Source organism: Haloplanus sp. XH21 (assembly GCF_023276355.1).
GTDB classification, from domain to species: Archaea; Halobacteriota; Halobacteria; order Halobacteriales; family Haloferacaceae; genus Haloplanus; species Haloplanus halobius.
Genome location: NZ_JALLPL010000001.1, coordinates 1,668,659 through 1,774,870, shown reverse-complemented (window position 1 = coordinate 1,774,870; position 106,212 = coordinate 1,668,659). Strand labels below are relative to the sequence as shown.

Below are 106,212 nucleotides of genomic sequence, written 5' to 3'. Positions count from 1 at the left end.
TCGCGGTGTCATTCAAATGCAAGCGAATCGCATGACACTGGCGACCCCCGTTCCGAAACGTGATGAAATCAGATCGGCCGAAGAGGGGTTCTTTTATAAACGCCGTACTGCCGTCTGCCAAATGTTGCCCGTCACGCAGAATGATGGGCGCTGCAGGATTTGAACCCGCGACAATCTGGTCCGAAGCCAGACACTCTGTCCAGGCTGAGCTAAGCGCCCCGTAGTGCAGTCGAACTCGGCGGTCGCTGTTAAGTGCCGCGGTTCGCGACACGATTCGTCAGGTTCATGAGGAATTTGCGGTGTGCACACCGGCTGAACGCTCCAGTATCGGCGTCTCACCGCGCGATTCTACGACAATCAAAAAGAATATTACCGGCTCACTATATGTTCATACCACCTCATGATCTCCGGTGAGCCGTGTCGTCCACAGGGCGAGACTCCACCGTTTCTATCGACCCCTGAGAGGGTTCGCGATGTATGACCTCGGCCCACCGCTGAACGCCGAGGTTGACGAGGGGACGAATCTCTTGCTCTCGGGCCCGGCGCTCACCGGCAAAAAGGAGCTGGCGTTCGACATCCTGACGACCGGCGTTCGCAACGACGAAGGGGCGATCGTCGTCAGCAACACCGACGGCGCCAAACGCGTCTTCGAAGCGTTCTCGGAGCGTATCGACTACGAGGACCGCCCGCTCGCCGTCGTCGACTGCGTGACCCGGCAGCAGGGCGTCAGCGACATCCGTGACGACCCCCGGATCCGGTACACCTCCTCGCCCGTCGACATGACGGGCGTCGGGATCAAGTTCTCCGAACTCCTCCAGGAGTTCTACGAGGAGCGCGGGATCGAGCGCAATCGGGTGTTCTTGGACTCCCTGTCGACGCTTTTGATGTACTCGGACCTGCAGACTGTCTTCCGGTTCCTTCACGTGTTCACCGGACGCGTCCAGAGCGTCGACGGCCTCGGTCTCTACGCCATCGACTCCTCGGCCCACGACGACAAGACGATGAACACGCTCAAACAGCTGTTCGACGGCGTCATCGAGACCCGCGAGGACGCGGAACCGACCGCGAGGTTGCCCGGGAACTGAGTGAGCACCGTCGCTGTGTTCTCTCTGACGGCGGACGATTCATGGGTCGAGAGGGCGTACCGTCGCCCATGCCCACCGCCACCGATGCCGACATCCGCGACCTGCTCGACGTGAACACCATCGCCGTGATCGGCTGTTCGGCCACGCCCGGAAAGGCGGCCCACGACGTGCCCGCGTATCTCCAGCACCAGGGGTACGACATCGTACCGATCAACCCACACCACGACGCCGTGCTCGGCCGCCCGGCCTACGATACGCTCGCCGACGTGAGCGAACGGATCGATCTAGTCGACGTGTTTCGGCCGAGCGAGGAAGTGAGCGGCATCGTCGATGCGGTGCTCGACCGCGTGGCCGAGCGCGGCGACGTGCGCGGCCTCTGGCTCCAGCGCGGCATCCGTGACGACGAGGCGGCGACACGGGCCCGCGAAGCCGGCCTGACCGTCGTTCAGGACCGCTGTCTCAAGGTGACCCACCAGCAGTTCCGGGGCTGAGACGGCGTCAGGCGTCCGATCCCGTCTTGGACTGCTCGTCGTTCTCCTCACCGGCGACTTCCTCGGCGTCGACGACGTGCGCCTCCGCGATCAGCGTCTCGACGTCGATCCCCTGTTCGGTGGCGATGGCATCGAGAATGGCTCGCTGTTCGGCGAGTTCGCGGTCGATATCGTCGACGCGCTTGCGGGTCTCGTCGACGGCGTCCCGCGTCTCGTCGACCTGCTCGCGAAGCTTGTTCAAACGCGTGTAGACATCCTCGGCCATGTCCGTGACCTGCTGGAGCTTCTTCGCCGTGCTTCCGAATCCCATACGCTCCCCTTCGGCGCGGGCCTTGAGTGTGTTTCGGGGTGGCGACGCGTCTCAGAGGGAGGGTCGGGAGAATTAGTCCCTCTCCGCTGCCGCACCGTCGGGGGCGTCCGTGATCGCGACGTGCTCGCCGAGCCACCGCGCCGCCCGTTCGACGGCGTCGGCGTCGGTCCCCGTGATCTTCAGCCGGTTCAACTCCGTACCGCTCGGATAGCTCCCGACCGTCACGTCGAACTGCTCGCGGACCGTCGTGAGCGCGTCGACCATCGACCCCTCCGGCTGTGGGGTGTGAAGCGTCATCGAGACGGTGTCGCCGCCGAACTCGCCGGCGACCTGCTCGAAGAGCGCGCGCATCTCCGCCGGCACGCCCGGGAAGGCGTAGACGTTCTCGAGGACACACCCCGGGCACAACCCCTCGGGGTTGATGAGCGGACGGCTCCCCGCCGGCAGGGCCGCCCAGGCGTCGACATCGATGTCGACGTCGTGGGCCTCGATGGTCTCCGGGTTCGCCTCGCGGTAGGCGGCGACGGTTTCGAGGACGTCCTCTCGGACGGTAGGGTCGACGGCCAAGTCCCGGCCGAAGGCGTCGGCGATGGCGTCGGCAGTCACGTCGTCGGGCGTGCCGCCAAGCCCGCCGGTGACGATCACGGCGTCGAACGCCGCTGACCACTCGCGGACGACGCGCTCGATGACCGCGCAGTCGTCCGGGACGGTGAGGATGCGCGCGACGGTGGCGCCGCGGTCGGTCACTTGCTTCGCCAACCACGTCGCGTTCGTGTTCGTCGTGTCTCCCGCGAGCACTTCGTCCCCGACGGTGAGAATGACGACTTCCATTGGCGACGTGAGGTGGGCCGTGACCAAAAACGGACGGATGCGACGGGGCGGGCGTCACGCGACCGACAGCGCCACGTCGGTCGGCGAGTCCCGTCCGTCCACGGGACTGCCGTGCCGAAACTGCCATCCGTCTCCGCGCGACGAGTATCGCTATCCATGGCTCGAACACGGAACGCGTATCTCGATGCCGGGGTAGCCGTGGCCTACGTCGGCACCGTGCTCAAGTATATCGGCGTGGCGCCGCTGTTCCCGCTCGCCCTGGCGTTTTACTACGGTGAGGATCCGGTCCCGTTTCTCGCGACGATCGTCGTCATGGTCGGGGGTGGGCTCCTCTTGGAGCAGGTCGCGGGCGACGGTGAACTGGGCACCCGAGAGGCCTTCTTGCTGGTGAGTCTCGCGTGGCTTGTCGTCCCGCTCGTCGGGACGGTGCCGTATCTCGTCGCCGGGACGGGGACCATCGCGACGCCCGTCAACGCACTCTTCGAGAGCATGAGCGGGTTCACGACGACCGGGGCGACCGTCCTCGGCGAGATCTCGGTCGAACGGCACGGCCACGCCATGCTGATGTGGCGACAGCTCACCCAGTGGCTCGGCGGAATGGGCATCCTCGTGTTGATGGTCGCGATCCTGCCCGAGCTGTCGGTCGGTGGCGCGCAAGTCATCAACCAGGAGGCGCCCGGGCTCAGTTTCGAGAAACTGACGCCGCGGATCCAGGGGACGGCGCGCGCACTGTGGGGCATCTACGCCGGCGTCACTGTCCTCGCGGCAGTCGTCTACTACGGACTCCATCTGGCTGGCGTCGCTCCCAACATGGACCTGTATAACGCCGTTGCGCACGCGCTCACGACGCTGCCGACCGGCGGATTCTCGCCCAAGGCACGCAGCGTCGAGGCGTTCACCCCTGCAATACAGTGGGCCTTCATGCCGTTCATGCTCGTCGCGGGGACGAACTTCGCGCTGTTCTGGTACGTCCTGAAGGGGAAGCCGCGCCGCCTCACCGACAACGCCGAGTTCCGGTCGTACCTGCTCGCTATCGCCGGATTCGGGGCCGTCATCTCGGCGGTCCTCTACACCGGCGTCGGTCTCGCTGAAGTCCCGGCGAACGTCGACGTGATCCCCGGAAACGTCGAGAACGCGCTCCGGCAGGGGCTCTTTCAGGTGATCGCCATCGTAACGACGACCGGGTACGCGAGCATGGACCTCAACACGTGGGACGCCTCCGCACAGACCATCCTGCTGTTCGCGTACTTCCTCGGTGGCTCCGCGGGGTCGGCCGCCGGATCGATCAAGATCGTGCGGTGGGTGCTCGTCAAGAAGGCCATCGCCCGGTCACTGTTCACGTCGGTCCACCCCGACGCCATCAGACCGGTCCGACTCGGCGACGAGAGCGTCGACGAGGAAACGATCCAGGGCGTCTTCGTGTTCGTCCTGCTCTTTTTTGGACTCTTTGCGCTCTCGACGATCCTGCTCTATCTCGATAGCTTCCGCACGCCCGCCGTGTCGCTATCCGGTCTCGACGCGATGAGCGTCGCCATCGCCACTCTGGGGAACGTCGGCCCCGGCTACGGCGTCGTTGGACCGATGAACAGCTTTCTCCCCTTTTCGGACGCCGCGAAGCTCTATATGGTCTTCCTGATGTGGATCGGACGGCTGGAGGTGCTCTCGGTGCTGGTCATCTTCACGCCGTCGTTCTGGCGGTGGTGACGGGCGGCGTCCCGATTTCGATCAGTCGTACTCGTAGAAGCCCTTCCCCGTCTTCCGGCCCAGGTCGCCCGCATCAACTTTCCGCTTGAGCAGATAGGGCGGCTTGTAGCGGTCGCCCAGTTCCTCGTGGAGCGTTTCGCTGGCGTCGAGACAGACGTCGAGGCCGATGTGGTCGGCGAGTTCGAGCGGCCCCATCGGGACGTTCGTGCCGAGTTTCAGCCCCTCGTCCATGTCGTCCTTGGTGGCGACCCCCTCGTCGTAAGCGCGGATACCCTCGTTGATCCAGGGCATCAGCACGCGGTTGACGACGAAGCCGGGTTTGTCGTCCGCCTCCCAGGTGGTCTTGCCGAAGTCCTCGGCCAAGGCGTGGGAGCAGTCGACCACGTCGTCAGCCGTCTTCTCGCCGACGACGAGTTCGAGCCCCTCCATCAGCGGCGCGGGGTTCATGAAGTGGAGGCCGACGACGAGTTCCGGCCGATCGGTCGCCGACGCGATGGTCGTGATCGAGAGCGTCGAGGTGTTGGTCGCGAGCACCACGTCGTCGTCGACGGTGTCGTCGAGGTCGGCGAAGATATCCTGTTTGACATCCATGTTCTCCACTGCGGCCTCGATGACGTAGTCGCACTCGGCGAGGTCGGCGAGGTCGGTCGTGCCGGTCACGCGGTCGACGACGGCGTCAGCCTCCGCCCCTGTGAGCTGCTCCTTCTCGACGAACTTCGAGAGACTGTCTTCGATGCGGTCGAAGCCGTCCTCGATCAGCGGCGGCTCGATATCGCGCATCACCACGTCGTAGCCGGCGGTGGCGGCCACCTGCGCGATGCCGCTACCCATCGTCCCGGCGCCGACGACTCCGACAGTGTCGATGTCCTCGAATCCTCGCATGTCCGCTCGTGGGTCGGGGAAGGTTGTAAGGGTAGCGCCAGCGCCCGGTTCCGGCTACGTCCGGTGACCCTCCCCGACCTCGTCGCGCACGACGAAATACAGCAGCCAGACGACGATACTCCCGAAGAACGCGCCCACACCCCACGCGAGGGCGTGGCTGCTGTGCCGACGCTTCGCGTCGCGGTAGACGAGGAAAGAGACGACGAGCGGGACGGCAAACGACATGAGCAAGACGAGAAACAGGATCAACAGCTCTGGACCGCCCGGTACGCCGAACTGGAGGGCTGAGATGGGCATACGTCAAATGCACCGCTCTCTGACATAAGGGTTCGGGCGACAGGAGACGATTCCGACCGCCACGGGAGCGTCGACCACGGTCCGGCCACGACCACACGCTTTATGTGTGATTTCGTCGGAACGTTGTATACATGATTCCCGGCGCTGACGACGCGATCACTCGCGACGGCAAGGCGTTGATTCTCGCGTACGACCACGGTCTCGAACACGGCCCGGTCGACTTCGAACCGGTGCCGGAGACGACCGATCCCGCGACCGTCTTCGATGTCGCCACCCACGACGCGGTGACGGCAACCGCCGTCCAGAAGGGCGTCGCCGAGGCGTACTACCCGTCCTACGAGGACGACGTGTCCCTTCTGGCGAAACTCAACGGCACCAGCAACCTCTGGCGGGGCGAACCCGACTCGGCGGTCAACTGGTCGGTCGACTACGCGGCCGAACTCGGCGCGGACGCCATCGGCTTCACGCTGTACGGCGGCTCGAACAACGAAGTCGAGATGGCCGAAGAGTTCCGGCAGGCCCAGGAGAAAGCCCGCGCGCACGACATGGGCGTCGTGATGTGGTCGTACCCGCGCGGGCAGGGCTTGCGAAACGCCAGCAGTCCCGACTCAATCGCCTACTCGGCCCGCCTCGGCCTCGAACTCGGTGCCGACATCGCGAAGGTGAAATACCCTGGGTCGCGCGATGCGATGGAGTGGGCCGTCGACAGCGCGGCCAACACGAAAGTCGTCATGAGTGGCGGCTCGAAGACGAGCGACGAGGCCTTCCTCTCGACGGTCCGGAGCGCGATGGACGCCGGCGCGTCGGGGCTGGCCGTCGGGCGCAACGTGTTCCAGCGCGAACATCCCGAGGCCATCCTCGACGGCCTCGAGGCCATCATCTTCGAGGACGCGTCCGTCGCCGAGGCGCTCGCAACCAACGACGCCCTCGAATCAGACGACCGATGACGCACGACACGGTCGCCGAGATTCGGGCAGCGCTGGCGGCGGCGGCTCCCGAGATCCGCGCCGGCCTGCCCGGGCGGCGCGAGAAGTCGGACGCGGAGAACCCCTCCGGCGACCGCCGGCTCGCGGCCGACGAGTACGCCGACGACCTGCTCGAAACCCGACTCGGCCTCATCGACGGCGTCGGCGAGTACGCGAGCGAGGAACAGAAGGACACCGTCGACACCGGCGAGGGGTACGCCGTCGCGGTCGACCCCCTCGACGGCTCGTCGAACCTCAAGCCCAACAACGTCATGGGCACCATCGTCGGCGTCTACGACGCCCCGCTCCCCGCCCGAGGACGCGATCTGGTGGCCGCCGGCTACGTCCTCTACGGACCGATCACGACGATGGTGTTCGCCCACGAGGGCGCCGTCACCGAGTATCTGATCGAGGACGGCGACGCCACGCCCATCCGCGAGGACGTGACGCTCCCCGACGAGCCGACGGTGTACGGCTTCGGCGGGCGCGTCCCCGAGTGGTCCACGGCGTTCACCGCCTACGCCGAAGAGATCGAATCCGAACTCAAACTCCGCTACGGCGGCGCGATGATCGGCGACGTGAACCAGGTGCTCACCTACGGCGGTATCTTCGCCTACCCCTCGGTGGAGTCGGCACCCGAGGGCAAACTCCGCCTGCAGTTCGAGGGTAATCCCGTCGGTTACATCATCGAAGCGGCCGGCGGTCGGAGTTCGGACGGGTCGGCATCGCTGCTCGACGCCGATGCCACGGACCTCCACGGGCGAACGCCGGTGTATCTCGGGAACGCGACGCTCATCGACCGTCTCGAAGCCGCGCTGGCCTGAGCGGGAGTATTCTAACCGTCGAGAGCCTCGCACCGGGACGAAAGGACTGTAGTCCCGGCGGCCGAACGTGACGGCAGATGGCGGAAATCAACCCGTTCGAGAGCCTCCAGGAGCAGATCGACGACGCGGCCGCCTATCTCGACGTCGCACCCGACGTGATCGACCGGCTCAAACGCCCCGAGCGAACCCTGTCGGCGACGCTCTCGGTCGAGATGGACGGCGGCGATGTCGAGCAGTTCCCGGCCTACCGGGTCCAGTTCAACGGCGACCGCGGCCCGTACAAGGGTGGCATTCGTTACCACCCGAACGTCTCCGAAGACGAGGTGACGGCGCTCGCGGGGTGGATGGTGTACAAATGCGCCGTCGTCGACATCCCGTACGGCGGCGCGAAAGGCGGCATCGCGTTCGATCCGCGGGAGTACTCCGCGAGCGAGGTCGAGCGCATCACGCGGGCGTTCGCGACGGAACTCCGCCCGATCATCGGCGAGGACCGCGACATCCCCGCACCCGACGTGAACACCGGCCAGCGGGAGATGAACTGGATCAAAGACACCTACGAGACGCTGGAGCGAACGACCGAACCCGGCGCAGTCACCGGGAAGGCACCCTCCTCCGGCGGGAGCGCGGGCCGCGTCGAGGCCACCGGCCGGTCGACGATGCTCACCGCCCGCGAGGCGTTCGACTATCTAGGTCGGGGCATCGAGGACGCGACCGTCGCCGTCCAGGGCTACGGCAACGCCGGGTCGGTCGCCGCCGAACTCCTCGACGACGTGGAGGCGACGGTGGTCGCCGTCAGCGACTCGCAGGGGGGGATCTACGACGCCGACGGCCTCGACACGAGCGCGGTCAAAGCGCACAAACGCGAGACGGGGTCGGTCGTCGGCTACCCCGACGCGGGGAGAGAGTTGTCGAACGAGGACCTGCTCACGCTCGACGTGGATCTGCTGGTGCCCGCGGCCTTGGAGAACGCCGTCGACGCCGATATCGCCCGCGACGTGCAGGCAGACGTCATCGTCGAAGCGGCGAACGGGCCGCTGACGCCCGACGCCGACGACGTGCTCACCGAGCGCGACGTCTACGTCTTCCCCGACATCCTCGCGAACGCGGGCGGCGTGACCGTCTCCTACTTCGAGTGGGTGCAGAACCGCCAGCGGTTCGCCTGGACCGAACAGCGGGTCAACGACGAACTCGAACGCATCGTCACGGACGCCTTCGACCGCCTGGTCGACGCCTACGAGGCGCACGACGTGCCGAACGTCCGGACCGCGGCGTACGTCGTCGCCATCGAGCGGGTGGCCGACGCGGCCGACGACCGGGGCGTCTGGCCCTAATCGTTCCCGGGGGATTCAAGGCGTCGCGGGTGGCTCACACACGTAATGTTGCAGGACCACCTCATCAGCGCGGGCCACCTCTCGCGGGCCGACATCGAGGCGGTACTCGACCGCGCGGCGGCCATCGACGGCGATCCCTCCATCGTCGAGGGACGGCACGCCGGACGCGTGCTCGCGCTCTGCTTTTTCGAACCGAGCACGCGGACGAAGATGAGTTTCGAGGCGGCGATGAAGCGTCTCGGCGGCGACACCGTCGACATGGGATCGGTCGAGTCCTCGTCGGTCAAGAAAGGCGAAAGCCTCGCGGACACGATGCGCGTCATCGAGGGCTACGCCGACGCCATCGTGCTCCGGCATCCGAGCGAGGGGTCGGCGAAACTCGCCTCGGAGTTCGTCGAGGTGCCCCTCGTGAACGCGGGCGACGGCGCCGGGCAGCATCCCAGCCAGACCCTCCTCGACCTCTACACCATCCGAGAGAACGCCGGCCTCGACGACATCACAATCGGAATCATGGGCGACCTGAAATACGGTCGCACCGTCCACTCGCTGGCCCAGGCGCTGACCAACTTCGACGTGCGCCAGCATTTCATCAGTCCGGAGAGCCTGCGCCTGCCGCGGAACGTCCGGTACGACCTCCACGAGGCCGGCGGGAAAGTGCGTGAACACACCGACCTGGACGACGTGTTGCCCGAACTCGACGTGCTCTATGTCACCCGGATTCAGCGCGAACGCTTCCCCGAGGAACGCGAATACCGCGCCGTCGCCGGCGAATACCGCATCGACAACGACGTGCTCGCGGACGCCAGCGACGACCTGACCGTCATGCACCCGCTCCCCCGCGTCGACGAGATCGCGCCCGAAGTCGACGAGACGGCGCGCGCGAAATACTTCGAGCAGGCACACAACGGCGTGCCGGTCCGGATGGCCCTCCTCGACAACCTCCTGGGTGACCGATCATGAACGACAGAGAACTCCGCGTGAGCAAGATCCGCAACGGAACCGTCATCGACCACGTCACCGCCGGGCAGGCGCTGAACGTCCTCGCCATCCTCGGCATCGACGGCAGCGGTGGCGAGAGCGTCAGCATCGGGATGAACGTCCCCAGCGACAAACTGGGACGGAAGGACGTGGTGAAAGTCGAGGGGCGCGAACTCAGCCAGTCCGAGGTGGACGTCCTCTCGCTGATCGCCCCCGAGGCGACGATCAACATCATCCGCGACTTCGAGGTAATCGAGAAAAACCGGGTCGAACGCACCGAATCGGTGACCGGCATCCTCGTCTGCCCGAATCACGACTGCATCACGAACGCCGACGAACCCGTCCAGACCGCGTTCGAGGTGCTCGAAGAAGGCGTTCGCTGTTCGTACTGCGGCACCATCGTCCGCGAGGACGACGTGGCCGAACACATCGACGTGGGCCGATCGGGCGAAACCGCTTTGTGACCGGTGGTCCAATGGACGCCCATGTCCGGAAAGACGAAGTTCATTCTGGTGATGGCACTGATCGCAATCGGCTACGTCCTGCTTTCGGGCGATAAGAACCCGGTCGAAGTCGACGTCGAAGAGTAATCCGTCTCGCTCGCCGCGGAGGCGAGCGAATCACTTATAGCCGACAGTATTACCCGCCGCGCTCGCCTGGCCAGGGACATGTACGGGGTCGTCACGCGCAACGCCGAGGAACTGGAGTGGGACGCTTTCGACCGCGGCTTCTACGAGGTGAAAGACGTGACTGGGCGGGCGTCGGCCCCGCTCTCGGCCGGCGTCAACATGGTGTCGGCCTTCGGCGACAACGCCGCCGTCGGCGACGACCCCGACCTCGCGGCCGTCGACAGCGAGGGCCGCCCGGCGACCCGCGATCGTCCGTACTTCGACTGGTCGTCCGTCTGTCCGACCCACGACCGCTACCGCGAGGGACTGCTCGAAATCGTCGACGACTGCGTCGCCGAGTCGCCACACCTCCGCCTCGACGACGTTGGCTTTCCCCGCGACGGCTACTGCCGGTGTGAGCGGTGTGACCGCCGATTCGCCGAGAGCGCACACGACGACCGCGAGGACTGGCGGGCTGCGGTGGTGACGGACTTCGTCACCGCCGTACGCGACCGGGTGCCCGGCGACCTCTATCTCACCCTCTATCCCGATCCTTACCCCGGCCACCTGCGCTCCCGGAGCGGCGTCGATGTCGAGGCGCTCGCACCGCTCGTCGAGGAGTTCGTCGTCCCGCTGTACGACACGGCCTACGGGACGACCTACTGGCTGGAGACCATTGCGAAGGGGTTCGAGAGTCGTCTCGAAGCCACGGGCGCCCGGTTCGCGGTCGAACTGTACGCCGTCGATGTCGACGTCGACGCCCTGATCGGCGCCACGGCTGTCGCGGAGGCGTCCGCCGACGCCGTCTACTTCGGCTACGACGCGAGCAACGCCGCGGCGGCGATCCGTCGGCGCCGGGCCGACAGTCGCGAGGGCGTCACCCACGGCGACGCCGGCGAGTGACACGTGACCCCCTACAGCGGGCCGTACGAGAGCGCCCAGATAACGACGAACCCGAGACAGAACACGAGCACCGCGAACAGGGCAAGGACGTAGAGCAGACGGCCGGTCGTCATAGCCGCCGTTCGGACCGGATTCTCATATAGTTGCCTTTGTAAGTCGGAGCACACCTGACCGCACGCACCCCGGCGATCAGGTGTGCAAACCGTTCCAAACGCAACTATTGCTCCAACAGTCGGTCGAACACGTGATCGAAGGCGTCGCCCGCGATTCCGGGCACCGTGGGGACGGCGACCGATCCGTCGTCGACGGGCACCGGGTCGTCGATCAGATCGGCCGCGAGCGCATCCCCGGTCGCCAGCCCGCAGGGGCGAACGTCGGGGATGGCGGCGGCGACGTGGACCGCCGCCGTCCGCGCCGGCGCCGCGTCGACGGTAGTCGTCACGACGGGGGCGACGCCCGCCCGCTCGGCGGCCCGTGCCGCCGAGAGCGCCCGCGCGGGGCCACCGAGCGCCATCGGCTTCAACACGAGGATGTCCGCCGCGGCGGCCTCGAAGACCGCGTCGGTCGACGCGACAGTGAGTGTCTCGTCCAGCGCGATGTCGACGCCGCGGCCCCGGAGCGCGGTGTGGCCGGACAGATCCGACGCGGGCAAGGGCTGTTCGAGATACGCCAGGTCGAGGGGCGCGAGCGCGTCGATCGCTTCGGTCGCCGTCTCGCGGTCCCACGCCCCGTTGGCGTCGGCACGGAGAGCGATGTCCGGTCCGACGGCGTCTCGCACCGCCCGGAGACGCGCCACGTCGCGTTCGAGGGCGCCGACGCCGACTTTCATCTTCAGGCAGTCGAACCCGGCGTCGACCGCTTCGATGGCCGCCTCGACGGTCGCTTCGGCGTCGGCGTCGCCGACCGTCGCGTTCACCGGGACCGCCGACGCCGGCGACGCGGCCAGCAGGTCGGCGAGGGGTGGTCCCCGGTGTCGCCCCCGCGCGTCGAGCACTGCCAGTTCGACGGCGTGCCGGGCGGCGGGGGCGTCGGCGAGCGGGTCGGTGATGGCGGCGGGCGCGTCGTTGAGCGGGTCGGTGGCGTCGCTCTCGGTGCCGAGCGATCGGAGTATCTCGTCGACGTTCTCGACCCCGGTGACGGCGTCGAGCGCCGTCCGGCACGCCGCGAGCGACTCCGTCCAGTCGGGGAGCGGCGTCGCCTCGCCGACGCCGACGACTTCCCCTTCGCGCTCAACGCCGAGCAGGACCCCCTCGCGCTCCCGAATCGGCCCGTGAGCGGTCGAGAGCGGTCGCGCCAGGTCGAGCGAGAACGCGTGGCGGTGCATTACAATCCCACGGCGAGGCCGATACCGAACAGCGCGGCGTACGCCGCGAGCAGTTTCCCGGTGCGTTCGAGCGCGGGATTGAGCGCCTCGCCCGACGTCCGGGTGCAGACGGTGCGCGCGACGGCGACGGCCAGCGGGAGCGTCAGCAGTGGAAGTAGGACGATGGGTGAGGCGGGGCCGATCAGCCACAGTGCGGGTGGCACGAGGTAAGCCAGCGCGAGGAGCGCGACGTACTGGACGCGACTCCAGCGGTAGCCGAGGCGGACCGCCAGCGTGCGCTTGCCCGCGCGGGCGTCCGTCTCCAGGTCACGAATGTTGTTCACGACGAGGATGTTTGTCGACAGAGCGGCGATCGGGAGGCTAGCCACGAACGCGACCGGTGGCAACGTCCCCGGCGGAATCGCGAGCGGCAGCGGATCGGCGAAGACGGCCGCCGCCTGCACGTAGTAGGTGCCGGTGACGGCGACGACGCCGAAAAAGACGAAGACGAAGAGGTCGCCGAGACCGTGGTAGCCGAGCGGATAGGGACCGCCCGTGTAGGCGAGTCCGGCGGCGACCGAAACGAGGCCGACGATCAGGATGGGGAGGCCACCGACATAGACCAGTCCCGTCCCGACGAGGATGGCCGCAGCGAACGTGAGGTAGGTGGCGCGCTTGACCGATTCGGCGGGGATCAGCCCCGACTGCGTGACGCGGGTGAATCCCTCGCGCTCGTCGGTGTCGGCGCCTTTCACGGCGTCGTAGTAGTCGTTGGCGAAGTTGGTGCCGATCTGAATCAGGGCGGCGCCGAGCAGCGCCGCGACCGCCGCGGGGAGGTGGATGACACCCTCGCCGACGGCGAGACCGGTGCCGACGACGACGGGCGCGGCCGCCGCGGGGAGCGTCTGTGGCCGCGCGGCCATCAGCCACGCGCGCGAGCGACTGATCTCTGCCTGTGCGCTCATCGTCTACCGGTCCGAACGCCAGCGGCGTAAAGACTGCCGCTTCGGGTCGGGGACCTACCACCAGAACGCGAACAGCAGTCGGAACGTCGCGTACGCGCCGATGGTCGAGAGCAGCGGCACCACGTTCTGCATCAGGACGACTCGCCCCGTCGTCTCGGGGTTGAACAGTTCGGCGGCGCTCGGCGTCTCGTCCGGGTCCTCTTCGCCGATGTCGGGCGCCTCCTCACCGGGTTCGTCGGCCGTCAGCGCGCCGACCGAGACGTTGGGTTTCGCCTCGCCGCGCATCCCTTCGGAGACGGTGATCGCCCGCGTCGCTCGCCCCCATCCCAGGCCCACGATGGACATGGTGGCGATGATGACGAACGAGGCGGGGATGCCGATGGCCGAGAGGGCGATGACGATGCCGGAGGAGATGACGGCGACGACGATGGCCGCCGTCAGCGGGAGGTCAGTGATATCGTTGCCGAGCGTATCGAGCGTCCGCCGGGCGATGGTGAGCGCGCCGATGGCCACCGAGCCACAGCCGAGCAGGATCAGGAGGTTCATGTCGACGCCGGCGCCGTACAGCGGCGCGATGGCATTGGCGATGTTCGACGTGCCCGAGGAGAAGGCCATCAGACAGCCGATGGCGATGACGACCGTCGCGCCGACGACCTCCCGCGGCGTCGTGTCGGGGCCGAGTCCGACGGAGGGGATCGTCCCCGACCGGTCGACCTCGAGTAACGACCCGGCGGACCCCTCGATGGCCACCCAGCGGTTGATCGTCGGGTAGAAATACCGCCCGACGACGCCGGAGACCCAGAAGCCGACGAGCGGGGCGACGATCCACCAGACTGCGATTTCGCCCATGACGGCCCAGTTGAGTTCGCCCGCCGCGAGCGCGAGCCCCGCGATGGCGCCGACGGCCGTCATCGATGTCGACGCCGGCACGCCGGCGTAGTTGCCGATGAACAGCGCGCCGCCGATGAAAAAGAGGACGACGATGCTGGATTCGATCGTGAACACGCCGGGGTCGGTCACCAGTTCCCGGCCCAGCGTGTCGACGACCCGCCGACCGATGGTCCACGCACCGATGAAGAAAAACACCGACATGAGCGCGCCGGCGAGGAGTTTCGAGATGACGTTCGCGCCCACGGCGGGGCCGAACGCCGGTCCGGTGTTCGAACCGCCGATGTTGAACCCGACGAAAAGCGAGACGGCGAACCCGACGAGAAGGAGCGCGCCGATCATACTGTCACGGACCCTCCCGTAGCGTTCGAAATCACGACTCGTCCTCCTCCTTTTCGCCTTTCGTCATCGCGTCGATCTGATCCGCCCGAGGGCGGCGATCGACGCGTTCGTTCACCTGCTCCAGTTTGTCGATGATGTCGTTCACTTCCTCGGAGATGGTCCGCTCGACGTTCTCCGTGACCTCCGCTTTGACCGTCTCCTCGACTTTCTCGGTCACCTCTTCGGTCACCTCCTCGGTGACGGTCTGTTCGACGCTCTCCGTGACCTCCTCGGTGACTTCCTCTGCGAGCGTCTCCTCGACTTTCTCGGTCACCTCTTCGGTCACCTCTTCGGACATCCACTGCGGGTCGAACCGTGCCATCTTCCAGACGACGTGAATCACGTACGAGACGATCGCACCGATACCGAACGCGACGCCGGCACCGGTGCCGACGAGCAGGATGAGCGCCGCCGCGAGAAGGATAACCACGCCGTACGCCAAGTCGACCAGAAAATCAACACGATTCGGATTCATCAGTCACCACGTACGGCAAATTTGTCGCGCGCACATATATACCGTCGGCTATCGTCCTGTGATCGCCGGCGTTCTCTCCCCGCCTCTGAACGTCGCGGCCGCCCGTCTCGATGGCCGCCGAGACCCCTCAGTAATGCCAGGGCACGTCCGAGAAGTCCGGCTCCCGCCCTTCGAGGAAGGCGTCTCGTCCCTCGCTTGCCTCGTCGGTCATGTACGCGAGTCGCGTCGCCTCGCCCGCGAACATCTGCTGGCCGACCATGCCGTCGTCCGCGAGGTTGAACGCGTATTTCAGCATCCGCATCGCCGTCGGACTCTTCGCGGTCATCGTCTCGGCCCACTCCAGCGCCACCGCCTCCAACTCCTCGTGGGGCACCGACTCGTTCACCATCCCCATCTCCGCGGCCTCGTCGGCGTCGTAGGTCTTGCCGAGGAAGAATATCTCGCGGGCTTTCTTCTGCCCCACCTGCCGGGCGAGGTAGGCGGAGCCGAACCCGGCGTCGAAGGAGGCCACGTCGGGGTCGGTCTGGAGGAACTTCGCGTGTTCCTCGCTCGCGAGCGTGAGGTCACAGATGACGTGGAGGGAGTGCCCGCCGCCGACGGCCCACCCCGGCACGACGGCGACGACGGGTTTCGGCATGAACCGAATCATGCGCTGGACTTCGAGGATGTGGAGGCGGCCGACCGTCGGCGTCTCCGTGTCGAGTTCCGCGTCACCCGTCTCGGCGCCGTCCGCGTCGTCCTCGTCGCCCTCGTACTCGTAGCCCGACTCCCCGCGAATCGCCTGGTCGCCGCCCGCGGAGAACGCCCACCCGCCGTCTTTCGGCGACGGGCCGTTACCGGTGAGGAGGATACAGCCGATGTCGGACTGCTGACGGGCGTGATCCAGCGCCGCGTAGAGTTCGTCGACGGTGCGGGGGCGGAAGGCGTTGCGCACCTTCGGCCGGTCGATGGCGATGCGGACGGCGGGAACGTCGTCCGCGCGGTGGTAGGTCACGTCCTGAAAATCGTCGGTGACGGCAGTCCAGCGGTCGGCGTCGAAGAGGTCAGAAACCATACGTCGAGACGGGGACGGCGCGCGCAAAAAGATGTTCGTGCGATCAGCGCGCGTCGAGCCACCGGGCGACCGGTCCAATGGGGCTGGTAATCCACGCGACGACGAACACCGTCACCGCGACGATGACGCCAAGGAGGATGTTCGCGACGATTACGATCGAATACCCGAGGACAAGAAGGGAGACGGCTCCCGCCGCCGTGATCCGCGCCTGGCTCATGTCGTCGAGCGGACTCCCGGGCGAGACGCGGTCGACCAGCCACGCGACGAGATAGACGACGGCCGCGAGGAAGACGCCGAGCAGGACGTGGGTGGCGATGACGACGGCGTAGCCGAGGACGGCGACTGCGAGGGCGATACTGACCGTCCGCCAGGTCATGTCGATGGAGGGCATCGCTCCTGACTGTCGACGCCGGGTACCTAAATCCGGTCTTCCAGTTCCGAAACCGTCTCCTCGACCAACCGCTCGCGGGTGCGCTGGCTCGCCTCGGCGTCCGTCCGCACCTCGATGACATCGGTGCCGTCGCTCGCGACGGACTCGGCGTAGGCGTCGCGGAACCCCTCCCGGTCATCGACGGCAGTGTACCCCAGGTCGTAGAGGTCGGTCGTCGGTTCGAACTCGAGGCCGTGGGGCGTCTTGAACGACTCGCTGAAGGGGGGGTCGAACGACTCGATGGGGAGGCGATGGAAGATGCCGCCGCCGTCGTTGTTGACGCAGACGATGGTCGCCTCGACGCCGCAGCGAAGCGCCGACAGCAGACCGTTGCTGTCGTGGTAGTAGGCCAGGTCGCCGACGACGAGCGTCAGGTGGTCCGTGGTGGCGCTGCCGGCGCCGAGGGCGGTGGAGACGACGCCGTCGATGCCCGACGCGCCGCGGTTCCCGAGGACGGTGTAGCCCGCGGCCTGGGGTTCGGCGTACCGGTCGGCGTCGCGGACGGGCGTCGAGTTCGACACCACGAGCGTCGCGGGTTCGGGCGCGAGGTCGGTCACGTCGGCGAGGACGGCCCCCTCGAAGTAGCCGCCCGATTCGTCGGTCGTCACGTCGCCTGCGACATCCTGATGGGTGCGCTCGGCCGTCTCCCATCGGCCGCGCCAGTCGGGGTCGCCGGCGCCACCGACGAGTTCGGCGAGGCGCGCCGTCAGGCGCGACGGGTCCGCGACGACGAGGTCGGTCGCCCGGAACTCGGCCTCGCGCCACGCGCCCGCGGGGTCGACGACGAACTGCCGCGCGCCGGTGCGAGCGAGGTAGTTGCGCAGGCGCTTCGAGGTGGGCGAGGCGCCGAGGCGGAGGACGGTGTCGGGGGCGGGCCAGTCCGCCGTCACGCGCGAATCGAGATAGCCGTCGTAGCCGCCACACGTCGTCGTGACGCGGGTGTGCCCGCCGAACCGGAGGCCGGAGAGCGGATCGGCGAGGATGGGGAAACCGGTGGCGTGAGCGAGCGCGGTGACCGCTTCGGGGTCGACGCCCGGCGGGTCCGCGGGACCGGCGACGATAAGACCGCGCTCGACCGCCAGCGCGTCGACGAGCGGGGTGAGGTCGCTCCGGTCGAGCTGTGGCGTCCCCGCCGTCGTCGAGACGAACGGACGGTCGTCGTCGCGGCCGGCCGCGGCGAGGGTATCGAGGTCGGCGGGCACGTCGCCGGCGACGGGCGTCGGTTCCAGGGGCTTGCGGAACGGGCAGTTGAGATGGACCGGTCCCGAGGGGGTCCCCGTGGCCTCCGCGAGCGCACGGGCGACGGTCGTCCGCAGGCTCCGAAGTTTGCGCGCGTCGGCCTCGGGTTCGGGCAGGTCCTTATACCACCGGACGGCGTCGCCGTAGAGCTTCTCCTGATCGACGGTCTGGTTGGCGCCGCTGTCCCGGAGTTCCGGAGGGCGGTCGGCCGTGAGGAGAAGGAGTGGGACCCGACCCTCGTCGGCCTCGACGACGGCGGGATGGTAGTTCGCGGCCGCCGTGCCCGAGGTGCAGACGAGCGGCGTCACGTCGCCGGTCCGGCGCGCGCGGCCGAGGGCGAAGTAGGCCGCCGAGCGCTCGTCGAGGACGGAGTGCACGGTCAGGTCGTCGTGTTCGTCGACGGCGGTGACGAGCGGCGTCGAGCGACTGCCGGGCGAGACGACGACGTTCTCGACGCCCGCGCGGACGAGTTCGTCGACCAGCGCCCGCCCCCAGAGGACGTTTCGGTTGGGTGCGCTCATTCTAGTTCGTCCAGGATCGGCCGGTATTTGAGTTGCACTTCGTCCCACTCGCGGTCGGGGTCGGAGTCGGCGACGACGCCGACGCCGGCGAACAGCGTGACGTCCGTATCGCGGGCGAGCGCCGACCGGATGGCGACGGCGAAGGAGCCGTTGCCGGCGGCGTCGACCCAGCCCACGGGCGCTGCGTACCAGCCACGGTCGAACGGCTCCGTCTCGCGGATGGTCGCCAGCGCGCGCTCGGGCGGCAGCCCGCCGACGGCGGGCGTCGGATGCAGCGCCTCCACCAGGTCGAGGACGTGCGTGTCGCTGTCGAGCGTCGCGGTGATGGGCGTAAAGAGGTGTTGGACGGTCTCCAGGCGGCGGACGCGGCGCTGGCCCGCGGTGATGGAGGAGGCAAAGGGCGCCAGTTGATCGCGGATGGTCTCCGCGACGAGTTCGTGTTCGTGGACGTTCTTCTCGTCGGCGAGCAGTTCCTCGGCCAGCCAGTCGTCTTCGGCGGGCGTGTCGCCCCGCCCGGTCGTGCCCGCGAGCGCCCCCGTCGTGACGGTCCGGCCCTGTCGCCGGACCAGTCGCTCGGGCGTGGCGCCGAAGAAACTCGGGCGGTTCGCGTCGTCCTCTGCCGTCGGCTCCACCAGGAATCGGTAGCAGTCGGGGTAGGTCTCTCCGAGACGGTGGAGGACGTCCGGCACCGACAGCGGGCGGTCGAGCGATACGTCGAGCGCCTGGGCGAGGACGACCTTCTGCAGATCGCCGGCGCGGATGCGTTCGATGGCGGCCTCGACGGACTCGCGCCACGCCGACCGCGGGGTCGTGCGCGTCCGCGAGACGATCGCGGGAGACGTGTCCGAGCCTTCATCAGTCAGCGATTCGAGACGGTCCCGCTCGTCGGCGAGGCGGGTTTCGACGGCGGCCGGCGACGCCTCGGGGTCGAAGGCGTTGACCGTCAGCCACGTCCCGCGGTCGGTGTCGGTCACCTGAACGCGCGGGAGGACAAAGCGCGCGCCGGGAAAGTCGGCCCACGTCCCGCCGTCGCTCCTCTCGTCGTGGAAGGCGAAGCCACCGAACAGGCGGGGGCAGGCGGCCTCGGTACCGGCGTGGACGTCGCCGGCGCGCAACACCCGGTCGATCCCCTCGCGGACGGCGGCGAACCGGTCGTCGCCGTCGGCAGCGATGGTCGCAGCGGCGCCGCCGCCGACGACCGTCGCCTCGTCGGGGCCGGTCCAGAACGTACGCGGGGCCGGTATGGCGTCGAGGGCGGCACGGAGCGACGGAACCGACGCCCGAACCGACCGGCTGACGAGGCGCGTTCCCGCCTCGTCGCTTCGCGGGACACCCATTATAAACCCGTGAGGCCGCCGCACTCTTTTACCTAACTATCCGCTGTAGCGCTCTTCCTGCCACGGGTTCGCGGTGACGGAGTAGCCCCGCTTCTCCCAGAACCCGCGTTCCGGTTCCGTGAGGAACTCCACGCCCGTCACCCACTTCGCACCCTTGTAGGCGTATCTGTGAGGCGTGACGATCCGTACCGGGCCGCCGTGGTCCCGCGGCAACGGGTCGCCGTCGAAGTCGAACGCCAGCAGCGTCTCCGGGCGGAGACAGGCGTCCAGCGGGAGGTCCGTCGTGTAATCATCGGCGGCATGAAAGAGGACGTGTTCCGCGTCGTCGTGGACGCCGACGTGCTCGGCGAGCGTGGGGAAGGGAACGCCGGTGAACTCGCAGTCGAACCGGCTCCACCCGGTGACACAGTGGAAGTCCTGTCGCTGCGTCTCCGTGCCGAGCGCCGTGAACGCGTCCCAGTCGAACGTCACGGCGTCGTCGACGGCGCCGCTCACCGAAACGGACCACTCCTCGCGAGGCACTCGCGGGACGTTCCCCTTCGAGAGCACCGGGAACGACTCGGTGCGGTGCTGGCCCGGCGGGAGCCGCTCGTCGCCGAACTCGCGGTACAGATCCGTGACGTCCCTGACCATACCGACACGTCGCCCTCCATTCATCTATGCGTGTCGGTCGAGTATCGTTTTCCGAAACTCCGTTTCGTGCTCGTGATGAATTACCTGGCTGACTCGAAGTTTCAGTTATCGGAATCAAAATTAGCCCGCAGAATTTAAATACGGGCCTTCCAAACCCCCCCACGTTCAGATGCCACAAGTGGAAATAACGGTTCCGGAACACCTGGAGATGCAGATCGCCCAGTTGATCGAGAAGGGCGAGTTCGTCAATCGGGAGGAAGCCATCAGCGAACTGCTCTCGACCGGGCTTCGAGCCTACAAGACCAGCGGCCCGATCGAGGAGGAAGAACCGGGGTTCGAAGAGGAAGGCGGCATGATGGGACACGAAGACGAGTACGTGTTCTAACAGGCCGCCTCGACCGCGATGACGTCTCGCCCGACCAGGGTTCGTCTCCCGCATCGACTGCCGACGCCGCACAGCGCGTGGCTTCCGCCCGAACTGCGTGTGCGATGGTACCGCAATAATCCTTAACCGGCCTACGACCGTAGAGAGGGTATGCACAAGGAGGAACTCCTCGAACTCCACGAGCAGATGGTGACGATCATGAACTACTTCCGCAGCCAGGAAACGGTCGACGACTCCATCTTCGAGCCCTACGAATCGCTGAGCGTCGACCCCTCGCACGTCCACAAATCGAAAAGCGAGCACAAGCACGCCGTGTTCGTCCTCGGCAACGCCTTGGCGACGGCGATGAGCGAAGACGAGTTCTCCGACGCCGGCCGCGTCGGCAAGCGCATGGCCGAACTCGCCGAAGACGCGGAAAGCAAACTCTGAACGCGATCCACTTCTCTCGCGGTTCGCCGGCCGCGAGCGACCGCTACGCCGTCGCGTTCTCCGACGGGGACGCCTCGTAGACGACGCGGACGGTCGTTCGCACCGTCACCGGGCCGGACTCGATGTCGGAGGCCGCGCCCGCCGTGGGCGCCGGCGTCGCCGTCGCGGCGGCGTACTCGTCGACGGGGAGCGGCGAGTCGCCGCTCGTGGTCCGGATCACGTCGACGCCGGTAACCGTGAGGTTCTCGGTGGACGCCAGCATCTCTGCTTTCGCTCTGGCGTCCGCCATCGCGGCGCTCCGGGCCTGCTGTTCGAGCTGGCGGCGCCGATCCGATGAGAGCGTGAACGTGACGTCGTTGACCTCGGTCGCGCCGTTCTGGACCGCGGTGTCGAGGACCGTCCCTACCCGGTCGGGGTCGTCCACCGTGATTTCGAAGTCGTGAGAGGCGCGGTACCGGACGGGCGGTTCCTCCCCCTCCTCACGCGGCGGCGTCCGGTCGCGGTAGATGTCGTAGCGCTCCGTCCGGATGTGCTCGTCGTCGATGCCGATTCCCTGGAGCGCGTCCCGCATCCGGGACGTGTTCTCGGCGAGTCGCTGCCGCGCGGTCGCGGCGTCGGGCGCCGTCGCGACGACGGCGACCTGCAGCACCGCCTGGTTCGGTTCCGCGTCGGCGCTGCCGCTCCCGGCGACGTGAATCGTGCTGTTCGGTTGCTCCGGCGTGGGCGACGCCGAGGACGACGGTCCGGTCGAACACCCTGCGAGTACGAGCAGTACCGCGACACCTATGGCAGCGATCGTATGACGTTGCATGTGACTGGAGGATCGTTCGGGCACGGTATATGTCTCTCGTAGACACAAACGGTGGTTTGAGATACTCGTCGCTCATCGAGCAGTGGCGCTCCGCGCTCGACGGCCGACATATATACGGCCCGAGGGCGAAACGTCGCCCACGCCGATGGTGGCCGTCCCGGCGGCCACCGAATCCCATCGATGTACGACAATATCCTGATCCCCACCGACCGTAGCGACCCCGCGGCCGAGGCGACGGAACACGCACTCGAACTCGCCGCGCAGTACGACGCGACCGTCCACGCACTGTACGTCGTCGACAGCCGTATGAGTCCGATCACGCCCTCGATGGATGAGTCGGCTCTGCGGGACCTGCTGCAGGAGTCGCCACCGACGGCGGCCGTCGCCGACGCGTGTCGCGAGCGATCACTGTCCGTTCGGACGGCGCTTCGCGCCGGCGTCCCCCACGAGGTGATCGCCGACTACGTCCGCGAGAACGACATCGACCTCGTGGTGATGGGGCGGCACGGTCGGGCGGGACTCTCCCGACGGTTACTCGGCAGCACGGCGTCGCGCGTCCTCCGGACGGTCGACCGGCCGGTTCTGACGGTGTGTGACCGCGAGGAGTGACACCGCCGGCGATACGTCGAAAAGCGCGTGTCGCCGGTACGGTCGACTGTCGACGCGGCCCACTATTTCCCCCACAGCCGGGAGAGTCGTGACTCGATGTCGTCGACGAGGCCGTGGGCTTTCTCCTTGCCTTCGTCGAGTTCGGATTCGATGGCGGTCCGCACCTCCTCGAGTTCGGATTCGATCTGCTCGCGGAGGTCCGCGCGCTCGGACTCGCCTTCGGCCGCTTTGTACTCCGCGATGCGACTGCGCGCGGCCGAGAGACGTTTGAATACGACGCCGTCCTCCGGGATCCGCTCGTCGAGCTCCTCGATTTTCGCCGTCGGCCCCTGTTCCGTCTCGGATGTGCTGTCGTCACTCATCGTCGTCCGCGAAATCGGTCGCCCGGCGATAAAAACGCCGGCCTAACCGGGGTCATTCGGGCGTCGTCCAGCGCTGGCTCGCGGTCGCCGTCACGTCGAGTCCCGGACTGTAATACCGGACGGGCGCCGATTCCGGCTCCGCGAACCCGTTGGCCGCAAACAGCGTGTTCGTCCGCGTCTCGGCGGCCGCCGGGTAGAGCGTCCACGGGTCGTGGTCGATGTCCGTGTATCCGAGCGACCCGTCCGGCGCCTGCGTGTAGAAGCGGTAGCGTTCGACGAGGAACGCGGCGAGCGAGTCGTCGCTCGGGACGAACGCCTCGCCGGTCGGCCAGTAGTCGGCCGCGTAGTCGGCGGGGCGCGCGCCGGGGTGGCGACGACGGCTGGTGAACCGGACCCGCCCGTCGACCGATTCGAGCGCGATCCGTGCGTAGTAGTAGGGGAGATGCTGGAGGAGGCGAGCCGCGAGGACGCTCAGCACACCCTGCGCGTCGAGACTGAAGAAGTAGACGCCGGGTTCGCCGTCGCAGGTGACGTACGTCCGCAGGTTGAGTTCGGGCAGTGCGACGCCGAGACGGGCCGGGACGCCCACGGGGCGGACCGCGACGTTGGTAAAGGGCACCACCGAGAGCCACGCGCGGCCGTCGTGTTCGTCGACGTCGAGCGCGTCGGGGAGGTGGGCGGCGACGATCGACGCATCGACCGGCCAGTTCTCGAACAGCAGGTGTCGCCACCCCATCTTCAGCGAGAGGACCATAGCGAGATGTGGGATCCCAGGGCGAAAACTCCGTGGCCTACCGGAACGCCATGACGAGCGCGGCGAGCACCGCGCCGACGACGACGCCGGTGCCGATGAGGACCGCCGTACTCTGGACGGCGCTGGCGACGGCCGCCGCGACGGCGATTGCGAGGATGCCGAGGAGAACCAGCGACGCCGTCCGACGACTGGGGATGAGCGTTTCGAAGCGCTCGCCGATCGGCACCGTCTCGGTGTTCTGGTCGGCGTTCGGGGGGCGGGAGAGCGTCTCGTCGACGTCGACCTCGTTCTCCTCGGATTCTGGCTCGACCGTCACCGCTATGGACTGGCCCTCGGCGCCGTAGCCGGTCGAAATTTCGAGGGACCCCGTCACCGGCGAGCCGACATCGCCGACGCTGACGGGGACCGACTGGGTCGTCCCGTGCTCGACGAAAACGTTGCCGTCGGAATCGATGCGCGCAACCGCGGACAGCGGGTCGTCGGCGCGGAGATGGACGTGGACGGCTTCACCGTGATTGCGGAGCTCGACCGAGAACGCCTCGGATGTCGAAAACTCCGCCGGGGCCTCGACGTTGTGAAGCTCCCCACGGTTCAACTCGACGAGCAATACCGGAGTCACACGACGACGGTCGGGCCGAGGGACGAAAAAGGTTCAGGCCGACAGTCTCATACGGACCGTTGTAATTGTGTCCCGGTGGTTCGCCGAGACGGTCCGGTACTGACGTACAGTAACCGTCTCACTCCTCGCGCATGTCCGGCGGGAGCAGATTCGGGATGCCGTCCTCGATCGGATACTCCTCGCCGGTGACGGTGCCGACGAGTCGCCCCTCGAGTATCTCTTCGCCGTCGCGCTCCTCGACTTCGAGTTCGAGGTCGCTCTTATCGAGCGGGTCACAGAGGATGTCCATCAGGGATTCTTTCATTACTCGGCAGGTGGCGGCCGGTCGGTAAAAATCCACGGGTGCCGAGGCGCCAGTGTCGCTCAGAATGGGAACTCGCGCGGTTCGTGTTGGACCGAGATCCATTTCGTCTCGGTGATCGCATCGAGGATGCGGTCGCTGTTGAACCCACCCATCCCGGAGGCGTTGATGCCGCTGAAAGGGACGTGGGCCTCGTCGTTGATCGGCTGATCGTCGACGTGGACGTGACCGGTGTCCAGCCGCCGCGCGATGGATTGGCCCGTGCCCTCGTCGCCCGCGTGGACCGACCCCGAGAGACCGTACGCGGTGTCGTTGGCGATGTCGATGGCTTCCTCGACGGTGGAGAACGGGATCACCGGCGCAATCGGCCCGAAATGCTCGAAACAGGCCGCCGACATGTCGTTCGTCACCTCCGAGAGGACGGTGGGTGCGACGACCAGCGAGTCCTCGACGCCCGGAAGATCCACCGTCTCGCCGCCGGTTTCGAGCGTCGCGCCCGCGTCGACCGTCTCCTCGACGTAGCCCAACATCTCGTCGCGCTGGGACTCGTCGATGATGGGGCCGACGACGGTGTCCGGGTCGTGGGCGCTCCCGACCGGGAGCGCCTCGGCGCGTTGCGTGAGGCGGTCGACGTACTCGTCGTAGACGTCCTCGTGGACGACGTGGCGATTGATGGAGATACAGACCTGTCCCTGATGGACGAACGAGCCGAAAACGCCGCCGTCGACCGCCGCATCGAGATCGGCGTCGGCGGTGACGATGTGGGCGTTGTTACCGCCCAGTTCCATCACCGGCGTGGCGAGGTTCTCCGCGGCGGTTGCGGCCACCTGTCGCCCGACTGGCGTCGATCCGGTGAACGTGACGACATCGCTCTCGGGGTGCCCGGCGACACGGTCCCCGATTTCGGAGCCACGGCCCGTCACGACGTTCACGACGCCGTCGGGCAGCGACGTCTCCTCGAACAGCCGTGCGAACACCAGTCCGCCGGTGATCGGGGTGTTCGTCGCCGGCTTGATCACTACCGTGTTGCCGGTCGCGACGGCGGGCGCCACCGCTCGCATCGTGAGGTTGAGCGGGAAGTTCCAGGGCGTGATGACGGTGACGACGCCGGCCGGTTCCCGGCGAACGATGTTCTCCTTGCCGGGAATCGAGGATTCCTTGTGTTCGCCCTTGACTCGACGAGGGTACGTCGACGCTTCGCGGGCGTGATCGCGGGCGATGCCGATGGAGGTCTCGCCCATGATCCGTGAGCCGCCGGCTTCGTCTTCGAGCAGTTCGATGATCGCCTCCTTGTTGTCGTCGAACGCTTGAAGGAACTCGTTGAGGACCGTCTCGCGGCGATCCGGCGTCGTTTCGGCCCACTCGGTCGCGGCCTCGGCGGCCGCCTCGTAGGCCGCATCGACGTCACCCTCGGTGCCGGCCGGCACGCGAGCCACCTGATCGCGCGTCGACGGATCCATGACGGGGATAGTTTCGTCCCCGTCCGCGGGCCGCCACTCGCCGTCGATGTACAGCACGTCCCACTGGGCGTCGGTCGTCAGCGCTGGACCTGTGGGTTCAGAGCGGTCTCCCATGCGCCAAAGTTCGTCTGGCTGACGGTTAGTCCTGATGGTGGGTTCGCTGAACGACCACTAGCCGTTCCAGATGGCCGTCACGACGCGGTCGTCGCGCTCGATAGTGTCGTACGTGAACCCACGGTCGTCCAGACGAGGGAAGAGGTGCTGGGGAACCCGGTCGCTCACCTGCACGATCACGGTGTCGTCGTCCGCGTCGGCGAGTGTCTCCAGCGTGAGCTTCAGCGGTTCCGGCGGCGGGAGGTCACGCACGTTGAGTACCTCGTGGCTGGCGTTCGTGGGCGCGTTCGTCTCGGCCAGGATCGATTCGACGCTCGACATACCCGTCACGAGGGCCGCCGCTATCGAGGGGTTTGTCCCGAACGGGTTCGGCACGGTCGTCACGAGAGCGGGGCTTCTTGGGACTCCCGGAGCGAACACACGATATGGAGACCGTCACCGTCACGCGCACGATTGCGGCGCCCGAATCGGCCGTCCGAGAGGCGATCCTGGATGTCGAACCCTTCATGCGCGCCGCCGGGTTCGACGAAGTCGATGTCGACGGCGACATCATCGATCTGACGAACCGGGTCGGCCTCGCCGAGATCGAGTTGACGGTCGAACGCGTCGACGACCCGGACGCCGTCCTCGCCTACGAACAACACGAGGGGATGTTCGAGTCGATGCGCACCGTCTACCACCTCGAAGACGTCGACGACGGAACGCGCGTCGAGGCGACGACCGACTTCGCTCTCGATGTCTCGCTCGTCGGCGAACTGCTGGACGCGACGGTCGTCAGCCGACAGCGCCGCCGGGAACTCACCGCCCAACTGGAGTCTCTCGAATCGGCCGCCGAGTGATATTGTCCCTGGTTCGACGGACAGCCGGCAGCGAAACCGAACGTGTTCGGGGGACGGCTTTGCACGGGGGAAGCCAAACGGTGAGGTATGCGCCATCACGACAGCGTCGAACCCATCACCGAGACGGTCCACGAGACGTCGTGGTCGGCGAACCTCGAAACGCCGGCCCACGCCGCCGACCACAGCCTCGTCGTCGAGCAGGCCATCGCGGCCGTCGAACACACCGCGCCGGGCAACCACGTCAATATCGTGACCCACGGCGACCACGGCCACCCCGAGGCGTATCTCTACGCCGAGCTGCGGGACGCCTTCGAGGACGCGACCGTGGAGTACGTCGATCAGTGTGGCTGTGGCGGCCACGTCACGCGCGTTCACGTCTAAGTCTCCTCCGACTACGATGCACCAAACCATCGACACCGACCGACGGCCGTTCGTGCTCGTCTGGGAACGCACGCGGGCGTGCGAACTCACCTGCAAACACTGCCGGGCCGACGCCCAGCCCGAGCGCCACCCCGACGAACTCATGACGGCGGAGGGGAAGGCGCTGCTCGACGAGGCGCGGCGCTTCGGCGAGAACCAGCTCGTCGTCCTCTCGGGCGGTGACCCGCTGGCCCGCGACGACACCGTCGAACTCGTGGACTACGGCGCCGAGCAGGGGCTCCTGATGACGCTCACTCCGAGCGGGACGGCGTCGCTGACGCCGGAGCGGGTCGACGCCTTGGCGGACGCCGGCGCCCGCCGCATGGCCCTCAGCATCGACGGCGGATCGCGGGCCGCCCACGACGAGTTCCGCGGCGAACCCGGCAGTTTCGAATCGACCATCGAGGCGGCGCGGGCCGCCAACGACGCCGGCCTGCCGCTCCAGATCAACACCACCGTCTGCGCCGAGACGGTGGCCGAACTCCCGGCGATTCGGGATCTGGTCGCCGACCTCGGCGCCGTGCTCTGGTCGGTGTTCTTCCTCGTCCCGATCGGCCGCGGCGCCGTCCTCGACTCCATCTCGCCGGACCGCGCCGAGCGCGTGATGGAGTGGCTGGCCGCCGTCGACGACGAAGCCCCGTTCGACATCAAGACGACCGAGGCCCCGCACTACCGCCGGGTGGCGCTCCAGCGGCGACGCGACGACGGCGTAGCGACGGACGCGGCCGACGCCCTCGGCCGCCGGGTCGGCATCACCGCCGGCGACGGGTTCGCGTTCGTCAGCCACGTCGGCGAGGTGTTCCCGTCTGGCTTTCTCCCCGAGTCCGCCGGCAACGTCCGCGAGACGAGCCTTGTGGACTGCTACCGCGAGTCGGACCTGTTCACCTCGCTACGGAACGCCGACGCCCTCCGCGGGAAGTGTGGCGCCTGCGAGTTCCGCGAGGTCTGTGGCGGGAGCCGGTCGCGCGCCTACGCCCGAACCGGCGACCCGCTGGCGAGCGACCCGCTCTGTGCGTACGTCCCGGACGGCTACGAGGGGCCGCTGCCCGACGACCGACCGTCGGCCGCGACGGGGGACTGACCATGCCAGCCCAGTCCGTACTCGACGGGGAACTGCCGGATCCGGGGGAGCGGGACGACCCAGACGGGGGCAGTTGCCCTTCGGCGCCCCCCGCGACCGAGACCCAGACCGACCCGCTCGACGGCTTCCTCCGCGAGTACGGCGTCGCCATCGCGGGGCGAGAGCTGGAGACCGCCCTCGGATCGCTCGATGAACTGATGCCGGCACAGCGGCGTACCGTGGCACGGATGGCCGATCGAATCGCTGCGGGCGTACTCGCCCCCGCGCGGCGGGCGGTCGACGACGACGGGAGCGAGGCCGCGCCGACGGTCCGGCGCCTGTTCGGTCCGGTCGAAGATGTTCGGGACCGGAGATAGGCAGCCCGAAGCCGTACCTCGAACCGGTCATGCCCATCGTCCCCCGCCCCTGGTCGAGCGACGAGAGCGACTTCGACGACTACGACTCCGTCTGCCCGGCGCATCTACCGGCCCCCGGCCCCTTCCTCGGGGATCACGACGTGTTGACGGGACGGGCTCACGCCGCGTTCCACCGCCTGACGCGCGACCGGTTCGAGGAGCGCACCGTCTACGACGTGACGTTCGGCTACAACCTGGCGCGGCTGAACCTCGACACCCGCCATCCGGACGCCGGCTACCGGTACGCGGTGCAGGCGGACGACCCCGCGGTGCTCCGCGCTGAGTTCACGCCGACGACGGAGTTCTGCCCGCAGAGCGACACCCTCGCGATCGCGTCGTTCCGCGCGTGGAACGCCGACGACGCGGGCCACGAGTTCGACCTCGTGCGCGTCCGGGTGGCGCCGATGCACGGCCAGAGCGCCCGTATCAACGACCGCCTCGCGGCGATGGAGCAGTCGGTTCGCGAGACGGGTGACGTGCCGGAGGGTGACGACGAACTCGTGGACGCCGTCGAAACGGCGGGCGCGATGGACGGATCGACGGCGCCGTTCTGATCAGTCGTCTCTCGATGTCTCGGCCGCCCGCCCCCGGCGAACGGAGTCGGGCGCGTGTCGCCACAGGACGTGCAGCAGGTTCGCCGCGAAGACGACGAATCCCACTGCGAGGGCGACGCCACCGGCGAGTGAGAGGTCGGTGCGGGCGGTCCAGTCGCCGGCGACGAGGAGCGTGCCGCCGCCCGCGACGAGGACGAGATCGACCGTCGCGAGCCGCTCGTCGTACAGGTCGTCGATCATGGGGACGTCCGCGAACCCCAGGTGGTCGCTGTAGCGGTGGACCCAGACGAGGAAGGGGACGACGTGGTAGAGCGTCCCGACGACGACGAGGACGACGACCAGGGCGAGCAGGTGACTCGTCCCGGGGGCGCCGAACAGGGCGTCCTCGCCGAGCGGCGTCCGGAGCCACACGGGGAGCGTCAGGAGCGCCCAACAGAGCAGCGCGGGAACGAGGAGCGCGTAGCGGGCCAGCATCGGCGTCCAGTCGCTGCGCGCGTCCCGGAGCCGTCGCGCGAGAACGACGAGAAAGGCGAGGCTGCCCGTGAGCAGGAGTGCGGCGCCCGCGCGGGCCAGCACCGGGTTCGCGACGAGTCGGCCGAGCGCGAGACCGACGACGCCGAGCGGGTAGCCCACCGTCTCGACCCGCTGGAGCGCGTGGTCGGACCCCCGAAGTTCCGTCTGCCCGAACATCGTCACGAGTTGGTACAGCGCGCCGAAGACGGTCGTCAGGACGGCGCCGAACACCGCGAGCGTGGCGTGGGCGGCGACGACCGCCCCCCGCGCCCCGGGAAACAGCGGCGTCGAGAGTCCGACGGCGAGCGCAACGCCGAGGACCGTGAGCAGGAGGAAAAACCCGAGCGCCGTCACGAAATGCTGCTCGGTGATGTCCAGCGGTCGGGCCGTGGCGAGCGTCCGGCCGACGTTGTACGCGAGCGTCCAGAACCCGGCGAGCATGGCGACGCCGAACACCGGCAGGAGGGCCGGCCGCGACGCCAGCAACGCAGCGGCGAAGCCGACCACCCCCCCGGTGATGAGCCACAGTTGTCCTCGCGCCAGGCGGTGGGAGTGAAGATCCGTCCCCGACCACACCGGGACGAACTGCGTCATCGCTCCCGCGATGGTGAGACAGACGAAGCCGACGAGCAGGAGGTGGACGTGCGCGAGGCGCGCGAGCCCCGAGACGGCGCCGAGGGCGTGCGCGACGCCGAGCGCGGAGCCGACGAGCAGGAACCCCAACGCGACGACGAAATGCCGCAACGGAATCGAGAGCGGTGGCTGGCGGTCCGTCTCGACGCCTCCGGGTACGATGGACATGGACGACGCTACGGGCTCGGCCCCTCTCGACCTCTGGGCGAACATATTCGCCCGCCGGTCCGGCCGATTCACAATCACTCTCACGAAACCGGGTTTTTAACACGGTGGAACGCCGGACTAGACGATATGCCTTCCGCCGAAGTCTCGCTACCGGACGACGTCGATATGGAGATCACCCAGCTCGTCAACGAAGGGGAGTTCATCAACCGGGATCAGGCCGTCGAGGAACTGCTCTCGCTCGGCGTCTCGGCGTACACCACCGAAGAGTCGACCGAACAGGCCGAAGAAGATCTGTTCACGCAGGTCGTCGAGGACCAGCAGGATCCCGCCATCCGCAATGAAGGCGACGACGAACCGACGCTGTAATCGGAATTATCGGGAGTCATCATCGATTCTCGCCGACCCGTCACGGCGAGAATCGATGGCCAGTTACGATAATCCTATAAGGCGACTATTCTTCGTCGGCAGCGGTCAGGAGTCGCTCGCTCATCGCGTCGAAGTCCGCCCGCTCCTCGCTCCAGAACTCGCGCAGGTCACCGAGCGGCTGTCGCACCGGTTCGGCCACCTCGTCGTGCACCTCGTACTCCTGGCTCTGCTTGACCTCGTGGTAGGCGTCGCGGAACGACATGCCCGCTTTCACCTTCTGGTTCGCGGTGTAGGCGGCGAAGATGCCCTCGTCGATGTCGAAGTCGTCGGCAAGTTCTAGCTCCTCGACCAGTGGTGTGAGGATGTCGACCGTCGCCCGCACCGTATCCACCGACTCGATGAGGTGCCCTTTGGTCTGCTGGCTGTCGCGGTTGTAGCCGCTCGGGAGTTTGCCGATGATGCGCCGGATGGCCTCCTTGCTCGCCGACACCTCCTCGGCTTTCGCCCGCGCGAGTTCGAGGATGTCCGGGTTCCGCTTCTGGGGCATGATGCTGCTGCCCGTGCAGTACTCGTCGGGCAACTCGAAGAACTGCTGGTCCTCCGAGAAGTTGATGAGGTCCTCGGCCATCTTCTGGATGTCGAGCATCACCAGATCGAGTGTCTGGAGCAGTTGCAGTTCCTGCTTCCCGCGGTTCGAGCAGTAGATCGGATTGTGCTGTTTCTGGGAGAAGCCGAGCAGTTCCGTCGTCAGGTCGCGGTCGATGTCGAGCGTGGTGCCGTACGACGCGGCGGCGCCGAGGGGGTTGGCGTCGATGATGCGGAAGGTCGCTCGCAGCGATTTCAGGTCGTCGACGAGCGCGTCGGCGTAACTCGACGCCCACAGCCCCGTCGAGGACGGCATCGCCTGTTGCTGGTGGGTGTAGCCCGGGATCAGCATGTTCTTCTCCGCCGCGAACTCGTCGAGGGCGTCGATGAACGCCAGGATCCGGTGGGCCAGGTCGATGGTCGCGTCCTTCATGAAGAGACGCGTGTCGACGAAGATCTGGTCGTTGCGCGACCGGGCGAGATGCATCTTCTTGCCAGCCTCCGTCCGCTGGGTGACCTGCTCTTCGACGAAGGTGTGAACGTCCTCGCCTTCCACCTCGTCGGCCTCGTGATAGAGGTCCGTGAGCGCCGCGCGGAGTTCCGCGAGTTCGTCGTCGGTGACGAACCCCTGCCGGTTCAGCATCGTCACGTGCGCGAGGTTCGTCAGCACGTCGTACGGGAGAAACCGGTTCTCGAACGCCTTCGGCTCCATCGTATATTGCAGGGTGGCCTCGCTCGCCGAGTGCTCGGTGTTCTCCCAAAGCATGCACGCAGATATCGACAGACCGTACTAAAGGGTTACTTCTGGCGGGTCGCGCTGTGACTGGCGCTCTCTGCCGACGGCCGACAGTATAAGTCCTCACCGCGTGACGGAGGCGTATGGTGTACGACCACACGCCGGTGACGGTTGCGGACAAGCGAGCGGTCGTGATCGGTGGGACGAGCGGCATCGGCCGAGCGATTGCCCGGGGGTTCGCTGCCGACGGCGCGGATGTCGTCGCGACGAGTCGGAGCGAGGACAGCGTCGCCGAGACGGCGGCGGAACTGCGCGACCTCGGTGCCGAGACGGTCGAGGTGACCTGTGACGTGACGGAGCGAGACACGCTCACGGCGCTGCGGGACGCCACGATCGATGCGCTCGGCGGCATCGACATCCTCGTCACCTCCCAGGGCGCCGTCTCGCGGACGAACCTCGCGAACGGCACCGACGAGGACTGGGAGACGGTGCTCGACGTCCAACTCGCCGGCACGTACCGCGCCACCCAGGTGTTCGCCGAGCGCATGGACGAGGGAGCGATCCTCAACATCTCCTCCATCTCGAACGATCTCGCGATTCCGGATCTCGTGCCGTACACGGCGGCCAAAGGCGGTGTCGACTCCCTGACGCGCGTCGCGGCGAAGGAGCTCGGCCCCGAGATCCGGGTCAACGCCGTCAAACCCGGCTTCGTGCGCTCGGAACAGACCGCGGGCACCTACGCCGAGGGCACGCCGCGCCACGAGGAGATCGCCGAGCGGACGACCACCGGCCGCCTCGCCGACCCCGCGGAGATCGTCGGCGCAGCCATCTACCTCGTCAGCGACGCCGCGAGTTACACCAACGGGAGCGTGTTGACCGTCGACGACGGCTTCACCGCCGACGCGTTCGAATAGTAGCCGTTGTAAGTCAGCGCACACCTGATCGAAGGATTGCGTGCGATCAGGTGTGCAAACAGTTCCAAACGCTACTATAGACCGACGAAAAACCTCTTACTCCACGGCGCAGAGTTCCAGCCATGTCACGCGAACGGGAGTACGGGACGGAATCGGTCGTCTATCACCCGTCTCGGTCCTTCGTCGAGTCGACGAACGTCTGGGAGTTCATGCGGACGTACGACATCGACGACTACGCCGAGTTGATCGAGCGCACCACGTCGACGGTGGAGGGCGAACCGCAGTCGGGAGTCGACTGGTTCTGGGACGAACTCGTCGACTATCTGGACATCGAGTTCGACGAGGGGTACGACGCCGTCCGCAACGACGCCGACGGCCCGCAGTTCACGGAGTGGTACCCCGGCGGGCGACTCAACGCCGCCCACAACGTCCTCGACCGGCACGCCGCGACGGACGCCGAACGGCGCAACAAAGTCGCCTGCATCTGGGAGGGCGAACCGGGCGACGTGCGCGAGGTGACCTACCACGAACTCCACCGGGACGCCAACCGGGTGGCGAACTACCTCGAATCGCGGGGCGTCGGCACGGGCGACACCGTCGGCCTCTATATGCCGATGGTGCCCGAAGTCGCCGCCATCCTCTACGGCTGTTTCAAGGTGGGCGCCATCGCGGTGCCCATCTTCTCGGGGTTCGGCGTCGACGCGACGGCCACCCGCATCGCCGATTCCGAACCCCGCGTCCTGTTCACGGGCGACGGCTTCTACCGGCGCGGCGACCACGTCCGCCTGAAAGCGGACGCCGACGCGGCCATCGAGCAGGCGGGCCACGTCGAGCAGACGGTTGTCTACGACCGTCTCGGCCTCGCGAGCGACGGCGAGATCCCGTGGGACGACGCGCGCGACGACCACTGGGCGGAGAGCGTCGGTGCGGCCGACGACGCATACGAGACGAAATCGCTCGACTCCAGCCAGGAGTCGATGCTGCTGTACTCCTCGGGGACGACGGGGAAACCGAAAGGCATCGTCCACACCCACGCCGGCGCCCTCGTTCAGGCCGCCAAGGAAGTGTACTTCGGGATGGATCTCAAGCCCGCCGACCGCTTCTTCTGGGTGAGCGACATCGGGTGGATGATGGGGCCGTGGTCGCTGATGGGCACCCACGCCCACGGCGGCACGGTGTTCATGTACGAGGGCGCGCCGGACCATCCGAACCCCGACCGGTTCTGGCGCATGATCGACGACCACGAACTCACCCAGTTCGGCATCTCGCCGACCGCCATCCGCGCGCTCCGCAAGCGGGGCGACGAATGGATCGAGGGCTATGACCTCTCCAGTCTCCGCGTGTTGGGGTCGACGGGCGAACCCTGGGACCCCGAGTCCTGGCTCTGGTTCTTCGAGGAAGTCGGCGGCGGCGACACGCCCATCATCAACATCTCGGGCGGGACCGAAATCATGGGCTGTTTCCTGATGCCCCTGCCGATTCAATCGCTCAAGCCCTGCACGCTCGGCGGGCCGGGCCTGGGGATGGATATCGACATCGTGGACAGCGACGGCGACTCCATCGCCGACACCCACGAACGGGGCTTCCTCGTCGCGCGTGACTCCTGTCCGAGCATGACCAAGTCCCTCTGGAGCGGCGACGAGCGGTATCTGGCGGAGTACTGGAGCACCTGGGACGGCCTCTGGGACCACGGCGACTGGGCGCAGCAAGACGAAGACGGCTTCTGGTTCCTGCACGGCCGCGCCGACGACGCGCTGAACGTCGCGGGGCGGAAGGTCGGCCCGGCGGAAGTCGAAGGAGCGGCGATGGAACACGACGCGGTGAACCAGGCCGCCGCCGTCGGCGCGCCCGACGAGACGACGGGAACGGCCGTCGTTCTCTACGTCGTCCCCGACCCCGACGCGACGGTGGACGACGACCTGCGCGCGGCCATCCGGGACACCGTCGGCGCGGAACTCGGCAAGCCCTTCCGCCCGCGTGAGGTCCTGTTCGTCGACGCCCTGCCCAAAACGCAGAGCGGGAAGATCATTCGTCGCGCCATCGCGTCGGTGTACCGCGGCGAGGAACTCGGGGATATGAGCAGCATCGAGAACCCCGAGGCGCTGGACGCCATCGAAGCGGCACGATGAGCGACGACCGCCAGCGGTTCGCGTTCGACTACCAACCGGGGGCCATCGTCTGCCGTCCCGGCGCAGTTGCCGACCTCGGCGCGGTGTGCGACCGGCACGGCTGGGACCGCGTTCTCGTCGTCTGTGGCCGGACCGTCGGATCGACGCCCGCCGTGATGGACCCGGTTCGGGCGGGTCTCGGCGACCACCTCGCCGGCGTCTTCGACGAGACGACGCCCGAGAAGTATCTCGGGACGGCCATCGACGGCGCAAAGCGGGCCGCCAGCGAGGACGTCGACGCACTCGTCGCCGTCGGCGGCGGGAGTTCCCTCGACGTGGCGAAGGTCACCGCCACCCTCGCCGCGCGCGACGACCCCGAGGCAGTCGGGCGACGGGCCATCGCGGAGGCGTCGCTCGACGTCGACGCCGATCCCCTCCCCATCGCCGCCGTGCCGACGACGCTCGCTGGCGCCGACCTGTCGGTGGTCGCGGGCGTGACGTTCGGGATGGGCGACGAGTCCGACGCGCCGAGCGGCGGCGTCGGCGACGCGCGGCTCATGCCCGCAGCCCTGTTTTACGACGCCGAACTCTACCGGACGACGCCGGAGTCCGTGCTGACGGCCTCGGCGATGAACGGCTTCGATAAGGGTATCGAGGCGCTCTACACGCGGCACTCGACGCCGGTCACCGACGGTACCGCCGCCCGCGGCCTCAGACTGCTGGGCGCCGGCCTCCCGACGCTTCGCGAGGAGCCGATGGACGCCGACCGACTGGACGACGTGCTGGCGGGGATCGTCTGTGTCCAGTACGGCGTCTCGATGCCCGGCCAGTACAAACTCTCGATCATCCACGCCTTCGGCCACGGCGTCTCCCGCGGCTACGACGTGCATCAGGGCGTCGTCCACGGCATCGTCGCGCCGCACGTCCTGCGCTCTCTCTTCGACGAAGTCGACGGCCGCCGGCGGTTGCTCGCGGAGGCACTCGGTGTTTCCACTGACGACCTGAGCGACGACGAGGTGGCGACGGCCGTCGTCGACGCCGTTGCCGACGTGCGCGACGACCTGGGACTGCCGTCCGCACTCCGGTCGATCGACGGCCTCGCGCGGGACGAGTTGAACGACGTGGCCGACCGAATCATGGACGACTCGCTGATGGGGACCGTTCCCGACGGACTGAATCCGACCCACGACGACGTGCTCGCGGTGCTGGAGTCGGCCTGGTGATTACCGCGCGCCGAAACTCTCGGTCTGCAGGTCGTCGACGCCGACCGCTTCGGCGACCGTCTTGGCGTCCCTGACGAACGACTCGAAGCCGAAGACGTACACCGTCTCGTCTTCGACGCCGGCGAGCATATCGGCCGCCTCGTCGAGCGACCCGACGAGGAGGACCGTCCCCCCCTCGTCTTCGAGGGCGTCGAGGCGCTCCTGGTGCGGCGGGGACTCGCCCCAGAACACGACCGTCGCGTCGTGACCCGCGCGCTGGGCGCGTTCCGCGATGCCGACGGCCGGACCGATGCCCGGCCCCTCGGCGAGGACGACGACCGGTCCGTCGCCCGTGTACCGAACGTCGCCGAAGGGCCCCTCGATTTCGACGGTGTCGCCGGGTGAACGTTCGGCCAACCAGGGCGCGAGCGTGCCCTCCGCTGCGGCTTCGACCGTGATCTCCAACGTCTCCTCGACGTCGGGCGAGGAGATGGTGTAGTACCCCGTCTCTTCGACGCCACCGGTCTCCGACCGGTTTCCAGAGGAGCGTTGCTCCTCGCTGCCGTCGACGGTCGCACGGACGAGGACGAACTGTCCGGGGTCGGCGTCGAACCCTTCGGGCGTCCGGAGTTCGATCGCGACGGTTCGCTCTCCGACCGACTCGATGGTCTCGACGCTGACCTGTGGCATACACGTCACACCGCGGGGCGCAGGGATAAACCTTCGACACCCGACCGAGCTTATAAGAGACACAAACCCGATTTCGCGGGTGACATGCACGACACCGTACTGTCGAGCGAGGCGCGCACGGTCGTCTCGCCGGGACGGATCGAACTCGGCGTCGGCGCCGTAGAGTCAGTCGGGGCACACGCCGCCCGTCACGGCGATACGGCGCTCGTCGTCGCGACCGAACAGATCTTCGAGTTCCACGGCGAGACCATCACTGAGCACCTCGAAGCCGCGGGCGTCGACCCCGTCGTCTACACCGACGTTCGTCCCGACCCCACTGTCGACAACATCGAGAGCGCCCACGCGCTGTACGAGCGCCACGACGGCGACGTCATCGTCACTCTCGGCGGCGGGTCCTCCATCGACACCGGCAAGGGCGTCGGTATTCTCGCGACCAACGAGGGGTCGATCCGCGACTTCGGCGTCGACCGCACCGGCTACGAGGGCGTTCCGAACCCCATCCCGCCGCTCATCGCCGTCAACACGACAGCCGGGACGGGCAGCGAGGCGACCCGCTCGGTCGTCGTCAGCGACGAGTCCACGTCCACGAAGTTCCTCATCGTCTCCGCGAACGTCGTCCCCGACGTGGCCATCGAGGACCCCGAACTCACCGTCTCGCTCCCCAAGAGCCACACCGCCTTCACTGGCATCGACGCCCTGACCCACGCCATCGAGGCGTACGTCTCGGTGAAATCCTACAGCGTCCCCGACGGCTACGCCGAGGCGGCGATGGAGCGCATCGCCCGATCGCTCCCGATCGCGTGGGCCAACGGCGACGACCTCGACGCCCGCGCCGACATGATGGTCGGCCAACTCCAGGCGGGGCAGGCCTTCACCAACGCCTCGGTCGCGCTGGTCCACGGCCTCGCGCGCCCGCTGGGGGCTCAGCTCCACATCCCGCACGGCCTCGCGAACGGGCTCATCCTCCCCTACGTCGTCGACTTCTCGGCGATGGCGGCACCGGAGAAGTACGCCGAAGTAGCGCGGGTCCTCGGCGCCGCCGACGCCGACGACCCGACGCGCGAGGCCGCCGACGCGGCCGCCGACGGCATCCTCAGCCTCTGTGACGATCTGGATCTCACGGGCTATCTCGACGACTTCGGCGAGGTACCCGACCGCGAGGAGTATCTCGACGTCGTCGACGAGATGGCCCAAGACGCCATCGACTCGGGGTCGCCCGACAACAACCCGCGGAAACCGACGCGCGAGGAAATCGCCGACCTCTACATCACCATCTACGACGACGCGCTGGCGCCGGACAGTCCGCGGCGGTCCTGACCGGCGTTGGACGATCAAGACACCGGGTCGCGATTCTCCACGCGCTGTCGTCGCGTCGCCGTCTCGGTCACGCGGTAGCGATACGACTGCGTGAACCAGTCGGCGTGTGGCCCCGGCGTCAGCGTCGAATTCTCGGGCACGTTCGTGTTCGAGTACCCAGTACACGTGACGACCGCCTCGTACCCCGACGACCGCTGGGTCACGTTATCGACGCGGCAGTCGAGGGTGACCTCGGAGTACTCGTTTATCCACAGCGAGTTGTAGGCGTAGCGGTACTCGTAGGTCTCGACGTACTCGCGCACGGACGACGCGCTCAGCGTCGCGGGTCGCGCCGGCGGCTCGCGCGGCCCGTCGGGGAAGTCGACGTTCGCGGGCGTCGCCGTCGCTGTCGCCGTCGGCGTAGCGGTGTCGGTCGGTGTCGCGGTACCAGTGGCGGTGTCGGTCGCCGTCCCCCCGTCCGGCTGGACGCCGGCACACCCGGCCGTCACGAGGGCGATGGCCAAGAGGGCAGCGAGCCCGACCTGGGAGCGCATAGTCGAAACTGTGCCGTCGGACCCAAATGTTTTCTGTGGCGGTCAGTTGCTCTCGCTCCCCTCCGGCGGCGCCGCGTCGATGGGACCATCGAGAGTCTCGTCGTGGCGCGCCCGCAGGGCCTCTTTGGCGAACTTTCCGGTCGCCGTCTTGGGGATCGACTCGACGAAGCGGAACCGGTCGGGAACCCACCAGTCGGGGTAGTCGTCGCGGAGGCGGTCGGCGAGGGCGTCCCGCAACGCGTCTCGATCCTCGACATCGCTGGCGACGAAGGCGACGGGACGCTCCCCCCAGCGCTCGTGGGGGACGCCGACGACGGCCGCCTCGCGCACTGCGTCGTGGCCCATGATCGCGTTTTCGAGCGCCTGCGAGGAGATCCACTCCCCACCGGATTTGATGACGTCGGCCGCGCGGTCGACGAGTTCGAGGTAGCCGTCCGCGTCGACGGTCACCACGTCGCCGGTGCGGAGCCACGACCCGTCGAAGGCGTCCGCGTCGTCGCCGTCGTAGTACGTCGTCGCGACCCACGGCCCCCGGATGAGGAGTTCGCCCATCGACTCGCCGTCCCAAGGGACCTCCTCGCCCGCGTCGTCGACGACCCGGAACTCCAGTCCGGGCAGGACGAGCCCCTGTTTCTCCCGTTTCGCCACCCGTCGGTCGTAGTCGGCGTCCTGCAACTCGGGCTTGAGGTGGGAGACGGCGCCCACGGGCGACGTTTCGGTCATCCCCCACCCGTGGACCACCTCGATGCCCCGGTCGTCGAACGCGCGGATCAGGCGTTCGGGCGGGGCCGCCCCGCCGATGACGATGCGTTCGAGCGTGGAAAGATCCGGGGCGCCGTCGGTCGACTCCAGATGGTCGAGGACGCCCAGCCACACCGTCGGTACGCCCGCAGTGAGCGTGACGCCCTCGCGTTCGATCAGGTCGACGATATCGGCCGGATCGGGCGAGGGCCCCGGGTAGACGTGTGTCGCTCCGGCGGCCGTCGCGGCGTAGGGGAGTCCCCACGCGTTGATGTGAAACATCGGGACGACGGGCATCACCACGTCCGAGTGGTCGATGTCGAGCCCCATCGGCGTCATGATCGCCATCGTGTGGCTCCAGAGCATCCGCTGGGTGTACTCGACGCCTTTCGGCGCGCCCGTCGTTCCCGAGGAGTAACAGAGGCCGGCCGCGTGGTCGCCGTCGAGTGCGGGCCAGTCGTAGTCTGGGTCGTGGCCTGCGACGAACGAGTCGTAGTCGGTGACGGGAACGGATACGTCGAGCGCGGGCGCCTCGCTCCCCACGACGACGATGCGCTCGACGCTCGCGAAGGCGTCCGGGTCGTACGCCTCGACGAGGGTGTCCGTGAGCGACGGGTCGACGAGGAGCAGTCGATCGTTCGCGCTCTCGACGATGCGGCGCACGTCGCTCGCGGGCAGGAGCGGGTTGACGGTGTGTAACTGTGCGCCCAGGTTCGGCACGGCGAAGTACGCCTCGAAATGGCGGTCGTGGTTCCAGCACATCGTCGCCACGCGATCGCCGTGTTCGACGCCGGCCGCCCGGAGGGCGTTCGCCAGCCGAGCGACGCGATCGGCGTACTCGGCGTACGTACACCGCACCGTCCCCGCCCGCGTGCGAGCGACGATCTCGTGGTCGGGGTAGAGTCGTGCCGACCGTGACAGGAACGGCCGGAGCGTCTGCTGTGTCGCCATACGTTGTCGTCCACCACGGTGCGAATAAAGGCTGTCGTGCTGGTCAGCCAGCGAGCTCAGCGGCCGTGAGCAACAGTTCGGGGACGACGAGGAGCACGAGTCCCACAACGAGGAGGGCGGCCGGAAGGACAAGCAATCCCATCTCCGTGAACAGCCAGAGGCCGAGACCGGCGAACACGAGCAGCAGTCCAACGAGGCGGAGGAGCCACGTCAGCACACCTTCGATTCCCGAGTCGGCGACCGCGTCGACGACATCGAGCGCTTCGTCCATGTGTCTGCGGATGGCGGTGAGACAGTTATGTGTGGTGGCACCCCGCCCCCGTCGTCGCGTCTCAGGTGTCAGCGAGCATCCCGATGAGAGCGCCACCGCCGCCGGCGACCAGCGCGGGATAGATGATTCCGGCGAGGAAGATGGCTGGAAGCACGTCCGGCCCGCCACTTACGTCGGCGACAGTCACCTCGAAGAGGAACACACCGACGACTGACAACAGGAGATATCCGGGGAGCGCGGTCACGCCGGTGAGCGCTCCATCGGTTGCGTTCGTGACGCCGCGATATCGGGCGAGCGCGATACCGGCGGCGAGAAGCAGGCCGACGGGAATCACGTAGAGGAGGACGGTGAACCCCTGCTCACCGCCGATGAAGCTAGTGGTGCGATTGCCAACGAGCGGGACGTTCTGAAAGACGGTGTTGACGAAGTGTGCATTAAAGAACACCCATCCAACCAGCTCGTAGGTGGCCGAATCGCCTCCGAACGTCTCGATGATCCGTTGTAATGCCGACTCACGAATGTCGGGTGCCACGATGAGATAGGTGAAGACATAGCCGAGCACCCACGCGACCACTCCAGACAGCGCCCCCGCCACGAACGGGAGGGTATCGAAGACGTTCGAGTTTGAGGACATGGCTACATAGGCCGTGTAGCTGACCCGGTAAATACCCGTGGTTCGGGTTCGCATACCGAGATCCGATCCGTCGGCCGCTCGCCCGGAACGTTTTCACCGATCACCGGCGTTGTGCGTCCATGCGCCGTCCCAGCGACAGCGACCCGTTCGACGACTACGACGGAGCGCGGGGGTTCGCCCGACAGGCCTTCGTCACCGGTGCTGCCGTTACCCTCCCGCTCATCGTGACGCTGCTCGTTCTCAGCGCCGTCGTGAACTTCGTCTCGCAGCAACTCGACCCGCTCGTCGGCATCCTCACCTCGATCATCGGCTTTCAGTCGACATCGGAAACCACGGTCAAACTCGTGACCATCGTGATGCTCGTCGCGACGGTGTTCTGCATCGGCGCCGTGACCGAGCGGCGTCCGAACCGCTCCGGCTTCGGTGCCCTCTTCGATACGCTCATCGCTCGCATCCCCGGCGTCGGCTCGCTCTACCAGAGCCTCGACGAGATGAGCGGGCTTCTGCTCGACAGCGACACCGATAGCTTCCGTGAGGTGAAACTGGTCGAGTTTCCGGACCAGGGGTCGTACTCTATCGCCTTCCTGACTGCGGAGACGCCAGACGTGATCCGGGACGCGACCGACGAGACGGACATGGTGACGCTCTTTCTCCCGATGGCACCCAACCCGGTGATGGGCGGCTACGTTCTCCACGTCTCCACGGCGCACGTCTACGACATCGACATGACCGTCGAAGAGGGCATCCAGTCCATCGTGACCAGCGGCGTCGCCACCGGGCAGCGGTCCGAAGAGGAGTTGACTGAGGGGATGCTCGACCGGTTCGAGCGCCGCCTCGACGCAGCCGATATCGTCGACATCGAGGAGCTAGAGGCGTACGCCGTCGACGCCTCGTCGCAGTTGGAGGAGACGGCCCGGGAGACGATGGCGGCCGCGCGGTCCCGAGCGGATGCGGCGCCGGACGCCGAGGACGACGACCGCGCGCCACGGAACGACGACGCGGAACGCGGCTCCTGATCCACCTCACAGCCGGAGTTGCGCGCCATTGTGCCGAAGCCACGACCGCCGCACCCGGGAGTCCGGAACGCGGCGGTCGACTGCTTCCCAGAACGCCTCGGTCGACGGGTCGTGGTCGCGTCGCGCGAGACCGTGGGCAACGACGTAGGCGACGATCTCACGCGGGGCGAGAACGAGACGCCAGTGGAGCGTCAGCGTCTCGTCGACGCGGATCCAGCGCCGGCCGCTCTCGGTGACCGCGACGGGCGGGACCGGATCGCCGTCGGCGACGGTCGCCACACAAGACGGGAGTACGTCTTCGGCGTGCGCCACGTACCAGTCGACGACCGCTCGACGGCGCTCCGTGGCCGGCGTTTCCTCGTCGCGGGGGATCCGGAGTCCGAACCGCGTTCCGTCGAAGGTGAACGCGGGCTCGTCCACCGAACTCTCGGAGACGCGGAGACGGTGTTTCTTCCCCCGATACAGCAGTTTCTCGCCGTTCGTGAAGTCGTGACCGAGGCGTGGATCCGGCTGCTCGGCGAGGCCGTAGAGCGTGTCCAGCACCCACGCCCGCCGGTCGTCGAGCGCGGCCTCGACGGCAGCGGCGCTCGCCTCGGCCGGTGCCCGGACCGTCAGTTCCATGTCGGGCGTCATCGAGCAGTCGATGGTCGTCCGGCCGGCCTCGCGGTCGACCGTGTACGGGACGGCCGCGACGCCGACGTGGTAGCGGTTCGAGGGGGAGTCGTCACCGGTCACCGGAGCCACGAGAGGAAGCCGCCGCGGTCGTCACGATCGGTGCGTTCGTCGTCTCGCCCCGCGACGCTCCGCCCCTCGGCCCGGAGTTCGGCGTCGATGTCGTCCTGGGTAAAATCGAAGAACTGCTCGTCCGGCAGGTCGATGTCGATGACGTTGAGCGTGCGTGGCTCGCCCTCGTTGTCGAACGCCCGCCAGTCGTCGGGACCGTAGGGCGCGCCGACGATCATGTGTACCGATCCCTGTCCGAACGTCGCGAGGTCCTGTGAACTCGGCTGGAGCGCGCCGTTCGGGTGGGAGTGGACCGATCCGACCGAGCGCACGTCGTTCGGCTTCATGTTCGTTTTCACGGTCGCGCTGACGGGGTTCGACACCGTTCCCGGAATGACGAGCACGTCGGTGATCAGCTGTCCCTCGCGGTCGAGGTCGAACTTCCGGGCGTCTTCGGCCCGGAGAAAGCCCATGTACTCGTTCGGATGGGTCTCCTCGGAGGCGTCGAGGACGAACTCCAGTGTCTCCCGGGCGATTCCCAGGAGTTCGCTCGACCGGAACAGGCGCATACCCAAAGGTGGAGCCGCCGCCTTCTAACACTGACGGCTGTACGTCGAGAGAGATACGCCACTGCAGGCGACCCTCTTGAAATGGGTACGCCCCCTCACCGACGGCGTCTCGGGCTACCGCGCGTCGTCGAGGTCGACGAACGCGTCGCCGGTGCCGGAGAGCCACCGCGTCACGGGTGCCTCGTCGCGCGCCCCGACCGGGTACAACGTGCAACTGTCGGGGTTGTCGTCCCGTTCGACGACCACGCTCGTCAGTGGCCGCGTGTCCGACTCCGGGGGGTGAGACGACGGACGGAGCGCCGTCGTGTCGTCCGAGTCGCTCATACACGAGCCATCGCGTGCAACCACAGAAAAATGCCCTCCTAATCGGGGGGCTAGCCGCCACTCACACCGGGTTTCGTTCCGCGAACCGGAGCCGGAGGCGTTCGATCGTCGGGACGGTGCGGTCACACTGCGCGGCGACCGTCGGCGATGACCGCCACGGGTGGTCGGTCTCGTGAAACGCCGAGAGAAGTTCCGACGCGGCATCTTCGGCATGCCCTCCAGATAGCCGGCGATTGACTGCAGATCCGATCCGAAGTCAACCCCCGCCAAATCTCGACATACAGCCGGCGGTCCATCGAGGACCGGGGGAGCGTCCCCCGATATAGATCACTCTCTGAGCAGCCAGCCGAACCGCCGCTTCCAGTAGTCCTCGCCGGGGGGCTTCTTGCTCTTGTCGTAGGTTTTCTTCTCCCGAATCCGGCGTTTCAGGATGTCCCGCACCTCGTTGAGCGCGTGGCTCGCGCCGTACCCCTCTTCGGACGCCGTGATGAGTCCACGATCCGTCGCGAGGCGGACGCGGACGAACAGCAGCGGCGTCCCGCGCTGTCGCTCCTGGTGTTCGTTGATGTGGATGTTCGCGTCGTGGATGTCGAGGCCGCTGTCCATCCCGTCCAGTTCGTCGATCGTGTCGACGATATCCCGGTACGTCGTGTCGTCGATGTACTCGGTGCCGGTGACCTGGACGGCGCGGTGTCCCTCCGCCCCCCACGTGAGCGCGTCGAGCACGTCGGTTTTGGTGATGATGCCCATCGGCTCCTCGTTCTCGTCGGTGACGACGAGCGACGACGCGGTCGCGTCGAACATCTCGTGGACCACTTCGTCGAGCGTCTCCTCCAGGTCGGCCGTTCGGACCGGCGAGGACATCTCGTCGCGGACGGGCAGGTCGAGCATCCGGTCGAGTTCGCCCTCGCGGGCGCCGAACCCGCCGTGAGTGCGGTAGTTGTCACTCGATCCCTCGCCGCCGTGTGCGTCGAACCCCGACGCGTTCCCGCCCTGTGACACCTGTATCTCGCGGGTGGTCAGATCGACGATATCGTAGAGCGTCAGCATCCCGCGTGCGGAGCCGTCCTCGACGACCGGGAGATGGGTGATCCGGTGGTCGCGGAACTCGTGGAGCGCCTCCCCGAGCGTCGTGTCCGGACGGATCGTCACGAGGTCTCGGCTTGCGGCCTGGTCGACGGTCGCCGCTTCGAGGAACTCCTGGACGTGTTTCAGGAGGTCGTCGGCCGTGACGACGCCCTGCAGATGCTGGTCTTCGAACACGGGGAGGAGGCGGGTGTCGCCGTCGATCATCAGTTGGGCGACTCGCCGTACGTCTTCGTCGGTCGCTATCTGGGGTACGGCCCAGACGCACGAGCCCGCCTTCTGGTCCGGGTCGTGGTGCGAGGCGACGAGTTGACGGCGGGTTATGACACCCTCGAACGTCCCGTCTTCCGTCACGATCACCCCCCGACAGTCGGGATCCTCGAACGCTGCGACGACCTTCGCGATCCGTGTGTCACTCGACACCTCAGTGTACTCGGTCGAAACGATCGAACTAATATCCATTTGTGATCAATCCCGAACGACAGTGTCCACGCGTGGCTTTCCCGGAAACACACTAATAGCACCAGCCAAAGGGCTTCGAACGCGGCGTCCCGGCCGGTATCGAGACGCTCGGGCGACCGACCACGACACTTATAGCTGATCCGACACTACCGATAACCGTACCATCGATGAGCCCGCCACCCGGTAGCCACCACATCCTCCACGTCGCTCCCGATCCCGAATCGGTTGCGGTCGCCCTCGAACGCGCTGACGACCGCTTCGAGGTCTCGACGGCGACCACCGCCGCCGACGGGCTCGAGCGACTCGCCGAGACCGGTGTCGACTGCATCGTCTCGGCGTACGCGTTGCCCCACCGGGACGGCCTCGCGTTTCTCTCCGCCGTCCGCGAGACCCATCCGGACCTCCCCTTTATCCTCTTCACCGACGCGGGGGGCGAAGCGGTCGCGAGCAAAGCCATCTCGGCGGGCGTCACCGATTATCTCCGGCACGAGAGCGTCGACGAGGGGCTCTCGACGCTCGCCCGCCGGGTGGAAACCGCCGTCGAGGAGTGGCGGGACATTCAGGCATCCGAACGCACCCGTGCGCGCCTCGAAGCGATCACGACCAACTCGACGGACGCGATCATCGCCATCGACGCCGAGAGCACGATCCGGTTTGCGAACCCCGCCGTCGAGGAGTCGTTCGGCTACGATCCCGAGTCGCTCGTCGGTGAACCCCTGACCACGCTGATGCCCGCCCGCTATCGCGACGACCATCTCGCCGCCGTCGACCGGTATCTCGCGACGGGGGAACGAACGCTCGACTGGAACGCGGCGGAACTGCCGGTGCGCCACGAGGAGGGACACGAACTCACGACCTCGGTCTCCGTCAGCGAGTTCGAATGGAACGGCGAGCGGCGATTCGTCGGCGTGCTTCGCGATATCACGGACCGGAAGCGGAGCGAGCAACGACTCCGCAAGCAGCAAGCGTTCAACGAAATCGTCCTCGACAGCGTGCTGGAGTGTTACTGGGTGCTCGACACCGAGGGCTACGTCACCGACTGGAGCGACACGGATGGCTCCGTGACGGGGTATCGTCCCCAGGAAGCGATCGGGATGCACGCGACCGAGTTCTTCCCCGACGACGAACAGGAGTACATCGCCGAGAAGATCCAGGAACTCCTAGAGACCGGCACCGTCACTGCGGAGGCCGAGTTCCGCACGAAGGACGGGAGCCTCGTCCCGTATCGGTTCGATGCGACCGTCATCACCGACGAGGAGGGGCGCGTCGAACGACTGTGTGGCTTCGGCCAGGATATCTCCGAACAGGTCGAACAGAAGCGACGACTCCGAAAGGAGCGTGATTTCGTCGAGCAACTGACTCAGATGCTCCCCGATATCTTCTATCTCGTCGGCCAGGATGGGACTCTCCGCCGGTGGAACGACCGGTTTTCCGCGGTCATCGGTCGCCCGGGCGACGAAATCGACGCGATGCACGTGATCGAGTTCTTCGCCGAGGGGGATCGACCGCGGGTACAGGCCGCGATCGACGAGGCCCTGACGACCGGGCAGGCGGTCGTCGAGGCCGACCTCGTCACGGCCGACGGGACCCACATCCCCTACGAGTTCACGGCCGGTCGGCTGCATGGCGAGGACATCGATATGGACGGGCTCGTCGGTATCGGTCGTGACATCTCCGAGCGGAAGGCCTACGCGGAGGAACTGGAACACCAGAATCAGCGCCTCGATCGGTTCGCCAGCGTCATCTCACACGATCTCCGGAACCCGTTAAACGTCGCTGAAGGCCGACTGGAACTCGCCCGCCGCAACTGTGACTGTGACCACCTGGAGGACGTCGCCCACGCACACGAGCGGATGGACGCCCTCATCGAGGACCTCCTCGCACTCGCTCGGGAGGGGACTACAGTGACCGACCCCGAACCGGTCGCCCTCGAGACAGTACTCGACCAGTGCTGGGACACCGTCGAGACGGCGAACGCCTCGCTCGTCGTCGACACCGATCGCACGATTCAGGCCGACATCGGCCGGTTGAAGCAACTGTTCGAGAACCTGTTTCGGAACAGTGTGGAACATGCTTCCACGAGCAGTCGGATGGAATCCGACGACAGTGTCGAGCACGGCGGCGCGGATGTCACGGTCACCGTGGGCGACCTGGACGACGGCTTCTACGTCGAAGACGACGGGCCAGGGATTCCCGAGGGCGAACGCACCGATGTCTTCGAGGCCGGCTACTCGACATCGGAGCGGGGAACCGGCTTCGGGTTGAGCATCGTCGAGCAGATCGTCGAGGCCCACGGATGGTCCGTGCGGATTGTCGAGAGTGATGAGGGCGGCGCGCGATTCGAGATCAGGGGTGTGGAGTTCGTGGAGGGGTAGGTGAGCGTTTGTAGTCGAAGCGTCCGGTTGCTACGCTTCTTCGGGCTACCAGTCTCCAACGTCGTTCTCGACCCGGTATCGCTGATAGTAGGCTTTCTCGACGGTTCGCAGGTCGAACCCGCCGGGATTGCGGTCGCGGAGTTCTGCCAGGATGTCCGGATAGTCCGTGACACGCATGATCCGGTCCTCTCCCAAGAGCTCGTGGACGATATACCGGTCACCGATACCGTAGTGCTCGGGATCATAGAACGTTAGTACGACAGTCCCGGTCGCTGGCCCGATACCGGGGACAGATTTCAGCGTCTTCAACTGCACAGTCGGGTCGTCAACCTGTAGGGCGGCTTCGCTTACCCGTCGAACGAACTGGTCAGGGACCGTTCTTACCCTGTCGAGGTTTCCACCTCGTCTGCCCGGCATTCCGTTCAGTTTCCACCGAACTACGTCTTCGAGTTGGTCGCGGGTGAGATACTGCTGGGCGGTGAGCGCCTCGTGAAGATGTTCTTCGATGTCCTGTAAACCGCCGTCATAGACCTCGTCGTAGCGTTCGCTCCAGTTCCGGATCTCCTCGGGGTCCATACCACAGTTTGTCTCCAATCAGAGGATAAAACCTCGTGTGGCGGCTGAATCCCCGAATACGGCTGCGGGACCGGATTTGAACCGAAAGAAGACTCACTCCGTTCGTCTTCTAGAGCTCACCCCGTCCTGCTCGTTCGTCGCTTCGCTCCTCACTGCGCGGGACCGGATTTGAACCACGAGAACTCGCTCCGCTCGTTCTCTGGGCCACAAATCCGTGCCTGCTCTTCGCTCACTCCGTTCGCTCATGCGCGGGACCGGATTTGAACCGGCGGACCCCTACGGGACAGCGTCCTAAGCGCTGCGCCTTTTCCTGGCTTGGCTACCCGCGCGCGTCGGTAGGTTCCCCGACGTGCCCGGATTTGGACTATAAGGTTATAAACTCACTCAAGTCGCAGGGCTGTTCATCGTGAATACATCAACTACCATACTGTTTCGAGACGGGGCCCTACCACGTGCCGATCCCCGGGCGTTCGTTCGCAGGGTTTGATAAGCTACCCCCGTGACGTGACAGGACAACATGAATAGGAGCGCTATTCGGGAGTACGTGGAGCAATCCGAATCCGTTCTCGACTCCTCTCCGCAGATGGATGAGGCCAACACCAAAGCCGCTGTTCTGCGTGATTTTTTAGATTTGCTCGAGTGGCAGATTCCGGAAAATACTCAACTCGAATACTCCGTCGAGGCGTTCGGGCGGACTTACAAGGTCGATTATGCGTTGATTCTGGAAGGAACGCCAGTCGCATTTCTCGAAGCCAAGGGAGCGGACACTGCTCTGACGGTCAAGCACGAAGAACAGCTGTCGTCGTACATGATGAACAAGAACGTCACGTACGGTATCCTCACGAACGGCAAGCAGTACCGGTTCTTTCAGCGCCGTGTTGACGCCTCGAACGTGGACGTACAGAAGGTCGGTGACGTAGCCCTCGAAGATCTACCCAACCGCCTCGCCGTTCTGACGGCCTTCGAGAAAGACGCCATCGAGTCGGGCGAATCGGGGAAGATACTCGGCCGGATCAACGAACTCCGGGAAGCCCGGCGAACTCTTGAGGTCGAAAAGGACGAATTGGCAGTCGAACTTTCGAATACGTTAGCTGAAGAGGTTTCAGATTCAATCTCGTCGCTCGCGGAAACACAGGCAAAAGAGATGATTGACCGGCTCGTCGCGGATATTGCGTCGGAGATTGACGCCGACAGCGGGGGTACTGACGAACCCGTCGGTGGCAGTAGTGGCGGTGTCGAACCAACAGGAAATCATATCGCTGGGGCAATTCGGCGGACTGAGATTGACGGCAATGATGACGCGAAGGTCGCGGTCTTCCCGACGAAGGAGTCAGGCCTACCGTTTCTCAAGGAGAACAACGCATGGGGATTCGTTCGGATTGGAAGCGAGTTCGAGTACGTTGCGATGTACGTGACTGGCGACGTACGTCAGGTCAAATACTTCGCTACAGTCAAGGACGTAGTTCCGCCCGAAGAGGCCGAATTATCTCGCCCCATCGAAGAGTACGCCGACGGCGCGAAAATAGCGGAAGACAAGATGGTTATTCGCTTCGAATCCGAGAGTCTTTTCGAGTTAGAAGATCCGGTTCCATATGAGTCGAAGTACCCGCAAGGGCTTCGTTATACCACGATCGGAGCACTACGGTCAGCAGAGACGACCGACGACATGCTCTAATTCTCGCCGTTCGGTAACTATCTCACTATGTGCGATGCGTAGACTCCTCCGAGGCGCTCTCTCTGTCGTTCCACGAATGCGCTCCTGCTCGGGACACAGTATAAATACCACGCAGCCGAACCATCACCCATGTATCGGGCGCGGGACCGTATCGACAACGAGGAGTGGGTTGCCCGCCTGACCCGCGCCGCGGACAGCCTCGAACTGGGCGCCGAGGCGCGGTCAAACGCCGTCGATCTGTTCCTGTCGAACGTCCCGGACGAGGAGCGATCGAAACCCGCCGTGGCGGCCGCGAGCCTCTATGCCGGCGCGTTGATCGCCGGCGACGAGCGGTCACAGGGCGCCGCCGCGGCGGCGATGGACGTGACGCGCTTGAGCGTCCAGCAGCGCTGGAAGGCGTTGCTGGAGGAGTCAGGGTTCCGCGCGCCGGAGTGGTGACCTCTAGGGATGATCGTAACTGTCCAGAGATTCTCGCCGGACCGTCCCGACGAACCACCGGAACTGACTTACAATAAACCGCATATGATGATGTCCGATGATTCCTACTACTCCGTCTCCGGAGTGCGCTCGGGCGTGAGGTTGCCGTGGCGGTCGATCTCGCCCCGGGCGATCCGCGTCGAGGAGATGCGTTCGCCGTCCTCGGCGGGGACGTGATCGACGACTTCGACGCGGAGCGGGTCCACGCCGCGCTCGGCGCGGATCTCGTTGATCTTCTCGGCGCCGTCACGCGTCTCCGGCGAGACGACGATGGCGTCGTACGTCGGATCGGTCGCGATGCCCGTCGGCTCGTCGAGTCGTCGGATCGCGTACTCGCGGTCGTGGGCCGACGCGAGCGGTTCGAGTTCGAGTTCCAGATCCGCTTTGCGCTCGGCGAAGGGTCGGACCCGCCGCGGTTCGTGCCGCGTCTCGGACGCGAGGTCGTCACTGGTGAGACCGACGGTGACATCGCCGAGCTCGAACGCGCGCTCGAACAGCGCTCGGTGTCCGTCGTGTATGGGGTCGAACGTCCCGCCAAGCGCGACCTGCATATCCGGTGCCACGATTCGGCGTGACTTAAAAAGGTCGGCTCGACACTGGGCGGATCACTCCTCGCCGTCGACGGTGATCCGAACGGGGTCGGACTCGGTGCCGTCGGCGTCCGCGTCCAGTTCCCGGTCGAGGTTGAACACGGCGTTCAACTGGTCCTGAACCTGACCGACGACACCCCGGACCAGATCGCTCGGCGCGATGGCCTCGTACTCGTAGGGGTTGTTGCCGGCGCCGGCGCTCTCGCGTTTGTGTCGCTCGACGGTGCCTTCCTCGTGGAGTTGGGCCAGCGCCTCCCGGACCGTGCTGGGGTAGAGTCCAGTCCCTTCGGCGACTTCCTCGCTCGTCGAATCGGGGTGCTGCCGGAGATACACGTAGATGCGAGCGCGGGTCTCCGTATCCAGCACCCACGCCAGCAGGTCGACGATGCCCTCGTCGAACTCCGTCACGGCGCGGTCGGCCTCGGCCTCCAGTCGCTCGCGCGCCGAGACGTCCTCCTCGTCGTCCGCGTCGAACCGGTCGGAGTCGTTGTCGTCGGACATGTGTTCTCTCCAAAAGGTCAGATCGCGGCGGGTAAAAGGCTTGCTCCGATTACGGCGACGGCAGGAGCAGGGATTCACGGAGCGCGTCGGCGCCGTCGGCGTCGTGGATCCGCCGCTGGGTGGCCGCGCCGCTCGGGGCGTCGAGGATGGCACGGAGCCCGTCGACGCCGAGGCGGTCGCTCTCCCGGTCGACGAAGGCCGCCAGCGAGATGGTGTCGTCGCCCGCACGTGTCACGAACTCGGCGTCGTGGCCGTGGCGCATGGCCCGCCACTTGTTCTCGTCGAGGAACTCCCGGCGGAGACGGGGGAGTGACTCGCCGTCCTCGTAGCGCTCACCCAGGTCGACGACCAGCGCGTGGACGTACTCGGCGAACGCGAGCACGCGGTCGGGGTCGGCCTGGGCGTCGGGCGTGCGCACTTCGACGGTGCCGTGACCGGTGTGAGGACGGACATCGAACCAGAGTTCGCCGCGGTCGTTGATCGATCCCGTTTCGACCATGTGACGCTCGAACCGCTGGTAGGCGTCGAAATCCTCGAACGCGGTGGGGATGCCGGTGTTCGGGAGGTTCTCGAATATCTTGGCGCGGGCGGAGGCCAGGCCCGTGTCGAAGCCGTTCCAGAACGGGGAGTTCGCCGAGAGCGCGAGGAGCATGGGGAGATACCACCGGAGCCGGTTGGCGATCCAGGTCGCCTTATCGGCGTCGTCGACGCCGACGTGGACGTGCAGGCCGGCGGTGGTGTTCCGGTGCTGAGGATACTGAATACGGTCGAGTTGGGCGCGGTAGCGCGCTTTGGTCGCGTGGTCGAGTTCGCGCCACTTCGCCGTCGGATGCAGCCCCGCGGCGGCGATCCGGTAGCCGTGATCGGCGGCGTGTTGCACCAGCGCCTCGCGGACGACTCGCAGTTCGGCGGCCGCATCGCTCAGCCGTTCGATGAGCGGCGTCTGCGTTTCAATGGTGAACTGAAACAGTTCGTGATCGAGACGGTCGACGAGCGGTTCGGGCGGCTCGCTTCCGTAGATCAGGTCGTCGATCCCCGCGGTCGGCCGTCCCGCCTCGTCGACGATGTAGAACTCCTCTTCGATGCCGAGCGTCCCCATCCGCGCGAACGCGTCCCGCGAGCCGAGTTCCATCGCTCCTCCGTTTGGTGCCGCCGATTAAATAAGCCGTGGACGACGGCCGGATGCCACGGAAGTCGACCGCCCCCCTCCCGTCTGGCCAGTATCAGTAGACGGTGACGTTCCCCCACGAACGCACGAGAAGCGAGGGAAGTGCCGACTCGCGATCCCGGCCGTTCGCTCGCCGAGGCGCCGCTTCCGGGGAGATTCGGATCGTCGAGTGCAATCGTGTCCTCTCACGACAGTCATATAAGCATCGAGATATAAACGAAAACTGACGATGCACGACTTGACCGGCTTCCAGCGAGATCTCCTGTATGTCATCGCCGGGCTCGACGAGCCCCACGGGCTGGCGATCAAGGAGGAACTCGAAGATTATTACGAGAGCGAGATCCATCACGGGCGGCTGTACCCCAATCTCGACACCCTGGTCGAGAAGGGCCTCATCGACAAAGGGCAACGAGACCGCCGCACCAACTACTACACGCTGACGCGCCGCGGACGACGCGAACTCGAAGCCCGCCGCGAGTGGGAAGACCAGTACGTCTCGGAGCTGATCGAAGAAGCGACGCCGGCCTGATACGGTTTGGTGTAACGCTGCCGACGGTCCCCGCTCACTCGTCGGCTGCCGTCACGATTCGGTTCGCCAGCCGTTCGGCCGCAGCGACGTGTTCGTCCGCCGATTGATTTCCTGTCGTCTCTATTTCGTCCAGCAGCGCCGCGACGTGTTCCACCCGCTCGGCGACGACCGCCGGCGGCAGCTCCGCATCCACCAGATCCGACGCGATGGCTGCCGCTTCGCCGAGCCACGGACTCGCGTCCGGCCGAACCGGGAGTTCTTCGGTCGCATCGAGATGGTCGCGTAGCCGACGGAGTTCGTCCGCGTGACTCATTCGGGACTGATCGTCCACGACTCCTGGCGCCAGGCGGCGTCCCAGAACCGGTACTCGTAGCGTCCGGACGTGACGAACAGATCGCGATACCGCTCGCGCTCCGCCTCGCTCGCCTCGGCCGCCACCTCGTCCAGGAGGTCCTTGCACCAGGCGGTGAGTTCCGAGAACTCCGCGCCGGCGTACGTGCTGATCCACTCGGCGTAGCGGTCATCGTCGGGAAGGCCGTCGGCTTCGAGGCGCTTCGCCGTCTCGTTGAACCCCCACATACAGGGCAGGAGCGCCGCGACGAGGTCACCGAACGACCCCGTGGCGGCCACCCGGACGAGGAAGTCGGTGTACGCCCGGGTCGTCGGCGAGGGCTCGGTCGCTTCGAGATCGGTCTCGCTGATGCCGAACTCGGCGGCGTAGGCCCGGTGAAGGTCCATCTCGGTGGTGAGCGTCTCGTGGAGCAACTCAGCGAACGTCCCCATCCGCTCCAGCGTGGGCGCCGCCGCGGCGCCGTGGGCGAACACCCGCGCGTAGTCGATCAGATACACGTAGTCCTGGCGCACCCAGTACGCGAACGGTTCGACGTCGAGGCTACCGTCGCCGAGGCGGGACACCATCGGGTGGGCGACGATGTCGTCCCACAGGGTCTCGGCGACGGGCTGGAGGTCGTCGGTGAAGGCCATACGCGATGTCGGGAGCGTCGACCCAAGAAGCTTTGGCGGGTGATACCACCGCGTTGTCGCGGGGTCATCCCCTCGGCTGTACGTCAACGAAGATAGTCGCCTCCCTGGGTGCCGACGATCAGTCGTCGGTGCGGGGGCGAGCGATCACGGCGAGGTGGTCGTCGTGATAGCGGTCCAGGCGCGCCGTCTCCAGGATTTCGTACGCCGTCCGCAACTCGTCGAGCGCGTCCTCGAACACGGCCGCGGGCTCCGCGGTTACGTCCTCGCTGCGGGCTTTGATGGAGGCAACGAGGCGGCCGTCAGCGGCGAGGAACTGTCGGTTTCGCGTCGCGACGCGGGCCTGGCCGCGAGTGGCCACGTCCTGCACGATGGCGTCGAGCCCCGACTCGACGACGTGGGCGTACGTCTCCGGCCGACGGGCGTCCTTGAGGAGCGGAAAGAGGGTTGGGCGAGACGCCGCGACATCGACGAGATCACGCGCGGGCCGCGGCGCGAACTCGACGGCGTAGGTCGGTCCACAGACATCGGCGACGTGGCTCACGGTCGTCCCGCTGGCAGCGCCGAGATAGAGCACGGCGTCGCCGCCAGCGAGACCGGTGTCGAGGCCGAGTTCCAGCATGGCGCCGAGTTTCGACCGTCCGGCGTCCCAGAGGCGCCATGGGCCGTCCGTCGGCTCGCCGTACACGGGACTGCCGCGCGTGGCGAGTCGCTCGCGGCCGTCGAACGTCCGGCGTTCGACGCCGTCGGGGAGGCTCACGCCTCACCCCGCGCGCGAATGGTCTCCATGCGCTCGTCGAGTTCCTCGTGGACGGACGGCCGAAGGTCGCCGGCGTAGTGGTCGATACGCGCGGCGATAGTGAGTTTGCCCGCCAGCGCGCGGGCCGCCGAGCCGCGGTCCTCGGGGCGGGTGTTGTGGACGTAGTCGTGAGTGTAGATGACGCCGTGTTTCGGCGACGGCGCGCGGCCGGAGAGGTGGGCGAACAGCGCGTCCTCGGCGCCGAGCACCTGGACCGTCCCGGAGGGCATCTTCGCCAGGTCTTCGAGGCCGCCGGCGAGGGCGATGAGGCGCGCGGCCAGCACCGGCCCCGCCATTTCGCTCAGGTTCGGGGCGACGACCGGCGCGGTGCGCTCGATGAACGTCCGGAGGGCTTCGGCCTCGTCGTCGAGGTCGGCGACCCGTTGGGCTAGCGAGACGGCGCGGCGCTCAGCGGCCGTCTCGGGGTCGCGCTCGGCCACCTCGCGCGCACCGGGGATGCCCGTTCGCACGTCGTCGAACAGGGCGCCCGCCCACTCCGCGACCCGCTCTGCGAGTTCGTTCGCGGTGCGGTCGATGTCCTCGATGGCACGGGTCGCGTGTTTCAACTGCTGGTCGTCGGCCTGTTCGCGTTCCCGGACGGCCTCGTGGGTCGCCGCCACCGTCGCGTCGTGGAGCCGGCGATAGTAGTCGTCCTCGTCGTCCGCGAACCCGGCGTCGACGGCGATAGCCGGCCAGTCCGCTGGCTCGTCCGCGTGCCCGTGTTCGATCGCCTCGCGGGCCGCGGCCGTCTCGCCGGGGTCGACGCCCCGAAACCAGGCGGACGCCGCAGATTCGTCGGTCATGTACCGTCCCTAGACGCCCACCTCGTAAATGTGCTTTCGATGAGACCGTTCGGTGTGGACGCGTCGCTCTCCCTCGTCCAGTACAGGAGAGAGAGGAGGTACAGGCTCGCCCCGGAGACGAGGACGCCGACGGCGACGAACCCCGCCGTCGCGAGGATCGACGGCGTGACAAACGCGATCTGGATGGCCTGGAGCCCTACCAGCAGCGCGACAGCGGCGAGGACTGACCAGAAGACCGTTCCGAGGGCATCGATCACGCCGTCACGGACCGCGGCGCGAAGCCGCTGTTCGCGGAGTCTGTCGGAGGACGGCATGCTTGGGAATGCACTGGCTACTCACTACAGAGGATGTATGCAGTAGTACGCTGTCGGATATTCCACGCTGAATTAGTCGCAATCGCTTCAAAGTATCATATGCAACCCTATGGCTGGAATACCGGAAACTTAGGCCTCACCGCATCTTCACGTACGTACCTAATTTGAGTCCGACAGCGCCGAGCGTGAGGGTAGATACAGAGACGACGAGAAACAACAAGAATCCGAATCCTACCACGACCGCGATTGTATCAGGCCAGTACGGGTCTCCAGTGACGTGCTGGAACAGGTAGTATGATGCAATCGACACGGTGAGAATGAGGAAGGACAGTGCAATTTTCCCGGCGTTCCGTATGGTATCCTCGCGGTATGATGGCGAGATGTATGCAGCGGCGAATCCGGCAATTACCGGAAGTGAAACGACCACAGCGTACAGGATAAAGTCAATCAAGTGTCGCATTCTGTATTGCAGTTGTCCGAGAGGAGGACGCGACTCGATCAGGGCAACTTGGGTTAAATTTAGAAAGAATTCGCAAAGTATCTTGTGGAGTTCTCCCTTCGTCGCCACCGACCAAGAGGTCCGTTCTACACAGACTTGCGTGCTGAGTATGCACCTACCGAGCAGCCATTACACACCATAATATATCTGAAAAACATGATTTCAACAAAGCCGGTTATTGTACGTCAGTACCGGCGGATCGCGGGACCGTCTTGGCGACCCACTGGTAGACAGTCACATAATCCGTATCAGAACTGCGATGAGCGTGCTCAGGAGAGCCGCTCGGCCGCGATGTCGGCACCCTCGACGAGCGCCTCCAGCTTCGCCCACGCGATCTCGGGGTCGACCATGCCGAGGCCGGCCTGCGTGCCGAAGCCACAGTCGGGTGCGGCGACGATGGGCGTCGAGGCGTCGACGGCGTCGGCCACCCGCTCCAGACGGTCCGCGATGGTCTCGGGGTGGTCGATGATGTTCGTCTTCACGTCGACGACGCCCGGGATCAGCGTCCAGCCGTCGGGCAGCGGCTGCTCGGCGAACGCGCGGTACTCGTGCTGGTGGCGGGGGTTGGCCTGCTCGACGCTGAGCCCCGTGATGTCGGCCTCGTAGATTTCGGGGAGCATCTCGACCAGCTCCGTATCGAGGTGGTGTGGCCCCTCGTAGCTCCCCCAGCAGGTGTGGAGCCGGACCTGTTCCGCGGGGACGTTCGACAGCGCCTCGTTGAGCGCCTCGACGTGGAGGCGCGTGGCTGCCTTCACCTCGTCGAGAGGTGCGTCGGCGTACGCCGCCGTATGCCCGACGGTGAGGAGTTCCGGAGCGTCGATCTGGAGGGTCATCCCCGTCTCGGCAACGAGTTCGTACTCCTCGGCCATCGCCTCGGCGACGCCAAAGAGGAAGTCCTCGTAGGAGTCGTAGTGGTCGTTGACGTGTGTCGCGGTGACGACGCTGGGCGACGCCGAGGTGACGAACGTCTCCTCGAAGTCAGCGTCGGCGGCGGCGAGCGCGTCGCGGAACGCGTCGAGTTCGGCCTCGGCCTCGTCGTGACCGGTGTACTCGACGGGACCGGTCACGACGGGGTGCATCGAGAGGTCGATGACGTCGGTCTTGAACGTCTCGGCGGCGTAGTCGGGGAACTCCTGGAGGTCCGCCCAGAGTTCCTGTTCGCGCTTGCCGTCGATGCCGCTGAGGCGGTCCGCGACGTACCAGTTGAACGAGACGCGGGACTGTTCGCCGTTGTTGGCGACGTCGAGGCCGACCTCGGCCTGGCGCTCGACGACGTCGCGCGTGGCGTCAGCGACCGTTTCGCCCCACTCAGTGGCGTCGATGTCTTCGCCCTCCTGGCGCGCCTCGAGGAGGTCGAGCAGTTCGGGCGGTCGGGGGAGACTTCCGATATGCGTCGTGCGAATGCGGGCGTCGTTCGTCGTCATTGGGTACTCACACGAGTAATAGTCTCACTATATAATATAACCCACGGTATTTTTTCGGCGGCGGGACCGGTGACGCCGACACACGGGACTGTCGATGGTGCCGTCGTGATGGGCAAGACAGCAAGGCCACACTTATTCAACGAAGTCTCCGTAAGTCACCACCCAGAGCCCCGCAAATGACCCAGCTATCAGCCGGCGTGATCGCCGCGGGGATGGACGCACTGCCTGCTGAAGTGGCGATTCTGGACGCCGCGGGTGAGATCATCCTCGTCAACGAGGCGTGGCGACAGTTCGCCGACGCGAACCACGGGACCAGCCCCGACTACTGGCTCGGCAGTAACTACCTGGAGATCGCCGGGCAGGCGTACGACGATCCGCGGGCGAGCGAGATCGTCGACGGCCTCCGAGCGATCCTCGACGGAACCGAGACGCAGTTACAGGCCGAATACCCGTGTCACTCGCCGACGGAACAGCGCTGGTTCATGATGCAGGCCGCTGGCTTTCGGCAGAACGGGGCGCAGTACGTGCTGGTCGCCCATCTCAACATCACGGACCGCAAAGAGGCCGAGCTGCAGGCGACGACACAGCGGGAGCAGCTCGAAACCCTGCTCGGGGTCCTCACGCACGACATTCGGAACCCGCTGAACGTGATCGGTGGCTACGCGGCGTTGCTCGCGACCGAACTGGGTGAGAACGACAAGGTCGACACGATCCAGCGGGCGGCCCAGCGGATCACCGAAATCACGGAGGCGACGCTCGCGTTCACGCGCTCCGGGGCGCTGTCGACGGTCGAGCCGGTCGATACCGGCGCGCTCGCCCGCGAGGCGTGGCGAACCGTCGACACCGCGGATGCGACACTGACGGTGCGCGACGCACAGACGGTTCTCGGTGACCGTCGACTCCTCCTCCAACTGTTCGAGAACCTCTTTCGAAATGCGATCCAGCACGCCGGCGAGGCGTGTACTGTCACCGTCGGCACCCTCACCACGGGGTTCTACGTCGAAGACGACGGCGAAGGCCTTCCCGAAGCGATCCGCGCGAAGATCGTCGACGCGGATTTCTCCACGAAAGGGACCAACGGCCTGGGGCTCGCGATCGTACAGGCGGTCGCCCACGCACACGGAGCCGAATTTCTCGTCACCGACACCGCCGGTGGCGGGGCCCGATTCGAGTTCACGGGGTTCGATATCCCACCGAAGTGACCCAGGCGCCGCGTGGATCGAGGCGGACCGCGACCACACTGACTCCCTCACCGATCGGCGAACTCGACGCCGGTGATCTCGAGTCGCATGCCCCCGTCCGATCCCTCCGTAATGTCGAGCGCCCAGCCGTGTGCATCGGCGATGCGCTGGGCGATCGCGAGGCCCAGTCCGGTGCCGCCCTGTTTCGTCGAGTAGCCGCTCTCGAGGACGGTCTCGCGGTCGCCCGCAGGGATCCCGGGACCGTCGTCCACGACGTAGAACCCGTCCGGAAGCGTCCCCACGCGGATCGTGACGGCCTCGCCACCGTGTTCGATGCTGTCGTCGGGCCCTGCCCGACTGCTTGTGGAACTGTGTTCCACACTGTCACCGGACTGCGTCCGGTTATTAGTCGAGCCATGCTCGACACTGTCGTCGGATTCCATCCGACTGCTCGTGGAAGCATGTTCCACACTGTTCCGAAAGAGGTTCTCGAAGAGATGCTGGATCCGGTCGGGGTACGCCCGGATCGTCGCGTCCCCCTCGATCTCCAGCGTCGCGCCCTTGGTGTCGACGTTCGACCAGCAGCGTTCGACGATGGCGGCGAGCGACACCGACTGTGGATCGTCGACCGGTTGCCCGCTCTCGGCGAGTACCAGCAACTCCTCGATGATCTGGTCCATCCGCTCGTGTGCCGCGTCGATCCGATCGAGGGCCTCGTCGTCGTACTCCTCTCGGAGGAGTTCGAGATACCCCGACGCGACGCTCAGCGGGTTTCGCAGGTCGTGGGAGACGATGCTGGCGAACTCCTCGAGGCGCTCGTTCTGCCGTTGCAGTTCCTCGTTGCGAACGCGCGTCCGGTCGGCGGCCACTTCCCGTTCGATCGCTCTCGCTTCGAGGACGCCGACGAGGGCGCCGACGCCCGCGCCGGCCGACGCTCCCCATCGGATGATGCCGATCTGAAAGAGAGTGCGGTCTTCCGTCAGCACCGCGATCACGGTGAAGAACACGAAAAAGAAGCCGAACGCGGCGGCGGTCCAGCCCGCAATCCGTCGGTATCGCTCGGTTGCGATGTTCTGGCGTCGCAACCAGTAGCCGCTGCCGACGAGCGCCACGATGAACGGCAGGCTGGCCGCCCAGTTGACGATGGCGACGGTCTCGAACTGCATCGATGAGACGGCCATCGCCCCGATTTCGAGGAGCATGACCCCGCCCAAGAGACCGCCGACGCCGATCAAGGCGTGCGGGATACGTTCGAGATTCATGAGTCGTGCAGGTCGTAGAATGCCGGTTGTTGCCCCGTCACACTTATAATTTTAATTATATTTGGGTCACATCGCTCGTCGAGCCGAACCAGCCCCGTCGCTGCGTGCCACCCGCTCTCACAAATTCGGATTTCACCCTTCATGGGAGCTATGGTGATCGCCGCCCGACGCCTGTCGTATGGATCTGCAGGAGTTCACGCAGTCGAACGCGCCCGTAGCGGGCGGGGAGGGCTTCCAGAAGGAGAACAACCGGCTCCTCGATGTCCCGCTCGACGGAACGGTGATGGTCAAGGCCGGATCGATGGTCGCGTACACGGGCGAGGTCACCTTCACGGGGAAGTCGTCCGCGGAGGGCGGCATCACGGGCTTCGTCAAGGAGGCCGTGAGCGGCGAGGGAACGCCGGTGATGCAGGCCGAGGGGAGCGGGCATCTCTACGTGGCCGAGAACGGCAAGAAAGTCCAGGTGCTCGAACTCGACGCGGACGAGGCGATATCCGTCAATGGCGACGACGTGCTCGCGTTCGAGTCGAGCATCGACTACGAGATCAACACCGTCAACAGCCTCTCGGGGATGGCTGCCGGCGGCCTGACGAACGTCTATCTCTCCGGCCCCGGCGAACTCGCGCTCACGACACACGGTGATCCGCTGGTGATGACGCCGCCCGTCTGTACCGATCCGGACGCGACCGTCGCGTGGAGCGCGAACCTCTCGCCCGAGTTCGAGATGAACAAGACGTTCGAAATTGGGCAGACCTCCGGCGAATCGATACAGGTGAAGTTCACCGGCTCGGAGGGGTTCGTCGTCGTCCAACCGAACGAAGAAGGGTCCGTCACCCAGAGCCAGAACCAGTAGTCGGCGCGGGGCGTTCCCGAATCCGCGCGACCCGCCGGCGATCATCGGTCGGTCGACACCTTGAACCGACCTTTTGCTGCGCTCGGAGCCTTCGGCTCCTCGCTGGCAAAAGCTCGATCAAAAGCCTGCGTCGGCCCCTTCGGGGCCTCCTTGGCCCGCTCGCTCACTCCGTGGGTAGATCCGCGTACATACCGCCGAGAGTGTATCTGAAGACCTCACTCGACCTCTCGGATTGTTGTGAGCGCACGCTGACGCTTCTCGACGATTTCATGGACGCGTTCTTTCTTATCCTCGATATCCTGTTGGTCACGTATCCAGTACAGGTCAGTGTAAAACGCGACCAGTGTCTCAACTTCCTCGCCCGAGAGGTGACCAATATCGTCGGCATTACTCTCGTAGACGACCGGTTTTTCGACCGTCTGAGTGAGTATTTCGTAGTCGCCGCTATCGGCCATCTCGTCGATATACGACAGTGCAGAGAGTTCCGTTTTGAATGCGCGACGGAGATGAGCGAGTGCTGCTTGACGGCGACGCCAGAACAAAAAGTACGATCCTGCAATCGTTGCGACTGCCCCGATAATGCTTCCCAAGATCAGTCCGGCAATCGCTCCAGCCATACCCACATCACCTCGCGTTTGCAGGAAAGACTTGATGGCTCCCTCCGTAATACTCCTGACGATAGGTTCGCCCGCTGTACTGACCGAACCCAAGATGTATCAATTGCGGAGGATTTCAACAGAGCCAATAAACCGTATGAGACGGAGGCCGAGAGCGTCTACGCGTCGCGGGCGGATGCCGACTCCTCGACGATGATGCTGAGGAAAAAGGAGTTGAAGATGGCGAGGATGCCGACGACGATGGCGGTCATCGCGACGATGTCGAACTCGACGAGCGGGAGCGTCCGGAAGCCGCTGCCGACCCATCGTCCGGCCATGAAGGTGGCGTAGGCGGATCCGAGGCCGAAGACGCCGATGCCGGCGGCCAGGCTGTGTTCGAGTGACAGGTGTTCGACGAGCAGCGTCGTCAGTGGATCCGATGGATTCCGGACGGGATCGCCACTGAGCTTGGCGAACACGCCCAGCGTGATCGCCTGGAAGCCGATCACGACGAACAGCGACCCGGCGATGAGCGAGTGGAGGCCGAATCCGGCCGGCCCGATCGAGACGTTGGCGAGACAGCCCGCGATGACGGCGAGGCCGAACACCAGCAGCGCGATGCCGGGGCCGGTGAACAGGTAGCCCGGCGCGTTCTCAAGCATGAAGCGCACGTGTCGCCAGCCGTCCTGAAACGAGTCGAGCGTCGCCTCGCCCTCGCGTTCGTGGTACGTGATGGGCTCCTCGGCGATGGTCAGGTCGCTTGCCCCCGACTCCATGATCATCTCGGAGGCGAACTCCATCCCGGTCGTCGAGAGGTCCATCGCGTCGAGGGCGTCGCGGCTGAAGACGCGTATCCCGCTGTGGGCGTCACTGACATCGGTGTCGTAGAACGTGTTGAGAAACGCGGTCAGGAGCGGGTTGCCGACGTACTGGTGGAGCGCGGGCATCGCGCCATCCTTGATCTCGCCGTTGAGGCGACTCCCCATCGCCATGTCGGCGTCGTCCTCGGCGACGTGACGATACAGTTTGGGGAGTTCCTCGAAGTCGTAGGTCGTGTCGGCGTCGTCCTCGGCGACGTGACGATACAGTTTGGGGAGTTCCTCGAAGTCGTAGGTCGTGTCGGCGTCGCCCATCGCGATGTACTCCCCGCGACACCGGTCGAACGCGTACTGGTACGCGTAGCCGTAACCCGGCTTGTCCGGTTCGACGACGATCGCGCCCTTCTCTCGGGCGATCTCCGGCGTGCGATCCGTCGAGCTGTCGCTGACGACGATCTCGCCGTGGATCTCCAGCGTCTCCAGGGCGGCGATGATGCGATCGATACATTCGCCGATGCCGTCCTCTTCGTTGAGCGTCGGGAGGACGACCGATAGCGTCGGCGTCAGCTCGCTGTCGGCCGGGAGCAAGACGCCCCCCGCCGACGTTGCGAGCGTGCCGTTCGTCCGTGCGTCCCCCGCGTCGGCCCCCCGTTCGATTCCCCCTCCGTTCGCCGATTGATTGTCCGTTTTCATGGCGCAGTGTGTGCTGGTCCCCCGGTCCAGTACTGACGTACAAGTCATACGAACAAAATAACTAAAAGGTATGTATTCGGCCCCGTGACGAGCGGCGAGGACGGTCGTGACGATGCCCGTACCGCGGACGCACCGTGTCACCGTCCGTGAGTCTTAGAGCGTCGAGACAGCCGCCAGACCGGCCACCCCAATGAGAAAAAGTATCTATCTGGAACGCAGAGTTGCGGGCAATTCATGGACGTCACGAAGGCAGTCATTCCGGCGGCGGGGTTCGGGACGCGATTTCTCCCCGTGACGAAAGCCCAACCCAAGGAGATGATGCCCGTACTGGACAAGCCGACGATCCAGTACGTCGTCGAGGAAGCCGTCGAAGCCGGCATCGACGACATCCTCATCATCACCGGCCGCGGGAAGCAGGCCATCGAGCGCCATTTCGACAAGTCCTACGAACTCGAAGCCGAGCTCAAGGCGGACGGCAAACTGGACCGTCTCGATCGGGTGCAGGAGATTTCCGACCTCGCAGACATCCACTACGTCCGGCAGAAGGAACGCAACGGCCTCGGCGACGCCGTGCTCTACGCCCGCAAGCACGTCGGCGACGAACCCTTCGCGCTCCTGCTCGGCGATACGATCATCGAGAGCGAGACGCCCTGCACCCAGAGCCTGATCGACGCCGCCGAGGAACACGACTCCTCGGTGCTCTCCCTGGAGCGCGTGCCCTGGGCGCAGGTGCCCTCCTACGGGGTCGCGGACGTCGACGACGTGAGCGCGGAGTCGGGGAGTTTCCCCGTCGACGACTTCGTTGAGAAACCGCCGCGGGAGGAGGCACCCTCGAATCTGGCGATCACGGGTCGGTACGTCCTCACGCCCGACATCTTCGACCGCCTCGAAGAGACGGAGATGGGCGTCGGCGGCGAACTCCAGTTGACCGATGCCATCCGGGCGCTCGACGACGTGCGCGGGGTCGAACTTCACGGCGACCGCTACGATATCGGCAACATCCCGAGCTGGCTGCGGGCCAACATCGAGATGGCGCTCACCCACGACGACGGCGAGATGAACGCGGCCGTCGAGGAGCTCATTCGGGAGTACGGCGAATGAGTCGGGTCCTCGTCACGGGCGCCGCGGGCTTTCTCGGCTCCTTTCTCTGTGACCAGCTGCTGGCCGAGGGTCACGAGGTCATCGGCATGGACAACCGCGTCAGCGGCCAGCTGGACAATCTCGACGAGGCGTTCTACCACGACCGGTTCACCTTCTACGACCACGATGTGACGGAGTTCATCCACATCTCGGGCGAGTTGGACGCCGTCCTCCACCTGGCGAGTCTCGCGTCGCCCGTCTTCTACCGCGACCACCCCATCAAGACGCTGAAGGTCGGCGCGCTGGGCACGCACAAGACCCTCGGTCTTGCGCGGGAGAAAGACGCCACCTACCTCTTTACGTCGACCAGCGAGGTGTACGGCGACCCCGAGATCAACCCCCAGCCCGAGGACTACCGCGGGAACGTCGACCCCTACGGCCCGCGGTCGTGTTACGACGAATCCAAGCGCTACGGCGAGTCGCTCGTGCGCGCCTACCGCGACGAACACGGCCTCGACGTGCGCGTCGCGCGCATCTTCAACACCTACGGCCCGCGGATGCGCCTCGACGACGGCCGCGTGATTCCGAACTTCATGAAACAGGCGCTGACGGGCACGGACCTGACCGTCTACGGCGACGGCGAGCAGACCCGGAGTTTCTGTTACGTCTCGGATATGATCGACGGGCTGATCGCGCTGCTGGAGTCGGATGTCCAGGAACCGGTGAACATCGGGAACCCCGACGAGCGGACCATCAACGAGTTGGCCGAAGTCGTACTGGCGGTGACCGATAGTGAGAGCGGGATCACCCACGAGGAGTTGCCGCCCCAAGACCCCGAGGTACGTCGCCCGGATATCTCGAAGGCGCGGTCGGAGCTGGGGTGGGACCCCGAGGTGTCGTTGCGTGAGGGGCTTCGGGAGTCGGTTGGGTATTTCGAGGGGCGGGTGTAGGCCTAGCCGGATTCGAGCTGCCGGCCAATATGGCTGCTCAAGCTATTCTTGTTGGACAGCGATGGCGTCGAGGTTCGTTTCAGGGCCACGGAACTGCCACGCCACTCGTCACGCATCGTCCGCGAGAACGTCGTCGCGGGAGAACGTCTCGCTGTCGCCGGTGCGGCGCGCGTGCTCGACAGCGGCAATCTCCTTCCAGCTCTCACGGGTGAGATCAGGGTGTTTGACGGCGTCGCGGAGGGCGTCACGGATGAACTCGCTGCGGCTGTTGTAGCCCTCATCTTGCCACGTCGCGTCGATATCTTCGAGGAATGATTCCGTCAACCGGATGTTGATGTTCGTCTTCGCCGGCTCGCCACTACTGTTTGTATCCGCATCCGACATACAAACGTGTTACACTCGCGGCGCTAAAAGCGTTCGCTCGCTCCGACCGCTAGCGCGAACAGCGGCTCCGATAGTTGCCGACAACACCTTTAGTACTACAGCAACTCATAGGTACTACTAACGATGTCAAGAAGTACAGACGAACCACGAGTAGTACACGTCTCCCAGAAGGGGCAGGCAACCATCCCGAAGGCGCTGCGGGAGAAGTTCGGCATCGAGACGCCGGGCGAGGTGTTCATCTACGAGGCGCAGGGGTGTATCGTCGTCGAGCCGGTTCCCTCGCCCGACGAACTGCACGGCATCCACGCCGGGGAGCACGACCGCGGCGACATCCTGGAGCGGGTCCGCGAGCTGAAAGACGAAGACCGGCGCCGCGAGGCACAACGTGCCGAACGGCTTCGTCCGTCCGAGGACGCATGAGCGGCGGCTACGTCTTCGATACGGAGGCTATCATCGCCTTCCTCTACAACGAACCGGGGCATGAGGCCGTGGCCGACCGTCTCGACGAGGTCTTCGACGGGGCAACGGATGGATTCCTCGCTGAGACGAACGCTAGCGAAGTGTTCTACCTCGTGGCGCGGTTCGAGGGTGTCGACGAGACGCCCACGGACGCGTCGCTGCGGGACGCGGATCGGGACCTCCGGGCGCTCGAACGGCGCGGCGTTCGCATCGTCTCGGCCGACTGGCGACGGGCTGCGGAGGTGAAAGCCGACGGGGACATCTCGCTTGCCGACGCGTACGCCGTTGCGCTCGCCCACGAACACGACGCAACACTGGTCGCCGGGGGCGACGATGACTTCGACGATCTCTCCGTCGCGATCGACGTGGACCGATTCCGCGACCACGGCGTGTAGGACCGGTGTTCGGGGCCGACAGCGAGCCGTGTTGAGATGGAGCGTTTTCCAAAATCGGTTTGGTGGTTTGAGAGGGCTGTAGAGGGGATTTGCGGGGTTTTCCGTCCGGAATTCGATCATCCAAATCGGTGTCTCGATCCGCAAGAATGGAGGGACTGCCTGCGATGCGTGGAGCTAGGTGTTGGCGTCGAGGCGGGCAAAACGCCCACCTCACCCGGGGAGCGCGGCCAGAACCCCGTGATAGGCGGCGCTGCGCATGCTCGGCTGTCGGGGGTTTCGGGGTCGGCAGCGTTCCAAAATCGGTTGCAGTCGGGCGATTTCTGATCTAGGTATCGCGTGGTATTTCGGACCGCGTCGCGCGTGGCGTCGTCTCGTCGAGCGCCCGACTCACGGTGCCCGTGGCTGTCGTTGGGACGGTTCGGCGTGTCGGTCTCGTCATCGCCAGCGAATCGCAAGAGAGGTGTCTCGTCCGTCGTAACGCCCGCTTTGTGTTTCTTCCCACCGATAGCGATTGCGCCCCCGTGTCGCTGGTTCGATCGACCGCCTCGGTGTCTGTGAGCGGCCGCGCAGCACCGACGTCGATGGGTGCTGCGGCTCCGCTCGTGGTCGGGGTTCGGCGCGGCCCTACAGGTCATTCCAAACTGCGATTCCACCCCGTTTCCTCCGGAGAAACGACCCGATTATGACTGCCCCGCTATCGGCGGATACACCGCGAGAGCGCTTTTCGGGCTTAGAGAACCACGGACACCGATTCTGGAGGTTCGGCTTCGATTGGCGGTTCGAACTCGGGGTAGGAGCTAGGCGTGAGATCTGGACATCTGTTCCGGATCAGTGACGGAATCGAACTTTTATCATGATTATTGGCTTTTTCGATGATAAAGACCCACTCTGGGCAACAGTTTTGTAGGATTACTAATATTGTTCGATTATGGGACGATATCCGCGGGACGTTCGCAATGCGAAAATCAAGTGTGTGTCCTGTAATGCTCCGGTTGTTGAGACCACCGATGGGGCCTATCTCTGTGTCGAGTGTGGGACGAACATCGTCTCGAGTCATACTGCACCAAGAGCAGCCAACGACTGACGGATTTGTCAGCGGAAGTAGAACGCTTCGTGGAGGTATCTCCGTAGTGGTGGTCGGTGATTGATCGGATGCGACTTGAGGGAAAATCCGGGCCTTCACGAAATGGGCGTTGTCGGAGTAGATTTGTGCGCCCACGATGTTGGAGAGCAGACTGGAGCGTCTGTTACGTCTCGGATATGATTGACGAGTTGAGTGCGCTGGTGGGGTCCGATATTGCGGTCTTGGTGGACATCTGTTCCTCGCTGATGACAGTTCGGGGTCACTCTCAAGCGACTGGTCGAATGGCCAGCGGCCGGTGACATCGCCGACCAGTGCACCGATGACAGGGCTAGGGAATCCTGCTCGGTCAGTCGGAGTTGGGGGCCGCATTCGTGGATGCTGTCTCTGGTAATCTCTGAAAGCGTGACTTGACTATTGATGGCGAGCCGGTCCCGTGGGAGTAACACAGTGCCACCTATGGCTGCAGTTCATACCTCTTTATAACCAAGATCCTGCAGTCGTTCCTCAACATCTTTGGAAATTCCTGCTTCCTCTCTTGAGGCGTTCTTCTGTGCAGACTCTTCGAACGATTCCATATGATCCTCTAAATTCGTTTGTAACTTCTCTAGATCCTTGCTCGGTACAGTTTCTTCCTCAATATGTTCGCTTGAGTCACCAGTCCGTTTGAAATAAGTCCGCTCATTAGACGAGATGTCGTGGACAAGTTGCCACGTTCCATCAGTTATCATCACACGGCCATCGTCTGATTTACCTGACTGTGTGTAGACGTATCTAGACTGATCACTTTCTGAGAGATATTTTCTAATTGATTGTCCTCTACATGAATCGGGGATAGTAATGTCTGCGTAATCAAGGAAAGTTGGCATGAGATCGATGCCAGAGACGGGGGTATGGATGTTGCCTTGTTCATTCAGCCCCTTGATTATGCATGGGACATGGGTGACTCCGCTGTGAAATTGGTCACCGTGACGCAGTTTCCCGTGCTCTCCTAGCGACTCACCATGATCTGAAAAGAGGGCCAGGACAGTATTCTCGAACCCTATATTCTGATCAACCCAGTCAATTATGTCTCCAATATGTCTATCAAGGTACTCGACTTCTCCTTTGTATAGCGTCTCAAAGTCCGATAATTCCTCTTCAGTCAGTTTGGATGCGTCACACGGATTCGATTTCTCATACTATTGATCGAGTTCATAGGTAAATCTTCTCCCATCGCTGGTGACGAGGCACGCGCCGCCATCGATCGTGCGGACGGACGCCGCCCATCCGCTCACTATCGTCCCCGAAACCCATCCCAGTCGCTCTCGAACGTCGGCCCGTCCCGACAGCGCTCGGCGTGAATGACCGCCACGAGGAAGTACACGCCGACGACGGCGGCAGCGAGGCGATAGGAGTCCCCGGCGTCGGCGCGGTCGAAGAGCGGATGCAACCAGAAGACGTTCCCGAACGCCGAGGAGCCGAGCTGTCGGAACGCCGTCTCGTAGAGCGGGACGACGCGCCAGAAGTCCGGCATCATGGCCCACACGCCGCTGGCGATCGACAGCGGGAGGAGATACCGGGTCCGCACGGGCAGGTACGCTAGCAGGAGGGTTACGGACAGGGCACCGAATGCGAAGTGAGTCAGGGCGAGGCTCATCCACGGCCCCGTAGTTCCGAGCGCTATACGTATCTAGGGGTGGTCGCGTGCGCCGGCGGGATCCGCGCCGCCGAACCAACACCGATCGAGCACCCAGACGAGCGCGGCGACGCCACCCGCGAGCAACATCGGCTCGGACTGCGTGCTGAGATACAGCCCCGGACTCGGGACGCGGTACTGCGACAGCGGCCAGAGGAGCTGCACCGAGCGGCCGGTCGGCGTCAGGAGGAGGCTGTCCGCGAGCAGGTGACTCCCGGCGCCGAGGCCGAGCACCAGCCCGCCGCGTCGGCGTTCGCTCGACGCCAGCAACGCGAGCCCGACACAGACACTCAGCAGCGTCCCGCCGCCCGTGGCCAGACTCCCCCAGTCGAACGGCACGCCGAGAACCCGCTCCATCGTCTCGCTCGGCAGGAGGAGCTTGATCTTCACCAGATCCGGGATGAACGCGCCGACCATCCCGACGGTGACGTACGGCGTCGTGAGCCACGGGACGCGCCAGGACAGCACCCGACAGAGGCTGTAGGCGATGAAGACGTGCGCGAGCAGATCAGGCATCGGTCCCTCCCGTCCGAATCGCTCGCCGTATCTCCCGAACCGTGAGTGGATCGTCGCGGGGCTCGAAGCCGAGCGTCGATCGATTCACGGTCCAGTGTCGGCACAGTCGCCCGAGCACCCAGAGACCGGCGAGGAAGGAGATGCCCCACGCGTACCACCGTCCCTGCGGGGGGACGACGAACGCGCTCTGTGCCCGGATCGTGGTCGGTTCCGTGAGCGTGCCGTACACCCGGACCTTGTCGCCGCGCGCCGGCGTGATCGCCGCCTCGGTGATCGTCACTCGGTGTGTCCCGCTCGTCGTCCCGACCCGGATGACGACCGGGTCGGTCGCCTGGACGATACCACCGGTGACCACGCGCTCGCCGAGATACGGCTGTGGATCGTCGACGAACTCATCTTCGTCGGGAAGCACCCACGCGTCCTCGTTGACTGGCTGGACCGCGAACGCCGGGAAGAGCGCCACCTGCCCGACCAAGAGCAGCAGGACGGCCAGCAGGCGGGCGCGTGCGGTGTCGAAGCGGGCCACGTATCGTATCGCCCCCGGCCGCGTACTAAACTTGATGCTCCCGGCGATGGAACGGCGAGTCGGACCGATGACCGATCCGATCGACGCGATCAGCGTGCTGGTCGTGCTCGAATTCGTCGTGATGGCCGCCATCGTGCTCCTGTTGGTCCCGCTCGACGTCGCCGCACCGCTCCTTCCGCTGTTGCTGGTCTTGCTAGTCGCGCTGCAGGCGTACCGCTCGTGAGGTGCGCGTCACCACCGATGGCGTCGTCGCGCTTCGCTGGAGCACGACTCACCACTCCTCCCGTGCCAACGTTTAACACGAAAGACGGCAAAGGCAGACCTGATGTCCGAACGGGCACTCGAATGTGATCGGTGTCAGCAGCGTGTGAGTCCCCGCTCCTTCCGAGCGGCGTGTCCAGAGTGCGGCGGACCGCTTCGCCGCCAACGCGTACTCTAACTGACGGATGCGTCCGGCGGTGGGCACTGATCCGACGGTCATCGTCGCCATCGCCGTCACTGTCGACGACATCGTCACCGCGCTGGAGACCAATCGACGGAGCAGCCGTCAGGCCGTGCTGCGCATCACGCCACCGTTTTCGGGACGGACGCGGGCGCGCCTCCACCGCCCCGTCGCCGACGCGGAGGGGGCGATCCACCTCGATCCGGAAGCGCTCGTCGACGACCCGCCGTCGTCCCCGACGCCCGACGAGACGGCGGCCCAACTCCGGGCCGCGGATCGATACACCACGAACCGACACCGCAAGCGGCACACCGCCGCCGTCGACGACTGGCGGTCCGCGGTCCGCGACGCCCTCGTCGACCACGTCGTGCTCCCCACGTCGGACGGCGGCCACCGGGTCGTCGTCGCGCATCTGGGCTGACGGCCGTGGTCTGCGTCGCGCCCGGCTTTTTCCGGCGTCGGCCCGTGGGCACGGGTATGCGTGCCGCGATCTTTCACGGTCCGGAAGACATCCGTGTCGAAGAGGTGCCACGCCCCGAGATCCAGACGCCGGACGACGCCCTCGTGCGGGTCACCCACACCTGCGTCTGTGGCTCCGACCTCTGGCCCTACCGCGGGGAGAGTCCGCGCGACGCGCCCTCGCGGATCGGCCACGAACCGATGGGTATCGTCGAGGCCGTCGGCGACGATGTCACGAGCGTCGATCCCGGTGATCGCGTGTTCGCTCCGTTCGTCATCAGCTGCGGGGAATGCGAGTTCTGTCGGCGCGGCCTGCAGACTTCCTGTGTCGACGGCGACTCGTGGAACGGCGAGAACGGCGGCGCCCAGGGGGAGTACGTCCGCGCGCCCCACGCCGACGGCACGCTCGTGCGCGTCCCGGACCGTCACGCCGACGACGAGGACACGTTGCGGTCGATCCTTCCACTGACCGACGTGATGGGAACCGGTCACCACGCCGCGGTGAACGCCGGCGTCGAAGCCGGGAGCACCTGCGTCGTCGTCGGCGACGGCGCCGTCGGCCTGTGTGGCGTGCTCGCCGCGCGGCGGCTCGGCGCCGCCCGGATCATCGCGGTCGGGCACCACGCCGACCGCCTCGAACTGGCCGCCGAATTCGGTGCCACGGAGACCGTTCTCGGCCCCGACTACGACGACGTCGGCGAACACCTCACGGAACTGACCCACGGCGGCGCCGAGCACGTTCTGGAGTGTGTCGGCGCCGCGAGTTCGATGGAGACGGCCGTGGCGGCCGCCCGTCCCGGCGGTACGGTCGGCTACGTCGGCGTCCCGCACGGCGTGTCGGAGGGTGGGATGCCGATGTTCGACTTCTTCGGCGACAACGTGTCCCTTCGGGGCGGCGTCGCACCGGTGCGTGCCTACGCGGACGAACTGCTCGCCGACGTTCTCGGGGGCACGCTCGACCCCGCGCCGGTGTTCACGAAGACCGTCACGCTTGCGAACATCGCCGAAGGGTACCGGGCGATGGACGAGCGCGACGCGCTGAAAGTGCTCGTCAAGCCCGAGTGGTAGGGCGCTACCCGGCCGCCCTTCATCGCTGATACCGCGATCACATCGATTCGGACACGATCCCCGATCCCTGGGCGTGGCTGTCGCGCCGCTCTCGTGGAGACTAAGTAATCAGGGTCGGCAGTGACCCGGTATGGCTCCCCGGTCTCGTCGCGAAGTCCTCCACGCGGGCGCTGCCGTCGGCACGGTGGCGATTGCGGGCTGCCTCGACAGGGATGGAACGGCACATGACTCCGCGCAGCGCCAGGCAGAGAGCCCGATACGGCCATCCCGCGGAACGTGGCCGACCGCGGGGCGTGACCCCCGGAACACGCGTCACAGCCCCTCCGCGTCGCCGCCGCGGGCGGACCCGACGACAGCGTGGTCCGTCTCCCTGTCCGGAGTCGCCTCCGCGGTCGTCGTCGGCCCCGACCACGTGTACGCGAGTTCCGACGCGGAGACCGTCGCCATCGCTCCGGACGGCACCGAACAGTGGCGAGTCGGAGTCGGCGGTGGACTCTCGTATATCGACCAGCGGCTGTACATCAGCGCCGCCGACCTCGTTGCCCTCGATACCGCCTCGGGACAGGAACAGTGGCGATCACTGACCGAGGATGCGTCGCCAAGGGCGGTACACGAGACGAGCGGCACGGTCTACGTCACGAGTCGTACGGCCGTTCACGGGCTGCAGCCGGACTCGGGCGCCCAACGCTGGCGCATCGAGACCGCTCGGTATCCGGGTCTGGTTGCCGACACCGACCGAATCGCGCTCGTGACGAACGAGCAGGTACAGCTGGTCGCCCCCGGCGAAACCGTCGACGGGCTACTACGGGATCCGGCCCCGCGGACGACCGAAACCATACAGCCCGGCTGGCGACCCGGCGTGCAGTCCTGTACGCTGCTCGACGAGGCGCTGTTCGTCACGCAGTACGGGGACCGACTCGCCGACGCGGACGCCGCCGTCAGACGGTACGGCCTCCGGACGACTGACGAACGCTGGATGACGCCGCTCACCTGGGCCGGCGTGGGATCGGTCGCCGTCGACGACGACCACGTGTATGCGGCGCCGTTTCGCGCGACAACGGACCCCCCGGACGGCTCTCTCGTCGCCTTAGATCGACGGCGGGGGACCGAACGGTGGCGGTACGACGGCGCGATGCTCGGGGCGCCGGCTGTCGGTGGCGACACCGTCGTGGCTGGTGGCGCCGATCCTGGCTCGCCGAGTGTGTGCGTTTCGTCGACCGACGACGATGCGGATACGGAGTGTTCACCCGGCGATTCGCCGGCTGACACTGGCGTTCTGCACGCGTTCGATACGGAGACGGGCGACCGACTGTGGACGATCCGGCCCGGCGGCTCGTACGGCGGTTATCCGCTCGCACTCGTCGACGACCGCCTCTACTACGGTGACGAAACTGGCATCCACGCGCTCGTGTGATACGGTTTATTGTACGTCAGTACCGGTGGTTCGCCGAAACAGTCCGGCGAACCGCCGGTAAACAGGTACAATAATCCGTATGAGTGGCCCATCTCGATACGCTCCCGGATGGAAGTCGCGACGAGACGGGGGAGCCATATGCCGCGGCCGATCGCGTCCACGTCGGCTATTCGGCGCTCAGCCACTCGAACACGTCTCTCCGACAGTCGAGCAACGTCCCGAGATGGTCGGTTTCGGTCGTCGACAGCCGTCCGTCAACATCGTGCATGACCGCTCGTACCGGAGAGAGTGGCGTGTTCGTGTCCTGCGTCCCGTGCCACGCGTGAACCGGGAGGGATAGCCGTCTCGGTTCGAGAGCGTCGGTTGCAAACGACCGGTTCTCCCGGGCGACGGCCCGTGCCCCCTGACGCAAGGCTTCATGGAAGTCGTCGGCGACAGCCCGTGCGACCGCCGCCGACACCGATCGATCGGTGTACTGCTCGACGATCGCCTTCGGCTCCGATCTGATGGCCGCGAGTACCTTGGCCGCTCGAAAGAGGAGGCGTACTGCAAACGGGACCCTCGAGAGCCGTACGAGCGCGGTGTCGGCCGGTGGAACGACCGTACTGACCAGGGCGAGTCGGCTCGCCCAGTCGCTGTCTGCGGCTGCGATCGCGAAGGGGCCGCCGCCGGAGAACCCCATGACACCGGCTCGACGGATCGATTCCGAACGGAGGAGTTCCGTCAGGTCGTGCTGCCACGCCCACCACGTCCAGTCACGCGGCGGTGACGACGAGCGGCCGTAACCGGGGCGATCCGGAACGAGCAGTCGGACGCCCGTGTCAGCGGCCGCCGCCGAAAGCAACGCGGCGAACAGCCGAGACCCGGGGGTTCCGTGGTGGGCGACGACAGGGACACCGTCCGGATCGCCACCGGTCGTGTAGGCCAGCGTTCGCCCATCCGAGAGGGGACACGTCTCCGTCGAGAGCGTCGAGCGCCGATCCGGACGCTCGCGTAGTGGGGAGGCCATCGGCGCTATTCGATCTCCGTGATCGTCCGGGCAGTCGTCCCGAGAAGATCGCCGACCATCCCAACGGCTCCGCCGTAGAGTAGCGTCAGGAGGGCCGCGGTCGTTCTCGCGGCGTTTCCGCACAGCCGCGCTTGCGGGGTCGTTGCGACGGCGTCGATCCACGCGGAACCGTCGGAGCTGAATCGCCTCATGGTGCGACCTCTATCGAGCCACTGCCTCGACGGAAATAAAACGCCGCAAGGCTCAAATCTTGGCTGTATCAACCTCGGCGACAGCCCTGCTGGAAGACTCACTGCGCACGTGGACTCACTGTGCACGTATCGTGACGAGCACACTGGCGAGAAACGCGATCGCTGCAAGCGCCAGTCCGGCGGTGGCGAACTGCACCCCTTGCAACCCGTCGACCGCGACCCAGTTGCCGAACATGATGAGGGCGATACCGAAGAGGAGTGTGTCTCGTGGCAGGGATATACTCCACCAGCTTGTGGTGGGGAGAATACTCTTGTGAACCCTGTCATCGGCGAGAGATGGCTGATATCGGAGCACCCCGATGCGCGACCCTATCGGAACGGGACTGCGGAGTCGACTGGCTCGGCTCTGTCACGGTAGCGATCGAACAGGTCGTCGCCCCAGGCACGGAACGCCTCGTTCGCGGACGTGACACAGGCCCGGAGAGTGCCGTCCTCGTCGTAGGCACCCATCACCGTTCGCTCGTCGCCGAGGGTGAGGCCGAACTGGATCGGCGACGGATGACGGTAGAGATCCAACACGTCGAGACCGACGATGACCTCGAATTCGCCGGGATTGAGGTCGCTCGCGCGCTTGATCGTGGCCGCATCCATGACGAGTTCGGTGTAGACACCGGCGCTCGCCAAGCGGGCGTGAGCGTCGTGAAACGACCGGCTGAGGATCGGCGACAGCATCCGCACGTGATCGGTCTCTAGCGCCCGCACCGCGTCGGCGTACGCTCGAACCGGAGCCTGCGGATTCGTCGACGTCGCCGTGACCAGCGTCGCCCCCGTCAGCCATCGTGGGTCGGGGGCGTGAGCGCGGTCGGGGAGCTCGTCGAAGAGGGGACGGAACGTTTCGATGCGGTCGAGCCTCTCGCGGTACGCCGCGTGTTCGGCCACGACGAGCTCGCCCGTCACCGTGAGCCGATAGCTCCCCTCGTCCTTCTCCACCCAGCCGCGGTCGGCGAACTGACTGAGATGACGCTGCACACTCCGCCGCGAAAGGGGGAGTGTCTCCGCGAGTGCAGCGGGTGTCCCGGGATGATCGGCCAGATGGTCCAAGAGTCGGCGTCGGTCCGGAGAGCCAGCGAGGAATTGGGCGGTCTCATCCGACGGCATAGGCACCACTACGCGGGTCCGCCCTAAAAACTCCGCATCCCCGTGTCTGCCGGCCGAACGACGAAGCACTCTTTTCGGAGAATCCCTGTCTCTACCTATGGTTTCCCGTAGAACGACCCTCCAGACCGTCGGTGCCCTCTTCGGTGGCGTCAGTGCCGGATGTATCGGCCAGACCGGGCCGTCACCCGAGCGCATTCGCTGGCGAAAGAACATTCGCGGCGTCCCCGTTCTCGACGGCGGTGTCCTCTACGTGCTGGGGCGGCGGACGCTGTACGCGTTGTCGCCGGCCGACGGCAGCAGACAGTGGACGGTCGAATACGACGAGAGCGAGTTCGACGAACGGCTCTGTCTACGCAGCGATATCGCGGTCGACGACCACCGGATCTACGTCCCGGGCTGTGACGGCCTTCGCGCACTCCGCCGCTCGGACGGTGAACAGGTCTGGTTCGACGGATCGCCGCTCAGACAGGGTGTCGCCGTCGCCCCCGGGCGGGTGTACGCGAACGCCGACGACCTGCTCGCTATCGATGCGACCACCGGTGCAGTCGACTGGCGCGCATCGACCGGCGGCGAGCGTCTCACGACGCCGGCTGCGACGGCGAACGTGATCGTGTTCACGAACCGCGTCGATGGGGTCGTCACCGCCTTCGAATCCAGCGGTGAGCGTCGGTGGCAGCAACGCACCGACACCGAGACACGAAGCCCCACGATCGCTGGCGACACCGTCTATGTCGCCACGTCGCTGGAGCCGGGACGGACCGGCCAACTCCTCGCGCTCGATATCGCGGACGGCTCCGTTCGGTGGACGGCCAACACGCCGTCGCCGAAACGCGGGACGCGCCCGGTGGTCGGACCGGACGCGGTGTATCTCGGCTGTAGCGGGCGCGACCACGGCACGCTCGTCGCGCTCAGGCGTGCGGACGGCACCGAACGCTGGTCGTTCACGGACGAGAACAGCACCGTGTACGAACCCGCGTTGGCTGACGGGATGGTGTACGCCGGCTCGAACGACGACCGGCTATACGCGTTCACGCGTGATGGCGCCCACCAGTGGCAGATCGAAACGAACAGCACCGTCGGCACGGTCGTCGCCGGCGACGACCGCCTCTACGCGGCGAACAACGAACGGCTCTTCGCGACCGACCGATGAGGTCCGCTCTCGGACGAACGACACGATAGCCGCGGACAGGTTCCTCTCCGACGTTCATAGTGATGCGGGAGGTACGTGATGAACGCAAGCGACGCTCAGGGACGATGTTGCAAGCCGACGGCGGAGCAGCCATCGTCTGTCACCGGTGCCAGGGGGTATCGTAAAATAGTGGCCGAGCCATGCGCTTGGCATGAACTCCGCCCGGTCCCTCCAGCGACTCGCCCGAGGTGCCGCGACGGTCGCCGGCCTCGTGGGTGCGTATCATTTCCTCTTCCTGATGGGTGCGTTCGGCCCCGTCTCCTGCTGGCGGTCGACCTCCGCGACCGGATCGGCCGCCAGTAACGGCACGGAAACGACCACCACGCCGACCGTCACCCGTGGCTGTGAGTCCGGCATCGACGCGCTGCTCGGCGGCGCCGGCGGCGGCAACGCTCAGATACTCTTCTCTTGGGCGCTCGTGTTGCTCGTCCTCGTCGCGGTCGGCGTGTACAGTTCGTGGACCAACCGCCGACGTCTCACGTGGGGAACGGTCGTTGCTGGCGCCGCAATCACTGTCGTCGGCGTGTTCAGTATCGGCTGGTATTTCCTGCTCCCGACGCTGTTCCTCCTGCTTTCCGCGACCGCACTCTCGGTCGACGCCCGCCGCGAGTAGGACGCGGACCCCGATGTCGCTCGTCTCCGAGGAGTGATCCGGGAGCGATCCGATTATCGGTCACGGAACCAGGAGGAGCGATAGAGGAACACACTGGTCACGAGAGCGCTCCCGAACGCGAGGGCTGCGGCGAGCACCCCCGTCGGATCGGGGACGAACAGCGGCCCGAGCGCGCCCCCGACGAGGAGGCCGACGATCACACAGAGAACGCCCCGGAACGGGTGGCTGGCCATATCTGGACGCGACGGGCCATCGGGATGGGTCTTCCGTTGGGGTATGGCGGGACCGCTCGATCAGCGGCAACAGCGCTGTTGAGATCCTCCACGGTGGAATGGCGTCCGGAATACAGCAGCTGTCTCCGTCAGGGAAGCCCGTTTGATCCTCCTGGCGATGAACTGTCCGCGGAGTGAGAGGTGACTGGGAGTCGTGGTACCTCGACCCTCGGAAAGGTTATCACTCACCCACCCTTCTGTGTGGTTGTAATGGCAAACGGTACGGTTGATTTCTTCAACGACACAGGCGGCTACGGGTTCATTTCGACTGACGACGGCGACCTCGACGACGACGAAGACGTGTTCTTCCACATGGAAGACGTCGGCGGCGAAGACCTTACGGAAGGTACTGAGGTCGAGTTCGACATCGAGGACTCCCCCAAGGGTCCCCGCGCGACGAACGTCGTCCGGCAGTAATACTGAGACACGACTGTCGTTCATAGCGACAGACACCAACCCCGATTTTTTCAGCGATCACACGGCCGAGCTGACGCTATCTGTACCCTCTCTGCAGCACGACCGTCGACACCGGGCATCGCTTGCGGCTTTCGACACGGCCGTAGCGTAGCAACGTATTTGTCGCTCGGCCGAGACGACGCTGACACACCGCGATGCCCGTCCTTGACGACCTCTCCGGCTTCGAGTTCGAGGATCTGATGGAAGATGTCTTCCGGACCCTCGGCTACGAGAACGTCCGGCAAGCGCGGAAGACGGCCGACGAGGGGCGGGACGTCATCATGGAAGAGGTCGTCGACGGCACCCGTCGGGCGGTCGTCGTCGAGTGTAAGCACACGGAGACGGTTGGCCGACCGGTCGTGCAGAAACTCCACTCCGCGATCGCGACGTTCGAGTTCGACGGGCCGAAACGCGGGATGGTCGTCACGACGGGGCGGTTCACGACGCCCGCACAGGAGTACGCCACCCGACTCCAGCGCAACGACGATCCGTACCCGATCGAACTCGTCGACGGGCAGGACCTGCGCGACATCGCCGACGACATCGGTCTCGACCTCTACAACGGGCGGATCGAGATCCTCTGTGACGAGACGCTCCGTCCCTACGACCCGTCGGCGTCCGTGTCGGCGCCCGTCGCGGCGGCGTTTCGCGATATCGAGAACATCGAGGCCGCCGAACTTCCGGAGCCACACTCGCGGGTGACGTTCCGGCCGGTCGTCGTGCTGACCGCCGACACGAACGCCGTCTTCGAGACGTCCGTCGGCGTCGTTCACCGGATCGACGACCGGTCGCGGTTCGTCGTCCACGCGGAGCGGGGTCACCCCGAGGTGGCCGACGCCGATGTCGCGGCGCTCGTCACCGAGAACGCGCACGCGACGGTCGCCCTCGACGACCGGTTCGAAGCCGCGTTCGACGCTGTCGATGAGCACCGATTCGGGCAGACCCAGACCGAGTACAAGGAGTGGGCGGTCGACCGACTGCGGACACACCACACGACGACGGTGACCTATACGGGCGACAACAACGTCACGTACGACAAGACCTGCGAGCCGAACCGCTCGGACGTGTCGGTGCAGTCGATCGATCCCGTCTACCTTCCCGAGGTCCGGCACACGACGGCGGTACAGGACTACTCGCATCCATACGAGTACTACGCGGCGGGCCCGTCGCGGGTGACGAGCGAGGACGGGATTCACCGCTGCGTTCACTGCGAGGCGAGCGGCGTCGACGAGACGTACACCTACTGCCCCAACTGTGGCGCGATCGCGTGCCGCAGCCACATCGAAACCGAACGGCTGGAGGGCGAGCCGGTCTGTACGGGCTGTGCAGTCACCGAGCGGTTCGCGCTGCAGACGAAGTATTTCTACGACGAGGACAACCTCGAGACGTTCCGCGACACGTACGCGGCGATGCCGCTTCACGAGAAGGCGATGGAGAACAAACCGCTCGTCGGCGGCGCCCTCGTCACGGCGCTGCTGGTCGTCGTGGGCCTGCTCGTTGTCAGCGGGGTTATCTGAGCCGTCCCTACGTCCCACCGGGAGCGTGCGCACGGCGATAGCGCCGACCCAGCGCGTACACCAGTCCGACGACTGCGCCGATCCAGAGCACGGCGGGATCGATACTCATCGAGATCTCCGTCGGTGTCGACACGAACGAGAACAGGAAGGTGACCGTGTCCAGTGTCCCGACCGACAGGGACGCGCCGCCGAGAACGTCCAGAACGATCGGCCCGCCGACGGCGACGCCGAGAACCACGCCGACGGCCGCGACGGCGCCGTTCCTGCTCGAACGCATCGAAACGGACCGTCCCGGCCGACGCAGTGCGGTCCCGAAACCCCGGCGATCAGCGCGACGTGTCGAGCGAGGCCGTCAGCTGCTCCTGTGTGTCCAGCCCTTCGTGGAATCGATCGACGAGTTCCGCCTGGTGGTCCTGACAGGCCAGGATGCCCACAGCCCCGTCCTGGACGGAGACCACCGGGTGTCCGATGTCGTACCGGGCGAGCTGACAGCTGGGACAACGGATGCCGCCCGCCGGCGGATGGTCGATGACGTCCGTCCGATCCGTCGCCGTCAGTCCACAGACGGAGGCGAACTCCGTGACGTGGTCGTCGCACCCGACAACGGGTACCGTGAGCCGATCGAGCAGCAGGAACGATAGCGTGTGACCGTCCCGGTTCTGGAGCGCGGACTCACACGCCTCACACTGGATCGGCGGAGGGTGCTGCACCTCGTCGGGGGACGACCGGGTAGCATCTCCTGAAGGCATTACGGTGTGTGTCGCCTGGGTGGCCCAGGTAGGTAAGTGGTGGGAAGAGACGACAGCCGACGGACGGGGTGAGCGACGGGTATCCGAACTTTAAACGTTATATGCGGGCCTCGCACAGTGGGGGTATGCACATCCCAGTCCACATCGGGATCGAACACCCGAGTCTACTCTGGATCGTCGCCGTCGGGTTCCTCACGTTCCTGGCCGGATTAGGCGTCAACCTCTACCGACAGGGGGCCGAGGATGTCACCGCCGGGATGTCCGACGAGCAGTTCGACTAGCGGGCAGTAGCTCTCTCCGAGACGGCCAGCGCGTACCGGTAGAGTTCGCCGTCGTACCACAGAAGCCTCCCGTTCGCCATCGTATCGACGGCACCCAGACCGAGCGCGTCGAGCAGCGTCTCGAACGTGTCGGAGAGCGGCGCCGGCTCCGAATACGTCCCGCGGGCGACCGTCCGTTCGAGCAGGTCACTGACGTCGCGTGCCAGCGCGTCCGGCGCGAGGTCGGCGTCGATCCGCGAGCCGAAGACGACCTCACGGAACTGCTCGCGGGAGCGAGCCACGTCGATGGCGAGCGCCGTCCGTGCCGTCTCGACGATCCGCTCTTGGGTGATGTCGACGCGGTACGCCCACGTGCCGCTCTCGGTCATCGTGACGATCCGTCCATCCAACTCGCCGGTGCCGAGCCGGCTCTCGAGTTCTGCCGGGCGGCGCAGAACGTACGCATCGCCCCGAAGCAGGTCGGCGGTGCTCGTCCCACCGTCGGTGTGCGTGTAGCTGTGGAGGATCTTGAGCACCCGCGCACTCGGGCGTTCGAGCCGATCGATCAGTAGGGCGTCCTCGGGGACCTCGGCTTCCGGGACGGGATCGACGCGAACGAGCGTGCGATCCATCGTCTCACGCCCGGTGACGACGTGTGCCGTGCGGTAGTACGCCCCCTCGTGCTCCACGTAGGCGTCGTCGGGGAGCGGTTCGTAGCCGTACGTCGTGTGTCGTCCGTCGGGGAGAATTGCGTCGAGGGCGGTTCGAGCAGAGTCGCCGAACAGCGCGTCGGCGTCGGGTTCGTAGAGCGCGTGGTCGACTGGCGAGGCATCGACCGAGTCGATGCGGAGGCTGTACTCCGGGCTGGCGTCGTCGGAGAATGTGGTCGACGAACAGCCGGCGAGTGCGGCGAGCGTCGTCGCACCGACTGCCTGAAGGGCGTGTCGCCGGGTGAGAGCTACGGACGAATCGGAGACCATAGTCGGACGTATGCGTTCACCCACAGAAACGTGTCGGGACAGGTGGCCCCGCCGAGGTCGCCGCCCGGTCGTCATGCGAGTGGCCGCGATCCACGCCAGAAGCGTGCGTCATGCGTCCAGCAGGCGACCGACGAGTCGTCGGTGGTGCCGTTAGGTGACGGTCTTCGTTTCGCTCGCCGTCGCGCTGTCGTCGTCGGTAACCACCAGCGTCACCGCCGTCCCCGACGGTACGTTCGCCTCCGAGACGGCGTCGCCAGTGTAGTCGACGGCGCCGTCACTGCCGACGTACCACTCGTACGAGACGATGGTGCCGTCGGGGTCACTCGCGGCGGACGCATCCAGGTCGACGTTGGACGACCGCCCTCTGCGGGACGCCGTGAACGCCGCTACCGGCGGCTGATTCGACGGGGTCGGTGTCGCCGTCGGCGTTGCGGTCTCCGTTGGCGCCCCCGTCGCCGTCGGCGTTGCGGTCGACGTGGCCGGCATCGCGGGTGGCGCTGGCGTCGCCGTCGCCGTCGGCGTCACCGGCCCGGTTCCCGGCCATCGGGCGAGTACGGTGCCTCGGCCCGAGCCACGCCAGATCACGTAGAGCGTCTCGTTGGCCGCATTGGGCACGTGACAGTCCGTCCCCAGATCCACCTCGGGCAGCGTGCGCTGACAGGACTGTCCATCCGTCCCGGCGTAGTTGCCAAGCGATCCCCGTGACGCCGACGTGACGTACAACTGGGTCCCATCGATCGCATCGCCCCCGGTGTGGCTGATTTCTACCGTCGTCCCCTCTGCGTTGAGCGAAAACATCGCCCGCGGTTCGTCCTGTTCGAGTTCGTCGATGGAGCTGAGAACGTACGCGCCGGCAACGGTCGCCAGAAGCACGGCCAGCGCGACCAGCAGGATCACGCCGATGGAGGATGTCACTCCGCGCCGTGATTCGGGCGGGGACATACGCGATGCCAGATTCCCAGGGCCTTAATTTCTCTCCAAAAGAAAAGGAAGTAACAGCGTTCGTCAGGCGTAGTCGATGCGCACGACACGCCGTGGGATGCCGAACCGCTACTGTCCGACGATATCTGATTCGAGGCCCGCCACCTGCTCGATGATCGTTTCGATGTCGTCTTCGGCGACGCCGTTTTCCTCCAGCGCTTCCGTGAGATACAGCGCGACACGGTCGAAGGCGTCTTCGGTGATTCCCATGCCCTCGTGTGCCTGCTGCATGTCCGCACCGTCGTACGAAACGGGGCCACCGGCGACGGCACTGATGAACTGCACCTGGTGGGAGTACAGCGCCTCGCGGTCGATCCCGTCGAAGTACGGTTCGAGGAGCGGATCCGCGAACACGCGGTCGTAGAAGTCCGACACGACGGCTTCGACGGCCTCGCGGCCGCCGATTTTGGCGTACAGCGACTGACTCTCTGTCATCGGCCAGACGGTGAGTGTCGCAGTATAAGATGTCGTCGATAAAATATGTTCGGAGATATGCTTAAGTAGCGTGGTGTCTATTCAATTTTCTATCACTTTTGGTCTCAAAACCGAGAACGGTGTGGAATGCGGATCTCGAATCCGCGATCAGTCCTCACGCTCGTCGCCACCGTCGGCAGCGATCGTGTCGCGCCGGGAGGCAGCCAACCACGCCCACTCGTTGGTCCGAAGTCCCTTCGCTTCGAGATCCCAGGGGTCACCGTCGCGGATCCGCGGCCCCTCGCGCCACGACTGGACGAGGTTCCAGAGGAAGACGAGCTGTCCCAGGGCGAGTACGATCGCCCCGAGCGTCGCGAAGCGGTGCAACAAGGCGAACACGTCGACCGGGCCGACGGGCGCCGCGTACGACGCGTACCGTCGGGGCATTCCGGCGTACCCGAGCAACACCATCGGGAAGAACGTGAGGTTCGTCCCGACCATGGTCAGCCAGAAGTGGGCTTTCCCGAGGCGGCGCTGGTATAGCCGGCCGGAGACCAGGGGGAACCAGTAGTAGATCGCCGCGAAGACCGCGAAGGCGATCCCGCCCATGATGACATAGTGGAAGTGAGCGACGACGTGGTACGTGTCGTGGAGCACGAGATCGACGGGGATCGCGGCCTCGAACACGCCGGTCACACCGCCGATGATGAAGTTGGCGATGAATCCGATACAGAACAGCATCGGCGTCGTCAGGCGGAGCTGCCCGTTCCACATCGTCGTGATCCAGTTGAACGTCTTGACGGCCGACGGGATGGCAATCGCGATGGAGACGGCCATGAACGAGGCGCGCAGGCGTGGGTCCATGCCGGTGGCGAACATGTGGTGGGCCCAGACGCCGAAGGAGAGCACGCCGAGTGCAAGCGTGGAGTAGACAACGAACTTGAATCCGAACAGCCGCCGGCCGGAGAACCGCGGGAGGATGAGGCTGATCAGTCCCATCGGCGGAAGGACGAGGATGTACACCTCGGGATGGCCGAAGAACCAGAACAGATGTTGCCAGAGCATCGTGCCCCCGGCCTCGATCGCGAAGAAACGGGTTCCGAGGTTGCGATCCAGCAGAAGCATGACGAGCGCACTCCCGAGCAGGGGAAACGAGAAGATGATCTGTCCGGATTGGACGAGGACGGTCCACGAGAAGATGTCGAGGTTGGCCCAGGTGACCTCCTCGGCGCGTTCGGTGAGGATGGTCGCGACGAAGTTGATGGCGCCCATCGTCGCCGAGACGCCGGTGAGATGGAGACCGAGGAGCATCAGGTCGACGCCAGCACTGGCCTGATTGCCACCGCCGCTCCCCGTCGAGAGCGGCGTGTAGAGCGTCCAGGCGGTCTGGGCGGGGATCACGTCGCCGAGCGGGAAAAAGCCCGCCCAGATGAGGAGCGCGCCCGGCGGTAGCAGCCAGAACGCGATGGCGTTGATCCGGGGGAACGCCATGTCGTCCGCCCCGATCAACAGCGGAATCAGATAGTTCGCAAAGGCCGCGAGTATCGGCGTCCCGAACAGGAACAGCATCGTGATGCCGTGGCTCGTCAGCAGCGAGTTGTAGAACGCCGCGTTGAGCAGATCCGACGCCGGCGTCAGCAGTTCCAGTCGCATCAGCAACACTGCGACCCCACCCCACGCGAACGAGAGGACGGCGAAGGTGCCGTACAGCAGCCCGATATCCTTGTGATCGACGGTCGTTAGCCAGCGAAGCAACCCCGACGGCTTGTTGGTCGTCGGGTCCGTCTCCGTCTCGTCGCCGTACCCCGCGCCAGCGAGTGCGTACGTGCGCCAGTTCTCTAGACGAGTCACCGCGAGCAGGGCGACGATCAGGAGACCACCCATCGTCAACGTCAGCAACGGCGATATCTCGACCATGCAGCAAGCACCTCTCAGTTCCGTATAGAGGTTGTCGGGGACATGTTCGGCCCGGCCCGGATCCCGGGTGGCTGGTGCGTCGTGGTCGGTTCGCTATCGTCGGATCACAGCGAGCGATCCCGGCAGAACATATATATAATCACCATCACTGCATCACTGGGGCGTGTTCGACGGGGAATCCGTGTGTTCGACCGTGATGGACCCTATTCTCGGCGTTTCCGTTTCGAAATTGTTTTATGCGACCGATACACACTTATGGTAAGGACTCCCCACCGCACGTCTCCTTCCGTCTCTCTCGGTGCGGGCGCCTCGTAAGCCACCATGAGCGATACAACGACCTATACGACGAAAGCGACCGAGCAGGAGCAAACGGAATCGGAAACCGTCGAGTCACCCAGCTGTCCGGAGTGTACGGGCAACCTCGTCACTGACGAGGAACACGGCGAGACGGTGTGTGCCGACTGCGGCCTCGTGGTCGAGGAAGACGAGATCGACCACGGCCCCGAGTGGCGCGCCTTCGACTCCAGCGAACGCGATTCGAAGTCCCGGGTCGGCGCGCCGACGACCCAGATGATGCACGACAAGGGGCTGTCGACCAACATCGGTTGGCAGAACAAGGACGCCTACGGCAAGACGCTGAGCGCCAGTCAGCGCGAGAAGATGCAGCGTCTGCGCACGTGGAACGAGCGGTTCCGCACCCGCGACTCCAAGGAGCGCAACCTGAAGCAGGCCCTCGGCGAGATCGACCGCATGGCCTCCGCGCTCGGCCTCCCCGAGAACGTCCGCGAGACGGCGAGCGTCATCTACCGTCGCGCGCTGAGCGAGGACCTGCTCCCCGGTCGCTCCATCGAAGGCGTCGCCACGGCCGCGCTCTACGCCGCCGCCCGCCAGGCCGGCACCCCCCGCTCGCTCGACGAAATCGCCACCGTCTCCCGCGTCGAGAAGATGGAGTTGACCCGGACGTACCGCTACGTCGTCCGCGAACTCAAGCTCGAAGTCAAACCCGCGGACCCTGAGCAGTACGTCCCCCGCTTTGCCTCCGAACTCGACCTCTCGGAGGAGGCGGCCCGGCAGGCCCGGGAACTGCTCCGGTCGTCGCGTGACCGCGGCGTCCACAGCGGCAAGAGCCCGGTCGGGCTCGCCGCCGCCGCCATCTACGCCGCCGCCCTCCTCACCAACGAGACGGTGACCCAGAGCGAGGTGTCCGAAGTCGCCAACATCAGCGAGGTCACCATCCGCAACCGGTACAAGGAACTGCTCGAAGCCAAGGGCCAGGCCGACGCGAACTAAGACGCCCAGCCCCGCTGTTCGGCCACTGGGCGATTTCTTCTCACGGACGATCAGGTGTCTTACTGGAACCCGCAGCCGATTTCGTCTTCGATGAGACCGTCGAGAATGTCCGGTCACTCTCTGACCCGCATACACTGCAGTTGGGGGTAATCCACGTGTGTGTCGGTGAGCGAGACGGCCACATTCATACTCCGGGGGCTGTATGCTCCGCGTAATGCCCGACATCGAGATCACGCCCGAACAGGAGGAGCGACTGCGCGCCCTCCAGGAGGAGATCGCCCGCGACGTGGTCGGCAAATACGGCCACGTCCGCCCTCGCGACGCCGTGGAGTATCTCCTCGATCGGTACGAGAACGACGACGCGACGGCGGACGTGGACACGGTGGAACCGGTCAATGAGACGGGCGACGGAACGGGCGACGCCGACGAATCGAACGCAGACGACGCCACGTCGTCGGGAGACGCGACGGACGGAACGGACGCCACGGCGCGCGTCGTCAGCGAGGGCGACGATGACGCCGACGCGGGCGGCGACGACGCCATGCTCGACGAGATGATGAATCTTCTCGACACCCACGACGACAAGTGGGGCGAGTCGTCGGGCGACGAGCGGTACGCCGTCGAGCTACCGGACGGATCGTCGGAACAGGTCCGGACCAAAGACGACGTGAAAGCGCTGCTGTTCAAGCATTACCGATGACCGGCCTGCTCTCCCGACTCCGGGCGTGGATCGGGGCGGTCTTCGGTGGCGGGGATGACGACGAATCGGCCGACAGCGAAGCGGGCGGCGCGACTCACGACTCAGGAGACGGTCCGGCGGTCGTCCACCGCGACACCCGCCCTCTCGAGACGCCGAAGACGCTCTCTCGGGACGCCGACCACACGCTGACCCCGACCGCTCCGCACGACGACGCCACGCCCGACGAGCGCGACCCGCCCCGCGTCGACGTTCCCGATGCCGAAGGTGACTCCGCGTCTGCCGACGATGTCGAGATATCGATCCCGGACGCCGAACCGACAGCGGTCGGCGAGGCGCGGGCGAACGACGGCGCCGAAACGGCGTCCGACGCCGCGTTCGTCTGCTCGGTCTGTGGGACGGCCGTCGACGATCCGGACGCGACCTGCCCGCTCTGTCACTCGTCGGACGTGGTTCCCGCCGGGGAGCGAGACGACGACGCACCGTCGGTTCGGGGGCGAACCGCGGTGTCGAACGCCGACGACGACGCCGTCGACCGCCTGCGTGACGTGCGGGGAAACGGCGAGTAACCCAGGGTTTTTCGCCACCGGACACCGACTCTCGGGCGTGAATATTCGCGGGACGATTCTGGACGTGGGTGCGGTGCGCTCGGTGTCGACGGACCACGGCGAGCGCGAACTGGTCGAGGTGGAACTCCGTCCCGACGACGCCGCGACGTACGGGGAATCGGTGACGATGACGCTCTGGGGGAAGTGGACCCACACCGCCGAGCACGCCGCCGAAGGGATGGACCTCCTCGTGACCGACGCCGAAGCGGGGGATCAGGGACGAGGCTACGCCACCACCGGCGACTCCTACGTCGTCCTCGAGCCCGACTTCCTGGTCGACGTGACCGACGTGCGCTCGTGGGTGCAGTGCCCGCGGATGTACTACCTGAACAAACTCTCGGGCGTCCCCCTCGCGTACCCCGTCGTGAAAGGGACCATCGTCCACGAGGTGTTCGGCGACCTGTTGCGCGGGCGTGATCTCGACGACGCCGTCGCGGACCACGTCGAGGCGGCGGGCCTCGAACTCGGCCTGCTCGGCCACGAGGCGAGCGAAGTACGCGACGAGGTGCGGCGCAACGCCGCCGCCATCGAGGGCTGGTTGGCCCAGGGCACGCTCACCGAAGAGGACGAATGGCGCTCGGAGTACACGCTCATCAGCCCTACCTTCGGCATCAAGGGCCGGGCCGACGCCCTCCGGCGGGGGATGCCCGTCGAACTCAAGACGGGGAAGAACACGAACCGCGAGCCACGCTTCCACGACAAGATCCAGGCGGCGACGTACGCCCTTCTCCTCGGCGAGTCGGGCGACCCGCCGGACACCGGCACGCTGCTCTATACGAAGAACGCCGCGCTCGACCGCAGCGAGGCGAGCGGCGATCTCTCGCCCGCCAAGGAGTTTGCCGTCGGCCGCGGCCTGCTGGAGTTCGTCGTGCGCACCCGCAACGAAATCGCGGCCGCGGAGGCCGAGCGCCGTGTGCCGACGGGGTTCGAGGCCGACGCGAAATGCGAGTGGTGTTTCGAGCAGGACACCTGCATGGTCGTCTCCGGTCGCCTGGACCAGGAGTCGAAGGCCGGGCAGATCGGTAGCCCCATTCCCGAGGAGGAACGCGACTACTTCGCCGACTTCTACCGCGCCATCGAGGACGAACGCCGCTCCGTCCACGCCGAATACCGGAAACTCTGGGAACAGACGCCCGAAGAACGCGCCGACGCTGACCGGGCGCTCATCGATCTCGACCCCATCGACCGGCGCGAGCGCCCGGACGGCGACTGGGAACTCCGCGCCCGCGTCCCCGACGGCGCCGTCTCGAAACTCCGGGAGGGCGACGTTGCGCTCGCGAGCGACGGCGATCCCATCGCCGGCGACGCCGAACTCGGCCGCATCGAGCGACTCGACGACGAGGTCGTCGTCCGGACGGACGAACCGCTCGACCTGCGACGACTCGACGTCTACCCCTCCGAGATATCCGTCTCTCGCCAGCTGACGGCGCTCCACGACGCGCTCCTGAAAGGTGACCCGGACCGCAAGGACGTCCTCTTCGGCCGGCGCGACCCCGCTTTCGCCGACGTCGACGAGACGTTCATCGACAACAACGCGGCCCAGAACGCCGCCATCCAACGGGCGCTGGGCGCCCAGGACTTCGCCCTCGTCCACGGCCCACCGGGGACGGGCAAGACCTACACCATTGCGCGCCTCGTCCGAGCGCTCGTCACCCGCGGGGATCGCGTCCTGCTCTCGGCGTTCACGAACCGCGCCGTCGACAACGCGCTCGACGCCCTCCGCAACCAGGGGTTTGAGGACGTGGCCCGCGTCGGGACGGCGACGGGCGTCCGCGACGACATGCTCGACGTGCGCCTCGAACGCCGGGGCGAACCGAACGAGCGGGCGGCGGCGCTCCGTAACGCGCCCGTCGTCGCCGCCACCACCGCGACCTGCGGCTCCCGCGTCCTCCGCGAGGACGAGTTCGACGTGGCCGTCGTCGACGAAGCCTCGCAACTCACCGAACCCGGCACGCTCGCAGCGATCAACCTCGCGGATCGGTTCGTCCTCGTCGGCGACCACCAGCAACTCCCTCCCGTCGTCCAGTCGGGCGACGAACGCCTCCAGCGGTCGCTGTTCGAGCGCCTGCACGACGAGCACCCCGGCGCGGCCGTGATGCTCGACAAACAGTACCGCATGAGCCAGCGCATCCAGGCCTTCGCCTCTCGGGAGTTCTACGACGGCGCGCTCCGCCCTGCCACGCCCGAGGTCGCCGGTGGGAGTCTCGCCGATCTGCCCGGCGTCGACGCCGATTCGCTGCCCGCCCATCTCCGGGAGGGCGTGCGTTTCGTCGACCCCGACGGCCGGCGCGAGGGCAACGCCAACCCCATCGAGGCCGACCGCGTCGCCGCGGTGGTCCAGGAGTACCTGGACGCCGGCGTCGACCCCGACGACGTGGTGGTCATCGCGCCCTTCCGCGCGCAGGTGGCCGAAATTTCGCGGCGGGTCGACGTCGCCGTCGACACCGTGGACCGCTTCCAGGGCTCCAGCGCCGAGGTGGTCGTCGTCTCCTTCGTCGCCACCGGCGACCTCGACGGCCCCATCTTCGAGGACACCCGCCGAGTGAACGTCGCGCTCACGCGGGCGAAGAAGGCGCTCGTCCTCGTCGGCGACGGCGCGGCGCTCGCATCCGAGCCGTTCTACGCCCGGATGCTGGACTGGGCGCGGCGGTGACCGACAGGTTGACGCCCCGGCGCGCCGCAGACGGCCGTATGCGACTTCCGCTCGGGACGGACACGGTCGACATCTCCCTGCCGGACTGTGACGTGACCGTCCTCGACCGGCCGGGCGGGACGCCCGTGGACCCGACCGCGGCGGCCCGGGAAGCCCTCGACGCCCCGCACGGACCACCGCTCTCGACGCTCGTCGACCCCACCGACGACGTAACCATCGTCGTGACCGACGTGACCCGGGCGACGCCGGACGGCGTGCTGGTTGGCGCGATGATGGATCGCCTGCCCGTCGACCGCGAGCAGGTGTCCATCCTCGTCGGCCTGGGGCTGCATCGCCCCATGACCGACGCGGAACTCCGTGACGGCCTCGGGGAGTACGCCGATCTCGCAGTGAACCACGACCCCGAGGCGACCGTCGAGGTGGGCACCGTCGAGGGCGTTGGCGACGACCGGGTGCCCGTCCGCGTTCACCCCCTCGTCGCGAACGCGGACAGCGTGCTGTCGACGGGGATGGTCGAACCCCACCAGTACGCGGGCTTCTCCGGCGGCGCGAAGACCGTCGTCATCGGCGCGGGCGACGGAGCGCTCATCGGCTACACCCACGGCCCGGACGTCCTCTCGCGGCCCGGCGTCCGTCTGGGACGCATCGACGACAACCCGTTTCGGGCGACCGTCGACCGCGCGGGCGACGCCGTCGGCCTCGATTTCTGCCTCAACGTGACAAAGGGTCCCGACGGGATCCTGGCCGCGAGTGCGGGTCGCCCGCGGGCGGTAGTGGCCGACCTCGCGGCGACGGCGCGGGAGGCGCTCTCGGTTCCGCTCTCGGACACCTACGACGCCGTGATCGGTGGCGTCGGCGCACCGAAAGACGCGAATCTCTATCAGACGACCCGCGCGTTCACCTACCTCGTGCTCGGCGACCACAATCCCGTCAGTTCCGGCGGACGGGTCGTCGTTCCTGCTCGCCTCGGCGAAGGGGCGGGCGAGGGGACGGGCGAGACTCGGTTCTACGACCGCCTGCGGACTGCCGACGACGCCGACGCGCTCTACGAAGCGATGCGTGAGGGCTACGACCCCGGCGCCCAGCGAGCGTTCGTCGTCGCCCGCGCCCTCCGCGACCACGACCTGTACATTACGAACGCCGAGCGACCCGACGTGGTCGAGGCGTGTCCGATGCACGCGGCCGCCCGTGTCGCAGACGCCGTGGACCCCGGAAGTCGGGTGCTGGCCGTCCCCGACGCGTTGAACACGCTGCTCGTCGAGGCGTGACGGCGCGGGTCGAGGGGAGGCCAGCCTGCGATCTTGGAGTGTGTTCAGTACAGTATTCACTTGAATAGTTCGAGAGTCGGTGAATCAGTACTGTGGCGGAAAGAGCGCAATATCGGGCATGTAGCTGGTTTCTCGGAATCACACCGCAACAATTAATTGAGAGCTTGTTCAACTGACTCCCGATGACCCAGGCGACGGAACGGCTCGAACGGTATCTCGACGATGAACTCGAGGAGTGCCGGAGCGAAGATGTCGAATGTCGTCTCGACGAACTCGGTGCCCTCGAGACCACCCTCGGAGACGCGCGGGTGAGCGCCGAACTCGACGTTCTCTCGGCGCTCGCCAACGAGACGCGGTACACGCTTGTTCGCGTCCTCGTGGCTGCCGGGGAGGAACTCTGCGTCTGTGAACTGCACGCCGTCGTCGACGTGACCGAGAGCGGCCTCAGCCACGCCCTCTCGGCGCTCGCCGACGCCGGCCTCGTCGAGGGGCGGAAGGACGGCCGGTGGAAGAAATACCGCGCCACCAACCGCGCCGTCGCCCTCGTGACGGTGCTCGACGGGAGCGTGACCGATGCGTAACGCCACCCACGACCACGGACCGAACTGTGGCTGCGAGGCCTGTGGCGACCCGCGGTCGATGGATTTCCTCGATAAGTACCTCACCGTCTGGATCGTCGGCGCGATGGCGCTCGGCGTCGGCCTCGGCTTCGTCGCGCCGTCGGTGACGGGACCGATTCGGGACTTCAATCTGGTCGAAATCGGTCTCGTCGTGATGATGTATCCGCCGCTGGCGAAAGCCGACTACTCGCGGCTTCCCACCGTCTTCAGCAACTGGCGCGTGCTGGGACTGAGCCTCGTCCAGAACTGGCTGCTCGGCCCGACGCTGATGTTCGGGTTGGCGGTCGTCTTCTTCAGCGGCCTCGTCCCCGGCCTGCCCGCCCGCCCCGAGTATTTCCTCGGCCTCGTCTTCATCGGGATGGCGCGCTGTATCGCGATGGTGCTCGTCTGGAACGAACTCGCCGAGGGGTCGACCGAATACGTCACCGGTCTCGTGGCGTTTAACAGCCTCTTCCAGATCGCCACCTACGGCGTCTACGTCTGGTTTTTCGCGCTCGTCCTCCCGCCACTGCTCGGGATGGAGTCGCTCGTCGCCGGTATCACCGCCTTCGACATCGACCCGATGCAGGTGTTCGAGGCCATCGCCGTCTTCCTCGGTCTCCCCTTCGCCGCCGGCTTTCTGACCCGCTTCGCCGGGACCCGGCTCAAGGGTGAGACCTGGTACGACGAGACGTTCATCCCCGCCATCGATCCGCTGACGCTCGTCGCCCTGCTCTTCACTATTATCGTGATGTTCGCGACTCAGGGCGAGACCATCGTCGCATCGCCGGGCGATGTCCTCTTGATCGCCATCCCGCTGACCATCTACTTCGTCGTGATGTTCCTGGTCAGTTTCGGGATGGGTCGCGGCATCGGCGCGGACTACTCCACCACGACCGCCATCGGATTCACCGCGGCGTCGAACAACTTCGAACTCGCCATCGCCGTCGCCGTCGCCGTCTTCGGCGTCGGGTCCGGCGTCGCGTTCGCCACCGTGGTCGGCCCCCTTATCGAGGTTCCGGTCCTGCTCGCGCTGGTCAACGTCGCGCTGTATTTCCAGCGGCGGGTCGACTGGGACGGCTTCGGCACCGGCCGACTCGATGACTCGACATCCGACACCACGCACGACTGATATCCATGTCCACCGACATCAATCCGATCCGCATCGCCTTCGTCTGTGTCCGGAACGCCGGCCGCTCCCAGATGTCGCTCGCCTTCGCCGAGCGCGAACGCGAGCGGCGCGACCTCGGGGACCGCGTCGAACTCCTGAGCGGCGGCACCGAGCCGGCCGACAGCGTCCACGAGGGCGTTCTTGATGCGATGGCCGACGCCGGCTTCGACCTCTCCGATCGCACGCCCCGCGAGATCGATTCGGCGACGCTCCGGACCTGCGATTACGTCGCCACCATGGGCTGTTCGACGCTCGACCTCGGCGGCGTCGACGGCGTCGACGTTCGGGACTGGGCGCTCGACGACCCGGGCGGGCAAGATCCTTCGCGCGTGCGAGAGATCCGCGATGAGGTCGAACGGCGCGTCGTCGCCCTGTTCGACGAGTTCAGCGCCGTCGAATGAGGGTCAAGTGGCGCCTTGTCCCCGCCCCTCGGAGGGCGACGAATTGAGCCACGCATCGATCACGATAGGGAACTACCGACCGCGAGCGAACGAAGTGAGCGAGCGGGCCAAGGAGGCCCGAAGGGCCGACGCAGGCTTTTGGTCGATTTTGCTGCGCCGGAGCCTTCGGCTCCTCGCTGGAAAAGGTCGGTGGGCACGGTCCGTGCAACCAATACACGCTCGCGTCAACTTCGCCGATTTTGCCGGGGTACCCCGCCCAATGCCCCAACTGAATTCAGTTAACCGTTATCAATTTTAGAAAATGCACGGGTAGTTTAACGCCGTCCATCAGTAACCTATGCCTGCATGCGAACAAAATTTGCAATATTGGCTGTAGTTCTCGTTGGCGCTTCCGCGGCATTCGGTGCAAGCGCCTTTACGAGTTCTACTATCGATCGGTCGGCGACGATGAATGTCGTCTCTGACTCGAACGGTCTGATCGCACTGGAAGACGGAACGTCCGGCACACTCATTAATGAGAATTCGTCGGGTGCACTCAGCATCAACCTCGCGAACGAGACTGCAGGCGCTGGTGCCAACATCGACTCCCGCTACGAGTTCGGTGACGAGACTGACCCCGGAAACAGTTCCGCGTTTAACATCACCAACAACGGTGGCGAGAGTTACACCGTCAACCTCGACTACACCCTCACCACTAATGACGGAGACAACACCACCGAGAACGTGAAATTCCTGGTGTTCAGGTCCGGCAGTACGACCGCTGACGCGACGGTTACCGAGGAAACCGCCGCCCAGTCGCTTTCACTCGCGTCCGGTGAAACCGTCAACGTCGTCCTCATCATCGACACCAACACCGGTGTTTCGACCGGAGACGACTTGAGCGGGACACTCTCGGTCACGGTCTAACGTGACCGCCACACGTCGCATCGGCACGAAAACAACCCTTTCCCTTCTGGGGATTTTACTACTAGCCGCGGTGTTCGTCGCGCCGCCGAGTTCGCCCGTCAACGTCTCGTACGTCTACTCGGACAGCATGGAACCGACCATTCATACCAACGACGGCTACATTCTGGTTCCTGCGGCCAACGTACAACAGGGAGACATCATCACGTTCCGGATGGACGAACGGGGCGGCTACACGACACACCGCGTCGTCGGTGAGACGGAACGGGGATACATCACCAAAGGGGATAACAACCCAACGACGGACCAGGCCTCGGGGTATTCGTACGTGCAGTCCGCGGAGATTGCCGGAAAAGCCCTTCAGTACAACGACGATCCGGTCACGATACCGAATTTCGGTATCGCCGTGAAGATACTCCAGCAGTACCGGGTTACACTCCTGCTAGCGATCGGTGCATTGGTCGCGCTCATGGGTCGCCAGGCGGCCCGGACGAGTCAGTACGTGCGTGATGTACAGTACGTCCGTGATCTCGTATTTCCGGTCGTACTGGTCTCGATACTGCTGATGATCGCGTTTCCGCTCGTCGGTGCGAGTACGGTCACCCAAACGTACGTCGTCACGCACGGGTCGACGGACGGGCCAGTGCTTCTCGCCCCGGGCGAGACGAAAACCCACACTATCGTGCTGAACCGGTCGCACGCGCCACTGACTCACGCTGTTGTCTCAGTGGACGGGGCGACAGTCGAACGTCACGCCCAAAATGCGTCGACGACATCGCTGGCGCTTCGGGTCACGGGTCCCACCGATATCGGCCCGAAAGATGTCCACATTACCACGCACGCGTATCCCGCACTCTTACCCCGGGATGTCGTCGTTGCCCTGCATCGAGGCCACCCCGTACTCGCGTCTAGTGCCGTCGCGTTCGTCGTGGGAATGCCTCTGCTCACCTTCGTCGTACTCACTATCGACGGGCGGATGCCTCTTCGAAACCGTTCCCGTCCGCGGCGTACCCGGGGTGATAGCTAATGGGTCGCTCCCGCCGCCGTGGAAAAGCCCGTCGTCGGGTCGGCAGTACGCTCGCGCTGCTCGCCATCGTCGCCGTCATGGCCTGGGGCCCGATGTTCCCCGCAGCGGGATTCACCTCGATGTCGGCTGACCGCCAGCCGTCGCTGGAGGTTACCGAGGATTCGAACTCCGTCATGGCGCTGGACACGGCGACATCTGTGGCGTCGGGCACGACGAGCACGTTGACGAACACCACGAACAACTTCGGACAGACGATGCAGGTGACGGTCTCACTTCGAGAAGCATCCCAGGACGATGCTGACCTGGTCGTGAACGGCGTTCAGGGTGATAGTGTCACCTTCGAACAACAGCCAGGAACCACCGAGACCGTAGACGTAAACGTCCAGAACGAAAGTACACTAACAGACACGGCCATCTATTTCGACACCTCTGCGACCGCGACTGGCATCTCAGCGCGCGCAGAGAACCGAACGGTTCCCATCAACTGATGTACGCTCTTACTCGCTTCAAACATCTCGTCTGGTCGCACGGTCCCACGATAGTCGTCGCGTTTCTCATTCTGACGCTCGGCGGCGCTGCCATGACGGGGTGGATGCAGGTGAACCCCAAGACGACGACCGTCACGGACCACCACGACCGGCAAACTGCAGAACTCGAAGCCGGAACGCTGGCGGTCGTCGATGGAGAGAACGGACTCTATCCCGAAGGCGCACACCTCCGGAACAAGCCGTTCCATTTCTACGATAGTACGCCGACGGTCACGCTAGTCACGACGACCTCGATACCGGAGGCGACGCAAGCGGATATCTCGCATCGTGTCTCGTTGGTCTATCGGGTGGTCCGCGGAGACGAGCAGTACTGGGAGCAACGTCGGACGATACAACGGACACAAGCGACGGGGACGACCGTGGCGTCCAACGCGACGCTCGACATGGTTTCGGTCCACGACAAAGCGCGTCAAATCGCACGGAAGGCAGGGGGCGATGCGAGTGTGGTCGTCCAAGTCGAAATACACACACAGTACACGACCGGGAACTACGAGGGCGAGATAACGAAAACGCTCGCCGTCGAACACGGCTCCGAGATGTTCTCTCTCCCGCACGGAACGTGGACACAGGACCATTCCCGGACATCCACGCGGACCGTCACACTCGACCGCCCGTGGTGGATGGAAACGGGCCCGCCGTTCGCGACGGGACTGGGAATACTCGGCTTGCTCGCCGTCGGTATCACACGGCGACGCATCGGGGACCCCGAACGCCTCGAATACGAGGTTCACCGAGAGCGATACCGCGAGTGGATTTCGACGGGTGTCGTCTCGTCGGATCTCCCGGTGACAGTGACAGCGGATACGCTCGAGGACCTCGTGGACGTGGCGATCGACAAGGGCGAACGAGTCATGCACGACCGCGATAGTGGGCACTACTTCGTTCTGGTAGACGGATCCGCGTACGTATTCACGCCGCCGACCGGGGAAACGGCGGAGATGGAGTGGGTCTCCGACACCAATATCGAACGAGAAACCAAGCCATCGCTCCTTCGGAAATGAGAAGAGAACGGGAAGACTCAGATGGCCGCTTTGAGGTCCGGGTCTCTCGAGAAGCTAGCTTTCAGTGTCGGATTTGATTTCGGTTTGAAACCCATCGACGAGGTCCACCACGACCTGTTCAACCACCGCAGTGAATCTCTTGACGCGATTTCCCTCCGCATCGATTCGTGTTCGAGCCTCGATCAACTCTGCCTGACGAAGATCGTTGAGACGGCGATACACGGTCGGGAGTGAGTAGCCAGTCGCGTTCGCTATTTCCTTCGCGGTGAACGTGTCATCCGTCATCTGTGAGAGACAGTGGCGGGATTTCTCATCGCCGAGCACGTCCAGCACCTCGTTTTGATAGTTGCTTTCCGCTCGGTCGATGCCCTGCTGAACAGTGTCTCGGAGTTCGACGCGATCAACCGGCTTGGTGAGATATCTGTCGAACGGCAAATCGACGATATCGCCATCGGGTTCGACAGCGGTGAGCATCACAACTGGACAGGTATGCTCGTAAGAACGGATCTCGTCGAGCACCTCACTACCTGAATAGTCCGGCATCCGCCGATCAAGGAAGACGAGACCGACCTCCGCGTCGAACTGTTTGATTCCACTCCCCCCACTGTACGCTGTTCGAACATCGTACTCGTCGTCGAGCCAGCGTGCGTACAAATTAGCTAGGTCGACGTTGTCGTCGATTATGAGGACTGTCGGCGAAGCAGTGGTCATAGAGAGGTGCTACTGACACGACGGGCCTGATTTCCCGGTATGAAAAGCAGGTTAACCATGGTTAGTAACTACAGCTAGTGACTCTCCACGTCGTCCCGCTGTGAGACGCGTGAGGTATCTGATGATAGGAATTCGCACTTCCCTTGGCCCTTTAGTTAGCTTCCTAATCAAATGAATCCACTGGCAGAGGTTCACTGATACGATGGTCTCCACTGCTCCACGCGCCGACCATCGCTCCCGTTGGTCCGGTCGAAAGCGACGATGTCGCTGGGGATGCGCACCCACGAGAGACAACCCGTACTATAAGTCGCAGGTGATCCACTAGCCTGTATGGCGAGCAAGAAGTTCACCCTCCTCGAACTCCACTTCGGTGACGGCACGGTACAGATCGGCCCCGCGACGCTCGGAGCGGGCGAATCGAGTGACGCCGAGTCCGAAGACGAGGCCGACGCCGACACGACCGATGGCGACGCGTCGTGTCCTGTCTGCACCGTCGGCAAACTCCTCCTCGCGGCCGTCGTCCTCGCGTTACTCGCCGCCGTCGTTCGGAAAGTCCTCGGGGGCGACGAGGACCTGGAGGAACTCGAAGACCTCACGGACCTCGACGCGGAGTGACCCGGGCGGTTTAAGCGACCGCCGGTCCGTAGAGGGCGTATGACCGTCTCGAGTGCGCCGGGCAAGGTGTATCTGTTCGGCGAACACGCCGTCGTCTACGGCGAACCGGCCGTTCCCTGTGCCATCGAGCAGCGAGCGACCGTCACGGTCGAGGCCCGAGACGACGATCACGTCCGCGTGCAGGCGTCGGATCTCAGCCTCGACGGCTTCACCGTCGAGTACACGGGGTCGACGGCCGACCGTCCGGACGTGGACGTACCGGCACCCCTGGTGGAAGCTGCGATGGGCTACATCGACGCGGCGGTCGAGCAGGCCCGCGACGCCGCCGACGCCCCCGACGCCGGCTTCGACATCACCGTCGAGAGCGACATTCCGCTGGGCGCTGGCCTGGGATCGTCGGCCGCCGTGACGGTGGCGGGTATCGACGCCGCGACGCGGGAACTCGGCCATCGGCTCCCGACCGGCGAGATCGCGAACCGCGCCTACCGCGCCGAGGCCGAGGTACAGGAGGGGCAGGCGTCCCGGGCGGACACCTTCTGTTCGGCCGTCGGCGGCGCCGTCCGCGTCGAGGGCGACGACTGCCGAAGCATCGACGCACCGGACCTCCCCATCGTCATCGGCTTCGACGGCGGCGCGGGCGATACGGGCGAACTCGTCGCCGGCGTCCGCGCGCTCAAAGAGCGGTACGACTTCGCCGACGACACCGTTGCTACCATCGGCAACATCGTGCGCAACGGCGAGCGACTGCTCGATCCTGACGCCGATGTCGAGGCGGACGATCGCATCGCCGAACTCGGCCGGCTGATGGACTTCAACCACGGCCTGCTGGAGTCGCTCGGCGTCTCCTCGCGGTCGCTCGACAGCATGGTGTGGGCGGCCCGCGAGGCCGGCGCCCACGGCGCGAAACTCACCGGTGCGGGCGGGGGTGGCTGTATCGTCGCGCTCGATCCCACGCCGGAGACGCTGACGGCGCTTCGGTTCACGCCGGGGTGTGAGGAGGCGTTCCGCGCCGAACTGGCCACCGACGGCGTCCGGAGGGTCGCATGACGACCGTGCTCAAGCTCGGCGGGAGCCTCATCACCGACAAGGAGCGCCAGGAGACGCTGGACGACGCGGCGCTGTCGGCGGCCGCCGACGCCGTCGCCGACGCGAGCGACGACCTGGCGCTCGTCCACGGTGCCGGGAGTTTCGGCCACCACTACGCCGAGAAACACGGCGTCAGCGTCTCCGAGGGCGCGTCCGACGCGGACGATATCCTCGAAATCCACGGGTCGATGACGACGCTCAACCGGTTCGTCCTCTCGCGGCTTCACGAGCGGGGAGTGTCCGCGCTGCCGGTCCATCCGCTCTCGGCCGGCGCCCGCGACGCCGACGCCACGCTCGACCTCCCCATCGTCGCCGTCGAACGCATGCTCGGCGAGGGGTTCGTCCCCGTCAGCCACGGCGACGTGATCACCCACGAAAATCGGGGGGCGACCATCCTCTCGGGCGACGAGGTGGTGGTCCGGTTCGCGGAGGGTCTCGACGCCGACCGGGTGGGACTTTGCTCGACCGTCGACGGCGTCTACGACGAGTCCGGGGCAGTCATCGACCACATCCGCTCCCTCGACGACGTTGCCGCCGCCCTCGGTGGGAGCGACGCGACGGACGTGACCGGCGGGATGGCCGGCAAGGTGCGTACCCTCCTTGGCCTCGATGCGCCGGCCTTCGTCTTCGGCGCCGACGACCTCCCGGCGTTCCTCGACGGCGGCGAACCGGGCACGCGCGTCGGCTGATACTTCATTGTAAGTCGTTACTGGTGGTTCGCTGGACCGTCCGGCGAACCACCGGTAAACAGTTACAATAAACCGTATGAGAGAGCCGTCATGATGGTCGTGGTACCACGACTCTCGCAAGGGTTATCCCTCGATGGCCTGTACGTATGGTTGTAATGGCAAACGGTACTGTTGATTTCTTCAACGACACTGGCGGCTACGGTTTCATCGAGACTGAGGATGCTGACGACGACGTGTTCTTCCACATGGAGGATGTCGGCGGCCCGGACCTCGAAGAGGGACAGGATGTTGACTTCGAAATCGAGGACTCCCCCAAGGGTCCCCGCGCGACGAACCTCGTCCGTAACTAATCGGCGATACTCCGTCGCATCCGGCGACGGCTGATGCGGATTATTGTGACTATTGACTGGGGATTCGCTTGGGCGGTCCAGCGAATCACCGGTAATGACTCACAATAAATCGTATAATTCGACGATACCCATTTTGCGAGACTCACCAAACCGCTTGGTGACACCTTTTCGTCGGCGGCACGCGTACCTCGATGTATGTCGAACGACGACGAAAGCGTCCGCGTCTGGCTCGTCGAGCGCACCTACTCCGACGACGAACAGAACCTCATCATTCTCACCTACGCCACCATCGACGGCGAGCAGTATTTCCGGAAGGAGCGCGCGCTCACGTCGTTTACGGATGTCCGTGACACCACGGCCGCCGTCGAGGCCGACCCGGACGACCTGGGCACGGTCGAAGAGGAACGGCGCGAGGAGTACGCCGCGGAAGCCCAGCGGATGGCGGCGGCCCACGACCCCGACGACATCATTTGATCGCGACGCGGAGACCGTCACGGGCCATGCGCACGTCGCCACCGACCCGTGTTTCGACTGCCGATAGCATCTCGTCGTGTCGCCCCTCGGTATGGGGATAGAGATGCGTCAGGTAGACGCGGCCGTAGTCATGACCCGCGAGGACATCACCGAGCGCCGACGGCGTGGGGTGGTTCGAGACGTTCACGTCGTCCGGGAACGAGCAGTCGTGGACGAGCACGGCCGACCCGTCGGCGAAGGCGGCCAGTCCCTCGAACGCCTCGGTGTCGCTGCTGAGCGTGAGGTCGCCGGCGTCGCCAGCGCCGGCGAATCGGTAGGCGAGGCCGTCGACGGAGTGACGCGTCTCGTGGGCGTCGACATCGAACCCGGCGACCGAAAAGTCGTGGGGGCCGACCTCGCGCACGCGCAGGTCGACCCGTCCGTCGAGGTAGTCGTGCACGTCGAGCAGGCCGTCCACGAGCGCCTTCGTCCCTCGCGGCCCGACGACCTCCAGATGCTCCTCGCCGGCCAGCCATCGCGCCTTGAGCAAGGGGAGGAGGTCCGAAACGTGATCCAGGTGGTGATGGGTCAGGAGGACGGTCGAAACGCCCTCGTAGCCGGCGTCGGTGGCAGCGAGACGGTGGAGGACGCCCGCGCCGCAGTCGACCAGGAGTCGGCGATCGTCGCCGTCGCGTTCCAGCAGATAGCCGGTCTGGGCGCGGTCCGGGAGTGGCATCGCGCTTCCCGTCCCGAGGAAAGTGAGGCGCATGGAGGGGTGTGGGACCGCTGGGACCGAAAGGGTTCGGTGGTTATTCACCCACGTCGGTCTCGACGTCATCGAGACCGAGCGCGCCCACCAGTCGACGGGTCACCACCCGTTCCACGATGTCGATGAGCGACGTGTCTTCGGGCACGTAGTCGGCGAAGATGCCGAGCGGGATCTCGCCGCCGGCCATCTCGCGGTGTCCGCCGGCGCTGCCCACGTCGTTGAAGGCGGCCGCGAGCGCGTCGCCGACGTGGACCCGCGGATCCGTCGACCGCGCGCTGAGGTGGATGGCGTCGTCGACGATGCCGAAGACGACGGCCGTCTCGACGCCCTCCAGCGTGGCGAGATAGTCGGCGGCCTGGGGGAGGGCGTCCCGTTCGTTCGTGCGCCCAACGTGCGTGATGAGCGTCGCGCCCCGGACGATCCGGTTGTCGATGGCGTCGGCGATGGCGTCGACCGTCGCGCCGCTGACGGAGGGGTTCGATAGCCGACGCAACAGGTCGGGGTCGACCCGGTCGTGAAGGCCCGCCACGGCCTGGTATTCGGCGAGCGTCACGCCACGCAGGAATCCGAGCGTCTCCCGCCGGATCGCGAACGCGAGCGCGGTCGCGAGCGTCGTATCCACCTCGATGTCGAGCTCGGAGAGATACTCCGCGAGGATGGTCGCCGTCGCGCCGACTGCCTCGCGGTGGTCGACGAACCGAGCGTCGATCCCCTCGACTGCGTGGTGATCGATCACGATGTCGACGGGCGTCCCCGCCGGTACCTCGTTGTTCGCGCCGGGCACCGCGTGGTCGACGAACGCCAGCAGGGTGCCTGCCGGGCGGTCACGAACCGCGTCCGGGTCGAACGGCTGGAGGTCGAGGCCGAGCAGGTTGACGAACGCGCGGTTCTGCTGGTGGGAGATCTGTCCGCTGTAGAGGATGCGCTGCTCGTCGACGCCCGCGGCCGCGGCGATGCGGCCGAGGGCGAACGCGCTCGAGAGGCAGTCCGGATCCGGGTTGTTGTGACAGACGACCGTGAGCGCCTCGGCGTCAACGAGCAGGTCGTACAGCGTCCGAGCGTGACTCATCTATCGGTGTTCGGGCGTCCGAGGATAAGCCTCTATCCCCGTTCACGTGAGGTCGAACTCGGCGTCTACGACTTCGCCGCGCGCGAAGTTCGAATCGACATCCGTAATCTCGATCCGCACCGTCTCGCCGAGGGTGGCGTCGCCGACGAGCACCGCGAACTCGTCGACGTATCCCACGCCGTCACCTTCGGATCCCAACTCCTCGATGGCAACGACGTACGTCTCGCCGGTTGCCACTGGCTGTTCTGGCATGAGTGTCAGTATCACACCTGGACGGAAATAGGTCGGGGCCGGTCAGGGCCCGACGTAAAACAGGTCGGGGGCGGTCAGGGCGCGAGACGGTTCTTCCGCCCCTTCATGTGTTCCTCGTAATGCTCGAACGTGATCGGGCACCAGTCGGCGGCCAGGTCGAGGATGGATTCGGTCATCTCGCGGATCTCCCACTGGCTGTCCGCCGCGGCGCGCATGTCCGCGATGTGCATCAGCATCCGCGCGTTCACCGACATCACGATGTTGACCTCGGTGCCGATGGGGAGGACGAAACGGGCGTCCTCCGGCGGCATCCCCAGATCGAGCAGTTCCTGATACGACTCGACCGAACTGCGCACCGACTCGCGGAAGATGCGCTCGCGCTCCGCGGCCGTCTCCTCTCCGACCGGGCCGCTCGACTGGTTACGGCCGATCCACTCGGGATCGGTCGCCGACGGCGGCGTCACCACCATCGCGCCGTCCTCGACATCGGCGGGGTCGACGTCGTCGAAGGAGACGTAGCGCATGCTCTGAATGTCGAAACTCGCGTGGCGGTGGCGCGTGATCTGGGCCATACACGACCGGCTCACGCCCTTGATGGCGAAGGTGGCCTGCGGATGTTCGAACGGGCCGAAGTGGCCGTGGTCGAGCAGGTGGCCGATGAGCGTCCGCCGTTTCGATTCCTCGGTCTCGCCCTCGATACCCTCCATCGCCTCCGCAAACGAGATGTCGCCGACGAACTCCGTCAGATAGTCGTTTCGCGCCGCCGTGCAGATGACTCGCTCCGGGTCGGGCGTCGCTTCGAGCAGTTGGACCTCCATAACTTCGAGGGGGACGCCCCACTACCTAAACGTATTGGGGCAGAGTCAAGCCCGCGGCGGCAGGAGCGTGGATCATGACGGATCACATCGAGAATCTCGCGGCCGACGTCCAGGCGTTCACCAGCAACGTCTTCCTCGTCACCGGCGACCGAACCGCGCTGGTCGACACCGGCGCCAACTTCGACGTGGTGTCGCGGATCGAGACGCGTGTCGACGACCTCGACACCGTCGTCCTCACGCACACCCACGGCGACCACGTCGGCAACGTCGACGCCGTCCGTGCGGCGTTCGATGTCGACGTTCAGGGGCACGAGTCGGCCCAGCCCGTCGTCGATACCGAACTCGGCGAGGCCGTCCGCCTCGGCGACCACGACTACCGCGTCGTTCACACACCTGGCCACAAAGACGACCACGTCTGTCTGTACGCCCCCGAGCTGTCGGTGTGTTTCGCCGGCGATCTGGTGTTCGCCAACGGCGCTTTCGGCCGCACCGACCTCGAAGAGGGGGACCGCGAGACGCTGATCGAGAGCATCGACCGACTGCGCGGGACGGTCGATCCCGGCCTGTCGGTCCTCCACGCGGGCCACGGGCCGAGCGTGACGAGCGATGCTTACGCGACGATCGAGCGCGCGGCCGCGGCGGCACGGCAACGGTGACCGCTCACTCGCTCCCGTCGTCGGTTCGTAGGCCGTAGTAGCCGGGCGCGTCCTCCGTCGGCGGTTCGCCGATCACCAGGTCGTCGGCGTTGAGCATCACCCACGGCACCGCCCAGTCGACGATGACGGCTTCGGTGTCCTCGTCGATGTCGGCGTCGGGGTCGAGCCCCTGCAGCAGACGCGCGATCTCGCGGAT

Annotated in this window: 127 protein-coding genes and 2 tRNA genes (1 of these 129 running past the window's edge); 60 read left to right on the top strand and 69 right to left on the bottom strand. The window is 66.0% G+C overall.

The features are described 5' to 3' along the window. Window positions 1-144: 144 nt before the first annotated feature. Window positions 145-219 (bottom strand) — tRNA-Arg (locus MXB53_RS09260). Window positions 220-473: 254 nt separating this feature from the next. Here MXB53_RS09260 and MXB53_RS09255 point away from each other — a divergent pair. Together MXB53_RS09255 and MXB53_RS09250 are read left to right on the top strand one after the other, a co-directional pair. After that, window positions 474-1,085 carry an RAD55 family ATPase gene (locus MXB53_RS09255; protein WP_248897094.1) on the top strand — a complete coding sequence of 204 codons (612 nt, stop codon included), beginning with the start codon at window positions 474-476 and terminating at the stop codon, window positions 1,083-1,085. A gap of 68 nt (window positions 1,086-1,153) precedes the next feature. Then, window positions 1,154-1,576 carry a CoA-binding protein gene (locus MXB53_RS09250; protein ID WP_248897093.1) on the top strand — a complete coding sequence of 141 codons (423 nt, stop codon included), beginning with the start codon at window positions 1,154-1,156 and terminating at the stop codon, window positions 1,574-1,576. Between the two features lie 7 nt (window positions 1,577-1,583). Here the strand turns inward: MXB53_RS09250 and MXB53_RS09245 are convergent, their stop codons facing one another. Both MXB53_RS09245 and MXB53_RS09240 read right to left on the bottom strand, forming a co-directional pair. Beyond that, window positions 1,584-1,886 carry a DUF5798 family protein gene (locus tag MXB53_RS09245; protein ID WP_248897092.1) on the bottom strand — a complete coding sequence of 101 codons (303 nt, stop codon included), beginning with the start codon at window positions 1,884-1,886 and terminating at the stop codon, window positions 1,584-1,586. A gap of 72 nt (window positions 1,887-1,958) precedes the next feature. Further along, on the bottom strand, window positions 1,959-2,717 hold the full coding sequence (locus MXB53_RS09240) for a competence/damage-inducible protein A (protein WP_248897091.1): 759 nt from the start codon (window positions 2,715-2,717) through the stop codon (window positions 1,959-1,961). 156 nt (window positions 2,718-2,873) lie between these two features. On the opposite strand from MXB53_RS09240, the gene MXB53_RS09235 reads away from it, so the two are divergent. Further along, window positions 2,874-4,421: a TrkH family potassium uptake protein gene (locus MXB53_RS09235; RefSeq protein WP_248897090.1), complete on the top strand. Its 1,548-nt coding sequence runs from the start codon at window positions 2,874-2,876 to the stop codon at window positions 4,419-4,421. A 21-nt stretch (window positions 4,422-4,442) separates the two neighbouring features. On the opposite strand, the gene MXB53_RS09230 is transcribed toward MXB53_RS09235, so the two are convergent. Together MXB53_RS09230 and MXB53_RS09225 are read right to left on the bottom strand one after the other, a co-directional pair. Next, complete coding sequence (locus tag MXB53_RS09230; protein ID WP_248897089.1) at window positions 4,443-5,303, bottom strand: 3-hydroxyacyl-CoA dehydrogenase family protein; 861 nt, start codon at window positions 5,301-5,303, stop codon at window positions 4,443-4,445. 54 nt (window positions 5,304-5,357) lie between these two features. Beyond that, window positions 5,358-5,600, bottom strand: coding sequence for a hypothetical protein (locus tag MXB53_RS09225; protein ID WP_248897088.1), 243 nt, complete (start codon window positions 5,598-5,600; stop codon window positions 5,358-5,360). Between the two features lie 131 nt (window positions 5,601-5,731). Here MXB53_RS09225 and MXB53_RS09220 point away from each other — a divergent pair, with 131 nt between their 5' ends. From MXB53_RS09220 to MXB53_RS09195, 6 genes are all read left to right on the top strand, one after another. Next, window positions 5,732-6,547: a class I fructose-bisphosphate aldolase gene (locus tag MXB53_RS09220; protein ID WP_248897087.1), complete on the top strand. Its 816-nt coding sequence runs from the start codon at window positions 5,732-5,734 to the stop codon at window positions 6,545-6,547. Further along, entirely contained in the window at window positions 6,544-7,389 is an 846-nt protein-coding gene (locus MXB53_RS09215) for a class 1 fructose-bisphosphatase (protein WP_248897086.1), read from the top strand. The genes MXB53_RS09220 and MXB53_RS09215 overlap by 4 nt, the downstream gene beginning before the upstream one ends. 77 nt (window positions 7,390-7,466) lie before the next feature. Beyond that, window positions 7,467-8,720 (top strand): Glu/Leu/Phe/Val family dehydrogenase, encoded by a 1,254-nt coding sequence (locus MXB53_RS09210; protein WP_248897085.1) that lies wholly within the window; start codon window positions 7,467-7,469, stop codon window positions 8,718-8,720. Window positions 8,721-8,765: 45 nt separating this feature from the next. Then, the gene (pyrB, locus tag MXB53_RS09205; protein WP_248897084.1) at window positions 8,766-9,680 is read left to right on the top strand and encodes an aspartate carbamoyltransferase; all 915 of its coding nucleotides are present in this window, start codon (window positions 8,766-8,768) and stop codon (window positions 9,678-9,680) included. Continuing rightward, window positions 9,677-10,162, top strand: a complete 486-nt coding sequence (gene pyrI / locus MXB53_RS09200; protein WP_248897083.1) for an aspartate carbamoyltransferase regulatory subunit — start codon at window positions 9,677-9,679, stop codon at window positions 10,160-10,162. Before pyrB ends, pyrI begins: the two co-directional genes overlap by 4 nt. Window positions 10,163-10,366: 204 nt before the next feature. Further along, window positions 10,367-11,209 (top strand): hypothetical protein, encoded by an 843-nt coding sequence (locus MXB53_RS09195; RefSeq protein WP_248897082.1) that lies wholly within the window; start codon window positions 10,367-10,369, stop codon window positions 11,207-11,209. A gap of 217 nt (window positions 11,210-11,426) precedes the next feature. On the opposite strand, the gene MXB53_RS09190 is transcribed toward MXB53_RS09195, so the two are convergent. From MXB53_RS09190 to MXB53_RS09150, 9 genes are all read right to left on the bottom strand, one after another. After that, a complete protein-coding gene (locus MXB53_RS09190; protein WP_248897081.1) occupies window positions 11,427-12,533 on the bottom strand; it encodes a mandelate racemase/muconate lactonizing enzyme family protein in 1,107 nt (368 codons plus the stop codon). After that, window positions 12,533-13,477 carry a 1,4-dihydroxy-2-naphthoate polyprenyltransferase gene (locus tag MXB53_RS09185; protein WP_248897080.1) on the bottom strand — a complete coding sequence of 315 codons (945 nt, stop codon included), beginning with the start codon at window positions 13,475-13,477 and terminating at the stop codon, window positions 12,533-12,535. Before MXB53_RS09185 ends, MXB53_RS09190 begins: the two co-directional genes overlap by 1 nt. A gap of 54 nt (window positions 13,478-13,531) precedes the next feature. Beyond that, on the bottom strand, window positions 13,532-14,707 hold the full coding sequence (locus MXB53_RS09180) for an inorganic phosphate transporter (protein WP_248897079.1): 1,176 nt from the start codon (window positions 14,705-14,707) through the stop codon (window positions 13,532-13,534). Between the two features lie 31 nt (window positions 14,708-14,738). Next, window positions 14,739-15,221, bottom strand: a complete 483-nt coding sequence (locus tag MXB53_RS09175; RefSeq protein WP_248897078.1) for a hypothetical protein — start codon at window positions 15,219-15,221, stop codon at window positions 14,739-14,741. Window positions 15,222-15,348: 127 nt separating this feature from the next. Beyond that, window positions 15,349-16,275 carry a 1,4-dihydroxy-2-naphthoyl-CoA synthase gene (locus MXB53_RS09170; protein ID WP_248897077.1) on the bottom strand — a complete coding sequence of 309 codons (927 nt, stop codon included), beginning with the start codon at window positions 16,273-16,275 and terminating at the stop codon, window positions 15,349-15,351. A 43-nt stretch (window positions 16,276-16,318) separates the two neighbouring features. After that, entirely contained in the window at window positions 16,319-16,666 is a 348-nt protein-coding gene (locus tag MXB53_RS09165; protein WP_248897076.1) for a DUF8066 domain-containing protein, read from the bottom strand. 26 nt (window positions 16,667-16,692) lie between these two features. Then, entirely contained in the window at window positions 16,693-18,465 is a 1,773-nt protein-coding gene (menD, locus tag MXB53_RS09160) for a 2-succinyl-5-enolpyruvyl-6-hydroxy-3-cyclohexene-1-carboxylic-acid synthase (protein ID WP_248897075.1), read from the bottom strand. Beyond that, window positions 18,462-19,802, bottom strand: coding sequence for an isochorismate synthase (locus tag MXB53_RS09155; protein WP_248897074.1), 1,341 nt, complete (start codon window positions 19,800-19,802; stop codon window positions 18,462-18,464). Before MXB53_RS09155 ends, menD begins: the two co-directional genes overlap by 4 nt. A gap of 36 nt (window positions 19,803-19,838) precedes the next feature. Then, window positions 19,839-20,435, bottom strand: a complete 597-nt coding sequence (locus MXB53_RS09150; RefSeq protein WP_248897073.1) for a sulfite oxidase-like oxidoreductase — start codon at window positions 20,433-20,435, stop codon at window positions 19,839-19,841. Window positions 20,436-20,604: 169 nt separating this feature from the next. Here MXB53_RS09150 and MXB53_RS09145 point away from each other — a divergent pair, with 169 nt between their 5' ends. Together MXB53_RS09145 and MXB53_RS09140 are read left to right on the top strand one after the other, a co-directional pair. Further along, window positions 20,605-20,820 (top strand): ribbon-helix-helix domain-containing protein, encoded by a 216-nt coding sequence (locus MXB53_RS09145; protein ID WP_248897072.1) that lies wholly within the window; start codon window positions 20,605-20,607, stop codon window positions 20,818-20,820. 150 nt (window positions 20,821-20,970) lie between these two features. Then, a complete protein-coding gene (locus tag MXB53_RS09140; protein ID WP_248897071.1) occupies window positions 20,971-21,249 on the top strand; it encodes a UPF0058 family protein in 279 nt (92 codons plus the stop codon). 43 nt (window positions 21,250-21,292) lie between these two features. Here the strand turns inward: MXB53_RS09140 and MXB53_RS09135 are convergent, their stop codons facing one another. Beyond that, the gene (locus MXB53_RS09135) at window positions 21,293-22,060 is read right to left on the bottom strand and encodes an SIMPL domain-containing protein (RefSeq protein WP_248897070.1); all 768 of its coding nucleotides are present in this window, start codon (window positions 22,058-22,060) and stop codon (window positions 21,293-21,295) included. Between the two features lie 180 nt (window positions 22,061-22,240). On the opposite strand from MXB53_RS09135, the gene MXB53_RS09130 reads away from it, so the two are divergent. After that, window positions 22,241-22,669, top strand: a complete 429-nt coding sequence (locus MXB53_RS09130) for a universal stress protein (RefSeq protein ID WP_248897069.1) — start codon at window positions 22,241-22,243, stop codon at window positions 22,667-22,669. A 62-nt stretch (window positions 22,670-22,731) separates the two neighbouring features. Here the strand turns inward: MXB53_RS09130 and MXB53_RS09125 are convergent, their stop codons facing one another. The 6 genes from MXB53_RS09125 to MXB53_RS09100 all read right to left on the bottom strand — a co-directional run bounded on the left by MXB53_RS09125 (window position 22,732) and on the right by MXB53_RS09100 (window position 26,600). Next, complete coding sequence (locus MXB53_RS09125) at window positions 22,732-23,031, bottom strand: hypothetical protein (protein WP_248897068.1); 300 nt, start codon at window positions 23,029-23,031, stop codon at window positions 22,732-22,734. Window positions 23,032-23,083: 52 nt separating this feature from the next. After that, window positions 23,084-23,785: a YqjF family protein gene (locus tag MXB53_RS09120; protein WP_248897067.1), complete on the bottom strand. Its 702-nt coding sequence runs from the start codon at window positions 23,783-23,785 to the stop codon at window positions 23,084-23,086. 37 nt (window positions 23,786-23,822) lie between these two features. Next, a complete protein-coding gene (locus MXB53_RS09115; protein WP_248897066.1) occupies window positions 23,823-24,404 on the bottom strand; it encodes a DUF7524 family protein in 582 nt (193 codons plus the stop codon). Between the two features lie 118 nt (window positions 24,405-24,522). Then, window positions 24,523-24,708, bottom strand: a complete 186-nt coding sequence (locus tag MXB53_RS09110) for a methytransferase partner Trm112 (RefSeq protein ID WP_248897065.1) — start codon at window positions 24,706-24,708, stop codon at window positions 24,523-24,525. 59 nt (window positions 24,709-24,767) lie between these two features. Next, the gene (locus MXB53_RS09105; protein ID WP_248897064.1) at window positions 24,768-26,279 is read right to left on the bottom strand and encodes an aldehyde dehydrogenase family protein; all 1,512 of its coding nucleotides are present in this window, start codon (window positions 26,277-26,279) and stop codon (window positions 24,768-24,770) included. Between the two features lie 57 nt (window positions 26,280-26,336). Next, complete coding sequence (locus MXB53_RS09100; RefSeq protein WP_248897063.1) at window positions 26,337-26,600, bottom strand: DUF2249 domain-containing protein; 264 nt, start codon at window positions 26,598-26,600, stop codon at window positions 26,337-26,339. Between the two features lie 104 nt (window positions 26,601-26,704). Between MXB53_RS09100 and MXB53_RS09095 the strand changes: the two genes are divergently transcribed. The 5 genes from MXB53_RS09095 (at window position 26,705) to MXB53_RS09075 (ending at window position 29,568) form a co-directional block, all read left to right on the top strand. Next, window positions 26,705-27,118: an SRPBCC family protein gene (locus tag MXB53_RS09095; RefSeq protein ID WP_248897062.1), complete on the top strand. Its 414-nt coding sequence runs from the start codon at window positions 26,705-26,707 to the stop codon at window positions 27,116-27,118. 87 nt (window positions 27,119-27,205) lie between these two features. Further along, window positions 27,206-27,499, top strand: coding sequence for a CGCGG family putative rSAM-modified RiPP protein (locus MXB53_RS09090; protein ID WP_248897061.1), 294 nt, complete (start codon window positions 27,206-27,208; stop codon window positions 27,497-27,499). Window positions 27,500-27,515: 16 nt separating this feature from the next. Next, window positions 27,516-28,619, top strand: coding sequence for a TIGR04053 family radical SAM/SPASM domain-containing protein (locus MXB53_RS09085; protein WP_248897060.1), 1,104 nt, complete (start codon window positions 27,516-27,518; stop codon window positions 28,617-28,619). A 2-nt stretch (window positions 28,620-28,621) separates the two neighbouring features. Beyond that, window positions 28,622-28,975, top strand: coding sequence for a hypothetical protein (locus MXB53_RS09080; protein WP_248897059.1), 354 nt, complete (start codon window positions 28,622-28,624; stop codon window positions 28,973-28,975). A 29-nt stretch (window positions 28,976-29,004) separates the two neighbouring features. Further along, window positions 29,005-29,568 carry a DUF7998 family protein gene (locus MXB53_RS09075; protein WP_248897058.1) on the top strand — a complete coding sequence of 188 codons (564 nt, stop codon included), beginning with the start codon at window positions 29,005-29,007 and terminating at the stop codon, window positions 29,566-29,568. Here MXB53_RS09075 and MXB53_RS09070 read toward each other — a convergent pair whose 3' ends face one another. Beyond that, window positions 29,569-30,882, bottom strand: a complete 1,314-nt coding sequence (locus MXB53_RS09070; RefSeq protein WP_248897057.1) for a cbb3-type cytochrome c oxidase subunit I — start codon at window positions 30,880-30,882, stop codon at window positions 29,569-29,571. It lies immediately after the preceding gene. 126 nt (window positions 30,883-31,008) lie between these two features. On the opposite strand from MXB53_RS09070, the gene MXB53_RS09065 reads away from it, so the two are divergent. After that, window positions 31,009-31,248, top strand: a complete 240-nt coding sequence (locus tag MXB53_RS09065) for a DUF7120 family protein (RefSeq protein ID WP_248897056.1) — start codon at window positions 31,009-31,011, stop codon at window positions 31,246-31,248. An 85-nt stretch (window positions 31,249-31,333) separates the two neighbouring features. Here MXB53_RS09065 and argH read toward each other — a convergent pair whose 3' ends face one another. Then, the gene (argH, locus tag MXB53_RS09060; RefSeq protein ID WP_248897055.1) at window positions 31,334-32,599 is read right to left on the bottom strand and encodes an argininosuccinate lyase; all 1,266 of its coding nucleotides are present in this window, start codon (window positions 32,597-32,599) and stop codon (window positions 31,334-31,336) included. A 113-nt stretch (window positions 32,600-32,712) separates the two neighbouring features. Between argH and MXB53_RS09055 the strand changes: the two genes are divergently transcribed. The 3 genes from MXB53_RS09055 (at window position 32,713) to MXB53_RS09045 (ending at window position 36,814) form a co-directional block, all read left to right on the top strand. Next, window positions 32,713-33,483, top strand: a complete 771-nt coding sequence (locus tag MXB53_RS09055) for an SDR family NAD(P)-dependent oxidoreductase (protein WP_248897054.1) — start codon at window positions 32,713-32,715, stop codon at window positions 33,481-33,483. A 122-nt stretch (window positions 33,484-33,605) separates the two neighbouring features. After that, window positions 33,606-35,612, top strand: a complete 2,007-nt coding sequence (locus tag MXB53_RS09050) for an AMP-binding protein (RefSeq protein ID WP_248897053.1) — start codon at window positions 33,606-33,608, stop codon at window positions 35,610-35,612. Next, window positions 35,609-36,814, top strand: coding sequence for an iron-containing alcohol dehydrogenase family protein (locus MXB53_RS09045; protein WP_248897052.1), 1,206 nt, complete (start codon window positions 35,609-35,611; stop codon window positions 36,812-36,814). The genes MXB53_RS09050 and MXB53_RS09045 overlap by 4 nt, the downstream gene beginning before the upstream one ends. Here the strand turns inward: MXB53_RS09045 and MXB53_RS09040 are convergent, their stop codons facing one another. Continuing rightward, entirely contained in the window at window positions 36,815-37,483 is a 669-nt protein-coding gene (locus tag MXB53_RS09040; protein WP_248897051.1) for a ferredoxin--NADP reductase, read from the bottom strand. A gap of 84 nt (window positions 37,484-37,567) precedes the next feature. Here MXB53_RS09040 and MXB53_RS09035 point away from each other — a divergent pair, with 84 nt between their 5' ends. Continuing rightward, the gene (locus MXB53_RS09035) at window positions 37,568-38,800 is read left to right on the top strand and encodes an iron-containing alcohol dehydrogenase (protein ID WP_248897050.1); all 1,233 of its coding nucleotides are present in this window, start codon (window positions 37,568-37,570) and stop codon (window positions 38,798-38,800) included. Between the two features lie 14 nt (window positions 38,801-38,814). On the opposite strand, the gene MXB53_RS09030 is transcribed toward MXB53_RS09035, so the two are convergent. From MXB53_RS09030 to MXB53_RS09015, 4 genes are all read right to left on the bottom strand, one after another. Further along, complete coding sequence (locus MXB53_RS09030; RefSeq protein ID WP_248897049.1) at window positions 38,815-39,333, bottom strand: hypothetical protein; 519 nt, start codon at window positions 39,331-39,333, stop codon at window positions 38,815-38,817. A 42-nt stretch (window positions 39,334-39,375) separates the two neighbouring features. Next, complete coding sequence (locus MXB53_RS09025) at window positions 39,376-41,025, bottom strand: long-chain fatty acid--CoA ligase (RefSeq protein WP_248897048.1); 1,650 nt, start codon at window positions 41,023-41,025, stop codon at window positions 39,376-39,378. Window positions 41,026-41,068: 43 nt separating this feature from the next. Then, the gene (locus MXB53_RS09020; protein WP_248897047.1) at window positions 41,069-41,296 is read right to left on the bottom strand and encodes a hypothetical protein; all 228 of its coding nucleotides are present in this window, start codon (window positions 41,294-41,296) and stop codon (window positions 41,069-41,071) included. 61 nt (window positions 41,297-41,357) lie between these two features. Further along, window positions 41,358-41,930, bottom strand: a complete 573-nt coding sequence (locus MXB53_RS09015) for a DUF7978 family protein (protein WP_248897046.1) — start codon at window positions 41,928-41,930, stop codon at window positions 41,358-41,360. A 119-nt stretch (window positions 41,931-42,049) separates the two neighbouring features. Between MXB53_RS09015 and MXB53_RS09010 the strand changes: the two genes are divergently transcribed. Beyond that, window positions 42,050-42,946, top strand: a complete 897-nt coding sequence (locus MXB53_RS09010) for a DUF502 domain-containing protein (RefSeq protein WP_248897045.1) — start codon at window positions 42,050-42,052, stop codon at window positions 42,944-42,946. 6 nt (window positions 42,947-42,952) lie between these two features. Here MXB53_RS09010 and MXB53_RS09005 read toward each other — a convergent pair whose 3' ends face one another. From MXB53_RS09005 to MXB53_RS08990, 4 genes are all read right to left on the bottom strand, one after another. After that, a complete protein-coding gene (locus MXB53_RS09005; RefSeq protein WP_248897044.1) occupies window positions 42,953-43,681 on the bottom strand; it encodes a M48 family metallopeptidase in 729 nt (242 codons plus the stop codon). Further along, window positions 43,678-44,238, bottom strand: coding sequence for a Mov34/MPN/PAD-1 family protein (locus tag MXB53_RS09000; RefSeq protein WP_248897043.1), 561 nt, complete (start codon window positions 44,236-44,238; stop codon window positions 43,678-43,680). The genes MXB53_RS09005 and MXB53_RS09000 overlap by 4 nt, the downstream gene beginning before the upstream one ends. A gap of 114 nt (window positions 44,239-44,352) precedes the next feature. After that, entirely contained in the window at window positions 44,353-44,562 is a 210-nt protein-coding gene (locus MXB53_RS08995; RefSeq protein ID WP_248897042.1) for a DUF7511 domain-containing protein, read from the bottom strand. A 327-nt stretch (window positions 44,563-44,889) separates the two neighbouring features. After that, window positions 44,890-46,110, bottom strand: a complete 1,221-nt coding sequence (locus MXB53_RS08990) for a CBS domain-containing protein (protein WP_283102253.1) — start codon at window positions 46,108-46,110, stop codon at window positions 44,890-44,892. A gap of 167 nt (window positions 46,111-46,277) precedes the next feature. On the opposite strand from MXB53_RS08990, the gene MXB53_RS08985 reads away from it, so the two are divergent. Then, on the top strand, window positions 46,278-48,485 hold the full coding sequence (locus MXB53_RS08985; protein WP_248897040.1) for a PAS domain S-box protein: 2,208 nt from the start codon (window positions 46,278-46,280) through the stop codon (window positions 48,483-48,485). Window positions 48,486-48,530: 45 nt separating this feature from the next. Here MXB53_RS08985 and MXB53_RS08980 read toward each other — a convergent pair whose 3' ends face one another. Both MXB53_RS08980 and MXB53_RS08975 read right to left on the bottom strand, forming a co-directional pair. Further along, window positions 48,531-49,061, bottom strand: a complete 531-nt coding sequence (locus MXB53_RS08980; RefSeq protein WP_248897039.1) for a hypothetical protein — start codon at window positions 49,059-49,061, stop codon at window positions 48,531-48,533. Between the two features lie 245 nt (window positions 49,062-49,306). Beyond that, window positions 49,307-49,390 (bottom strand) — tRNA-Leu (locus tag MXB53_RS08975). Between the two features lie 254 nt (window positions 49,391-49,644). On the opposite strand from MXB53_RS08975, the gene MXB53_RS08970 reads away from it, so the two are divergent. Together MXB53_RS08970 and MXB53_RS08965 are read left to right on the top strand one after the other, a co-directional pair. Continuing rightward, window positions 49,645-50,736, top strand: coding sequence for a type I restriction enzyme HsdR N-terminal domain-containing protein (locus MXB53_RS08970; RefSeq protein ID WP_248897038.1), 1,092 nt, complete (start codon window positions 49,645-49,647; stop codon window positions 50,734-50,736). A 129-nt stretch (window positions 50,737-50,865) separates the two neighbouring features. After that, window positions 50,866-51,174, top strand: coding sequence for a transcription initiation factor IIB family protein (locus MXB53_RS08965; RefSeq protein ID WP_248897037.1), 309 nt, complete (start codon window positions 50,866-50,868; stop codon window positions 51,172-51,174). A gap of 107 nt (window positions 51,175-51,281) precedes the next feature. Here the strand turns inward: MXB53_RS08965 and MXB53_RS08960 are convergent, their stop codons facing one another. The 3 genes from MXB53_RS08960 to MXB53_RS08950 are packed head-to-tail and all read right to left on the bottom strand — an operon-like array spanning window position 51,282 to window position 53,436. Then, window positions 51,282-51,764 carry a phosphopantetheine adenylyltransferase gene (locus MXB53_RS08960; protein ID WP_248897036.1) on the bottom strand — a complete coding sequence of 161 codons (483 nt, stop codon included), beginning with the start codon at window positions 51,762-51,764 and terminating at the stop codon, window positions 51,282-51,284. A gap of 54 nt (window positions 51,765-51,818) precedes the next feature. Next, complete coding sequence (locus tag MXB53_RS08955) at window positions 51,819-52,304, bottom strand: winged helix-turn-helix domain-containing protein (protein ID WP_248897035.1); 486 nt, start codon at window positions 52,302-52,304, stop codon at window positions 51,819-51,821. Between the two features lie 49 nt (window positions 52,305-52,353). Further along, window positions 52,354-53,436 (bottom strand): glutamate--cysteine ligase, encoded by a 1,083-nt coding sequence (locus tag MXB53_RS08950; RefSeq protein ID WP_248897034.1) that lies wholly within the window; start codon window positions 53,434-53,436, stop codon window positions 52,354-52,356. Between the two features lie 265 nt (window positions 53,437-53,701). On the opposite strand from MXB53_RS08950, the gene MXB53_RS08945 reads away from it, so the two are divergent. Further along, window positions 53,702-54,001: a PadR family transcriptional regulator gene (locus tag MXB53_RS08945; RefSeq protein WP_248897033.1), complete on the top strand. Its 300-nt coding sequence runs from the start codon at window positions 53,702-53,704 to the stop codon at window positions 53,999-54,001. Between the two features lie 34 nt (window positions 54,002-54,035). Here the strand turns inward: MXB53_RS08945 and MXB53_RS08940 are convergent, their stop codons facing one another. The 7 genes from MXB53_RS08940 to MXB53_RS08910 form a co-directional block, all read right to left on the bottom strand. Further along, the gene (locus MXB53_RS08940; protein ID WP_248897032.1) at window positions 54,036-54,314 is read right to left on the bottom strand and encodes a DUF8152 family protein; all 279 of its coding nucleotides are present in this window, start codon (window positions 54,312-54,314) and stop codon (window positions 54,036-54,038) included. Further along, a complete protein-coding gene (gene tenA, locus MXB53_RS08935) occupies window positions 54,311-54,985 on the bottom strand; it encodes a thiaminase II (protein ID WP_248897031.1) in 675 nt (224 codons plus the stop codon). The genes MXB53_RS08940 and tenA overlap by 4 nt, the downstream gene beginning before the upstream one ends. A 118-nt stretch (window positions 54,986-55,103) precedes the next feature. After that, the gene (locus MXB53_RS08930) at window positions 55,104-55,742 is read right to left on the bottom strand and encodes a fibrillarin-like rRNA/tRNA 2'-O-methyltransferase (RefSeq protein ID WP_248897030.1); all 639 of its coding nucleotides are present in this window, start codon (window positions 55,740-55,742) and stop codon (window positions 55,104-55,106) included. Then, a complete protein-coding gene (locus MXB53_RS08925; protein ID WP_248897029.1) occupies window positions 55,739-56,584 on the bottom strand; it encodes an NOP5/NOP56 family protein in 846 nt (281 codons plus the stop codon). The genes MXB53_RS08930 and MXB53_RS08925 overlap by 4 nt, the downstream gene beginning before the upstream one ends. Beyond that, on the bottom strand, window positions 56,581-56,898 hold the full coding sequence (locus MXB53_RS08920) for a hypothetical protein (protein WP_248897028.1): 318 nt from the start codon (window positions 56,896-56,898) through the stop codon (window positions 56,581-56,583). The genes MXB53_RS08925 and MXB53_RS08920 overlap by 4 nt, the downstream gene beginning before the upstream one ends. A gap of 136 nt (window positions 56,899-57,034) precedes the next feature. After that, the gene (locus tag MXB53_RS08915; RefSeq protein ID WP_248897027.1) at window positions 57,035-57,349 is read right to left on the bottom strand and encodes a hypothetical protein; all 315 of its coding nucleotides are present in this window, start codon (window positions 57,347-57,349) and stop codon (window positions 57,035-57,037) included. Between the two features lie 317 nt (window positions 57,350-57,666). After that, window positions 57,667-58,821 carry a cobalamin-independent methionine synthase II family protein gene (locus tag MXB53_RS08910; RefSeq protein WP_248897026.1) on the bottom strand — a complete coding sequence of 385 codons (1,155 nt, stop codon included), beginning with the start codon at window positions 58,819-58,821 and terminating at the stop codon, window positions 57,667-57,669. 176 nt (window positions 58,822-58,997) lie between these two features. On the opposite strand from MXB53_RS08910, the gene MXB53_RS08905 reads away from it, so the two are divergent. After that, window positions 58,998-60,023, top strand: coding sequence for a sensor histidine kinase (locus MXB53_RS08905; protein ID WP_248897025.1), 1,026 nt, complete (start codon window positions 58,998-59,000; stop codon window positions 60,021-60,023). Window positions 60,024-60,070: 47 nt separating this feature from the next. Here MXB53_RS08905 and MXB53_RS08900 read toward each other — a convergent pair whose 3' ends face one another. Beyond that, a complete protein-coding gene (locus MXB53_RS08900) occupies window positions 60,071-61,264 on the bottom strand; it encodes a sensor histidine kinase (RefSeq protein WP_248897024.1) in 1,194 nt (397 codons plus the stop codon). A 178-nt stretch (window positions 61,265-61,442) separates the two neighbouring features. On the opposite strand from MXB53_RS08900, the gene MXB53_RS08895 reads away from it, so the two are divergent. Next, a complete protein-coding gene (locus MXB53_RS08895; RefSeq protein WP_248897023.1) occupies window positions 61,443-62,117 on the top strand; it encodes an AIM24 family protein in 675 nt (224 codons plus the stop codon). Window positions 62,118-62,332: 215 nt separating this feature from the next. On the opposite strand, the gene MXB53_RS08890 is transcribed toward MXB53_RS08895, so the two are convergent. Further along, the gene (locus MXB53_RS08890; RefSeq protein ID WP_248897022.1) at window positions 62,333-62,734 is read right to left on the bottom strand and encodes a hypothetical protein; all 402 of its coding nucleotides are present in this window, start codon (window positions 62,732-62,734) and stop codon (window positions 62,333-62,335) included. 158 nt (window positions 62,735-62,892) lie between these two features. Next, complete coding sequence (locus tag MXB53_RS08885) at window positions 62,893-64,224, bottom strand: glycosyltransferase family 2 protein (protein ID WP_248897021.1); 1,332 nt, start codon at window positions 64,222-64,224, stop codon at window positions 62,893-62,895. Window positions 64,225-64,458: 234 nt separating this feature from the next. Between MXB53_RS08885 and galU the strand changes: the two genes are divergently transcribed. Both galU and MXB53_RS08875 read left to right on the top strand, forming a co-directional pair. Then, window positions 64,459-65,325, top strand: a complete 867-nt coding sequence (galU, locus tag MXB53_RS08880; RefSeq protein ID WP_248897020.1) for a UTP--glucose-1-phosphate uridylyltransferase GalU — start codon at window positions 64,459-64,461, stop codon at window positions 65,323-65,325. After that, window positions 65,322-66,254 (top strand): UDP-glucuronic acid decarboxylase family protein, encoded by a 933-nt coding sequence (locus MXB53_RS08875; RefSeq protein ID WP_248897019.1) that lies wholly within the window; start codon window positions 65,322-65,324, stop codon window positions 66,252-66,254. Before galU ends, MXB53_RS08875 begins: the two co-directional genes overlap by 4 nt. 108 nt (window positions 66,255-66,362) lie before the next feature. On the opposite strand, the gene MXB53_RS08870 is transcribed toward MXB53_RS08875, so the two are convergent. After that, window positions 66,363-66,638, bottom strand: coding sequence for a ribbon-helix-helix domain-containing protein (locus MXB53_RS08870; protein ID WP_248897018.1), 276 nt, complete (start codon window positions 66,636-66,638; stop codon window positions 66,363-66,365). Window positions 66,639-66,761: 123 nt separating this feature from the next. Between MXB53_RS08870 and MXB53_RS08865 the strand changes: the two genes are divergently transcribed. Beyond that, window positions 66,762-67,058, top strand: a complete 297-nt coding sequence (locus MXB53_RS08865; protein WP_248897017.1) for an AbrB/MazE/SpoVT family DNA-binding domain-containing protein — start codon at window positions 66,762-66,764, stop codon at window positions 67,056-67,058. Next, window positions 67,055-67,492 carry a PIN domain-containing protein gene (locus tag MXB53_RS08860; protein WP_248897016.1) on the top strand — a complete coding sequence of 146 codons (438 nt, stop codon included), beginning with the start codon at window positions 67,055-67,057 and terminating at the stop codon, window positions 67,490-67,492. Before MXB53_RS08865 ends, MXB53_RS08860 begins: the two co-directional genes overlap by 4 nt. Window positions 67,493-69,043: 1,551 nt before the next feature. On the opposite strand, the gene MXB53_RS15655 is transcribed toward MXB53_RS08860, so the two are convergent. The 4 genes from MXB53_RS15655 to MXB53_RS08840 all read right to left on the bottom strand — a co-directional run bounded on the left by MXB53_RS15655 (window position 69,044) and on the right by MXB53_RS08840 (window position 71,293). After that, window positions 69,044-69,721, bottom strand: a complete 678-nt coding sequence (locus MXB53_RS15655; RefSeq protein WP_283102358.1) for a sulfatase-like hydrolase/transferase — start codon at window positions 69,719-69,721, stop codon at window positions 69,044-69,046. 128 nt (window positions 69,722-69,849) lie between these two features. Next, a complete protein-coding gene (locus tag MXB53_RS08850) occupies window positions 69,850-70,212 on the bottom strand; it encodes a hypothetical protein (RefSeq protein WP_248897014.1) in 363 nt (120 codons plus the stop codon). A 33-nt stretch (window positions 70,213-70,245) separates the two neighbouring features. Next, window positions 70,246-70,767: a metal-dependent hydrolase gene (locus MXB53_RS08845; RefSeq protein ID WP_248897013.1), complete on the bottom strand. Its 522-nt coding sequence runs from the start codon at window positions 70,765-70,767 to the stop codon at window positions 70,246-70,248. After that, window positions 70,760-71,293, bottom strand: coding sequence for an OB-like fold-containing membrane protein (locus tag MXB53_RS08840; RefSeq protein WP_248897012.1), 534 nt, complete (start codon window positions 71,291-71,293; stop codon window positions 70,760-70,762). Before MXB53_RS08840 ends, MXB53_RS08845 begins: the two co-directional genes overlap by 8 nt. Window positions 71,294-71,360: 67 nt before the next feature. Here MXB53_RS08840 and MXB53_RS08835 point away from each other — a divergent pair, with 67 nt between their 5' ends. The 4 genes from MXB53_RS08835 (at window position 71,361) to MXB53_RS08820 (ending at window position 74,676) form a co-directional block, all read left to right on the top strand. Further along, a complete protein-coding gene (locus MXB53_RS08835; protein WP_248897011.1) occupies window positions 71,361-71,516 on the top strand; it encodes a hypothetical protein in 156 nt (51 codons plus the stop codon). A 235-nt stretch (window positions 71,517-71,751) separates the two neighbouring features. Further along, on the top strand, window positions 71,752-72,156 hold the full coding sequence (locus MXB53_RS08830) for a DUF8009 family protein (RefSeq protein ID WP_425601200.1): 405 nt from the start codon (window positions 71,752-71,754) through the stop codon (window positions 72,154-72,156). Between the two features lie 56 nt (window positions 72,157-72,212). Next, complete coding sequence (locus tag MXB53_RS08825) at window positions 72,213-73,262, top strand: zinc-dependent alcohol dehydrogenase family protein (protein ID WP_248897009.1); 1,050 nt, start codon at window positions 72,213-72,215, stop codon at window positions 73,260-73,262. 130 nt (window positions 73,263-73,392) lie between these two features. Then, window positions 73,393-74,676: an outer membrane protein assembly factor BamB family protein gene (locus tag MXB53_RS08820; RefSeq protein ID WP_248897008.1), complete on the top strand. Its 1,284-nt coding sequence runs from the start codon at window positions 73,393-73,395 to the stop codon at window positions 74,674-74,676. Between the two features lie 166 nt (window positions 74,677-74,842). Here MXB53_RS08820 and MXB53_RS08815 read toward each other — a convergent pair whose 3' ends face one another. The 4 genes from MXB53_RS08815 to MXB53_RS08800 all read right to left on the bottom strand — a co-directional run bounded on the left by MXB53_RS08815 (window position 74,843) and on the right by MXB53_RS08800 (window position 77,034). Further along, window positions 74,843-75,685 carry an alpha/beta hydrolase gene (locus MXB53_RS08815; protein ID WP_248897007.1) on the bottom strand — a complete coding sequence of 281 codons (843 nt, stop codon included), beginning with the start codon at window positions 75,683-75,685 and terminating at the stop codon, window positions 74,843-74,845. Between the two features lie 5 nt (window positions 75,686-75,690). Further along, window positions 75,691-75,876 (bottom strand): hypothetical protein, encoded by a 186-nt coding sequence (locus MXB53_RS08810; protein ID WP_248897006.1) that lies wholly within the window; start codon window positions 75,874-75,876, stop codon window positions 75,691-75,693. Window positions 75,877-75,991: 115 nt separating this feature from the next. Next, on the bottom strand, window positions 75,992-76,231 hold the full coding sequence (locus MXB53_RS08805; protein WP_248897005.1) for a hypothetical protein: 240 nt from the start codon (window positions 76,229-76,231) through the stop codon (window positions 75,992-75,994). 14 nt (window positions 76,232-76,245) lie between these two features. Then, window positions 76,246-77,034 carry a helix-turn-helix transcriptional regulator gene (locus tag MXB53_RS08800; RefSeq protein WP_248897004.1) on the bottom strand — a complete coding sequence of 263 codons (789 nt, stop codon included), beginning with the start codon at window positions 77,032-77,034 and terminating at the stop codon, window positions 76,246-76,248. Between the two features lie 97 nt (window positions 77,035-77,131). Here MXB53_RS08800 and MXB53_RS08795 point away from each other — a divergent pair, with 97 nt between their 5' ends. Both MXB53_RS08795 and MXB53_RS08790 read left to right on the top strand, forming a co-directional pair. Further along, window positions 77,132-78,184: an outer membrane protein assembly factor BamB family protein gene (locus tag MXB53_RS08795; RefSeq protein ID WP_248897003.1), complete on the top strand. Its 1,053-nt coding sequence runs from the start codon at window positions 77,132-77,134 to the stop codon at window positions 78,182-78,184. Between the two features lie 190 nt (window positions 78,185-78,374). Further along, window positions 78,375-78,836 (top strand): hypothetical protein, encoded by a 462-nt coding sequence (locus tag MXB53_RS08790; protein ID WP_248897002.1) that lies wholly within the window; start codon window positions 78,375-78,377, stop codon window positions 78,834-78,836. A 53-nt stretch (window positions 78,837-78,889) separates the two neighbouring features. On the opposite strand, the gene MXB53_RS08785 is transcribed toward MXB53_RS08790, so the two are convergent. Continuing rightward, window positions 78,890-79,069 (bottom strand): hypothetical protein, encoded by a 180-nt coding sequence (locus MXB53_RS08785; protein ID WP_248897001.1) that lies wholly within the window; start codon window positions 79,067-79,069, stop codon window positions 78,890-78,892. 249 nt (window positions 79,070-79,318) lie between these two features. Between MXB53_RS08785 and MXB53_RS08780 the strand changes: the two genes are divergently transcribed. Together MXB53_RS08780 and MXB53_RS08775 are read left to right on the top strand one after the other, a co-directional pair. Then, on the top strand, window positions 79,319-79,525 hold the full coding sequence (locus MXB53_RS08780; RefSeq protein WP_248897000.1) for a cold-shock protein: 207 nt from the start codon (window positions 79,319-79,321) through the stop codon (window positions 79,523-79,525). Window positions 79,526-79,719: 194 nt separating this feature from the next. Further along, window positions 79,720-81,081 (top strand): restriction endonuclease, encoded by a 1,362-nt coding sequence (locus MXB53_RS08775; RefSeq protein ID WP_248896999.1) that lies wholly within the window; start codon window positions 79,720-79,722, stop codon window positions 81,079-81,081. A 7-nt stretch (window positions 81,082-81,088) separates the two neighbouring features. On the opposite strand, the gene MXB53_RS08770 is transcribed toward MXB53_RS08775, so the two are convergent. Further along, window positions 81,089-81,358 (bottom strand): hypothetical protein, encoded by a 270-nt coding sequence (locus tag MXB53_RS08770; protein WP_248896998.1) that lies wholly within the window; start codon window positions 81,356-81,358, stop codon window positions 81,089-81,091. Window positions 81,359-81,407: 49 nt separating this feature from the next. Further along, window positions 81,408-81,830: a hypothetical protein gene (locus MXB53_RS08765; RefSeq protein WP_248896997.1), complete on the bottom strand. Its 423-nt coding sequence runs from the start codon at window positions 81,828-81,830 to the stop codon at window positions 81,408-81,410. A gap of 125 nt (window positions 81,831-81,955) precedes the next feature. Here MXB53_RS08765 and MXB53_RS08760 point away from each other — a divergent pair, with 125 nt between their 5' ends. Next, complete coding sequence (locus MXB53_RS08760; RefSeq protein ID WP_248896996.1) at window positions 81,956-82,111, top strand: hypothetical protein; 156 nt, start codon at window positions 81,956-81,958, stop codon at window positions 82,109-82,111. On the opposite strand, the gene MXB53_RS08755 is transcribed toward MXB53_RS08760, so the two are convergent. From MXB53_RS08755 to MXB53_RS08740, 4 genes are all read right to left on the bottom strand, one after another. Continuing rightward, window positions 82,108-83,070 (bottom strand): hypothetical protein, encoded by a 963-nt coding sequence (locus tag MXB53_RS08755; protein ID WP_248896995.1) that lies wholly within the window; start codon window positions 83,068-83,070, stop codon window positions 82,108-82,110. The genes MXB53_RS08760 and MXB53_RS08755 overlap by 4 nt on opposite strands. A 150-nt stretch (window positions 83,071-83,220) precedes the next feature. After that, window positions 83,221-83,985 carry a type IV pilin domain-containing protein gene (locus MXB53_RS08750; protein WP_248896994.1) on the bottom strand — a complete coding sequence of 255 codons (765 nt, stop codon included), beginning with the start codon at window positions 83,983-83,985 and terminating at the stop codon, window positions 83,221-83,223. A gap of 135 nt (window positions 83,986-84,120) precedes the next feature. Continuing rightward, complete coding sequence (locus tag MXB53_RS08745; RefSeq protein ID WP_248896993.1) at window positions 84,121-84,486, bottom strand: group I truncated hemoglobin; 366 nt, start codon at window positions 84,484-84,486, stop codon at window positions 84,121-84,123. Window positions 84,487-84,633: 147 nt separating this feature from the next. Continuing rightward, window positions 84,634-86,382, bottom strand: a complete 1,749-nt coding sequence (locus MXB53_RS08740) for a cbb3-type cytochrome c oxidase subunit I (RefSeq protein WP_425601199.1) — start codon at window positions 86,380-86,382, stop codon at window positions 84,634-84,636. A 321-nt stretch (window positions 86,383-86,703) separates the two neighbouring features. Between MXB53_RS08740 and MXB53_RS08735 the strand changes: the two genes are divergently transcribed. The 12 genes from MXB53_RS08735 to MXB53_RS08680 all read left to right on the top strand — a co-directional run bounded on the left by MXB53_RS08735 (window position 86,704) and on the right by MXB53_RS08680 (window position 98,548). Beyond that, window positions 86,704-87,672 (top strand): transcription initiation factor IIB, encoded by a 969-nt coding sequence (locus MXB53_RS08735; protein WP_248896992.1) that lies wholly within the window; start codon window positions 86,704-86,706, stop codon window positions 87,670-87,672. 214 nt (window positions 87,673-87,886) lie between these two features. Continuing rightward, window positions 87,887-88,372, top strand: coding sequence for a hypothetical protein (locus MXB53_RS08730; RefSeq protein WP_248896991.1), 486 nt, complete (start codon window positions 87,887-87,889; stop codon window positions 88,370-88,372). Next, the gene (locus tag MXB53_RS08725) at window positions 88,369-88,938 is read left to right on the top strand and encodes a hypothetical protein (RefSeq protein WP_248896990.1); all 570 of its coding nucleotides are present in this window, start codon (window positions 88,369-88,371) and stop codon (window positions 88,936-88,938) included. The genes MXB53_RS08730 and MXB53_RS08725 overlap by 4 nt, the downstream gene beginning before the upstream one ends. A gap of 37 nt (window positions 88,939-88,975) precedes the next feature. Beyond that, window positions 88,976-91,630 carry an AAA domain-containing protein gene (locus tag MXB53_RS08720; protein WP_248896989.1) on the top strand — a complete coding sequence of 885 codons (2,655 nt, stop codon included), beginning with the start codon at window positions 88,976-88,978 and terminating at the stop codon, window positions 91,628-91,630. A gap of 38 nt (window positions 91,631-91,668) precedes the next feature. Further along, window positions 91,669-92,898 (top strand): lactate racemase domain-containing protein, encoded by a 1,230-nt coding sequence (locus MXB53_RS08715; protein WP_248896988.1) that lies wholly within the window; start codon window positions 91,669-91,671, stop codon window positions 92,896-92,898. Window positions 92,899-93,080: 182 nt separating this feature from the next. Beyond that, the gene (locus MXB53_RS08710) at window positions 93,081-93,479 is read left to right on the top strand and encodes an ArsR/SmtB family transcription factor (protein ID WP_248896987.1); all 399 of its coding nucleotides are present in this window, start codon (window positions 93,081-93,083) and stop codon (window positions 93,477-93,479) included. Further along, entirely contained in the window at window positions 93,472-94,629 is a 1,158-nt protein-coding gene (gene arsB, locus MXB53_RS08705) for an ACR3 family arsenite efflux transporter (RefSeq protein ID WP_283102251.1), read from the top strand. The genes MXB53_RS08710 and arsB overlap by 8 nt, the downstream gene beginning before the upstream one ends. A 5-nt stretch (window positions 94,630-94,634) precedes the next feature. Beyond that, window positions 94,635-95,069, top strand: a complete 435-nt coding sequence (locus tag MXB53_RS08700; RefSeq protein ID WP_248896986.1) for an arsenate-mycothiol transferase ArsC — start codon at window positions 94,635-94,637, stop codon at window positions 95,067-95,069. A 345-nt stretch (window positions 95,070-95,414) separates the two neighbouring features. Further along, on the top strand, window positions 95,415-95,975 hold the full coding sequence (locus MXB53_RS08695) for a hypothetical protein (protein WP_248896985.1): 561 nt from the start codon (window positions 95,415-95,417) through the stop codon (window positions 95,973-95,975). Window position 95,976: 1 nt separating this feature from the next. Next, the gene (locus MXB53_RS08690; protein ID WP_248896984.1) at window positions 95,977-96,999 is read left to right on the top strand and encodes a signal peptidase I; all 1,023 of its coding nucleotides are present in this window, start codon (window positions 95,977-95,979) and stop codon (window positions 96,997-96,999) included. Further along, window positions 96,999-97,487 (top strand): hypothetical protein, encoded by a 489-nt coding sequence (locus MXB53_RS08685; RefSeq protein ID WP_248896983.1) that lies wholly within the window; start codon window positions 96,999-97,001, stop codon window positions 97,485-97,487. Before MXB53_RS08690 ends, MXB53_RS08685 begins: the two co-directional genes overlap by 1 nt. Continuing rightward, window positions 97,487-98,548, top strand: a complete 1,062-nt coding sequence (locus MXB53_RS08680) for a DUF5305 family protein (RefSeq protein ID WP_248896982.1) — start codon at window positions 97,487-97,489, stop codon at window positions 98,546-98,548. Before MXB53_RS08685 ends, MXB53_RS08680 begins: the two co-directional genes overlap by 1 nt. A 54-nt stretch (window positions 98,549-98,602) precedes the next feature. Here the strand turns inward: MXB53_RS08680 and MXB53_RS08675 are convergent, their stop codons facing one another. Further along, a complete protein-coding gene (locus tag MXB53_RS08675; protein WP_248896981.1) occupies window positions 98,603-99,259 on the bottom strand; it encodes a response regulator in 657 nt (218 codons plus the stop codon). A 330-nt stretch (window positions 99,260-99,589) separates the two neighbouring features. Here MXB53_RS08675 and MXB53_RS08670 point away from each other — a divergent pair, with 330 nt between their 5' ends. The 5 genes from MXB53_RS08670 (at window position 99,590) to MXB53_RS08650 (ending at window position 102,473) form a co-directional block, all read left to right on the top strand. Continuing rightward, complete coding sequence (locus tag MXB53_RS08670; RefSeq protein ID WP_248896980.1) at window positions 99,590-99,874, top strand: hypothetical protein; 285 nt, start codon at window positions 99,590-99,592, stop codon at window positions 99,872-99,874. A 39-nt stretch (window positions 99,875-99,913) separates the two neighbouring features. Next, window positions 99,914-100,921 carry a mevalonate kinase gene (gene mvk, locus MXB53_RS08665; RefSeq protein ID WP_248896979.1) on the top strand — a complete coding sequence of 336 codons (1,008 nt, stop codon included), beginning with the start codon at window positions 99,914-99,916 and terminating at the stop codon, window positions 100,919-100,921. Further along, window positions 100,918-101,649 carry an isopentenyl phosphate kinase gene (locus tag MXB53_RS08660; protein WP_248896978.1) on the top strand — a complete coding sequence of 244 codons (732 nt, stop codon included), beginning with the start codon at window positions 100,918-100,920 and terminating at the stop codon, window positions 101,647-101,649. Before mvk ends, MXB53_RS08660 begins: the two co-directional genes overlap by 4 nt. A gap of 155 nt (window positions 101,650-101,804) precedes the next feature. Further along, window positions 101,805-101,999 carry a cold-shock protein gene (locus MXB53_RS08655; protein ID WP_248896977.1) on the top strand — a complete coding sequence of 65 codons (195 nt, stop codon included), beginning with the start codon at window positions 101,805-101,807 and terminating at the stop codon, window positions 101,997-101,999. Between the two features lie 195 nt (window positions 102,000-102,194). After that, a complete protein-coding gene (locus MXB53_RS08650; protein WP_248896976.1) occupies window positions 102,195-102,473 on the top strand; it encodes a DUF7967 family protein in 279 nt (92 codons plus the stop codon). Here MXB53_RS08650 and MXB53_RS08645 read toward each other — a convergent pair. The 4 genes from MXB53_RS08645 to thyX form a co-directional block, all read right to left on the bottom strand. Next, a complete protein-coding gene (locus MXB53_RS08645; RefSeq protein ID WP_248896975.1) occupies window positions 102,466-103,221 on the bottom strand; it encodes an MBL fold metallo-hydrolase in 756 nt (251 codons plus the stop codon). The two genes, MXB53_RS08650 and MXB53_RS08645, sit on opposite strands and share 8 nt — an antisense overlap. Window positions 103,222-103,261: 40 nt before the next feature. After that, window positions 103,262-104,290, bottom strand: a complete 1,029-nt coding sequence (locus MXB53_RS08640; protein WP_248896974.1) for a DHH family phosphoesterase — start codon at window positions 104,288-104,290, stop codon at window positions 103,262-103,264. Between the two features lie 42 nt (window positions 104,291-104,332). Beyond that, a complete protein-coding gene (locus tag MXB53_RS08635; RefSeq protein ID WP_248896973.1) occupies window positions 104,333-104,542 on the bottom strand; it encodes a TRAM domain-containing protein in 210 nt (69 codons plus the stop codon). A gap of 74 nt (window positions 104,543-104,616) precedes the next feature. Further along, window positions 104,617-105,360: an FAD-dependent thymidylate synthase gene (gene thyX / locus MXB53_RS08630; RefSeq protein WP_248896972.1), complete on the bottom strand. Its 744-nt coding sequence runs from the start codon at window positions 105,358-105,360 to the stop codon at window positions 104,617-104,619. Window positions 105,361-105,434: 74 nt separating this feature from the next. On the opposite strand from thyX, the gene MXB53_RS08625 reads away from it, so the two are divergent. Then, window positions 105,435-106,016, top strand: coding sequence for an MBL fold metallo-hydrolase (locus MXB53_RS08625; RefSeq protein WP_248896971.1), 582 nt, complete (start codon window positions 105,435-105,437; stop codon window positions 106,014-106,016). Window positions 106,017-106,020: 4 nt separating this feature from the next. Here MXB53_RS08625 and MXB53_RS08620 read toward each other — a convergent pair whose 3' ends face one another. After that, on the bottom strand, window positions 106,021-106,212 hold the 3' portion of the coding sequence (locus MXB53_RS08620) for a DUF5827 family protein (protein WP_248896970.1). The gene runs 90 nt beyond the window's last position; 192 of the gene's 282 nt are visible here — the last part of the coding sequence; its start codon lies beyond the right edge, outside the window; the stop codon is at window positions 106,021-106,023.

What these genes read in the sequence shown, in the direction of transcription:
- MXB53_RS09255 (WP_248897094.1), top strand. Translation starts at nt 474, where the DNA reads ATGTATGACCTCGGCCCACCGCTGAACGCCGAGGTTGACGAGGGGACG.
- MXB53_RS09250 (WP_248897093.1), top strand. Translation starts at nt 1,154, where the DNA reads ATGCCCACCGCCACCGATGCCGACATCCGCGACCTGCTCGACGTGAAC.
- MXB53_RS09245 (WP_248897092.1), bottom strand. Translation starts at nt 1,886, where the DNA reads ATGGGATTCGGAAGCACGGCGAAGAAGCTCCAGCAGGTCACGGACATG.
- MXB53_RS09240 (WP_248897091.1), bottom strand. Translation starts at nt 2,717, where the DNA reads ATGGAAGTCGTCATTCTCACCGTCGGGGACGAAGTGCTCGCGGGAGAC.
- MXB53_RS09235 (WP_248897090.1), top strand. Translation starts at nt 2,874, where the DNA reads ATGGCTCGAACACGGAACGCGTATCTCGATGCCGGGGTAGCCGTGGCC.
- MXB53_RS09230 (WP_248897089.1), bottom strand. Translation starts at nt 5,303, where the DNA reads ATGCGAGGATTCGAGGACATCGACACTGTCGGAGTCGTCGGCGCCGGG.
- MXB53_RS09225 (WP_248897088.1), bottom strand. Translation starts at nt 5,600, where the DNA reads ATGCCCATCTCAGCCCTCCAGTTCGGCGTACCGGGCGGTCCAGAGCTG.
- MXB53_RS09220 (WP_248897087.1), top strand. Translation starts at nt 5,732, where the DNA reads ATGATTCCCGGCGCTGACGACGCGATCACTCGCGACGGCAAGGCGTTG.
- MXB53_RS09215 (WP_248897086.1), top strand. Translation starts at nt 6,544, where the DNA reads ATGACGCACGACACGGTCGCCGAGATTCGGGCAGCGCTGGCGGCGGCG.
- MXB53_RS09210 (WP_248897085.1), top strand. Translation starts at nt 7,467, where the DNA reads ATGGCGGAAATCAACCCGTTCGAGAGCCTCCAGGAGCAGATCGACGAC.
- pyrB (WP_248897084.1), top strand. Translation starts at nt 8,766, where the DNA reads ATGTTGCAGGACCACCTCATCAGCGCGGGCCACCTCTCGCGGGCCGAC.
- pyrI (WP_248897083.1), top strand. Translation starts at nt 9,677, where the DNA reads ATGAACGACAGAGAACTCCGCGTGAGCAAGATCCGCAACGGAACCGTC.
- MXB53_RS09195 (WP_248897082.1), top strand. Translation starts at nt 10,367, where the DNA reads ATGTACGGGGTCGTCACGCGCAACGCCGAGGAACTGGAGTGGGACGCT.
- MXB53_RS09190 (WP_248897081.1), bottom strand. Translation starts at nt 12,533, where the DNA reads ATGCACCGCCACGCGTTCTCGCTCGACCTGGCGCGACCGCTCTCGACC.
- MXB53_RS09185 (WP_248897080.1), bottom strand. Translation starts at nt 13,477, where the DNA reads ATGAGCGCACAGGCAGAGATCAGTCGCTCGCGCGCGTGGCTGATGGCC.
- MXB53_RS09180 (WP_248897079.1), bottom strand. Translation starts at nt 14,707, where the DNA reads ATGATCGGCGCGCTCCTTCTCGTCGGGTTCGCCGTCTCGCTTTTCGTC.
- MXB53_RS09175 (WP_248897078.1), bottom strand. Translation starts at nt 15,221, where the DNA reads ATGAATCCGAATCGTGTTGATTTTCTGGTCGACTTGGCGTACGGCGTG.
- MXB53_RS09170 (WP_248897077.1), bottom strand. Translation starts at nt 16,275, where the DNA reads ATGGTTTCTGACCTCTTCGACGCCGACCGCTGGACTGCCGTCACCGAC.
- MXB53_RS09165 (WP_248897076.1), bottom strand. Translation starts at nt 16,666, where the DNA reads ATGCCCTCCATCGACATGACCTGGCGGACGGTCAGTATCGCCCTCGCA.
- menD (WP_248897075.1), bottom strand. Translation starts at nt 18,465, where the DNA reads ATGAGCGCACCCAACCGAAACGTCCTCTGGGGGCGGGCGCTGGTCGAC.
- MXB53_RS09155 (WP_248897074.1), bottom strand. Translation starts at nt 19,802, where the DNA reads ATGGGTGTCCCGCGAAGCGACGAGGCGGGAACGCGCCTCGTCAGCCGG.
- MXB53_RS09150 (WP_248897073.1), bottom strand. Translation starts at nt 20,435, where the DNA reads ATGGTCAGGGACGTCACGGATCTGTACCGCGAGTTCGGCGACGAGCGG.
- MXB53_RS09145 (WP_248897072.1), top strand. Translation starts at nt 20,605, where the DNA reads ATGCCACAAGTGGAAATAACGGTTCCGGAACACCTGGAGATGCAGATC.
- MXB53_RS09140 (WP_248897071.1), top strand. Translation starts at nt 20,971, where the DNA reads ATGCACAAGGAGGAACTCCTCGAACTCCACGAGCAGATGGTGACGATC.
- MXB53_RS09135 (WP_248897070.1), bottom strand. Translation starts at nt 22,060, where the DNA reads ATGCAACGTCATACGATCGCTGCCATAGGTGTCGCGGTACTGCTCGTA.
- MXB53_RS09130 (WP_248897069.1), top strand. Translation starts at nt 22,241, where the DNA reads ATGTACGACAATATCCTGATCCCCACCGACCGTAGCGACCCCGCGGCC.
- MXB53_RS09125 (WP_248897068.1), bottom strand. Translation starts at nt 23,031, where the DNA reads ATGAGTGACGACAGCACATCCGAGACGGAACAGGGGCCGACGGCGAAA.
- MXB53_RS09120 (WP_248897067.1), bottom strand. Translation starts at nt 23,785, where the DNA reads ATGGTCCTCTCGCTGAAGATGGGGTGGCGACACCTGCTGTTCGAGAAC.
- MXB53_RS09110 (WP_248897065.1), bottom strand. Translation starts at nt 24,708, where the DNA reads ATGAAAGAATCCCTGATGGACATCCTCTGTGACCCGCTCGATAAGAGC.
- MXB53_RS09105 (WP_248897064.1), bottom strand. Translation starts at nt 26,279, where the DNA reads ATGGGAGACCGCTCTGAACCCACAGGTCCAGCGCTGACGACCGACGCC.
- MXB53_RS09100 (WP_248897063.1), bottom strand. Translation starts at nt 26,600, where the DNA reads ATGTCGAGCGTCGAATCGATCCTGGCCGAGACGAACGCGCCCACGAAC.
- MXB53_RS09095 (WP_248897062.1), top strand. Translation starts at nt 26,705, where the DNA reads ATGGAGACCGTCACCGTCACGCGCACGATTGCGGCGCCCGAATCGGCC.
- MXB53_RS09090 (WP_248897061.1), top strand. Translation starts at nt 27,206, where the DNA reads ATGCGCCATCACGACAGCGTCGAACCCATCACCGAGACGGTCCACGAG.
- MXB53_RS09085 (WP_248897060.1), top strand. Translation starts at nt 27,516, where the DNA reads ATGCACCAAACCATCGACACCGACCGACGGCCGTTCGTGCTCGTCTGG.
- MXB53_RS09080 (WP_248897059.1), top strand. Translation starts at nt 28,622, where the DNA reads ATGCCAGCCCAGTCCGTACTCGACGGGGAACTGCCGGATCCGGGGGAG.
- MXB53_RS09075 (WP_248897058.1), top strand. Translation starts at nt 29,005, where the DNA reads ATGCCCATCGTCCCCCGCCCCTGGTCGAGCGACGAGAGCGACTTCGAC.
- MXB53_RS09070 (WP_248897057.1), bottom strand. Translation starts at nt 30,882, where the DNA reads ATGTCCATCGTACCCGGAGGCGTCGAGACGGACCGCCAGCCACCGCTC.
- MXB53_RS09065 (WP_248897056.1), top strand. Translation starts at nt 31,009, where the DNA reads ATGCCTTCCGCCGAAGTCTCGCTACCGGACGACGTCGATATGGAGATC.
- argH (WP_248897055.1), bottom strand. Translation starts at nt 32,599, where the DNA reads ATGCTTTGGGAGAACACCGAGCACTCGGCGAGCGAGGCCACCCTGCAA.
- MXB53_RS09055 (WP_248897054.1), top strand. Translation starts at nt 32,713, where the DNA reads ATGGTGTACGACCACACGCCGGTGACGGTTGCGGACAAGCGAGCGGTC.
- MXB53_RS09050 (WP_248897053.1), top strand. Translation starts at nt 33,606, where the DNA reads ATGTCACGCGAACGGGAGTACGGGACGGAATCGGTCGTCTATCACCCG.
- MXB53_RS09045 (WP_248897052.1), top strand. Translation starts at nt 35,609, where the DNA reads ATGAGCGACGACCGCCAGCGGTTCGCGTTCGACTACCAACCGGGGGCC.
- MXB53_RS09040 (WP_248897051.1), bottom strand. Translation starts at nt 37,483, where the DNA reads ATGCCACAGGTCAGCGTCGAGACCATCGAGTCGGTCGGAGAGCGAACC.
- MXB53_RS09035 (WP_248897050.1), top strand. Translation starts at nt 37,568, where the DNA reads ATGCACGACACCGTACTGTCGAGCGAGGCGCGCACGGTCGTCTCGCCG.
- MXB53_RS09030 (WP_248897049.1), bottom strand. Translation starts at nt 39,333, where the DNA reads ATGCGCTCCCAGGTCGGGCTCGCTGCCCTCTTGGCCATCGCCCTCGTG.
- MXB53_RS09025 (WP_248897048.1), bottom strand. Translation starts at nt 41,025, where the DNA reads ATGGCGACACAGCAGACGCTCCGGCCGTTCCTGTCACGGTCGGCACGA.
- MXB53_RS09020 (WP_248897047.1), bottom strand. Translation starts at nt 41,296, where the DNA reads ATGGACGAAGCGCTCGATGTCGTCGACGCGGTCGCCGACTCGGGAATC.
- MXB53_RS09015 (WP_248897046.1), bottom strand. Translation starts at nt 41,930, where the DNA reads ATGTCCTCAAACTCGAACGTCTTCGATACCCTCCCGTTCGTGGCGGGG.
- MXB53_RS09010 (WP_248897045.1), top strand. Translation starts at nt 42,050, where the DNA reads ATGCGCCGTCCCAGCGACAGCGACCCGTTCGACGACTACGACGGAGCG.
- MXB53_RS09000 (WP_248897043.1), bottom strand. Translation starts at nt 44,238, where the DNA reads ATGCGCCTGTTCCGGTCGAGCGAACTCCTGGGAATCGCCCGGGAGACA.
- MXB53_RS08995 (WP_248897042.1), bottom strand. Translation starts at nt 44,562, where the DNA reads ATGAGCGACTCGGACGACACGACGGCGCTCCGTCCGTCGTCTCACCCC.
- MXB53_RS08990 (WP_283102253.1), bottom strand. Translation starts at nt 46,110, where the DNA reads ATGGATATTAGTTCGATCGTTTCGACCGAGTACACTGAGGTGTCGAGT.
- MXB53_RS08985 (WP_248897040.1), top strand. Translation starts at nt 46,278, where the DNA reads ATGAGCCCGCCACCCGGTAGCCACCACATCCTCCACGTCGCTCCCGAT.
- MXB53_RS08980 (WP_248897039.1), bottom strand. Translation starts at nt 49,061, where the DNA reads ATGGACCCCGAGGAGATCCGGAACTGGAGCGAACGCTACGACGAGGTC.
- MXB53_RS08970 (WP_248897038.1), top strand. Translation starts at nt 49,645, where the DNA reads ATGGATGAGGCCAACACCAAAGCCGCTGTTCTGCGTGATTTTTTAGAT.
- MXB53_RS08965 (WP_248897037.1), top strand. Translation starts at nt 50,866, where the DNA reads ATGTATCGGGCGCGGGACCGTATCGACAACGAGGAGTGGGTTGCCCGC.
- MXB53_RS08960 (WP_248897036.1), bottom strand. Translation starts at nt 51,764, where the DNA reads ATGCAGGTCGCGCTTGGCGGGACGTTCGACCCCATACACGACGGACAC.
- MXB53_RS08955 (WP_248897035.1), bottom strand. Translation starts at nt 52,304, where the DNA reads ATGTCCGACGACAACGACTCCGACCGGTTCGACGCGGACGACGAGGAG.
- MXB53_RS08950 (WP_248897034.1), bottom strand. Translation starts at nt 53,436, where the DNA reads ATGGAACTCGGCTCGCGGGACGCGTTCGCGCGGATGGGGACGCTCGGC.
- MXB53_RS08945 (WP_248897033.1), top strand. Translation starts at nt 53,702, where the DNA reads ATGCACGACTTGACCGGCTTCCAGCGAGATCTCCTGTATGTCATCGCC.
- MXB53_RS08940 (WP_248897032.1), bottom strand. Translation starts at nt 54,314, where the DNA reads ATGAGTCACGCGGACGAACTCCGTCGGCTACGCGACCATCTCGATGCG.
- tenA (WP_248897031.1), bottom strand. Translation starts at nt 54,985, where the DNA reads ATGGCCTTCACCGACGACCTCCAGCCCGTCGCCGAGACCCTGTGGGAC.
- MXB53_RS08925 (WP_248897029.1), bottom strand. Translation starts at nt 56,584, where the DNA reads ATGACCGACGAATCTGCGGCGTCCGCCTGGTTTCGGGGCGTCGACCCC.
- MXB53_RS08920 (WP_248897028.1), bottom strand. Translation starts at nt 56,898, where the DNA reads ATGCCGTCCTCCGACAGACTCCGCGAACAGCGGCTTCGCGCCGCGGTC.
- MXB53_RS08910 (WP_248897026.1), bottom strand. Translation starts at nt 58,821, where the DNA reads ATGACGACGAACGACGCCCGCATTCGCACGACGCATATCGGAAGTCTC.
- MXB53_RS08905 (WP_248897025.1), top strand. Translation starts at nt 58,998, where the DNA reads ATGACCCAGCTATCAGCCGGCGTGATCGCCGCGGGGATGGACGCACTG.
- MXB53_RS08900 (WP_248897024.1), bottom strand. Translation starts at nt 61,264, where the DNA reads ATGAATCTCGAACGTATCCCGCACGCCTTGATCGGCGTCGGCGGTCTC.
- MXB53_RS08895 (WP_248897023.1), top strand. Translation starts at nt 61,443, where the DNA reads ATGGATCTGCAGGAGTTCACGCAGTCGAACGCGCCCGTAGCGGGCGGG.
- MXB53_RS08890 (WP_248897022.1), bottom strand. Translation starts at nt 62,734, where the DNA reads ATGGCTGGAGCGATTGCCGGACTGATCTTGGGAAGCATTATCGGGGCA.
- MXB53_RS08885 (WP_248897021.1), bottom strand. Translation starts at nt 64,224, where the DNA reads ATGAAAACGGACAATCAATCGGCGAACGGAGGGGGAATCGAACGGGGG.
- galU (WP_248897020.1), top strand. Translation starts at nt 64,459, where the DNA reads ATGGACGTCACGAAGGCAGTCATTCCGGCGGCGGGGTTCGGGACGCGA.
- MXB53_RS08875 (WP_248897019.1), top strand. Translation starts at nt 65,322, where the DNA reads ATGAGTCGGGTCCTCGTCACGGGCGCCGCGGGCTTTCTCGGCTCCTTT.
- MXB53_RS08870 (WP_248897018.1), bottom strand. Translation starts at nt 66,638, where the DNA reads ATGTCGGATGCGGATACAAACAGTAGTGGCGAGCCGGCGAAGACGAAC.
- MXB53_RS08865 (WP_248897017.1), top strand. Translation starts at nt 66,762, where the DNA reads ATGTCAAGAAGTACAGACGAACCACGAGTAGTACACGTCTCCCAGAAG.
- MXB53_RS08860 (WP_248897016.1), top strand. Translation starts at nt 67,055, where the DNA reads ATGAGCGGCGGCTACGTCTTCGATACGGAGGCTATCATCGCCTTCCTC.
- MXB53_RS08850 (WP_248897014.1), bottom strand. Translation starts at nt 70,212, where the DNA reads ATGAGCCTCGCCCTGACTCACTTCGCATTCGGTGCCCTGTCCGTAACC.
- MXB53_RS08845 (WP_248897013.1), bottom strand. Translation starts at nt 70,767, where the DNA reads ATGCCTGATCTGCTCGCGCACGTCTTCATCGCCTACAGCCTCTGTCGG.
- MXB53_RS08835 (WP_248897011.1), top strand. Translation starts at nt 71,361, where the DNA reads ATGACCGATCCGATCGACGCGATCAGCGTGCTGGTCGTGCTCGAATTC.
- MXB53_RS08825 (WP_248897009.1), top strand. Translation starts at nt 72,213, where the DNA reads ATGCGTGCCGCGATCTTTCACGGTCCGGAAGACATCCGTGTCGAAGAG.
- MXB53_RS08820 (WP_248897008.1), top strand. Translation starts at nt 73,393, where the DNA reads ATGGCTCCCCGGTCTCGTCGCGAAGTCCTCCACGCGGGCGCTGCCGTC.
- MXB53_RS08815 (WP_248897007.1), bottom strand. Translation starts at nt 75,685, where the DNA reads ATGGCCTCCCCACTACGCGAGCGTCCGGATCGGCGCTCGACGCTCTCG.
- MXB53_RS08810 (WP_248897006.1), bottom strand. Translation starts at nt 75,876, where the DNA reads ATGAGGCGATTCAGCTCCGACGGTTCCGCGTGGATCGACGCCGTCGCA.
- MXB53_RS08800 (WP_248897004.1), bottom strand. Translation starts at nt 77,034, where the DNA reads ATGCCGTCGGATGAGACCGCCCAATTCCTCGCTGGCTCTCCGGACCGA.
- MXB53_RS08795 (WP_248897003.1), top strand. Translation starts at nt 77,132, where the DNA reads ATGGTTTCCCGTAGAACGACCCTCCAGACCGTCGGTGCCCTCTTCGGT.
- MXB53_RS08790 (WP_248897002.1), top strand. Translation starts at nt 78,375, where the DNA reads ATGAACTCCGCCCGGTCCCTCCAGCGACTCGCCCGAGGTGCCGCGACG.
- MXB53_RS08785 (WP_248897001.1), bottom strand. Translation starts at nt 79,069, where the DNA reads ATGGCCAGCCACCCGTTCCGGGGCGTTCTCTGTGTGATCGTCGGCCTC.
- MXB53_RS08780 (WP_248897000.1), top strand. Translation starts at nt 79,319, where the DNA reads ATGGCAAACGGTACGGTTGATTTCTTCAACGACACAGGCGGCTACGGG.
- MXB53_RS08775 (WP_248896999.1), top strand. Translation starts at nt 79,720, where the DNA reads ATGCCCGTCCTTGACGACCTCTCCGGCTTCGAGTTCGAGGATCTGATG.
- MXB53_RS08770 (WP_248896998.1), bottom strand. Translation starts at nt 81,358, where the DNA reads ATGCGTTCGAGCAGGAACGGCGCCGTCGCGGCCGTCGGCGTGGTTCTC.
- MXB53_RS08765 (WP_248896997.1), bottom strand. Translation starts at nt 81,830, where the DNA reads ATGCCTTCAGGAGATGCTACCCGGTCGTCCCCCGACGAGGTGCAGCAC.
- MXB53_RS08760 (WP_248896996.1), top strand. Translation starts at nt 81,956, where the DNA reads ATGCACATCCCAGTCCACATCGGGATCGAACACCCGAGTCTACTCTGG.
- MXB53_RS08755 (WP_248896995.1), bottom strand. Translation starts at nt 83,070, where the DNA reads ATGGTCTCCGATTCGTCCGTAGCTCTCACCCGGCGACACGCCCTTCAG.
- MXB53_RS08745 (WP_248896993.1), bottom strand. Translation starts at nt 84,486, where the DNA reads ATGACAGAGAGTCAGTCGCTGTACGCCAAAATCGGCGGCCGCGAGGCC.
- MXB53_RS08740 (WP_425601199.1), bottom strand. Translation starts at nt 86,382, where the DNA reads ATGGTCGAGATATCGCCGTTGCTGACGTTGACGATGGGTGGTCTCCTG.
- MXB53_RS08735 (WP_248896992.1), top strand. Translation starts at nt 86,704, where the DNA reads ATGAGCGATACAACGACCTATACGACGAAAGCGACCGAGCAGGAGCAA.
- MXB53_RS08730 (WP_248896991.1), top strand. Translation starts at nt 87,887, where the DNA reads ATGCCCGACATCGAGATCACGCCCGAACAGGAGGAGCGACTGCGCGCC.
- MXB53_RS08725 (WP_248896990.1), top strand. Translation starts at nt 88,369, where the DNA reads ATGACCGGCCTGCTCTCCCGACTCCGGGCGTGGATCGGGGCGGTCTTC.
- MXB53_RS08715 (WP_248896988.1), top strand. Translation starts at nt 91,669, where the DNA reads ATGCGACTTCCGCTCGGGACGGACACGGTCGACATCTCCCTGCCGGAC.
- MXB53_RS08710 (WP_248896987.1), top strand. Translation starts at nt 93,081, where the DNA reads ATGACCCAGGCGACGGAACGGCTCGAACGGTATCTCGACGATGAACTC.
- arsB (WP_283102251.1), top strand. Translation starts at nt 93,472, where the DNA reads ATGCGTAACGCCACCCACGACCACGGACCGAACTGTGGCTGCGAGGCC.
- MXB53_RS08700 (WP_248896986.1), top strand. Translation starts at nt 94,635, where the DNA reads ATGTCCACCGACATCAATCCGATCCGCATCGCCTTCGTCTGTGTCCGG.
- MXB53_RS08695 (WP_248896985.1), top strand. Translation starts at nt 95,415, where the DNA reads ATGCGAACAAAATTTGCAATATTGGCTGTAGTTCTCGTTGGCGCTTCC.
- MXB53_RS08685 (WP_248896983.1), top strand. Translation starts at nt 96,999, where the DNA reads ATGGGTCGCTCCCGCCGCCGTGGAAAAGCCCGTCGTCGGGTCGGCAGT.
- MXB53_RS08680 (WP_248896982.1), top strand. Translation starts at nt 97,487, where the DNA reads ATGTACGCTCTTACTCGCTTCAAACATCTCGTCTGGTCGCACGGTCCC.
- MXB53_RS08675 (WP_248896981.1), bottom strand. Translation starts at nt 99,259, where the DNA reads ATGACCACTGCTTCGCCGACAGTCCTCATAATCGACGACAACGTCGAC.
- MXB53_RS08670 (WP_248896980.1), top strand. Translation starts at nt 99,590, where the DNA reads ATGGCGAGCAAGAAGTTCACCCTCCTCGAACTCCACTTCGGTGACGGC.
- mvk (WP_248896979.1), top strand. Translation starts at nt 99,914, where the DNA reads ATGACCGTCTCGAGTGCGCCGGGCAAGGTGTATCTGTTCGGCGAACAC.
- MXB53_RS08660 (WP_248896978.1), top strand. Translation starts at nt 100,918, where the DNA reads ATGACGACCGTGCTCAAGCTCGGCGGGAGCCTCATCACCGACAAGGAG.
- MXB53_RS08655 (WP_248896977.1), top strand. Translation starts at nt 101,805, where the DNA reads ATGGCAAACGGTACTGTTGATTTCTTCAACGACACTGGCGGCTACGGT.
- MXB53_RS08650 (WP_248896976.1), top strand. Translation starts at nt 102,195, where the DNA reads ATGTCGAACGACGACGAAAGCGTCCGCGTCTGGCTCGTCGAGCGCACC.
- MXB53_RS08645 (WP_248896975.1), bottom strand. Translation starts at nt 103,221, where the DNA reads ATGCGCCTCACTTTCCTCGGGACGGGAAGCGCGATGCCACTCCCGGAC.
- MXB53_RS08640 (WP_248896974.1), bottom strand. Translation starts at nt 104,290, where the DNA reads ATGAGTCACGCTCGGACGCTGTACGACCTGCTCGTTGACGCCGAGGCG.
- MXB53_RS08635 (WP_248896973.1), bottom strand. Translation starts at nt 104,542, where the DNA reads ATGCCAGAACAGCCAGTGGCAACCGGCGAGACGTACGTCGTTGCCATC.
- thyX (WP_248896972.1), bottom strand. Translation starts at nt 105,360, where the DNA reads ATGGAGGTCCAACTGCTCGAAGCGACGCCCGACCCGGAGCGAGTCATC.
- MXB53_RS08625 (WP_248896971.1), top strand. Translation starts at nt 105,435, where the DNA reads ATGACGGATCACATCGAGAATCTCGCGGCCGACGTCCAGGCGTTCACC.